At 66.8% G+C, this 111,797-nt stretch carries 102 protein-coding genes and 1 tRNA gene (2 of these 103 running past the window's edge); 46 read left to right on the top strand and 57 right to left on the bottom strand.

The window, feature by feature from the left end; genetic code table 11:
• A protein-coding gene (gene clpB / locus ACFPOB_RS12255; RefSeq protein ID WP_377798665.1) for an ATP-dependent chaperone ClpB crosses the window boundary here: on the top strand, positions 1–2,201 show its 3' portion. The gene continues 421 nt to the left of window position 1, outside the view; 2,201 of the gene's 2,622 nt are visible here — the last part of the coding sequence; its start codon lies beyond the left edge, outside the window; it ends in the stop codon at positions 2,199–2,201.
• Between the two features lie 178 nt (positions 2,202–2,379).
• Here clpB and ACFPOB_RS12250 read toward each other — a convergent pair whose 3' ends face one another.
• From ACFPOB_RS12250 to ACFPOB_RS12240, 3 genes are all read right to left on the bottom strand, one after another.
• Positions 2,380–3,588, bottom strand: coding sequence for a M20 family metallopeptidase (locus ACFPOB_RS12250; RefSeq protein ID WP_377798663.1), 1,209 nt, complete (start codon positions 3,586–3,588; stop codon positions 2,380–2,382).
• 102 nt (positions 3,589–3,690) lie between these two features.
• Entirely contained in the window at positions 3,691–4,881 is a 1,191-nt protein-coding gene (locus ACFPOB_RS12245) for a pyridoxal-phosphate-dependent aminotransferase family protein (RefSeq protein WP_377798662.1), read from the bottom strand.
• A gap of 97 nt (positions 4,882–4,978) precedes the next feature.
• Complete coding sequence (locus ACFPOB_RS12240) at positions 4,979–5,611, bottom strand: LysE family translocator (protein WP_377798661.1); 633 nt, start codon at positions 5,609–5,611, stop codon at positions 4,979–4,981.
• A gap of 183 nt (positions 5,612–5,794) precedes the next feature.
• Between ACFPOB_RS12240 and ACFPOB_RS12235 the strand changes: the two genes are divergently transcribed.
• Positions 5,795–6,361, top strand: coding sequence for a GNAT family acetyltransferase (locus ACFPOB_RS12235; protein ID WP_377798660.1), 567 nt, complete (start codon positions 5,795–5,797; stop codon positions 6,359–6,361).
• A gap of 109 nt (positions 6,362–6,470) precedes the next feature.
• Here the strand turns inward: ACFPOB_RS12235 and ACFPOB_RS12230 are convergent, their stop codons facing one another.
• The 3 genes from ACFPOB_RS12230 to ACFPOB_RS12220 all read right to left on the bottom strand — a co-directional run bounded on the left by ACFPOB_RS12230 (position 6,471) and on the right by ACFPOB_RS12220 (position 9,199).
• Complete coding sequence (locus ACFPOB_RS12230; protein ID WP_377798659.1) at positions 6,471–6,977, bottom strand: DinB family protein; 507 nt, start codon at positions 6,975–6,977, stop codon at positions 6,471–6,473.
• Between the two features lie 13 nt (positions 6,978–6,990).
• Positions 6,991–8,211, bottom strand: coding sequence for an NAD(P)/FAD-dependent oxidoreductase (locus ACFPOB_RS12225; protein ID WP_377798658.1), 1,221 nt, complete (start codon positions 8,209–8,211; stop codon positions 6,991–6,993).
• A gap of 73 nt (positions 8,212–8,284) precedes the next feature.
• Positions 8,285–9,199 carry a LysR family transcriptional regulator gene (locus ACFPOB_RS12220; protein WP_377798656.1) on the bottom strand — a complete coding sequence of 305 codons (915 nt, stop codon included), beginning with the start codon at positions 9,197–9,199 and terminating at the stop codon, positions 8,285–8,287.
• Positions 9,200–9,453: 254 nt separating this feature from the next.
• Here ACFPOB_RS12220 and amaB point away from each other — a divergent pair, with 254 nt between their 5' ends.
• From amaB to ACFPOB_RS12195, 5 genes are all read left to right on the top strand, one after another.
• Positions 9,454–10,974, top strand: coding sequence for an L-piperidine-6-carboxylate dehydrogenase (amaB, locus tag ACFPOB_RS12215; RefSeq protein WP_377798654.1), 1,521 nt, complete (start codon positions 9,454–9,456; stop codon positions 10,972–10,974).
• Between the two features lie 196 nt (positions 10,975–11,170).
• Positions 11,171–12,388: an acyl-CoA dehydrogenase gene (locus ACFPOB_RS12210; protein ID WP_377798652.1), complete on the top strand. Its 1,218-nt coding sequence runs from the start codon at positions 11,171–11,173 to the stop codon at positions 12,386–12,388.
• Between the two features lie 121 nt (positions 12,389–12,509).
• Positions 12,510–13,700 carry a CaiB/BaiF CoA transferase family protein gene (locus ACFPOB_RS12205; RefSeq protein WP_377798650.1) on the top strand — a complete coding sequence of 397 codons (1,191 nt, stop codon included), beginning with the start codon at positions 12,510–12,512 and terminating at the stop codon, positions 13,698–13,700.
• Complete coding sequence (locus tag ACFPOB_RS12200; RefSeq protein WP_377798648.1) at positions 13,693–15,363, top strand: thiamine pyrophosphate-binding protein; 1,671 nt, start codon at positions 13,693–13,695, stop codon at positions 15,361–15,363. The genes ACFPOB_RS12205 and ACFPOB_RS12200 overlap by 8 nt, the downstream gene beginning before the upstream one ends.
• Positions 15,364–15,469: 106 nt before the next feature.
• Complete coding sequence (locus tag ACFPOB_RS12195; protein WP_377798646.1) at positions 15,470–15,994, top strand: hypothetical protein; 525 nt, start codon at positions 15,470–15,472, stop codon at positions 15,992–15,994.
• Between the two features lie 55 nt (positions 15,995–16,049).
• Here ACFPOB_RS12195 and tal read toward each other — a convergent pair whose 3' ends face one another.
• The 4 genes from tal to ACFPOB_RS12175 all read right to left on the bottom strand — a co-directional run bounded on the left by tal (position 16,050) and on the right by ACFPOB_RS12175 (position 20,363).
• Positions 16,050–17,033, bottom strand: a complete 984-nt coding sequence (gene tal / locus ACFPOB_RS12190; protein ID WP_377798644.1) for a transaldolase — start codon at positions 17,031–17,033, stop codon at positions 16,050–16,052.
• A 129-nt stretch (positions 17,034–17,162) separates the two neighbouring features.
• Positions 17,163–17,999 (bottom strand): carbohydrate ABC transporter permease, encoded by an 837-nt coding sequence (locus ACFPOB_RS12185; protein WP_377798642.1) that lies wholly within the window; start codon positions 17,997–17,999, stop codon positions 17,163–17,165.
• Entirely contained in the window at positions 17,999–18,871 is an 873-nt protein-coding gene (locus ACFPOB_RS12180) for a carbohydrate ABC transporter permease (RefSeq protein ID WP_377798746.1), read from the bottom strand. Before ACFPOB_RS12180 ends, ACFPOB_RS12185 begins: the two co-directional genes overlap by 1 nt.
• Positions 18,872–18,992: 121 nt before the next feature.
• A complete protein-coding gene (locus ACFPOB_RS12175) occupies positions 18,993–20,363 on the bottom strand; it encodes an ABC transporter substrate-binding protein (protein WP_377798744.1) in 1,371 nt (456 codons plus the stop codon).
• 309 nt (positions 20,364–20,672) lie between these two features.
• Here ACFPOB_RS12175 and ACFPOB_RS12170 point away from each other — a divergent pair, with 309 nt between their 5' ends.
• From ACFPOB_RS12170 to ACFPOB_RS12160, 3 genes are all read left to right on the top strand, one after another.
• Entirely contained in the window at positions 20,673–21,659 is a 987-nt protein-coding gene (locus ACFPOB_RS12170; RefSeq protein WP_377798640.1) for an ABC transporter substrate-binding protein, read from the top strand.
• Between the two features lie 22 nt (positions 21,660–21,681).
• Entirely contained in the window at positions 21,682–23,427 is a 1,746-nt protein-coding gene (locus ACFPOB_RS12165; protein ID WP_377798639.1) for an ABC transporter permease, read from the top strand.
• Positions 23,428–23,610: 183 nt separating this feature from the next.
• Positions 23,611–24,915: a diguanylate cyclase gene (locus ACFPOB_RS12160; protein WP_377798637.1), complete on the top strand. Its 1,305-nt coding sequence runs from the start codon at positions 23,611–23,613 to the stop codon at positions 24,913–24,915.
• 13 nt (positions 24,916–24,928) lie between these two features.
• Here the strand turns inward: ACFPOB_RS12160 and ACFPOB_RS12155 are convergent, their stop codons facing one another.
• Positions 24,929–25,864: a LysR family transcriptional regulator gene (locus ACFPOB_RS12155; protein ID WP_377798636.1), complete on the bottom strand. Its 936-nt coding sequence runs from the start codon at positions 25,862–25,864 to the stop codon at positions 24,929–24,931.
• A 121-nt stretch (positions 25,865–25,985) separates the two neighbouring features.
• Here ACFPOB_RS12155 and ACFPOB_RS12150 point away from each other — a divergent pair, with 121 nt between their 5' ends.
• The 4 genes from ACFPOB_RS12150 (at position 25,986) to nudC (ending at position 30,693) form a co-directional block, all read left to right on the top strand.
• On the top strand, positions 25,986–27,482 hold the full coding sequence (locus ACFPOB_RS12150; protein ID WP_377798633.1) for a CoA-acylating methylmalonate-semialdehyde dehydrogenase: 1,497 nt from the start codon (positions 25,986–25,988) through the stop codon (positions 27,480–27,482).
• A 20-nt stretch (positions 27,483–27,502) separates the two neighbouring features.
• Complete coding sequence (locus tag ACFPOB_RS12145; RefSeq protein ID WP_377798743.1) at positions 27,503–28,654, top strand: isobutyryl-CoA dehydrogenase; 1,152 nt, start codon at positions 27,503–27,505, stop codon at positions 28,652–28,654.
• A 58-nt stretch (positions 28,655–28,712) separates the two neighbouring features.
• The gene (mmsB, locus tag ACFPOB_RS12140; protein WP_377798631.1) at positions 28,713–29,654 is read left to right on the top strand and encodes a 3-hydroxyisobutyrate dehydrogenase; all 942 of its coding nucleotides are present in this window, start codon (positions 28,713–28,715) and stop codon (positions 29,652–29,654) included.
• An 82-nt stretch (positions 29,655–29,736) separates the two neighbouring features.
• Complete coding sequence (gene nudC, locus ACFPOB_RS12135) at positions 29,737–30,693, top strand: NAD(+) diphosphatase (protein WP_377798629.1); 957 nt, start codon at positions 29,737–29,739, stop codon at positions 30,691–30,693.
• A 153-nt stretch (positions 30,694–30,846) separates the two neighbouring features.
• Here the strand turns inward: nudC and ACFPOB_RS12130 are convergent, their stop codons facing one another.
• Both ACFPOB_RS12130 and ACFPOB_RS12125 read right to left on the bottom strand, forming a co-directional pair.
• Entirely contained in the window at positions 30,847–31,701 is an 855-nt protein-coding gene (locus tag ACFPOB_RS12130) for a prephenate dehydratase (RefSeq protein ID WP_377798626.1), read from the bottom strand.
• A 9-nt stretch (positions 31,702–31,710) separates the two neighbouring features.
• Positions 31,711–32,454 (bottom strand): 3-deoxy-manno-octulosonate cytidylyltransferase, encoded by a 744-nt coding sequence (locus tag ACFPOB_RS12125; protein WP_377798624.1) that lies wholly within the window; start codon positions 32,452–32,454, stop codon positions 31,711–31,713.
• Positions 32,455–32,626: 172 nt separating this feature from the next.
• Here ACFPOB_RS12125 and ACFPOB_RS12120 point away from each other — a divergent pair, with 172 nt between their 5' ends.
• From ACFPOB_RS12120 to ACFPOB_RS12095, 6 genes are all read left to right on the top strand, one after another.
• Entirely contained in the window at positions 32,627–33,172 is a 546-nt protein-coding gene (locus ACFPOB_RS12120; RefSeq protein ID WP_377798622.1) for a c-type cytochrome, read from the top strand.
• A 289-nt stretch (positions 33,173–33,461) separates the two neighbouring features.
• The gene (locus ACFPOB_RS12115; protein WP_377798620.1) at positions 33,462–35,330 is read left to right on the top strand and encodes an extracellular solute-binding protein; all 1,869 of its coding nucleotides are present in this window, start codon (positions 33,462–33,464) and stop codon (positions 35,328–35,330) included.
• 6 nt (positions 35,331–35,336) lie between these two features.
• A complete protein-coding gene (locus tag ACFPOB_RS12110; protein ID WP_377798618.1) occupies positions 35,337–36,428 on the top strand; it encodes a microcin C ABC transporter permease YejB in 1,092 nt (363 codons plus the stop codon).
• A 73-nt stretch (positions 36,429–36,501) separates the two neighbouring features.
• Positions 36,502–37,608 (top strand): ABC transporter permease, encoded by a 1,107-nt coding sequence (locus tag ACFPOB_RS12105; protein WP_377798742.1) that lies wholly within the window; start codon positions 36,502–36,504, stop codon positions 37,606–37,608.
• Entirely contained in the window at positions 37,605–39,233 is a 1,629-nt protein-coding gene (locus ACFPOB_RS12100) for an ABC transporter ATP-binding protein (protein WP_377798616.1), read from the top strand. Before ACFPOB_RS12105 ends, ACFPOB_RS12100 begins: the two co-directional genes overlap by 4 nt.
• Entirely contained in the window at positions 39,233–40,450 is a 1,218-nt protein-coding gene (locus ACFPOB_RS12095) for a phosphopentomutase (protein WP_377798614.1), read from the top strand. Before ACFPOB_RS12100 ends, ACFPOB_RS12095 begins: the two co-directional genes overlap by 1 nt.
• A 63-nt stretch (positions 40,451–40,513) precedes the next feature.
• Here the strand turns inward: ACFPOB_RS12095 and ACFPOB_RS12090 are convergent, their stop codons facing one another.
• Both ACFPOB_RS12090 and ACFPOB_RS12085 read right to left on the bottom strand, forming a co-directional pair.
• The gene (locus ACFPOB_RS12090; protein ID WP_377798612.1) at positions 40,514–41,971 is read right to left on the bottom strand and encodes a methyl-accepting chemotaxis protein; all 1,458 of its coding nucleotides are present in this window, start codon (positions 41,969–41,971) and stop codon (positions 40,514–40,516) included.
• On the bottom strand, positions 41,968–42,264 hold the full coding sequence (locus tag ACFPOB_RS12085; protein ID WP_377798610.1) for a hypothetical protein: 297 nt from the start codon (positions 42,262–42,264) through the stop codon (positions 41,968–41,970). The genes ACFPOB_RS12090 and ACFPOB_RS12085 overlap by 4 nt, the downstream gene beginning before the upstream one ends.
• Before the next feature lie 255 nt (positions 42,265–42,519).
• Here ACFPOB_RS12085 and ACFPOB_RS12080 point away from each other — a divergent pair, with 255 nt between their 5' ends.
• Together ACFPOB_RS12080 and ACFPOB_RS12075 are read left to right on the top strand one after the other, a co-directional pair.
• Entirely contained in the window at positions 42,520–42,948 is a 429-nt protein-coding gene (locus tag ACFPOB_RS12080; RefSeq protein ID WP_377798609.1) for a TadE/TadG family type IV pilus assembly protein, read from the top strand.
• 33 nt (positions 42,949–42,981) lie between these two features.
• Positions 42,982–44,661, top strand: coding sequence for a pilus assembly protein TadG-related protein (locus ACFPOB_RS12075; RefSeq protein WP_377798607.1), 1,680 nt, complete (start codon positions 42,982–42,984; stop codon positions 44,659–44,661).
• A gap of 6 nt (positions 44,662–44,667) precedes the next feature.
• Here ACFPOB_RS12075 and ACFPOB_RS12070 read toward each other — a convergent pair whose 3' ends face one another.
• The 5 genes from ACFPOB_RS12070 to murA form a co-directional block, all read right to left on the bottom strand.
• Positions 44,668–45,072: an arsenate reductase/protein-tyrosine-phosphatase family protein gene (locus tag ACFPOB_RS12070; RefSeq protein WP_377798605.1), complete on the bottom strand. Its 405-nt coding sequence runs from the start codon at positions 45,070–45,072 to the stop codon at positions 44,668–44,670.
• Between the two features lie 46 nt (positions 45,073–45,118).
• Positions 45,119–45,592: a UPF0262 family protein gene (locus ACFPOB_RS12065; RefSeq protein ID WP_377798603.1), complete on the bottom strand. Its 474-nt coding sequence runs from the start codon at positions 45,590–45,592 to the stop codon at positions 45,119–45,121.
• 158 nt (positions 45,593–45,750) lie between these two features.
• Positions 45,751–47,043, bottom strand: coding sequence for a histidinol dehydrogenase (hisD, locus tag ACFPOB_RS12060; protein ID WP_377798601.1), 1,293 nt, complete (start codon positions 47,041–47,043; stop codon positions 45,751–45,753).
• A gap of 26 nt (positions 47,044–47,069) precedes the next feature.
• A complete protein-coding gene (locus tag ACFPOB_RS12055) occupies positions 47,070–47,510 on the bottom strand; it encodes a DUF2948 family protein (RefSeq protein ID WP_091833966.1) in 441 nt (146 codons plus the stop codon).
• 31 nt (positions 47,511–47,541) lie between these two features.
• Positions 47,542–48,831 carry a UDP-N-acetylglucosamine 1-carboxyvinyltransferase gene (murA, locus tag ACFPOB_RS12050; RefSeq protein WP_377798599.1) on the bottom strand — a complete coding sequence of 430 codons (1,290 nt, stop codon included), beginning with the start codon at positions 48,829–48,831 and terminating at the stop codon, positions 47,542–47,544.
• 723 nt (positions 48,832–49,554) lie between these two features.
• Between murA and ACFPOB_RS12045 the strand changes: the two genes are divergently transcribed.
• From ACFPOB_RS12045 to ACFPOB_RS12030, 4 genes are all read left to right on the top strand, one after another.
• On the top strand, positions 49,555–50,517 hold the full coding sequence (locus ACFPOB_RS12045; RefSeq protein ID WP_377798597.1) for an enoyl-CoA hydratase-related protein: 963 nt from the start codon (positions 49,555–49,557) through the stop codon (positions 50,515–50,517).
• A gap of 178 nt (positions 50,518–50,695) precedes the next feature.
• Positions 50,696–53,047: a putative bifunctional diguanylate cyclase/phosphodiesterase gene (locus tag ACFPOB_RS12040; RefSeq protein ID WP_377798595.1), complete on the top strand. Its 2,352-nt coding sequence runs from the start codon at positions 50,696–50,698 to the stop codon at positions 53,045–53,047.
• A gap of 116 nt (positions 53,048–53,163) precedes the next feature.
• Positions 53,164–54,609 carry a dihydrolipoyl dehydrogenase family protein gene (locus ACFPOB_RS12035; RefSeq protein WP_377798593.1) on the top strand — a complete coding sequence of 482 codons (1,446 nt, stop codon included), beginning with the start codon at positions 53,164–53,166 and terminating at the stop codon, positions 54,607–54,609.
• Between the two features lie 11 nt (positions 54,610–54,620).
• A complete protein-coding gene (locus ACFPOB_RS12030; protein WP_377798591.1) occupies positions 54,621–56,075 on the top strand; it encodes a sensor histidine kinase in 1,455 nt (484 codons plus the stop codon).
• A gap of 147 nt (positions 56,076–56,222) precedes the next feature.
• On the opposite strand, the gene ACFPOB_RS12025 is transcribed toward ACFPOB_RS12030, so the two are convergent.
• A complete protein-coding gene (locus ACFPOB_RS12025) occupies positions 56,223–56,849 on the bottom strand; it encodes a S24 family peptidase (RefSeq protein ID WP_377798589.1) in 627 nt (208 codons plus the stop codon).
• A 239-nt stretch (positions 56,850–57,088) separates the two neighbouring features.
• On the opposite strand from ACFPOB_RS12025, the gene ACFPOB_RS12020 reads away from it, so the two are divergent.
• A complete protein-coding gene (locus ACFPOB_RS12020; protein ID WP_377798587.1) occupies positions 57,089–57,445 on the top strand; it encodes a DUF952 domain-containing protein in 357 nt (118 codons plus the stop codon).
• Positions 57,442–58,530 carry a quinone-dependent dihydroorotate dehydrogenase gene (locus tag ACFPOB_RS12015; protein ID WP_377798585.1) on the top strand — a complete coding sequence of 363 codons (1,089 nt, stop codon included), beginning with the start codon at positions 57,442–57,444 and terminating at the stop codon, positions 58,528–58,530. Before ACFPOB_RS12020 ends, ACFPOB_RS12015 begins: the two co-directional genes overlap by 4 nt.
• Before the next feature lie 56 nt (positions 58,531–58,586).
• On the opposite strand, the gene ACFPOB_RS12010 is transcribed toward ACFPOB_RS12015, so the two are convergent.
• The 5 genes from ACFPOB_RS12010 to ACFPOB_RS11990 form a co-directional block, all read right to left on the bottom strand.
• Positions 58,587–59,183: a GNAT family N-acetyltransferase gene (locus tag ACFPOB_RS12010; RefSeq protein WP_377798584.1), complete on the bottom strand. Its 597-nt coding sequence runs from the start codon at positions 59,181–59,183 to the stop codon at positions 58,587–58,589.
• A 145-nt stretch (positions 59,184–59,328) separates the two neighbouring features.
• Entirely contained in the window at positions 59,329–59,601 is a 273-nt protein-coding gene (locus tag ACFPOB_RS12005) for a DUF6460 domain-containing protein (RefSeq protein ID WP_100961135.1), read from the bottom strand.
• An 82-nt stretch (positions 59,602–59,683) separates the two neighbouring features.
• The gene (locus ACFPOB_RS12000) at positions 59,684–60,349 is read right to left on the bottom strand and encodes a response regulator (protein ID WP_377798583.1); all 666 of its coding nucleotides are present in this window, start codon (positions 60,347–60,349) and stop codon (positions 59,684–59,686) included.
• A gap of 115 nt (positions 60,350–60,464) precedes the next feature.
• Positions 60,465–62,279: a cisplatin damage response ATP-dependent DNA ligase gene (locus ACFPOB_RS11995; protein WP_377798581.1), complete on the bottom strand. Its 1,815-nt coding sequence runs from the start codon at positions 62,277–62,279 to the stop codon at positions 60,465–60,467.
• Entirely contained in the window at positions 62,276–63,331 is a 1,056-nt protein-coding gene (locus tag ACFPOB_RS11990; protein ID WP_377798580.1) for a ligase-associated DNA damage response exonuclease, read from the bottom strand. The genes ACFPOB_RS11995 and ACFPOB_RS11990 overlap by 4 nt, the downstream gene beginning before the upstream one ends.
• A gap of 60 nt (positions 63,332–63,391) precedes the next feature.
• Between ACFPOB_RS11990 and ACFPOB_RS11985 the strand changes: the two genes are divergently transcribed.
• Entirely contained in the window at positions 63,392–64,330 is a 939-nt protein-coding gene (locus ACFPOB_RS11985; protein WP_377798578.1) for a methyltransferase, read from the top strand.
• A 21-nt stretch (positions 64,331–64,351) separates the two neighbouring features.
• Here ACFPOB_RS11985 and ACFPOB_RS11980 read toward each other — a convergent pair whose 3' ends face one another.
• On the bottom strand, positions 64,352–65,281 hold the full coding sequence (locus ACFPOB_RS11980; protein WP_377798576.1) for a LysR family transcriptional regulator: 930 nt from the start codon (positions 65,279–65,281) through the stop codon (positions 64,352–64,354).
• 105 nt (positions 65,282–65,386) lie between these two features.
• Here ACFPOB_RS11980 and ACFPOB_RS11975 point away from each other — a divergent pair, with 105 nt between their 5' ends.
• The 5 genes from ACFPOB_RS11975 to lhpI all read left to right on the top strand — a co-directional run bounded on the left by ACFPOB_RS11975 (position 65,387) and on the right by lhpI (position 71,452).
• Positions 65,387–66,076 carry a L,D-transpeptidase gene (locus tag ACFPOB_RS11975; RefSeq protein ID WP_377798574.1) on the top strand — a complete coding sequence of 230 codons (690 nt, stop codon included), beginning with the start codon at positions 65,387–65,389 and terminating at the stop codon, positions 66,074–66,076.
• Between the two features lie 55 nt (positions 66,077–66,131).
• Positions 66,132–68,618, top strand: coding sequence for a ligase-associated DNA damage response DEXH box helicase (locus ACFPOB_RS11970; protein ID WP_377798572.1), 2,487 nt, complete (start codon positions 66,132–66,134; stop codon positions 68,616–68,618).
• A 44-nt stretch (positions 68,619–68,662) separates the two neighbouring features.
• Positions 68,663–69,325: a ligase-associated DNA damage response endonuclease PdeM gene (pdeM, locus tag ACFPOB_RS11965; RefSeq protein WP_377798740.1), complete on the top strand. Its 663-nt coding sequence runs from the start codon at positions 68,663–68,665 to the stop codon at positions 69,323–69,325.
• A gap of 194 nt (positions 69,326–69,519) precedes the next feature.
• Positions 69,520–69,594 (top strand) — tRNA-Thr (locus tag ACFPOB_RS11960).
• A gap of 106 nt (positions 69,595–69,700) precedes the next feature.
• The gene (lhpI, locus tag ACFPOB_RS11955) at positions 69,701–71,452 is read left to right on the top strand and encodes a cis-3-hydroxy-L-proline dehydratase (RefSeq protein ID WP_377798570.1); all 1,752 of its coding nucleotides are present in this window, start codon (positions 69,701–69,703) and stop codon (positions 71,450–71,452) included.
• Between the two features lies 1 nt (position 71,453).
• On the opposite strand, the gene ACFPOB_RS11950 is transcribed toward lhpI, so the two are convergent.
• From ACFPOB_RS11950 to ACFPOB_RS11930, 5 genes are read right to left on the bottom strand one after another with little or no spacing between them, the layout of a single operon-like run.
• Positions 71,454–72,635, bottom strand: a complete 1,182-nt coding sequence (locus tag ACFPOB_RS11950) for an enolase C-terminal domain-like protein (protein ID WP_377798568.1) — start codon at positions 72,633–72,635, stop codon at positions 71,454–71,456.
• A gap of 9 nt (positions 72,636–72,644) precedes the next feature.
• On the bottom strand, positions 72,645–73,919 hold the full coding sequence (locus ACFPOB_RS11945; RefSeq protein WP_377798567.1) for a TRAP transporter large permease: 1,275 nt from the start codon (positions 73,917–73,919) through the stop codon (positions 72,645–72,647).
• A gap of 5 nt (positions 73,920–73,924) precedes the next feature.
• A complete protein-coding gene (locus ACFPOB_RS11940; RefSeq protein WP_377798565.1) occupies positions 73,925–74,437 on the bottom strand; it encodes a TRAP transporter small permease in 513 nt (170 codons plus the stop codon).
• A 9-nt stretch (positions 74,438–74,446) separates the two neighbouring features.
• A complete protein-coding gene (locus ACFPOB_RS11935; protein WP_377798563.1) occupies positions 74,447–75,445 on the bottom strand; it encodes a TRAP transporter substrate-binding protein in 999 nt (332 codons plus the stop codon).
• Between the two features lie 54 nt (positions 75,446–75,499).
• Positions 75,500–76,159 carry a GntR family transcriptional regulator gene (locus ACFPOB_RS11930; RefSeq protein WP_377798561.1) on the bottom strand — a complete coding sequence of 220 codons (660 nt, stop codon included), beginning with the start codon at positions 76,157–76,159 and terminating at the stop codon, positions 75,500–75,502.
• Between the two features lie 467 nt (positions 76,160–76,626).
• On the opposite strand from ACFPOB_RS11930, the gene minC reads away from it, so the two are divergent.
• From minC to minE, 3 genes are read left to right on the top strand one after another with little or no spacing between them, the layout of a single operon-like run.
• Positions 76,627–77,376, top strand: coding sequence for a septum site-determining protein MinC (gene minC / locus ACFPOB_RS11925; RefSeq protein WP_377798559.1), 750 nt, complete (start codon positions 76,627–76,629; stop codon positions 77,374–77,376).
• A 39-nt stretch (positions 77,377–77,415) separates the two neighbouring features.
• A complete protein-coding gene (gene minD, locus ACFPOB_RS11920) occupies positions 77,416–78,231 on the top strand; it encodes a septum site-determining protein MinD (protein WP_377798557.1) in 816 nt (271 codons plus the stop codon).
• Complete coding sequence (minE, locus tag ACFPOB_RS11915) at positions 78,228–78,491, top strand: cell division topological specificity factor MinE (RefSeq protein WP_377798555.1); 264 nt, start codon at positions 78,228–78,230, stop codon at positions 78,489–78,491. Before minD ends, minE begins: the two co-directional genes overlap by 4 nt.
• Positions 78,492–78,531: 40 nt before the next feature.
• On the opposite strand, the gene ACFPOB_RS11910 is transcribed toward minE, so the two are convergent.
• From ACFPOB_RS11910 to ACFPOB_RS11895, 4 genes are all read right to left on the bottom strand, one after another.
• Positions 78,532–78,945, bottom strand: coding sequence for a (R)-mandelonitrile lyase (locus ACFPOB_RS11910; protein WP_377798553.1), 414 nt, complete (start codon positions 78,943–78,945; stop codon positions 78,532–78,534).
• Positions 78,946–79,106: 161 nt separating this feature from the next.
• Positions 79,107–82,469 (bottom strand): error-prone DNA polymerase, encoded by a 3,363-nt coding sequence (locus tag ACFPOB_RS11905; protein ID WP_377798551.1) that lies wholly within the window; start codon positions 82,467–82,469, stop codon positions 79,107–79,109.
• Positions 82,466–84,001: a Y-family DNA polymerase gene (locus ACFPOB_RS11900; RefSeq protein ID WP_377798549.1), complete on the bottom strand. Its 1,536-nt coding sequence runs from the start codon at positions 83,999–84,001 to the stop codon at positions 82,466–82,468. The genes ACFPOB_RS11905 and ACFPOB_RS11900 overlap by 4 nt, the downstream gene beginning before the upstream one ends.
• Positions 83,919–84,749: an ImuA family protein gene (locus ACFPOB_RS11895; RefSeq protein WP_377798547.1), complete on the bottom strand. Its 831-nt coding sequence runs from the start codon at positions 84,747–84,749 to the stop codon at positions 83,919–83,921. Before ACFPOB_RS11895 ends, ACFPOB_RS11900 begins: the two co-directional genes overlap by 83 nt.
• Positions 84,750–85,088: 339 nt before the next feature.
• Here ACFPOB_RS11895 and ACFPOB_RS11890 point away from each other — a divergent pair, with 339 nt between their 5' ends.
• Together ACFPOB_RS11890 and ACFPOB_RS11885 are read left to right on the top strand one after the other, a co-directional pair.
• On the top strand, positions 85,089–86,090 hold the full coding sequence (locus ACFPOB_RS11890; RefSeq protein WP_377798546.1) for a DUF808 domain-containing protein: 1,002 nt from the start codon (positions 85,089–85,091) through the stop codon (positions 86,088–86,090).
• 78 nt (positions 86,091–86,168) lie between these two features.
• Positions 86,169–87,107: an AEC family transporter gene (locus tag ACFPOB_RS11885; protein ID WP_377798545.1), complete on the top strand. Its 939-nt coding sequence runs from the start codon at positions 86,169–86,171 to the stop codon at positions 87,105–87,107.
• 195 nt (positions 87,108–87,302) lie between these two features.
• On the opposite strand, the gene ACFPOB_RS11880 is transcribed toward ACFPOB_RS11885, so the two are convergent.
• The 6 genes from ACFPOB_RS11880 to epmA all read right to left on the bottom strand — a co-directional run bounded on the left by ACFPOB_RS11880 (position 87,303) and on the right by epmA (position 91,711).
• Positions 87,303–87,611: a DUF1330 domain-containing protein gene (locus ACFPOB_RS11880; RefSeq protein WP_377798543.1), complete on the bottom strand. Its 309-nt coding sequence runs from the start codon at positions 87,609–87,611 to the stop codon at positions 87,303–87,305.
• Between the two features lie 2 nt (positions 87,612–87,613).
• Positions 87,614–87,901 carry a DUF1330 domain-containing protein gene (locus tag ACFPOB_RS11875; protein WP_092155005.1) on the bottom strand — a complete coding sequence of 96 codons (288 nt, stop codon included), beginning with the start codon at positions 87,899–87,901 and terminating at the stop codon, positions 87,614–87,616.
• Between the two features lie 140 nt (positions 87,902–88,041).
• Positions 88,042–88,749 carry an orotidine-5'-phosphate decarboxylase gene (pyrF, locus tag ACFPOB_RS11870; RefSeq protein WP_377798540.1) on the bottom strand — a complete coding sequence of 236 codons (708 nt, stop codon included), beginning with the start codon at positions 88,747–88,749 and terminating at the stop codon, positions 88,042–88,044.
• Between the two features lie 119 nt (positions 88,750–88,868).
• Entirely contained in the window at positions 88,869–89,546 is a 678-nt protein-coding gene (locus tag ACFPOB_RS11865; protein ID WP_377798538.1) for a DsbA family oxidoreductase, read from the bottom strand.
• 39 nt (positions 89,547–89,585) lie between these two features.
• The gene (locus ACFPOB_RS11860) at positions 89,586–90,650 is read right to left on the bottom strand and encodes a lysine-2,3-aminomutase-like protein (protein ID WP_377798536.1); all 1,065 of its coding nucleotides are present in this window, start codon (positions 90,648–90,650) and stop codon (positions 89,586–89,588) included.
• The gene (gene epmA, locus ACFPOB_RS11855; protein WP_377798534.1) at positions 90,647–91,711 is read right to left on the bottom strand and encodes an EF-P lysine aminoacylase EpmA; all 1,065 of its coding nucleotides are present in this window, start codon (positions 91,709–91,711) and stop codon (positions 90,647–90,649) included. Before epmA ends, ACFPOB_RS11860 begins: the two co-directional genes overlap by 4 nt.
• Before the next feature lie 132 nt (positions 91,712–91,843).
• On the opposite strand from epmA, the gene efp reads away from it, so the two are divergent.
• Both efp and ACFPOB_RS11845 read left to right on the top strand, forming a co-directional pair.
• Entirely contained in the window at positions 91,844–92,413 is a 570-nt protein-coding gene (gene efp / locus ACFPOB_RS11850; protein WP_377798532.1) for an elongation factor P, read from the top strand.
• Positions 92,414–92,506: 93 nt separating this feature from the next.
• Complete coding sequence (locus tag ACFPOB_RS11845; RefSeq protein ID WP_377798530.1) at positions 92,507–93,025, top strand: DUF1993 domain-containing protein; 519 nt, start codon at positions 92,507–92,509, stop codon at positions 93,023–93,025.
• A 125-nt stretch (positions 93,026–93,150) separates the two neighbouring features.
• Here the strand turns inward: ACFPOB_RS11845 and ACFPOB_RS11840 are convergent, their stop codons facing one another.
• From ACFPOB_RS11840 to ACFPOB_RS11790, 11 genes are all read right to left on the bottom strand, one after another.
• Positions 93,151–94,605: a phospholipase D-like domain-containing protein gene (locus tag ACFPOB_RS11840; protein ID WP_377798528.1), complete on the bottom strand. Its 1,455-nt coding sequence runs from the start codon at positions 94,603–94,605 to the stop codon at positions 93,151–93,153.
• Positions 94,606–94,957: 352 nt separating this feature from the next.
• On the bottom strand, positions 94,958–95,614 hold the full coding sequence (locus ACFPOB_RS11835) for an MBL fold metallo-hydrolase (protein WP_377798526.1): 657 nt from the start codon (positions 95,612–95,614) through the stop codon (positions 94,958–94,960).
• Positions 95,615–95,646: 32 nt separating this feature from the next.
• Positions 95,647–95,979: a hypothetical protein gene (locus ACFPOB_RS11830; protein WP_377798524.1), complete on the bottom strand. Its 333-nt coding sequence runs from the start codon at positions 95,977–95,979 to the stop codon at positions 95,647–95,649.
• Positions 95,976–97,592 carry a fumarate hydratase gene (locus ACFPOB_RS11825; RefSeq protein ID WP_377798522.1) on the bottom strand — a complete coding sequence of 539 codons (1,617 nt, stop codon included), beginning with the start codon at positions 97,590–97,592 and terminating at the stop codon, positions 95,976–95,978. Before ACFPOB_RS11825 ends, ACFPOB_RS11830 begins: the two co-directional genes overlap by 4 nt.
• A 135-nt stretch (positions 97,593–97,727) precedes the next feature.
• The gene (gene ptsN, locus ACFPOB_RS11820) at positions 97,728–98,189 is read right to left on the bottom strand and encodes a PTS IIA-like nitrogen regulatory protein PtsN (RefSeq protein WP_091833628.1); all 462 of its coding nucleotides are present in this window, start codon (positions 98,187–98,189) and stop codon (positions 97,728–97,730) included.
• An 84-nt stretch (positions 98,190–98,273) separates the two neighbouring features.
• Entirely contained in the window at positions 98,274–98,861 is a 588-nt protein-coding gene (gene hpf, locus ACFPOB_RS11815; RefSeq protein ID WP_377005780.1) for a ribosome hibernation-promoting factor, HPF/YfiA family, read from the bottom strand.
• A gap of 188 nt (positions 98,862–99,049) precedes the next feature.
• On the bottom strand, positions 99,050–100,582 hold the full coding sequence (gene rpoN, locus ACFPOB_RS11810; protein ID WP_377798521.1) for an RNA polymerase factor sigma-54: 1,533 nt from the start codon (positions 100,580–100,582) through the stop codon (positions 99,050–99,052).
• A gap of 162 nt (positions 100,583–100,744) precedes the next feature.
• Entirely contained in the window at positions 100,745–101,650 is a 906-nt protein-coding gene (gene lptB / locus ACFPOB_RS11805; protein WP_377798519.1) for an LPS export ABC transporter ATP-binding protein, read from the bottom strand.
• Positions 101,651–101,755: 105 nt separating this feature from the next.
• On the bottom strand, positions 101,756–102,412 hold the full coding sequence (locus tag ACFPOB_RS11800) for an LptA/OstA family protein (protein WP_377798517.1): 657 nt from the start codon (positions 102,410–102,412) through the stop codon (positions 101,756–101,758).
• A 41-nt stretch (positions 102,413–102,453) separates the two neighbouring features.
• A complete protein-coding gene (gene lptC, locus ACFPOB_RS11795) occupies positions 102,454–103,134 on the bottom strand; it encodes an LPS export ABC transporter periplasmic protein LptC (RefSeq protein WP_377798516.1) in 681 nt (226 codons plus the stop codon).
• A 172-nt stretch (positions 103,135–103,306) separates the two neighbouring features.
• Positions 103,307–103,921: a ribonuclease D gene (locus tag ACFPOB_RS11790; protein WP_377798514.1), complete on the bottom strand. Its 615-nt coding sequence runs from the start codon at positions 103,919–103,921 to the stop codon at positions 103,307–103,309.
• 235 nt (positions 103,922–104,156) lie between these two features.
• On the opposite strand from ACFPOB_RS11790, the gene ACFPOB_RS11785 reads away from it, so the two are divergent.
• The 3 genes from ACFPOB_RS11785 to ACFPOB_RS11775 all read left to right on the top strand — a co-directional run bounded on the left by ACFPOB_RS11785 (position 104,157) and on the right by ACFPOB_RS11775 (position 106,437).
• Positions 104,157–104,585, top strand: coding sequence for a DUF805 domain-containing protein (locus tag ACFPOB_RS11785; RefSeq protein WP_377798512.1), 429 nt, complete (start codon positions 104,157–104,159; stop codon positions 104,583–104,585).
• Positions 104,582–105,784 carry a succinyl-diaminopimelate desuccinylase gene (dapE, locus tag ACFPOB_RS11780; protein ID WP_377798510.1) on the top strand — a complete coding sequence of 401 codons (1,203 nt, stop codon included), beginning with the start codon at positions 104,582–104,584 and terminating at the stop codon, positions 105,782–105,784. The genes ACFPOB_RS11785 and dapE overlap by 4 nt, the downstream gene beginning before the upstream one ends.
• 65 nt (positions 105,785–105,849) lie before the next feature.
• Entirely contained in the window at positions 105,850–106,437 is a 588-nt protein-coding gene (locus ACFPOB_RS11775) for a hypothetical protein (protein ID WP_377798508.1), read from the top strand.
• Between the two features lie 7 nt (positions 106,438–106,444).
• Here the strand turns inward: ACFPOB_RS11775 and truA are convergent, their stop codons facing one another.
• The 3 genes from truA to def all read right to left on the bottom strand — a co-directional run bounded on the left by truA (position 106,445) and on the right by def (position 108,822).
• Positions 106,445–107,182: a tRNA pseudouridine(38-40) synthase TruA gene (truA, locus tag ACFPOB_RS11770; protein WP_377798506.1), complete on the bottom strand. Its 738-nt coding sequence runs from the start codon at positions 107,180–107,182 to the stop codon at positions 106,445–106,447.
• A 157-nt stretch (positions 107,183–107,339) separates the two neighbouring features.
• Positions 107,340–108,269 (bottom strand): methionyl-tRNA formyltransferase, encoded by a 930-nt coding sequence (gene fmt, locus ACFPOB_RS11765; protein ID WP_377798504.1) that lies wholly within the window; start codon positions 108,267–108,269, stop codon positions 107,340–107,342.
• A 19-nt stretch (positions 108,270–108,288) separates the two neighbouring features.
• Complete coding sequence (gene def / locus ACFPOB_RS11760) at positions 108,289–108,822, bottom strand: peptide deformylase (protein ID WP_377798502.1); 534 nt, start codon at positions 108,820–108,822, stop codon at positions 108,289–108,291.
• A gap of 115 nt (positions 108,823–108,937) precedes the next feature.
• Here def and ACFPOB_RS11755 point away from each other — a divergent pair, with 115 nt between their 5' ends.
• Both ACFPOB_RS11755 and ACFPOB_RS11750 read left to right on the top strand, forming a co-directional pair.
• Positions 108,938–110,122 (top strand): DNA recombination protein RmuC, encoded by a 1,185-nt coding sequence (locus ACFPOB_RS11755; RefSeq protein ID WP_377798500.1) that lies wholly within the window; start codon positions 108,938–108,940, stop codon positions 110,120–110,122.
• A 94-nt stretch (positions 110,123–110,216) separates the two neighbouring features.
• Positions 110,217–111,458: an MFS transporter gene (locus ACFPOB_RS11750; protein WP_377798498.1), complete on the top strand. Its 1,242-nt coding sequence runs from the start codon at positions 110,217–110,219 to the stop codon at positions 111,456–111,458.
• Here the strand turns inward: ACFPOB_RS11750 and ACFPOB_RS11745 are convergent, their stop codons facing one another.
• A protein-coding gene (locus ACFPOB_RS11745) for an OsmC family protein (RefSeq protein WP_137884437.1) crosses the window boundary here: on the bottom strand, positions 111,459–111,797 show its 3' portion. The gene runs 171 nt beyond the window's last position; the window shows 339 of its 510 coding nt (coding positions 172–510); its start codon lies off the right edge, out of view; its stop codon occupies positions 111,459–111,461.

Here is a 111,797-nt window from a genome sequence, read left to right as displayed (position 1 = left end):
CGATCGAGGCAATCCGCAAGGGCCGCACCGCCGATTCCGCCTCGGCCGAGCAGGGCTATGACGCGCTGAAGAAGTATGCTCGCGACCTCACCGCCGCGGCGCGCGAGGGCAAGCTCGATCCCGTCATCGGCCGCGACGAGGAAATCCGCCGCACCATCCAGGTGCTGAGCCGCCGCACCAAGAACAATCCGGTGCTGATCGGCGAGCCCGGCGTCGGCAAGACCGCGATCGCCGAGGGCCTGGCGCTGCGCATCGTCAATGGCGACGTCCCTGAGAGCCTGAAGGACAAGGAACTGCTCGCTCTCGACATGGGCGCGCTGATCGCCGGCGCGAAATATCGCGGCGAGTTCGAGGAGCGGCTGAAGGCCGTGCTTTCCGAGGTCTCGGCCGCGGCGGGCGGGGTCATTCTGTTCATCGACGAGATGCACACTTTGGTCGGCGCCGGCAAGACCGACGGCGCGATGGATGCGTCCAACCTGCTGAAGCCTGCTCTCTCCCGCGGCGAGCTGCACTGCGTCGGTGCGACCACGCTCGACGAGTACCGCAAATATGTCGAGAAGGATGCGGCGCTGGCGCGGCGCTTCCAGCCCGTCTTCGTCGACGAGCCGACGGTCGAGGACACGATCTCGATCCTGCGCGGCCTGAAGGAGAAGTACGAGCAGCATCACCGCGTGCGCATCACCGACTCGGCGCTGGTCTCGGCCGCGACCCTGTCGAACCGCTACATCACCGACCGTTTCCTGCCCGACAAGGCGATCGACCTCGTCGACGAGGCCTCGGCACGCCTGCGCATGCAGGTCGATTCCAAGCCCGAGGAGCTCGACTCGATCGACCGCGAGATCGTCCGGCTGAAGATCGAGCAGGAGGCGCTGAAGAAAGAGAACGATGCCGGCTCGAAGGAGCGGCTGCGGCGTCTCGAAGGCGAGCTCAGCGATCTTGAAACCCGCTCGGCCGCGATCACCGCGACCTGGAAGGCCGAGAAAGACAAGCTCGGCCAGGCGGCGGAGATCAAGACCAAGCTCGACAACGCCCGCAACGAGCTCGCCCAGGCGCAGCGGAAGGGCGAGTACCAGCGCGCCGGCGAGCTCGCCTATGGCGAGATCCCGCAGCTCGAGAAGCAGCTTTCCGAGATCGAGGCTAAGGGCGACACCTCCGGCATGGTCGAGGAAGCCGTGACGCCGGACCATGTCGCGCAGGTGGTCAGCCGCTGGACCGGCGTGCCGGTCGACAGGATGCTGGAAGGTGAGAAGGAGAAGCTCCTGCACATGGAGCAGAGCCTCAGCCAGCGTGTCGTCGGCCAGGCGGAGGCGGTCGAGGCCGTCTCCAAGGCGGTCAGGCGCGCGCGCGCCGGCCTTCAGGACCCGAACCGGCCGATCGGCTCGTTCATGTTCCTCGGGCCCACCGGCGTCGGCAAGACTGAGCTGACCAAGGCTCTGGCGGCGTTCCTGTTCGACGACGAGACGGCGATGGTCCGGCTCGACATGTCCGAATATATGGAGAAGCACTCGGTCAGCCGGCTGATCGGCGCGCCTCCCGGCTATGTCGGCTATGAGGAAGGCGGCGCGCTGACCGAAGCGGTCCGGCGCCGGCCCTATCAGGTCGTGCTGTTCGACGAGGTCGAGAAGGCGCATCCGGACGTGTTCAACGTCCTGCTGCAGGTGCTCGACGACGGGCGCCTGACCGACGGCCAGGGCCGCACGGTCGATTTCCGTAATGTGCTGATCATCATGACCTCCAACCTCGGCTCGGAGTTCCTGGTGAACCAGCCGGAAGGGCAGGACAGCGACGCGGTGCGCGACGAGGTGATGGGCGTTGTCCGCCATGCCTTCCGGCCGGAGTTCCTGAACCGGATCGACGACATCATCCTGTTCCACCGCCTGCGGCGGTCGGACATGGGCGCGATCGTCGACATCCAGATGGCCCGGCTCGCCAAGCTACTGGTCGACCGCAAGATCACGCTCGACCTCTCGGAGGAGGCGCGCGACTGGCTGGCCGAGAAGGGTTACGACCCCGCCTATGGCGCGCGCCCCCTGAAGCGCGTGATCCAGAAATCGGTGCAGGACCCGCTGGCGGAGCTCTTGCTCTCGGGCGCGATCCGCGACGGCGAGACCGTGCCGGTCACGGTCGGCCCCGCCGGGCTGATGCTCGGCGAGTTCACCGCCGCGAGCGAGAGCCGGCCGGCCGGTGTGGCGCTAAACTGATCCGCCTCTCGATCACAAAAAGCGAAGGGCGCCGCTCACGCGGCGCCCTTTTTCTTTCTGGGGCGTCATTCTCGGCCGAAGCGAAGCGCAGAGCCGAGAATCTCATGACGAGAAAGCGACGGACTAGCGCGCTCTCCGGCCCGAGATGCTCGGGTCAAGCCCGAGCATGACGTGTATGTCACTCCATCCGCGCCGCAGTCCGCATCACCGCCAGCGCCAGGGTCTGCGCGGCAGGGACGATGCTCTCGATCTCCAGGAACTCGTCCGGCGTATGGGCCATGCCGCCGACCGGGCCGACGCTGCAGAGCGTCGGGCAACCCTGCGCTGCGGTGAAGCCGGAATCGGCGCAGCCGCCGGTGTATTCGGCGGTCACCGCGATACCCAAGCCTGCCGCGGCCTCGCGATAGGTGTCGTAGAGCAAAAGCGAATCAGGCGTCTGCTCCAGCGGGTGGAATTCACCCTTGATGATCAGCGTGGCCGAAGAGCCCTCGACCACCGGCGTCTCGACGATCTCGCGGATCGCCTCGACCAGTTCCGCACGCTGAGCCGCCGTCTTGTAGCGCAAGTCGATCTCGCACCCGGCGGAGGGCGCCACTGTATTGACGGTCTGGCCGCCGCCGATCAGCCCGACATTGACGGTGATGCCGGCATCGAGGTCGGTCAGCCCCTGCAGGCGCGGGATCTTGTGGCCGAGATCGACGATGGCCGAGACGCCCTTCTCGTAATTCGCGCCGGAATGAGCCGCCTTGCCGGTAAACTCGGCGCGCATGAAGACGCCGCCCTTGCGGCCGGAGGTGATCGACTGCTTGTGATCGCGGTTGTACTCCGTTCCCGTGGGCAGCCGGCTCGGCTCGGCGTTGAAAACGCAGCGCGACTCGCGGGCGGCAGCCTCGATCACCGGCCGCGAGGACGGCGAGGCGATCTCCTCATCGCTGGTGGTCAGCATCATCAAAGGCGCCTTGAGGCCGCCATTTGCGGCGAAGGCGGCGGCGACGAAGGCCTCGATCACGAGCCCGGCCTTCATGTCGGCGACGCCCGGCCCATAGGCGCGGCCGTCGCGAATGGTGAAGGGCCGGCGGGTCGGCTCGCCCTCGGGGAAGACAGTGTCGCGATGACCGAGCAGCAGGACCGGACGCTGGTCGTTCGCGGTCGGGTTGGGCAAGTGCGCCTTGACCGCATCGCCATAGCGGGCATCCGGCACGATCTCGACGGAAAGCCCGTTCGCCTCGTGGAACCGTGCCAGCACCTGGCCGGCCCGGTCGACGCCGGCCTTGTCGTAGGAGCCGGAATCAGTGTCGACCATCTCGCGCAGCAGATCGATCATCGCCTGCTTGCGATCGCTCAGCCAGGCGAGGATGCGGGCTTCTTCCTGCGTCGTGTCGGTCATGGTCGGCTTTCCGTGTCTGGTCGGGCCGGGAGCTTAGCCAAGCTGCTCCGGCGACGATAGGCGAAGCATATGGGCCGGTGGACATTGTTCTTGCGGCTGGGGCTAAGCTGCCATCTCGCGCGCATTGGCGCCGAGATAGGTGACCGCAGCCGCGACGCCGCCCGCACCATGTGGGATGCTCTTCGCCTGTAGGGCCATCTCGACCGCGCTCAGGCTGCCGAGCACCATCGGCGCGTTGACATGGCCCATATGGGCGATGCGGAAGGCCTTGCCAGTGAGATCGCCGATGGCCAGGCCGAGCGTCACGCCACAGACCTGCTGGGCGTAGTCGGTGATGGCAGTGGGATCGCCGTCGACCAGGATGGTGGTGACCGACGACGCGCGCTGCGACGGCTCGACGACGTTGAAGCTCAGCGTCTGGCCTTCCGCCCATTTCGCCATCGCCGCCTGCGTCGCGGCTGCCAGCAGGGCATGGCGCCGCCAGACCGCTTCGAGCCCTTCGGCGAAGATCATGTCGATCGCGGCGCGCAGCCCGAACATCAGATGCTCGGGCGGCGTGCCGCAATGCTTCATATAGAGCAGCGGGTCCATGCGCGCGGTCCAGTCCCAATAGGGCGTGCGCATGTTCGCTTCCCGGTGCGCCTGGAGCGCCTTGGCGTTGGCGGCGACGAAGGCGAGGCCGGGCGGGGTCATCAGCCCCTTCTGCGAGGCCGACATCGCGACGTCGACGCCGAAGGCATCCATCTCGAACGGCATGCAGCCGAGCGCGGCCACACCGTCGACCATGTAAAGCGCCGAATGGCCGGCAGCGTCGATGGCGCGGCGGATCGCCTGGACATCATTAACCACGCCGGAAGCGGTGTCGATCTGGACGGTCAGCACCGCCTTGATCTCGTGACCGGTGTCACGGCGCAGGCGCGCTTCAACCGCAGCCGGGTCGACCGCGGCGCGCCAGGAGCCGGCGAGCACCTCGACATCGGCGCCCATGAACCTGGCCATCTCGCCCCAGCCGATGGCAAAGCGGCCGCTGGCCAGTACCAGGATCTTGTCGCCGCGCGAGAGGACATTGGTCAGCGCCGCCTCCCAGCCGCCATGGCCATTGGCGGCGTAGAGAAACGTTTCGCCCGCCGTGCGGAAGATAGCCTTGAGATCGGCCAGCAGGGACTCGGTCAGGTCGACGATCGTCTTCGAGGCAAGCTCCTCGGCCGGGCGCATCATCGCCTGCAGCACGCGATCGGGCACATTGGTCGGGCCCGGCATGGCGAGCAGGGCCCGGCCATTGGCGACACTCATGGAAAACTCCTGCCTCATGTGCTGCGACGGACGCGCCGGGCCGCGAACGACCCGGCGGTACGATGCACAAACCTTGCTAGCGGTTCAGAAATCGTTGTCAGCGGCGCGCTTCAGTGGCCATGCGCACGGCAAAACCAGCCAGCATCGTCGCCATCAGCCAGCGCTGCACCAGCGCCCATAACGGGCGCGTGCGCAGGAAGATTGCGATGCCGCCGGCAGCGAAGGTGATCAGCGCGTTGACGCTGACCGAGACGCTGATCTGGATGAAGCCGAGGATGATCGACTGCGCCAGCACGCTGCCCGCGGCAGGGTCGATGAACTGCGGCAGCAGCGCCAGGTAGAACATCGCGATCTTCGGGTTCAGCAGACTGGTGAGGAAGCCCATCATGAAGAGCTTGCGCGGCCCGTCATGCTTGAGCTCGCGCACATGGAAGGGCGAGCTGCCGCCGGGCCGGACCGCCTGCCAGGCGAGCCAGAGCAGATAGGCCGCGCCGGCGAGGCGCAGCGCGTCATAGGCGAACGGCACCGCGAAGAGCAGCGCGGTGATGCCGAAGGCGGCGCAGACAACATAGAAGACGAAGCCGAGCGCGATGCCGCCGAGCGAGATCAGCCCGGAAGCCGGCCCCTGCGCGATCGAGCGCGAGATCAGGTAGATCATGTTCGGCCCGGGCGTCAGCACCATGCCGAGCGCGAGCAGGATGAAGGTGACGAGATTGGTCGTATCGATCATGGGATTCCCCAGCCTGGAGCTGGCGAACCATGACATTGCCGGCGAAAGCTGCAAGACACAGCTCATGCAGCAACCGCATCGCGGCCATCCCTGAGCTGGCGCTTCTGACAGGAGATGGCGGGAACGAGTCGCAGCCTGCCGGGTTTAATGGCGCACGATCTCGGGGGGAGATGCTTCATGACCTTGTTCAGCCGCCTGCTTTATTTGGCCATCGCCGGCGCCTTGTTGCTGGCCTCGATCCTGCTGATGGCTGTCGCGATCTCGAGGACCTTCACCGGCTTCTGGACCGGTGAAGGCGCACTCGACACCATGCTCGACGGGATCGGGCTGGTGATCATCGCGGTCGCCGTCGCCGATGTCGGAAAGTTCCTGTTCGAGGAGGAGGTCGTTGCCGACCGGGAACTGCGGCGGCCGGCGGAGGCGCGGGGGTCGCTGACCAAGTTCATGACGATCATCATCGTCGCGCTCAGCCTGGAATCGCTGGTGCTGATCACGAAGGCCGCGCGCGACAAGCCGGCCGACATCCTGTTTCCCTCCCTGCTGATGCTGGTCGCCGTGGCGGCACTGGTCGGGCTCGGCCTGTTCCAGAGGTTGAGCCAGCATGCGACGGCGGCGATCCCGAATGATGTCGGGGATGAAAACGAAGAGCCAGAGGTTCGACGGCGATCAAGGCCCAGCAAGGTCGCTTCGCAAAAACCAGTGACCCGCGGGGAACCCTCTCCTGGAAGGAGAGGGCAGGGTGAGGTGTAGGCTGTTCGACCAGCTCCGCGAGGCCTGACCGCGCGGTTGAGTTCAGGCAAACGTTTCCGCTCCGACACCTCACCCCGCCCCTCTCCTTCCAGGAGAGTGTTTCCCCGCGCTATCCCCGCATCTCCACCAGCATCAGGTCGGTATCATCGGGCTTCGCCCCCGCCGCCGTCAGCATGGCGTGGGCCTGGCCGCGATGATGGGTCTGGTGATTGAAGAAGTGCATGACCAGGATCGGTGCCTGCATGGTCATTTCGCTCCCGGTCACCCCCGAGAACCAGGTCACGTTCCCTGAGAGCCACTCCGGCGAAAGGTCCTCCGCCCAACCCAGGATCGTCTTGTCGAAGTCGCGGCGTGCCGCCTTGAGTTCCCGCCAATCTGCGATCATCGTTGAAGATTGGCGGTTGGGCACAGCCGGCTTCGGCGTCCCTGCGAAGCGCGACAGCCAGGTCTGGTCGGCCCAGAGCAGATGACAGAAGGTGCCGTGGATCGAGCGGAAGAAGGCGCCGCGGTCATGCCGGCGCGCCTCGTCGGTGAGCGTGTCGGCCGCCTCGTACAGGCTGCGGTTCTGCCAGCGATTATAGCGCGCCATGGTCGTGACATAGGCCGTGTCGATCATGGGCGTGCTCCCCTCAGATGATGTTCGCCTCGCGCAGAGGTCTGCCGGCGACGATCCGCTCATGGCCGAGATCCGCAAGGTCGAGCGTCAAATACCGGCCGTTGACGATGTGCTCGGCGAGGCCGCGGCCGACCGCCGGGGATTGCTGCAGGCCATGGCCCGAGAAGCCGTTGGCGAGATAAAGATTGGGCACGCCGACGGCAGGGCCGAGGATCGCGTTGCCGTCGAGGCCGTTCATGTCATAGGGACCGGCCCAGGCGCGGCCTGGCTTGATCGCCTCGAAAGCGGGCACGCGATGAGCGAGCGGCGCCCAGACATATTCCTCGAAGAAGGACCAGTCGACATCCTCGACATCGGCATCGGTCTCGACCCATTCGCGGTCGAGCTCGGCCGGCGGCGAGGAACCGCAGATGAACATCTGGCCGTCATTGCCGCGCTTGCCCTCGGGGCGGACATAAGCGCCGGAGGTGTCGATCAGCAGCGGGCAATTATCGACCTCGCCCTTGCAGGTGAAGCTGTAGACATAGCGCTTCATCGACTTCACGGGGATGGCGACGCCGGCGGTCGCGGCGAGCCTGGCGCCATGGGTACCTGACGCGTTGACCGCGGCGGCGCAGGCGATGCGGCTGCCATCGGCCAGCTCGACGCCGGTGACGCGGCCGCCTTCGACGACGTAACCAGCGACCTCGCCCTGGCGGTATTCGACGCCGAGCGCGCGCGCCTTCTTGCGGAAGGCCTGCAGCAGGGCCCAGCCGTCGAACCAACCCTCGCCGCTGACGCCATAGGTGCCGCAGAGGAGATCCGAGGTATTCAGCCAGCCGAATTTGCTGCGCAGCATCTCTGCAGCATAAAGCGCAATATCGGCGCCTTCCTGCTGCTGAAGCTTTTGATTCTGCTCAAGAACCTTACGTCCTTCGCCGCCGGCGACATAGAGATAGCCGCCCTCGTGCAGATCGATCGAGGGCGCCTCGCCATCGACCGAGAGATGCTGGCCGATATTGCGCAAAAACGCGATGCCGAAGAGCGAGACGCGGATGTTCACCGCGCTGGAGAATTGCTGGCGGATCGAGGCCGCCGACAGCGCCGAGGCCGAGAGCCGGTAGGTCGGGTCCTTCTCGACGACGATGACCTTGCCCTTGAAGCCGGGATCGCTGGCGAGATGATAGGCGACGGAGGAGCCGATCGCGGCGCCCCCGACGATGACGATGTCGGCCGAGGCTGGAGCGGAAGACATGAGTGACCTGCGCAAAGCGGTGGTTCGTGATCTCAGCGCATGAATGACGAGTTGGCCAGCGCTTGTCGAGAGCCTAGTTCATGCCCTGACATTCGCCGACGAGCCAGTCGCGGAAGGCGACCACCGCCGGCAGGCTCGCCTTGGCCTCGGGATAGACGAGGTAATAGCCCTCCGGCCCGCGCACCGGCCGATCCACTGGAATTACCAGCGCGCCCGAGCGCAGTTCCTCCTCGACCAGGATGCGCGGCACGATGGCGACGCCGAGCCCCGCCACCGCCGCCTGAGCCACCATGGCGAACTGCTCGAAGCGCGGCCCCATCAGCGCCCGCTCCGGCGGCAGGCCCTGCTGCTCCAGCCAGTTGGCCCAGGCCCGGGGTCGGGTCGATTGCTGCAGCAAAGGCTGGCGCAGCAGATCGGCCGCCTCGCGGATGCCGGCCCGCGCCACCAGCGCCGGCGCCGCAACAGGCACCACTTCCTCGCCCATCAGGCGGTGCAGCCGCGCCCCTGGCCAGACCGGATGGCCGAAATGGATGGCGGCGTCGGCCTCGTCATGGGCGAAGTCGAACGGCACCAGTTTCGTCGAGAAATTGATGGTGACGCCGGGATGAGCTTCGGTGAAGCGCGGCAGGCGCGGGATCAGCCAGCGCGTGCCGAAGGTCGGCAGGATGGCGAGGTGGAGCAGGCCGGCGCCGCCGCGGAAGGCCATGGCGGACAGCGTCGCGGCGGCCAGGCGTGAAAGCCCGTCGCGCACCTCGGCGGCGTAGGCGCCGCCGGCAGGCGTCAGGCTAACGCGCTTCTTCACCCGCTCGAACAGCTTCAGGCCGAGATTCTGCTCCAGCAGCGCGATCTGGCGACTGACGGCGCCCTGCGTCAGGTTGAGCTCCTCGGCGGCACGGGTGAAGCTGCCATGGCGCGCCGCCGCCTCGAAGGCGGCGAGCGCCGAGAGAGAGGGCACCGAGAGACGGCCGGGAACGATCTCCGAGGTCATGATCTCAACTCATCAAGTCGTGAGAACATATCGATTGCGGAGAGCGGCTGGAAGAGGGCATTGTGCGGTCGAATGCCGGGCTGCAGCTCGCAGCCCAATACGAGCCCTCATCCTGAGGAGCCGCGTAGCGGCGTCTCGACGGATGCTCCAGACTGCATCACTGCAGTCGACTGGAGCATCCTTCGAGACGCGCTTCCTTTGGAAGCGCTCCTCGCAATGAGGGCTGTGGTTCGCTGGCGATCAGGATCAACACCATGACGACCTCCCTTCCGAACGACGCCCTCGCCTTGCTGAAGCGCCTCGGCGTGCCTGAGAGCGCCTATGCCGGCGCCGGCCTCAGCGCCCGCTCGCCGATCACCGGCGAGACTGTCGCGACGCTGCGCGAGACGAGCGCCGCCGAGGCCGAGGCCGCGATCGGCCGGGCCCAGTCCGCTTACCTCGCCTGGCGCAAGGTGCCGGCGCCGCGGCGCGGCGAGTTCGTCCGCCTGCTCGGCGAGGAGCTGCGCACGCACAAGGCCGATCTCGGCCTGCTGGTGACGCTGGAAGCCGGCAAGGTCACCTCCGAGGGCCTCGGCGAGGTCCAGGAGATGATCGACATCTGCGACTTCGCCGTCGGCCTGTCGCGTCAGCTTTACGGCCTGACCATCGCGACCGAGCGCCCGAACCATCGCATGATGGAGACCTGGCACCCGATCGGCGTGGTCGGCGTGATCTCGGCCTTCAACTTCCCGGTCGCGGTCTGGTCGTGGAATGCGGCGCTCGCCTTCGTCTGCGGCGACAGCGTCGTCTGGAAGCCGTCGGAGAAGACCCCACTGACCGCGCTCGCCGTGCAGGCGATCATCCTGAAGACGATGAAGCGCTTCGGCCCCGAGGCTCCCGTGGGTCTCTCGGAAATCCTGATCGGCGGCCGCGAGATCGGCGACATCCTGGTCCAGGACCATCGCGTTCCCGTCGTCTCCGCCACCGGCTCGACCCGGATGGGCAAGGAGGTCGGCCAAAAGCTCGCCGCCCGTTTCGCCCGCGCCATCCTCGAGCTCGGAGGCAACAATGCCGCGATCGTCGCGCCTTCGGCCGATCTCGATCTCGCTCTGCGCGGCATCGCCTTCGCGGCGATGGGCACTGCCGGCCAGCGCTGCACCACGCTGCGTCGCCTGATCGTGCATGAGAGCGTCTACGACCAGCTCGTGCCGAAGCTCGCCAAGGTCTACGCTAGCGTGAAGATCGGCGATCCCCGCGAAGCCGGCGTTCTGGTCGGCCCGCTGGTGGACGAGGCCGCCTATCAGGGCATGCAGAAGGCGCTGTCCGAGGCCAAGGCCGAGGGCGGCAAGGTCCATGGCGGCGGACGAGTCGATGTCGGCTCCGGCGGCTTCTATGTCCGCCCCGCCCTGGTCGAGATGCCCAGCCAGTGCGGCCCAGTCGAGCGCGAGACCTTCGCCCCGATCCTCTATGTGATGAAGTACAAGTCGATCGACGAAGCGATCTCGCTGCAGAACGCGGTCGGCGCCGGCCTGTCCTCCTCGATCTTCACGCTCAACATGCGCGAAGCCGAGCTGTTCGTCTCCGACGAGGGTTCGGATTGCGGCATCGCCAACGTCAATATCGGCCCGTCCGGCGCAGAGATCGGCGGCGCCTTCGGTGGCGAGAAGGAAACCGGCGGCGGCCGCGAAGCCGGCTCGGATGCCTGGAAGGCCTATATGCGCCGTGCCACGAATACGCTGAACTACGGCACCACGCTGCCGCTGGCGCAGGGCGTCAGTTTCGACGTGGATGCGTGAGACTTTGAACTAAGGAACCACATCGTCTTTCCGGGGCGCTGCGCAGCAGCGAGCCCGGAACCCATGAACACAGGCCGAACAGAACAGAGCGCGTCGTCGCGCATCATGGTTCGATTTCGGTGTTCATGGATTCCGGGCTCCTCGCTACGCTCGGCCCCGGAATGACGGGGAGCGAAAGACAAGGGGAGTTGAGATCATGGCCGAAGCAGCGCGCAAGACCGCCCATAGCCACAAGCTGGCAGAGTTCAACTGGGAAGACCCCTTCCTGATCGACGAGCAGCTCTCCGAGGATGAGCGGCTGATCCGCGACACGGCCCGCCAGTACGCGCAGGAGAAGCTGCAGCCGCGCGTCGCCGAGGCCTATCTCGAGGAGAAGACCGAGCGCGGCATCTTCAACGAGATGGGCGAGCTCGGCCTGCTCGGCGTGACGGTCCCGGAAGAGTATGGCTGCGCCGGCGCCAACTACGTTTCCTACGGTCTGGTCGCTCGCGAGGTCGAGCGCGTCGACTCCGGCTATCGCTCGATGATGTCGGTCCAGTCCTCGCTGGTGATGTATCCGATCTACGCCTATGGCGACGAGAACCAGCGCAAGAAGTACCTGCCCAAGCTCGGCTCGGGCGAATGGGTCGGCTGCTTCGGTCTGACCGAGCCCGACGCCGGCTCCGATCCCGCGGGCATGAAGACCCGCGCCGAGAAGGTCGCCGACGGCTACAAGCTGACGGGATCCAAGATGTGGATCTCGAACTCGCCGATCGCCGACGTCTTCGTCGTCTGGGCGAAGTCGGCCGCGCATGACAACCAGATCCGCGGCTTCATCCTCGAAAAGGGCATGAAGGGCCTCTCCGCCCCGAAGATCGGCGGCAAGCTCTCGCTGCGCGCCTCGATCACCGGCGAAGTGGTGATGGATGGCGTGATCGTGCCGGAAGAGAACCTGCTGCCGAACGTCTCCGGCCTCAAGGGTCCGTTCGGCTGCCTCAACCGCGCCCGCTACGGCATCTCCTGGGGCGCGATGGGCGCCGCCGAAGACTGCTTCCACCGCGCCCGCCAATACGGGCTCGACCGCAAGCAGTTCAACAAGCCGCTGGCCCAGACGCAGCTCTACCAGAAGAAGCTCGCCGACATGGTGACCGAGATCACGCTCGGCCTGCAGGGCTCGCTCCGGGTGGGCCGCCTGCTCGACGAGGGCAAGATGGCGCCGGAGATGATCTCGCTGGTGAAGCGCAACAATTGCGGCAAGGCGCTCGACATCGCCCGCCAGGCCCGCGACATGCATGGCGGCAACGGCATCTCGATCGAGTACCATGTCATGCGCCATGCGGCGAACCTCGAGACGGTCAACACCTATGAGGGCACGCACGACGTCCACGCGCTGATCCTCGGCCGGGCCGTCACCGGGCTGCAGGCGTTCTTCTGATCCTCCCTCTCGGGTCGTCCCGGGCGAGCGCAGCTCGACCCGGGACCCATGCCTGAACCGTTCCGGCATGGGTCCCGGCTCTCCGCTTCGCTGCGGCCGGGACGACGGCGTGGACTTCGTTATGACTTCAGCCCCTCCCCTCACCGGCCTGCGCGTTCTCGAACTGGCGCGCATCCTTGCCGGCCCCTGGATCGGCCAGCTCCTTGCCGATCTCGGCGCCGACGTCGTCAAGGTCGAGGCGCCGGAAGGCGACGACACTCGCAAATGGGGGCCGCCCTTCGTCGAGGGCACGGGCGACGAGCATCTCTCCGCCGCCTATTTCCACTCGGCCAATCGCGGCAAGCGCTCGATCACGGCCGATTTCCGCACGGAGGAAGGCCAGGCGCTGGTGCATCGCCTCGCCGCCCATGCCGATGTGGTGATCGAAAACTTCAAGGTCGGCGGGCTCGTCAAATACGGGCTCGACGCAGCCTCGATGCGCAAGGCCTATCCGCGATTGATCTACTGCTCCGTCACCGGCTTCGGCCAGGACGGCCCCTATGCGCCGCGCGCCGGCTACGACTTCCTGGTCCAGGGCATGGGCGGGCCGATGTCGGTCACCGGCGAACCGCAGGGCGCACCGATGAAGGCGGGCTATGCCGTGGCCGACATCTATACCGGCCTCTATGCCACGACCGGCATCCTCGCCGCCTTGCGCCGGCGCGATACGACCGGCGAAGGCGCCGTGCTCGACATGGCGCTGCTCGATGCGCAGGTCGCCGTGCTCGGCAACCAGGCGATGAACTATCTCACCTCCGGCAAGGCGCCGCAGCGCCTCGGCAACGCCCATCCCAACATCGTGCCTTACGACGTCTTTCCGGTGGCGGATGGGCACATCATCATCGCGACCGGCAATGACGGGCAGTGGCGCAAGCTCTGCGAGGTCGTCGGCGATGCCGGCTTTGCCAGCGAGCCCGACTACATCGACAACCGCTCGCGCGTCGCCAACCGCGTGGCGCTGACCGCGCGCCTCAACGCGCTGACCAGCCGCTTTGCCAAGCTCGACCTCCTGGCGAAGCTGGAAGCGGTCGGCGTGCCGGCCGGCCCGATCAACACGATCGAGGAGGTCTTCGCCGACCCGCAGGTGAAGGCGCGCGGCGTGCGCGTCGACCTCAAGAACCCGGCGGCCAAGGCAGGCTCGACCCCCACCGTCGCCTCGCCGATCGTGCTCGACGGCATCAGGCAGGTGGCGAGCCGGCCGAGCCCGCGCCTCGGGGAGCACGAAGACGAGATCCTGAACGACCCGGCCTGGGGAGGGCCGTACAATGGCTGAGCGCACTGGCGGGCAGATCCTCGTCGACCAACTCCTGATCCACGGCGCGACCGACGCCTTCTGCGTGCCGGGCGAGAGCTATCTTGCCGTGCTGGACGCACTGCACGACGCCGAGATGAAGGTCACCATCTGCCGGGCCGAGGGCGGCGCGGCGATGATGGCGGAAGCGGCCGGCAAGCTCACCGGCAAGCCCGGCATCTGCTTCGTGACGCGCGGCCCCGGCGCGACCAACGCCTCGCCCGGCATCCATATTGCCGACCAGGATTCGACGCCGATGATCCTGTTCGTCGGCCAGATCGAGCGCGGCATGCGCGAGCGCGAGGCCTTCCAGGAGCTCGACTACCGCGCCGTCTTCGGCACGATGACGAAATGGGCGACCGAGATCGATGATGCCGCCCGCATCCCCGAGATCATCAGCCGCGCCTTCCATGTCGCGACCGCCGGCCGGCCCGGCCCGGTGGTGATCGCGCTGCCCGAGGACGTGCTGACCGACCTCGCCGACGTGCCGGACGCAGCGCCCTATCAGGTCACCGAGACGCATCCCTCGCTGCTGCAGACGATCGACCTGCAGAAGCGGCTCTGGGCGGCGAAGGCGCCGATCGCCATCCTCGGCGGCTCGCGCTGGGACCCTCAGGCGATCGCGCGCTTCCAGCGCTTCGCCGAGCGCTTCGACCTGCCTGTCGCCGTCTCGTTCCGCCGGCAGATGGTCTTCCCGGCCGATCATCCCAACTTCGCCGGCGATCTCGGCATCGGCCCCAATCCGAAGCTCCTGAAGCGCATCCAGGACAGCGACCTCGTGCTTCTCGTCGGCGGGCGGCTCTCGGAGATGCCGAGCCAGTCCTACACGCTGTTCGGCATTCCCAATCCCGGCCGGCCGCTGGTGCATGTCCATCCCGATCCGGACGAGCTCGGCCGCGTCTACCGGCCGGAGCTGGCGATCAACGCCTCGCCGACCGCCTTCTGCGCCGCGCTCGAGACGGTGCACCCGCCGCAGGTGATCCCGTGGGCCGGCGCGGCCGCCGAGGCCCATGACGCCTATCTCGCCTGGAGCGAGCAGCCGGCGCCGGTGCCGGGCAAGTTCCATCCCGGCGAGATGGTGACCTGGCTGCGCCGCAACCTCCCGGCCGACGCGATCCTATGCAACGGCGCTGGCAATTACGCGACCTGGGTCCATCGCTTCCATCGCTTCACCAGGTTCGCGACGCAGCTCGCGCCGACCTCGGGCTCGATGGGCTATGGCGTGCCGGCGGCGATCGGCGCCAAGCGGCTCTTTCCGGAACGCACCGTCATCGCCTTCGCCGGCGATGGCTGCTTCCTGATGAACGGCCAGGATTTCGCGACGGCGGTGCAATACGATTTGTCGGTGATCGTCATCGTCGTCGACAACGGCATGTATGGCACCATCCGCATGCACCAGGAGAAGCATTATCCCGGCCGCGTCTCGGCGACGACGCTGAAGAACCCCGACTTCGCCGCCTATGCCAAGGCTTTTGGCGGCCATGGCGAGCGGGTCGAGACCACCGAGGAGTTCGCGCCGGCCTTCGAGCGGGCGCTGAGCAGCGGCAAGCCGGCGATCATCCACTGCCTGCTCGATCCCGAGGCAATCACGCCGGCGAAATCGCTCTCGACCATCCGCGCCGAGGCGTTTGCAGCGCAAGGCTGAGCGCGCCGGCGATCGCCGAGGGCGGCAGTACGAAATCGTCTCTGAACGCGCCATCGAACTTTCTGGTCCTCAGCTCGTTTGAGTGCTGCGAACAGGGAGACGAACAATGGCAAGGCGCGGAATCATCACGGTGGCGATGGTCGGGACGTTCGGCGTCGCCGCGATCATGCCGGCGCAGGCCGCAGGCTTTCTCGATGATCTCGCCCGGGCATTTTTTGGCGGCGGGCGGCCGACGCCTCCCGTCTACGTCGACTCGCCCCTCGAGATGACCGTGCAGCCCAAGCGGCGGGCGCCTCGTGTCGCGGCGCCTTCCAGGCCGATCGAGCCAGCGGTCAAGCTCGATCCGGCCAGTGACCCGTACTGGTATCTCAGCGACCCGACCCTGCGCAAAGGCGATATCGTCGTGACGCGCTCGGGCGTTGTAGTGTTCGACGGGCGCGAAGCTTCCCGGCATTCGCCATCTGCCTTTACCGCGCTCGGCGAAGCCAAGCGACTGCCGAAGTCGCAGCAGCAGACGCTGCAGGCCGCAGCGGCCGGCGGACGCGCCTATTTTGGCGCCGCTGTGGTTCCGGCGACAGTCGCGACCACGCCGCCTGCCGCGACCGGCACGACCGTGTCACAGCTTCAATAGCCTCTGCCCCGGCGCCCGGCGTCGCACGCTACTGCCGCGATCGGAGCCGCCGGGTTCAAGCCGCCTTGGCCTCGTCGAGTTTGGCGCTCACCAGCTTGCGCAGGCTGCGCAGATCCTTGACGAAGCCGCGAATACCCTCGGCAAGCTTCTCGGTCGCCATCGCATCCTCGTTCATGGCGAAGCGGAAGGCCTTCTCATCGAGCGTGATCTTCTTTGCGCCCTCTTGGGACACGACTTGCGGCGATGCGGCCGGTGAGAGCCTGCGCGGGAGATCGCCAGTGGCCGCGGCCAGTTCATCGAGCAGGCCGGGGCCGATCGTCAGCCGGTCGCACCCGGCCAGCGCCTCGATCTCGCCGATGTTGCGGAAGGAGGCGCCCATGACCACGGTCTTGATCCCGAAGGCCTTGTAATAGGCATAGATGCTCTTCACCGAGACGACGCCGGGATCGGTTTCCGCGGTGTAGGGGCCGCCGCCGGCCTTGACGTGCCAGTCGAGGATGCGGCCGACGAAAGGCGAGATCAGGAAGGCCTTGGCATCGGCCGCCGCGACCGCCTGCGGCAAAGCAAAGAGCAGGGTCAGGTTGCAGTCGATGCCCTCGGCCTGCAAGACGCGCGCAGCCTGGATGCCCTCCCAGGTCGAGGCGATCTTGATCAGGATGCGCTCACGCCCGACGCCGCGCTCCTCGTAGGCCGCGATGATGGCGCGCGCCTTGGCGAGCGTCGCCTCGGTGTCGAAGGAGAGATCGGCATCGACCTCGGTCGAGACCCGACCGGGGACGATCTTGGTCAATTCGGTGCCGAAGGTGACGGCCAGCCGGTCGCAGACCGCCTCGACCGCGCCCGCACCGTCCTGGCGCTTGCCCCAGGCGATCGCCTCCTCGACGAGACCGGCATAGGCCGGCGTCTCAACCGCCTTGAGCAGCAGCGTCGGATTGGTGGTGCAATCGACCGGCTTGAGGCGGCGTACGGCCTCGATGTCGCCGGTGTCGGCGACCACGGTGGTCATGGCGCGGAGCTGGTCGAGCTTGGAGGCGGTCATCGCGTCATCCGTAAGGGTTGCTGTCGGTCATGCCATCAATATGACGCCTGCCGACCGTCATTGCGAGCGAAAGCGAAGCAACCCGGCCCTGCACCAGCCCCGGCCGGGTCGCTTCGTCGATGCTTTCGCTCAGCTCTTCACCGCGCCCGAGGTCAGGCCGGTGACCATGTTCTTGCGGAAGCCGTAATAGATCACCGCCGGCGGGATGGCGTAGATCAGGCCGGCCGTCATCAGGAGGTTCCAGGGCGCGTCGTCGGCTGAGAGGAAGAGCCCGAGGCCGACGGCGAGCGGCACTGCCCTTTCGCTGGAGAGCAGCAGGAAGGCATAGAGATACTCGTTCCAGGCGAGCAGCAGCGCATAGATGCCGATCACCACCATGGAAGGCTTCATCAGCGGCAGATAGACCAGCCGGAAGAGCTGCAGCGAGTTGGCGCCGTCCATGATCGCGGCCTCGTCGAGCTCCTTGGGCAATTTGTCCGAGGCCTGCTTCAGCACCCAGATCGCATAGGGCGAGGCCAGCGCCACCATGGCCAGGATCAGCGCGATGCGGGTGTTGAGCAAGCCGAAGGTGCCCATCGCCTTGTACATGGGGATGGCGAGGAACGCGGCCGGGATCAGATAGGTCGCCAGGGCGAAATTCATGATCGAGCGGCCGCCCGGCGCCTTCAGCCGCGAGATCGCGAAGGCGGCGCAGGTCGCGATGAACAAGGTGAGCAGCCCGGTCGCGATCGCGATCAGGAAGCTGTTGAACAGCTGCAGCCAGAAATTGTTGAGATAATAATGCTGCTGGTTGAAGACGATCTGGAAGTTCTGCAGCGTCGGCTTCTCCGGCCAGAGCTTGCCGGCCAGCATCGATTCCTGCGTTGAGATCGACAGCACGAAGAGATGGTAGATCGGCAGCAGCGTCCAGATCAGGACGGGAATGGCGATCAGGATCAGCTTGCCTTCGTCGAGGACCTTTTTCATCACTCGGCTCCCTTCGAGAGGCGCTTCACCATGAACCAGACCATGGGCAGGATCAGCGGCATCGCGCAGATGATCGAAGCGATGCCGAGGTCGAGATTGTTGTTGCGCATATAGCGGATGCCGAGCGTCGCCAGGACGTGGTTGAGATCGCCCGGGCCGCCGCCGGTGAGCAGATAGACGCTGTTGAAGTCGCCGAGCGTCCAGATCATCGAAAGCAGCGTCGAGGTGACGTAGAGCGTCGCCAGCGAGGGCCAGGTGATGAAGCGGAACTGCTGCCATCTGTTGGCGCCGTCGACGCTGGCGGCCTCATAGAGATCCTGCGCAATGGCGAGCCGACCGGTGACGAGGATCAGGGTCCAGAACGGCAGCGACTTCCAGATATGGACGAGGATAGAGGACGCGAAGGCGAGCGTCGGATCGGTCAGCCAGCCCGGTCCCTCGACGATGCCGAACCACTGGAAGAGCTGCTGGTTGATCATGCCGTTCTCGGGGTTGAGCATGACCCGGAAGGACAGGATGGTCGGGATCGACGGCACCGCCCAGGGCAGGATGAACAGCACCAGCATGAAGCGCACCCAGGCGCGCTGCTGGACGAAGAAGCCCGACAGGAACAGCGCGATCAGGAATTTCAGGTTCACCGCGATGAACAGGAAGACAATGGTGTTGACCACCGTGCGGAAGAAGATCGGGTCGGCGAAAAGCGCCTTGTAGGACTGCCAGTTGAGGCCGAGCCAGAGGCCATAGGCGACGGGATAGACCACCATGACCGCGAAGACGAGAAGATAGGGCGCGAGCATGAGCACGCCCCAGAGCACGCGGTCGCGGGCCTGTCCCGAGGTTACCTGGCTTGAAACGGTTGCGGGGGGCGCCATCGCGGCCGTGGTCATCGTGTCGTTCTCCCTCAGATAGGCCCCGTCGCCGGAGACGGGCCGGCATCCCGCGGCGAGGTCGCGCCGCGGGATGCCGTATTTGTCGGCTAAGGCTGTGCCAGCGTCAGCCGGCGATCTGCTTGATGCGGGCGATCATCTCGTCGACCGCCTGCTCCGGCGAGACCTTGTCGACCAGCACGCGGTTCACCGCCTTGGCCCAGACGTTCTCGGCGTTCACCGTGGTGAACTTGTAATTGTAGACGAACTGGAACGGCACGGTGCCGTCCGTATACTGCTTGTGGACGATTTTGCGGTGCGGATCGGCGCCGGTCCAGAACTCGGCCTTTGCGGCCTCGACCGTGGTCGGGAACCAGCGGCCGACCGAGCCCTCGACGAAGGGACGCAGGTTCTCGTCCTTCATCATGAAGGCCATGAACTCCTTGCCGCGCTTCTTGTTCTTGCCGTCGGCGAAGACGACGGCGGTCTTGACCGCCGCGAGGTTGGTCATCGGCGAGCCGTCCGGCTTGTTCGGGAACTCGGCCGTACGGATGTTGTCGTAATAGTTCTTCTTGGCCTGGTCGCGCTGTTCCTGCGTCAGCGCCTGGTTGTTCATATCGTCGAGATGCTTGGCCGCGATCGAGATCGTCGCGTTGTGGGTCAGGATCGTCGTGCGGTTGTGGAAGGCGACGTTGTTGTCGGGGTCGAGCCAGTTCACCGAGGAGGGCGGCGTGCAGCCGCGCTGGGAGATATTGGCGTAGTCCTTCACCGCCTTGACCATCGCCGCCTTGTTGGCCGGCTGGTCGAGCACGATCTTGCCGTCCTCGTCGACGATCTTGGCGTTGTGGGCGTTGGCGAAGGTCAGGAAGCTGTAGAAGGTGTCGGAGGCGGCGACGCCGAGCGGATGACCGACGGCGTAGATGCGCTTGCCCTTGGCCCGCGCCGCGCCCTGGACCTTGTCGCACCAGAAGTCCCAATAGCCGTCCCAGCCCTTCGGGATGTCGCTTTCCTTGAAGCCGGCCTCTTCCAGCATGTCCTTCCAGTAGGTGATGTGCATCATCTGCTGCTGGACCGGGAAGGCGTAATAGGCCTTCTTCTTGGTCTTGTCGTTCATCAGGAAGGTCGTCGCCAGCGCCTGCGGCTGGAGCTGGGCCTTGATCGGCTCGAGCACGTCGGTGACGTCCTCGAGCTTGCCCTCGAAGGCCCACTGGCCTGTGGTGCGGAAGTCATAGGTGGTGCAGAAGCCAACATCGGGCGGCGTGCCCGCCTGGACGGCACCGACCGACTTGGTGACGCAGTCCTCGGTGGCATAGAGGGAGAGATCGACCTTGACGCCCGTCGCCTTCTGGAATTTGTCTACGACGGCGAGAAGCGCGTCGTCCTCGCCCTTGTAGAAGCCTTTGGTGAACCAGACGGTCACCGTCTCCTGGGCGAGCGCCGCTCCGGACCAGCCGGCGGCGATGGCGGCCAAGGCTGCGCCGGCAGCCAGAGAGCGCACAGATTTCATGGTAACCTCCCATTTCAAACGTTTAAATTGAGCTTTTTTGCCCGCTCCTCATAAACACTAGTCGATCAGCCATGCAACTCACAAGCGGCTGGGTTGCACGATTTTCATGCGACGCTCGGCGCCACGCTACCGCCATCCCCTTCGCCGGAACCTGCATGAATCGGCTTTGACGGCGCAGCCCGGTCGCGTCAAAGAGTACAATGTCACGGATGTGTCATCAGCGCAGCTTACGCCGCGCCGCACGATCCACATCCTGACGTTCGCGCGATCTCGCCGCGCGGCAGACCAGCGGAGTTTTCAATGCGCGCTCTCGCGACCACCGCCGTCCTTGCGCTCGGCCTGGCCCTGCCGGCTCTCAATGCCGCCGGCGCCGTCGAAGGCAAGCTGGTTCTCTACACCAGCCAGCCCAACACCGACGCCCAGCAGACGATCGACGCCTTCAAGGCGAAATACCCCAAGGTCGAGATCAGCTTCGTCCGCGACGGCACCCCGCGCGTGATGGCCAAGCTTCGGGCCGAGATCGAGGCCGGGGCGCCGCAGGCCGACGTGCTGCTGATCGCCGACGCGGTGACCATGGAAGGCCTCAAGAAGGAAGGCCGCCTGCTCGCCCATGACAAGGCCGATGTCTCGGCCTTCCCGGCCGGCGTCCACGACCCGGCGAAGATGTGGTTCGCGACCAAGCTGATCACCACCGGCATCGTCTACAACACCAAGGCCGCCCTGAAGCCGGAAAGCTGGCTCGATCTCGCCAAGCCGGAGGCGAAGGGCCAGCTCGCCATGCCGAGCCCGCTGAATTCGGGCGCGGCGATGATCCACACGATCACGCTGACCGGCAATCTGCCGGGCGGCTGGAGCTTCTATGAGGAGCTGAAGAAGAACGGCGCACTCGCCGCCGGCGCCAATGGCGACATCCTGCGCCAGGTCGCTACCGGCGAGAAGCTCTACGGCATGATCGTCGACTTCATGCCGATCCGCGAAAAGGCCAAGGGCGCCCCGGTCGAATTCGTCTTCCCGAAGGAAGGCGTCTCGGCGGTGAGCGAGCCGGTCGCGATCCTGAAGAGCAGCAAGAACCCGGAAGCCGCCAAGGCCTTCGTCGATTTCCTGATCTCGAAGGACGGCCAGGAGCTGGCGCTGAAGCAAGGCTATGTCTCGGCTCATCCGGACGTCGCCCTGCCGGCCGGCTATCCGGCGCGCGGCGCGATCAAGCTGATGCCGTTCGACGCCGCCAAGGCGCTCGCCGACGAGCCGGCCGCCCGCAAGCGCTTCAGCGCGATCTTCGAAGGCTGAGATCGGTCCAGGCGCCGACACGATGACGCTCGCAGCGCCAGCAGAACTCCGGCAGGCCGGCATTCGCCCGGCCCTGCCGGGGCTCGCCTTGCCATCCGGCCTTGGCCTGCCGGCGCTGGTACTGCTCTGCGCGACCCTGTTCGGTGCCCTGCCCTTCCTGCGCCTGCTCGCCGCCGCCTTCGCGCCGGGCTGGCAGTTCGCCCCCGGAGGCGCGCTGGCCGAGATCACCAGCCGCGCCGCGGTCAACGCAACCCTGCACACCTTCGAGACGGCGGGTCTGTCGGCGCTCGGCGCGCTACTGATCGGCGGCACGGCGGCGATCCTGCTCGCTGTCACCGACGTCCGCGGCAAGCGCCCGCTCGCCTTCGCGCTGGTCTTCTGCATGATGATCGCGCCGCAGGTGGCGGCGCTGGCCTTCCTGAGCCTCACCGCGCCGAATTCGGCCCTGCTCGGCATGATCGGGCTGGCGCCAGCGCCGGGCACGCCCAACCCGTTGCTCGGGCGCGGCGGCATCATCCTGGTGATGGCGCTGCATCATGCGCCACTGGTCGCGATCACGCTCTGGACCGGCCTGCGTAGCGTGCCGCATGCGCTGATCGAGGCGGCGCAGATGGAAGGGGCGGCTCCCGCCACCATCGTCGGGCGCATCCTGCTGCCGGTGCTGCGGCCGCAGATCATCGCCGCGGCCTTGCTCGCCTTCGTCGCCGGCATCGGCAATTTCGGCATCCCCGCCCTGCTCGGCCTTCCCGTAAACTACCTCACTTTGCCGACGCTGATCTATCGCCGGCTGTCGAGCTTCGGCCCGGCCGGTCTGCCGGACGCGGCAGCGCTCTCGCTCCTGGTCGCGCTCGTCGCCGGCCTCGGCATCGCCGCCGGGCTAATGGCGACGCGTCGCGGCGGCGGCAAGGTCGAGATCGAGCGGCCGCTGCAGCCTTTCTGGCAGCTCGGCGCCGCGCGTGCCTTCGTAGCAGCCGGTCTCTGGCTGCTGATCGCGCTCAAGCTCGGACTGCCGCTGCTGGCCCTGATCGGCGAGGCTCTGACGCCGGCGCTCGGTGTCGCGCTCACCTGGCAGAATCTGACCTTCGACAAGTTCGCCGAGGTGCTGTTGCGGCAGGACGTGACAGTGCGCGCCTTCCGCAACTCCTTCCTCTTCGCCGGCTCGGCTGCGGTGCTCCTCGCCCTGCTCTCGATCGCCTTCGCCTATGGGCTGGAGCGGCGCATGGGCAAGCTCCGGCGCGTGGTCGAGGTGGTGATCGAACTACCCTATGCGCTGCCCGGAGTGGTGCTTGCCATCGCCTGCATCCTGATGTTCCTGAAGCCGCTGCCGCTGCTCGGCGTCAGCATCTACGCCACGCCCTTCATCATCCTCTTCGCCTATATGGCGCGCTTCCTGCCGCTGGCGCTGAAGGCGCCGGTCGCGGCGATGGCGCAGATCGAGGCGCATCACGAGGAAGCAGCCAAGCTCGACGGCGTCACGCTCTGGCAGATGCTGCGCTTCATCGTCGCGCCGATCCTGGCGCCGGCCGCGGCCGTCAGCGGGCTGATGGTCTTCCTGGTCGCCTTCAACGAGCTCACCGTCTCGGCCCTGCTCTGGTCCTCCGGCACCGAGACGCTCGGCGTCGTGCTGTTCAGCCTGAAGGAGGCCGGGCTTGCCGGCGAAGCCGCGGCGGTGGCGATCAGCGCCTGCGCGGTGATCCTTGCGGTGATGCTCGGGCTCGATGCGCTCGGCCGCAAGCTGCCGGCCAATATTCTGCCCTGGCGGATCTGAGCGGCGACAGCGCTCGAACGCCGATAGGACCGCCTTATCGCGGCGACCCAGACCGACATAGTTAAGCCCAATTTAACGTTACGGCAGGATGGTCTGCCGCATGGAGTTCGCCCTTCCATCGCGAAGCAGAGCTTGCAACCCGCCGCATTCCTCGCCGGCGCCGATCAGGGACTTGTGAGTTCAATGGCCTATCGCGCAACCGGACGCCGCCAGAGCGAACCGATCGCCAAAGAGCTCAAGGTCCTCCTCGTCGAGGATTCGCGCACCTACGCGTTGGCATTGTCGCGCCGCCTCGAAGCCGAGCTGCGCCTGCCTATCGTCGTCTGCCAGTCGCTCAACGAACTGCATGAGGTGGTCACTGAGAACCGCGCCGCCTACACCATGGCGGTGGTCGACCTGAACCTGCCCGACGCCCCGCGGGGAGAAGCGATCGACTTCACCGTCCAGCGCGGCATCCCGACCATCGTCCATACTGCGAGCTACGATCTCGAGACGCGCAACCGGATCATGGAGCGCGACGTCATCGACTATGTCCCCAAGGACAGCGCCTTCACGCTCGAGACGGTGGTCGCCACCGCCAAGCGCGCGCTGGCCAACCGGCAGACCCGTATCCTGATCGTCGACGATACCGCAGCGACCCGCAAGCTGCTCGCCCATATGCTGAAGGTCCAGCAATACCAGGTGATCGAAGTCGGCTCGGGAGACGAAGCGCTGTCGGTGCTCGAAGACAATCCCGATATCCGGCTGGTCGTGAGCGACTATTACATGCCGGCGATGGACGGCTACGAGCTGACGCGGCGCCTGCGCCGGCAATTTGCCTCGAACCGTCTGCGGGTCATCGGCGTCTCCTCCTCCAACGACCGCATGGTCTCGGTCGGGTTCCTCAAGGCGGGCGCGAACGACTTCATCTCAATGCCCTTCATCCCGGAGGAGCTGCAATGCCGAATCGCCAGCAATGTCGAGACGCTGGAGCAGATCGAACTGCTGCATAACCTTGCTTCGCGCGATGCTTTGACCGGTCTGTTCAATCGCCGCCATTTCTTCGAGAGCGCCGGCAGGCTGATCGAGGAAGCCCAGGCGAAGAACCTGACGAGCGCCGTCGCCATCCTCGACATTGACGACTTCAAGCAGCTGAACGACAGCCATGGCCATGATTTCGGCGATCAGGCGTTGGCGAAGGTGGCGCGTTACCTCGCTCAGTCGGTCGAGGGCAGCGGCCATCTGCTGGCGCGGATCGGCGGCGAGGAATTCGCCATTCTTTTCCCGGGCCTGAGCGCCAAGGAGGCGATGCGCTTGAGCGACCACATCCGCCTCGACATCTCACATGAGATATTGCTGGTCGACGACCGGCAGATCACGCTGACGGTTTCGATCGGGGTCGCGGAGATTGGCGGACAGGGCAGCCTGGACCAATACCTCGTCGCGGCCGATCGCGCGCTCTATACAGCCAAGCACGAAGGCCGCAACTGCGTGCGCGTCGCGCCATAAGCACGAGCCCGTCTCAACCTGCCGCGGCGAGGCGCTGGCCGCCCACTGCCTGCTCGCCCATCAGCAAGGCGCGGTTGGCCTTCGACTCGCGAACGATGAAGTCGACAACCGCCCGCACACGGGCGACGTCCTTCAGATCGGCATGGACGAGCAGCCAGAACGAGCGGGTGATCGAGACGCTCTCGGGCAGCACGGGCACGAGACGCGGTTCGTCAACCGCCATGAAATGGTGGATCACACCTATGCCGGCACCGGCCGCGACCGCATTCATCTGCGCCAGCACGCTCGAGCTCTGGATCTGGGCGCGCAGGCCCTTGGCGACCTCGTCGAGATAATCGAGCTCGGGCGTGAAGATCAGGTCGTCGATATAGCCGACGACGCGATGGGCGAAGAGATCCTCGGCCGCAGTGATCTTCGGCATGGCGTCGAGATAGTCCTGCGAGGCGTAGAGGCCGAGCCGATAGTCGCAGAGCTTGCGGGCGACGACCTTGCCTTCCTTGGGCGGGGCGAGCGTGATCGCGACATCGGCCTCGCGCTTCGACAGCGAGAGCAAGCGCGGCATGGCGATGAGCTGGAGTTCCAGCCCGGGATAGGCTTTGGCAAAGCCGGCTAAGCGCGGCGCAATGAAACTCGCGCCAAAGCCGTCGGGCGCACCGATCCTCACAGTACCGGAGAGCGCCATGTCGGCGCCGCCGATCTCGCTCTGGATCGCCAGCGCTTCGGTCTCCATGCTCTCGGCCTTGGCCAACAGCTGCTCGCCATGGCCGGTCAGCGCATAGCCCTGCGGCCGGCGCTCGAACAGCTTGGCCTTGAGCGATTCCTCCAGCGAGGTGATGCGGCGCGAGACGGTGGCATGATCCGCCCCCAGCCTCCGCGCCGCGGCGGTGAGCCGCCCCGAACGGGCGACGGCAAGGAAGAATCGCAGGTCGTCCCAGTCGAACCGTTCCATGCCGCTCCTCCCATATCTGTGTTTTCGCACGGCGTTAGCCGATATCCGCCTATAGCCGTGCGCAAACGATAATGATAGGGGTAGCCTCAATCAGCGTCACACGACTTTAGGGGAGGATGCCATGCGTCAGATCGGTCACTTCATCGGCGGCAAGCACGTCGCCGGCACCTCGGGCCGCACTGCAGTTGTCTACCAGCCGATGGACGGCTCGGTGATCGGCCAGGTGGCGCTGGCCTCGCAGCAGGAGATGCGTGCCGCGGTCGAGAACGCGCTCGAAGCCCAGCCGAAATGGGCGGCGGTCAACCCGCAGCGCCGCGCCCGCGTCCTGATGAAGTTCCTCGACCTGATCGCGCAGAACAATGACGAGCTCGCAGAATTGCTCGCCCGCGAGCACGGCAAGACCATTCCCGACGCCAAGGGCGACATCCAGCGCGGCGTCGAGGTGATCGAGTTCTCGCTCGGCGTGCCCAACCTGATGAAGGGCGAGTTCACCGACGGCGCCGGCCCCGGCATCGATATCTATTCGCTACGCCAGCCGCTCGGCGTCGTCGCCGGCATCACCCCGTTCAACTTCCCGGCGATGATCCCGCTCTGGAAGCTCGGCCCCGCCATCGCCTGCGGCAACGCCTTCATCCTGAAGCCGTCCGAGCGCGATCCCGGCGTGCCGATGCGCCTGGCCGAGTTGTTCGTCGAAGCCGGCGGCCCTCCCGGCATTCTCAACGTCGTCAACGGCGACAAGGAGGCGGTCGACGCCATCCTCGACGACCATGACATCAAGGCCGTCGGCTTCGTCGGCTCGACCCCGATCGCCGAGTACATCTACGCTCGCGGCTGCGCCAATGGTAAGCGCGTGCAGTGCTTCGGCGGCGCCAAGAACCACATGATCATCATGCCCGACGCCGACATGGACCAGGCCGTCGACGCGCTGATCGGCGCCGGCTACGGCTCGGCCGGAGAGCGCTGCATGGCGATCTCGGTCGCCGTCCCGGTCGGCAAGGCCACCGCCGACGAGCTGGTGAAGCGGCTCATTCCCCGCGTCGAGAGCCTGAAGATCGGCCCCTCGACCGACACCTCGGCCGATTACGGCCCGGTCGTCACCAAGGCGGCGATGGAGAAGATCAAGTCCTATGTCGACATCGGCATCGAGGAAGGCGCCAAGCTCGTCGTCGACGGACGCGACTTCAAGATGCAGGGCTACGAGAACGGCTTCTATGTCGGCGGCTGTCTGTTCGACAACGTCACCAAGGACATGCGCATCTACAAGGAGGAGATCTTCGGACCCGTCCTCTCCGTGCTGCGCACCGAGAGCTATGACGAGGCGCTGAAGCTGACCAACGACCACGAATACGGCAACGGCACCGCGATCTATACCCGCGACGGCGACGCCGCCCGCGACTTCGCCTCGAAGGTCCAGGTCGGCATGGTCGGCATCAACGTGCCGATCCCGGTGCCGCTGGCCTACTACACCTTCGGCGGCTGGAAGCGCTCGTCCTTCGGCGATCTCAACCAGCATGGCCCGGATTCGATCCGCTTCTACACCAAGACCAAGACGGTGACGGCGCGCTGGCCGTCCGGCATCAAGGACGGCGCCAGCTTCGTCATCCCGACGATGAACTGAGCCGACGGCGAGGAGATCGGATCGTGTTCTCCCTCACCGAAGACCAGATCGCGATCCGCGACATGGCCCAGGGTTTCGCAGCCGAGACCCTGGCGCCGCACGCCGTTCGCTGGGACGAGGAGAAGCATTTCCCGATCGAGGAGATGCGCCAGGCGGCCGCGCTCGGCATGGGCGGGGTCTATATCCGCGACGATGTCGGCGGTTCCGGCCTGTCGCGCCTCGACGCGGCGGTGATCTTCGAGGCACTGTCGACCGGCTGCCCGACAGTCGCCGCCTATATCTCGATCCATAACATGTGCGCCTGGATGATCGACCGCTACGGGGCGGACGAGCAGCGGCAAAAGTACCTGCCGAAGCTCTGCAGCATGGAGCATCTGGCAAGCTACTGCCTGACCGAGCCGGGCGCCGGCTCGGACGCTGCGGCGCTGAAGACCAAGGCCGTGCTCGACGGCGACTACTATGTGCTCGACGGCCAGAAGCAGTTCATCTCCGGCGCCGGCGTCTCCGACGTCTATGTCGTGATGGTCCGCACCGGCGAGGCCGGCCCGTCCGGCATCTCGACCATCGTCGTCGAAAAAGGCACACCCGGCCTCTCCTTCGGCGCCAATGAGAAGAAGATGGGCTGGAACGCCCAGCCGACACGGGCGGTGATCTTCGAGAACTGCCGTGTGCCCGTCGCCAACCGGATCGGCCCGGAAGGCATCGGCTTCAAGATCGCCATGGCCGGGCTCGACGGCGGGCGGCTCAATATCGGCGCCTGTTCGATCGGCGGGGCGCAAGGCGCGCTCGACAAGGCGCTGGCCTATGCCCAGGAGCGCAAGGCTTTCGGCAGCCGCATCGCCGATTTCCAGGCGCTGCAGTTCAAGCTCGCCGACATGGCGACCGAGCTGGAGGCGGCCCGCACCTTCCTGTGGCGTGCTGCGGCGGCACTCGACGAGAAGACGCCGGATGCCAGCAAGCTCTGCGCCATGGCCAAGCGGGTCGCCACCGACACCGGCTTCGAGGTCGCCAACCAGGCGCTGCAGATCCATGGCGGCTACGGCTATCTCGCCGATTACGGCATCGAGAAGATCGTCCGCGACCTTAGGGTCCACCAGATCCTGGAGGGCACCAACGAGGTGATGCGGATGATCGTGGCGCGCTCGCTGGTTGGGCGCGCCAAGGGGAATTGAGACTCAGACGTCATTCTCGGGCGAAGCGAAGCGCAGACCCGAGAATCTCCTGAAAGAGATGCTCGGGTCTGCGCCCGAGCATGACGCGAAAGACAGCGGGAAGGATACGACCATGAGCACCATCGCTTTCATCGGGCTCGGCAATATGGGCGGGCCGATGGCCGGTAACCTGGTCAAGGCCGGGCACAAGGTCTCCGCTTTCGACCTGTCGCAGCCTTCGAAGGACGCAGCCGCCGCGCTCGGCGTCGGCATCGCCGCCTCGGCCAAGGACGCCGTCGCCGAGGCCGAGATCGTCGTCACCATGCTGCCCGCCGGCAAGCATGTCCTCGGCGTCTGGGCCGACATCCTCCCCGCGGTGAAGCCGGGCACCCTGCTGATCGATTCCTCGACCATCGACGTCGAGAGCGCCCGCAAGGCGCATGCGCTCGCCGCCGAGCGCGGCTGCCTTTCGCTCGACGCGCCGGTCTCGGGCGGCGTCGGCGGCGCCCAGGGCGCGACGCTGACCTTCATGGTCGGCGGCAGCACTGAGGCCTTCAAGCGCGGCGAGCCGGTCCTGTCCGCGATGGGCAAGAAGGTCGTGCATTGCGGCGACGCCGGCAACGGCCAGGCGGCGAAGATCTGCAACAACATGATCCTCGGCATCTCGATGATCGGCGTCTCCGAGGCCTTCGTGCTGGCCGAGAAGCTCGGCCTGTCGCATCAGGCGCTGTTCGACGTCGCCTCGACCTCGTCGGGCCAGTGCTGGTCGCTGACGACCTATTGCCCGGTGCCCGGCCCGGTGCCGACGTCCCCGGCCAACAACGACTACAAGCCCGGCTTCGCCTCGGCGCTGATGCTGAAGGATCTGAAGCTCGCCCAGGAGGCGGCGCAGGCCGCAGGCGCCTCGACGCCGCTCGGCGCGGCGGCCGCGCAGGTTTACGGGCTGCACAATGCCTGGGGCGAAGGCGGCACCGACTTCTCCGGCATCATCCATCTGCTGCGTGGGCGCGGGAACGGCTGAGCGGCCGGCGAACGTTCGCATACGTATAATTCTGCTTTCGACCCCGTTCCGGTCGGACCGAAAGCGGAGTAGGACGGGAGGCATGAACGACGCCTCCCGCCGCAAAGAACGCTCAGCCCAGACCGGCTTCGCCACCAGCCCGCTCGACCGCCGCGCCGATCTGCGCGACCGGCCGGACGAGGTCGCCGCCTTGCGAGAACGCAGCAACACGCGTTTCGCCGTCGTTGCCGGCGAGACGCCGATCCTGTTGCGAACCGGCGCCGAGACGCAGACCGTCTGGTTCGACGAGAGCGGCGCCGATGGCTTGGGCCCGGCGCAGGAAGAGGTCTTCCTCGGGCTCGACCCGGATGGCGCACCGCGCTTCGGCCGCCTGATCGACCGCGACCTGCTGGACGGCCTGCGCGAGCAGGCCGTACTCGTCGTCACGGACTTGCGCAGCGTCGCGCTGAAGCGGCTGGTGCCGAAGGATGAGCTTGGCCCACTCGGCGAGGCCAAGGCCCTGCTCGACTGGCATGCCCGCCATCGCTGCTGCGCCCAGTGCGGCGCGCCGACCAAGCTCGGCTCGGCCGGCTGGAAACGGCAATGCGAGGCTTGCGGCGCCCAGCATTTCCCGCGCACCGACCCAGTGGTGATCATGCTGGCGGTGCGCGGCGACAACTGCCTGCTGGCGCGCCAGGCGCGCTTCGCACCCGGCATGTATTCGTGCATCGCGGGCTTCGTCGAGCCGGGCGAGACCTCCGAGGACGCGGTCCGCCGCGAGACCTGGGAGGAAGCGGGGCTGCGCACCGGGACGGTGCGCTACATCGCCTCGCAGCCCTGGCCTTTTCCGGGGTCGCTGATGATCGGCTGCATCGCCGAGGCGCTGAACGACGACATCGTGCTGGATGGAGCCGAGCTGGAAGCCGGCCGCTGGTTCAGCCGCGCCGAGGCGCTGCAGATGCTGGAGGGCAAGCACCCCGACAATCTGTTCTGCCCGCCGCACATGGCGATCGCCAACACCATCCTGAAGGCGTGGGCGGTGGACGGCGAGGAGCCGTAGCGCTCGGAATCCTTCTCCCCTCGGGGGAGAAGGTGGCTCGGCGAAGCCGAGACGGATGAGGGAAGAATAGGCTCAACCTGCCTTCGTCTCACCCGGTCGTACCGCCCTCATCCGCCTGCCGGCACCTTCTCCCCCGAGGGGAGAAGGAGCGCCTTACTCCCCCGGCTCGGGGAAGCTGTCGCGGAATTCGTGCGCGGGATAGACGCCCAAAATCTTCAGCTCCTTGGAGAAGAAGGCGAGCTCGTCGAGCGCGCGACGCAGCGCCGGGTCATCGGGATGGCCCTCGACGTCGCTGTAGAACATCGTCGCCGAAAAATGGCCATCGACCATGTAGCTCTCGAGCTTGGTCATGTTGACGCCGTTGGTGGCGAAGCCGCCGAGCGCCTTGTAGAGCGCCGCCGGCAGGTTGCGGACCTGGAAGATCAGCGTGGTCACCGTCTTGCCCGAGCCCTGGCGGGCGAACTCCGGATATTTCGAGAGCACGACGAAGCGCGTGGTGTTGTGCTTCTCGTCCTCGATGTCCTCCATCAGGATCTTGAGGCCGTAGACCTCTGCGGCGATGTGCGGTGCGATCGCGGCCCGCGTCGGATCGCCAGCCTCGGCCACCTGCCGGGCGGAGCCGGCGGTGTCGGCCGCGACCTCGGCCTTGAGGCCGAGCTTGCGGATGATCTTGCGGCACTGGCCGAGCGCGTGGATGTGGCTCTGCACCGTCTGCAGCGTCGCCAGCGTCGCCCCCTCGACGGCCATCAGATGGAAGCGGATCGGCAGGAAATGCTCGCCGATGATGTGCAGGCCGGAGCGCGGCAGCAAATGATGGATGTCGGCAACGCGACCCGCGATCGAGTTGTCGATCGGGATCATGCCATAGCGGGCGGCACCGTCCGAGACCGCGGCGAGCGCGTCCTCAAAGGTCCGGCAGGGCAAAAGCTCGCAATCCGGGAAGACCTGGAGGGCGGCCTGCGAGGAAAAGGCTCCGGGCTCACCCTGATAGGAAACGACGACTGACATTTTGGATCTTCAGGCTCCGGCACTGGAAGTCAGGAACGCGCGGGCGCGGTCCAGATCGGGCGGCGTGTCGACACCGCGCGGGACGTGATCGATGATCATCGCGTCGATGCGCATGCCATCCTCCAGCGCCCGCAACTGCTCGAGCTTCTCGCGCAGTTCGAGCGGCGACTGCGGCAGCGAGACGAAACGGTCGAGCGCCCGGCGGCGATAGGCATAGAGGCCGACATGGTGATAGAGCGGGCCGTCGCCATAAGGCGCGGTCGCGCGGGTAAAATAGAGCGCCCGCATCCGGCGCGGGGAAATCTCGCTGCCGATCAGCTTGACCACGCTCGGCGCGGTCTTCTCTTCCTCGTCGGTGATCTCGCCGGCCAACGTCGCGATGTCGACAGCCGGATCGGTGAGCGGCTCGACCGCAGCCGCGATCGCGGTCGGCGCCAGAGTGGGGAAATCGCCCTGGACGTTGACGATGATGTCGTGCTCGCCCTTGGGATCGACGATGTCGGCGGCTTCCTTGATCCGGTCGGAACCCGTCTGGTGCGCCGGGCTGGTCATGACCGCCCGCCCGCCGGCTTGCTCGATCGCCGCGAGGATGCGCTCGTCATCGGTCGCGACCACGACATCGCCGACACGCGCCTCGATGGCGCGGCGCCAGACGCGGACAATCATCGGCTCGCCCAGGATGTCGGCCATCGGCTTGCCCGGCAGGCGGGTCGCCTGCATGCGGGCCGGGATCAGGATCAGCGGGTTGGGCATTGGCTCAAGGAAAGTCGCAGGGCGGCAAAAGGTCTCAAAGCGGTGCGTGCTTATACGAGTTGCAATGCAGCGCGCAAAGCGGTTAAGCAGCGCTGACGTGCCGTGTCCCGTAAGGGTCGGCCGCAGCGCTGTCTTGCTTCGCCGACGGGCGGGCCGGGGGTTGTGAGAGACGATGAATATCGAACTGAACAAGATCGCTGGCGCGGGTCTGTCGACCCTGCTCGTCGTGATGGCCCTGAACATGACCGCCGGCATCGTCTTCGCCCCGAAGAAGCCGACCGTGCCGGGCTACGACCTGCCGAGCCTCGAGCCGGCGGCAGCCGGTGGTGCCGGCGCTCCCGCAGCAGCGGCCGACGAGCCGATCGCGGTCCGCCTCGCCAAGGCCGATCCGGCCAAGGGCGAGAAGGCCGTCGGCGCCTGCAAGGCCTGCCACACCTTCGAGAAGGGCGGCGCCAACAAGGTCGGCCCGCATCTCTATGACGTCTACGACCGCAACAAGGGCTCGGTCGCCGGCTTCGGCTATTCCGCCGCGATGAAGGGCAAGGCCAGCGAAGCCTGGACCGCCGAGAACCTCGACGGCTTCCTGAAGAACCCGAAGGCCTATCTGCCCGGCACGACCATGGCCTTCGCCGGCCTGGGAAAAGCCGATCAGCGCGCCGACGTCGTCGCCTATCTGAACACGCTGGCCGACGCGCCCAAGCCCCTGCCGAAGCCCTGAGCCTGCGGCGGCTTTCGCAATAACGTGAGTGCACGAGCCGGGCCAAAAGCCCGGCTTTTGCTTGTTTGCGCCATGCAATTGCCGTCACGATGACAGGGAATGTGCGCGGCACTGGCTTTGGCGAGAGCCGGATGCTTCCATACGCAATCGCTTGGCGATTCCGTATGGAAGCTGAATCCGTCTCTCATCAAAGAGTTAGAGCAGGATCAATGCAAAAAACCGGCCTCCACTTTTTTGCATCCTGCTCTGGCGTAGCGACATAATCGGACGACGAATCAAGGGGTTTCGCATGGCGATCCGGATCACCCGCCGCAGGCTGCTCGAAGCTGGTGGCGCGCTCGCAGGCGCCGCCGCACTGCCGGGCTCGCTCACGACGGCGCTGGCGCAGGAGAATGAGGTCCATGGCCTCTCGACCTTCGGCGAGCTGGCGCTGCCGCCGGACTTCCCGCATTTCGCCTATGTGAATCCTAAGGCGCCGAAAGGCGGCTCGATCACCATCCAGATCAAGCGCGCCGGCGGCAATCAGAGCTTCGACACCTTCAATACGCTCAACACCTATGTGCTGCAGGGCGATGGCGCCGCCGGCATGGACGCCTGCTTCGACAGCCTGATGGCCGGCTCCGGCGACGAGCCGGGCTCGCTCTACGGCCTGCTCGCGAAGAGCGTCGCAGTTTCCCCGGACAAGCTGACCTATCGCTTCCGCCTGCGGCCGGAGGCGAAGTTCCATGACGGCTCGCGCGTCACCGCCGGCGATGCCGCCTTCTCGTTCAACCTGCTCAAGAGCAAGGGACACCCGACCTATCGGCTGATCCTCGGCGAGATGGAGTCGGCCGTCGCCGAGAGTGACGACATCCTCGTCGTGAAGCTCACGCCAAAGCGCAGCCGCGACCTGCATCTCGTCGTCGCCGGACTGCCGGTGTTCTCCGAGAAGTTCTGGTCGACCCGCAATTTCGAGGCTTCGACATTGGAGCCGCCGCTCGGTTCGGGCGCCTACAAGGTCGGCCGTTTCGAGCAGGGCCGCTTCATCGAGTTCGACCGGGTGCCGGATTACTGGGCCAAGGATTTGCCGGTGAATATCGGCCAGAACAATTTCGACCGCGTCCGCTGGGAGTATTTCCGCGACCGGCAGGTGGCGTTCGAGGCCTTCAAAAGCGGCGTGATCACCTTCCAGGAGGAGTTCACTTCGCGGATCTGGGCCACCGGCTACGACTTCCCCGCCATCCATGAAGGCAAGGTCAAGAAGGAAGCCCTGCCGAAAACCGAGCCGATCGGCTCACAGGGCTGGATCTACAATCTGCGCCGCGAGAAATTCGCCGATCCGCGCATTCGCGAGGCGCTCGGCCTCGCCTTCGACTTCGAATGGACGAACAAGAACATCATGTTCTCGTCCTTCTCGCGGGCGACCTCCTATTTCGAGAATTCGGATTCGAAGGCCGTGGGCAAGCCCTCGCCGGAAGAGCTCGCGCTGCTCGAGCCGTTCCGCGGCAAGGTGCCGGACGAGGTTTTCGGCGAGCCCTTCCTGCCGCCGGTCTCGGACGGCTCCGGCAGCGACCGCGCTCTGCTGCGCCGGGCCGACGAGATGCTGCGGGCCGCCGGCTGCAAGCGCGACGGCAATGTGCTGAAGCTGCCGAACGGGCAGCCCTTCGAGATCGAATTCCTCGATTCGACACCGTCGCTGCAGCCGCACACCCAGCCCTTCCAGGCCAATCTGAAGCGGCTCGGGATCAACGCGACCTCCCGCATTGTCGACGGCGCGCAGTATCAGCGCCGGCTCGACGAGTTCGATTTCGACATGATCAGCCGGGCGATGAGCGGCAGCGCCATCCCGAGCGACACGATGCGCGTGATCTACGGCTCGGAAGCGGCCAAGACGCGTGGTTCGCGCAATGTCGGGGGGATCGCCGACCCGGCGATCGACGCGATGATCGACAAGATCGGCCAGGCCAAGAGCTATGCCGAGGTGGTGGTGGCGGCAAAATGCCTCGACCGGCTGCTGCGGGCTGGGCGCTACTGGATCCCGATGTGGTGGAACGCCAGCGAATGGCTGGCCTATTGGGACATGTATGAGCGCCCGCAGACCAAGCCGAAATTCAGCTCCGGCGCGCCGGGTACATGGTGGTACGATCCGGAAAAGGCCAAGCGGATCGGGAAGGCATAAGCGGGAATGCTGAATTACATCGCCCGGCGTCTGGCGCTGATGGTGCCGACCCTGTTCGGCATCCTGCTGATCTCCTTCGTCATCGTGCAGTTCGCTCCGGGCGGGCCTGTCGAGCGGATCATCTCGCAGCTCAACAATCCCAATAGCGGCGCGGCCGAGCGGGTCGGCGGTGGCTCCGGTGGCGACGCCGGGGCGCAGGCGGTCGATTCAGGCTCGGCCTATCGCGGGGCGCAGGGGCTCGACCCCGCCTTCATCAAGGAGCTGGAGAAGCAGTTCGGCTTCGACAAGCCGGCGCATGAGCGCTTCCTCAAGATGCTGAAGGACTACGCCACCTTCGATTTCGGCCGAAGCTATTTCCGCGACGCGCCGGTGCTGCAGCTGATCAAGGAGAAGCTGCCGGTCTCGATCACGCTCGGCCTGTGGATGACCCTGCTCTCCTATGCGATCTCGATCCCGCTCGGCATCCGCAAGGCGGTCAAGGACGGCTCGCGCTTCGACACCTGGACCAGCGCCGTCGTCATCGTCGGCTACGCCATTCCAAGCTTCCTGTTCGCGATCCTGCTGATCGTGCTCTTCGCCGGCGGCTCGTTCTGGCAGATTTTCCCCTTGCGCGGCCTGACCTCGGAGAACTGGGCGCAGCTCAGCCTGCTCGGCAAGATCGGTGACTATCTCTGGCACATCGCCCTGCCGGTCCTGGCGATGGCGCTGGGGGCGTTCGCGACCTCGACGCTTTTGACCAAGAACTCCTTCCTCGACGAGATCAGGAAGCAATACGTCCTGACGGCGCGGATGAAGGGGCTGTCGGAGCGCGGCGTGCTCTATGGCCATGTCTTCCGGAACGCCATGCTGATCGTCATCGCCGGCTTCCCCGGCGCCTTCGTGCATGCGCTCTTCGCGGGATCGCTGCTGATCGAGACGATCTTCTCGCTCGACGGGCTCGGGCTCCTCTCCTTCGAGGCGATCGTCAACCGCGACTATCCCGTCGTCTTCGCCAATCTCTACATCTTTTCGCTGATCGGCCTCATCGTGCACCTGATCACCGATTTGACCTATGCCTGGGTCGACCCGCGCATCGACTTCGAATCGCGGGAGGCCTGAGGTGAGCGACACCCTACTCGACGCCCCGCCGCCAGTCCTGCGTACGACTGCGCCCGCTGCCGCGCCTCCGCAGATGAAGCAGGGCTGGCTCAAGCTCTCGCCGATCAACCGGCGTCGCCTCAACAGCTTCAAGGCCAACAAGCGCGGCTGGTGGTCGTTCTGGATCTTCCTGACGCTGTTCGTTCTCTCGCTTTTCGCCGAGTTCATCGCCAACGACCGGCCGCTGATCGTCAGCTACAAGGGCGAGACGCTGTTCCCGGTCGCTGTCAACTATCCCGAGGAGAAGTTCGGCGGCTTCCTCGCCACGACCGATTATCGCGACCCGACCATCGCCAAGGAAATCGCGGCGAATGGCTGGGCGATCTGGCCGCCGATCCGCTATTCCTACCGCACCCACAATCTCGACCTGCCGGTGCCGGCCCCTGCCCCGCCGACCTGGATGCTCAAGGACGAGCAGTGCCGGCCGATCGCGGAGCGAACCGGCGGCATGACCTGCCGCGAGCTCGAATGGAACTGGCTCGGCACCGACGACCAGGGCCGCGACGTGGTCGCGCGCCTAATCTACGGCTTCCGCATCTCCGTGCTGTTCGGGCTGATCCTGGCCTCGATCTCCTCGGTGATCGGCATCGCGGCGGGCGCGATCCAGGGCTATTTCGGCGGCTGGACCGACCTGATCTTCCAGCGCGTTATCGAGATCTGGACCTCGATCCCAGCACTCTACCTCTTGATCATCGTCGCCGCGATCATCACGCCCGGCTTCTTCGTGCTGCTCGGCATCCTCCTGCTGTTCTCCTGGGTGGCGCTGGTCGGCGTTGTCCGCGCTGAGTTCTTGCGGGCACGCAATTTCGAATATGTGAGAGCAGCTCGCGCGCTCGGCCTCTCCAACCGGGCGATCATGGTCAAGCACCTCTTGCCCAACGCCATGGTGGCGACACTGACCTTCCTGCCCTTCATCCTCAACGGCTCGATCACCACCCTGACCTCGCTCGACTTCCTCGGCTTCGGCCTGCCGCCGGGCTCGCCCTCGCTGGGTGAGCTCCTGGCGCAGGGCAAGGCGAACCTGCAGGCGCCCTGGCTCGGCCTGTCCGGCTTCGTCGTGATCGCGCTGATGCTGTCGCTGCTGATCTTCATCGGCGAGGCAGTGCGGGATGCCTTCGACCCGAGGAAGACCTTCGCGTGAGTGCCCCCCTCCTCTCCGTCCAGGACCTCTCCGTCGCCTTCCGCCAGGGCGGGCAGGAGACGCTCGCTGTCGACAAGATCTCGTTTTCGATCGCCAAGGGCGAGACTTTGGCGCTCGTCGGCGAATCCGGCTCGGGCAAGTCGGTCTCGGCGCTGTCGATCCTGAAGCTCTTGAACTATCCGGCGGCGCATCATCCGTCCGGCAAGGTGCTGTTCAACGGCCAGGACCTGATCGCCGCAGACGAGGACGCGATGCGCAAGGTCCGCGGCAACGACATCACCATGGTGTTCCAGGAGCCGATGACCTCGCTCAACCCGCTGCACACCATCGCGCGGCAGATCGGCGAGATCCTCGAACTGCACAAGGGCCTGCGCGGCGAGAAGGCTCGCGCCCGCACCCTTGAGCTGCTCACTCTGGTCGGCATCCGTGATGCGGCGAGCCGGCTCGACGCCTATCCGCACCAGCTCTCGGGTGGCCAGCGCCAGCGCGTGATGATCGCGATGGCGCTCGCCAACGAGCCCGACTTGCTGATTGCCGACGAGCCGACCACGGCGCTCGACGTCACCGTGCAGGCGCAGATCCTGACGCTGCTGAAGGAGCTGCAGGGCCGGCTCGGCATGGCGATCCTGTTCATCACCCACGACCTCGGCATCGTCCGGCGCATCGCCGACCGGGTCTGCGTGATGCTGAAGGGCAAGATCGTCGAGCAAGGACCCGTCGCCGAAATCTTCGGCAAGCCCCAGCACGCCTATACCCAGCGCCTGCTCGCGGCCGAGCCGAAGGGCCGGCCGGAGCCGGTGCCGGAGGGCGCCCCGATCCTGCTGGAGGCCGGGCCGGTCAAGGTCTGGTTCCCGATCAAGACCGGGCTGCTGCGCCGCACGACCAGCCATGTGAAGGCGGTCGACGGCATCTCCGTGAGGGTGCGCGAGGGCGAGACACTCGGCATCGTCGGCGAATCCGGGTCGGGAAAGACGACGCTCGGCCTCGCCATCCTCAGGCTGATCTCCTCGGAAGGGCCGATCGTCTTCCTCGGCGACCGCATTGATGGGCTGAAGAGCAAGGCGGTTCGGCCGAAGCGCCGCGATCTGCAGGTCGTCTTCCAGGACCCTTACGGCTCGCTCTCGCCGCGCATGTCGGTCGCCGACATTGTCGCGGAAGGACTCACCGTCCAGCAGAAGGGGCTGAGCTATCAGCGCCAGCGCGAGATCGTGGCGCAGGCGCTCGCCGATGTGGGCTTGGATCCTGCGACGATGGACCGCTACCCGCACGAATTCTCCGGCGGCCAGCGCCAGCGCATCGCGATCGCCCGCGCCATGGCGCTCGACCCGAAATTCGTCGTGCTCGACGAGCCGACCTCGGCGCTCGACATGTCCGTACAGGCGCAGATCGTCGAGCTGCTGCGCGGGCTGCAGGCCAGGCGCAAGCTCGGCTACCTCTTCATCAGCCACGACCTCAAGGTGGTCAGGGCGCTGTCGCACCGGGTGGTGGTGATGCAGAACGGCAAGGTGGTCGAGGAAGGGCCGGCGGAAGAGATCTTCCAGCGTCCGCGCGAGGCCTATACGCAGGCGCTGCTCGCCGCCGCCCTCAATCTCGAGCCTGCCAACAGCGCCGCGGTGCGCGACTGATGGCGCGCGCCATCCTGATCGTGCTCGATTCCGTCGGCTGCGGCGGCGCCGAGGATGCCGCCGCCTATGGCGACGAGGGCGCCGATACGCTCGGCCATATCGCTGAAGCTTGCGCCGAAGGGCGCGGCGACCGCGAGGGCCTACGCAGCGGGCCGCTTGATATCCCCAATCTCGCTCGCCTCGGACTCAGCCATGCCTGCGAGGCTTCGACCGGCAGGCCTCTCGCCGGCGTGGCGCGCCCGGACGCGCCACAGGGGCAATACGGCTACGGCGTCGAAATCAGCCAGGGCAAGGACACCCCCTCCGGTCATTGGGAGATCGCCGGCTGCCCGGTGCCGTTCAAATGGGGCTATTTCACCGCCCTGGAGAACGCCTTCCCGCCGGACCTCATCGCTGCGATCATCCGCGAGGGCGCCCTGCCCGGCATCCTCGGCAACAAGCACGCCTCGGGCACGGCGGTGATCGACGAGCTGGCAGAGGAGCATATCAGGACCGGCAAGCCGATCTGCTACACCTCGGTCGACTCGGTGCTGCAGATCGCCGCGCATGAGGAGCATTTCGGCCTGGAGCGGCTCTACAGCCTCTGCAAAAAGGCCCGCATACTGGTCGATCCACTCAGGATCGGCCGCGTCATCGCCCGGCCCTTCGTCGGCACCACAGAGACCAGCTTCACCCGCACCGGCAACCGCAAGGATTTCGCCATCCCGCCACCGGACGAGACCATTCTCGACCGGCTCGTGGCCAAGGGCCGGCCCGTGGTCACCGTGGGCAAGATCGGCGACATCTTCGGCCATCGGAACACCGGCGAAGAGATCAAGCCCTTCGGCAACGCCGCCATGTGGGCAGCGGCGCTGGAGGCGTTCGAGCGGCTGCCGGATGGCGGCTTCTGCTTCGTCAACCTCGTCGATTTCGACACCGAATACGGCCATCGCCGCGATATTCCGGGCTATGCGGCAGCGCTCGAAGCCTTTGATCGCGACTTGCCGAAGCTCGGAGCCCTGCTGAAGCCCGGGGACCTCGCCGTCATCACCGCCGACCACGGCAACGACCCGAGCTGGCCCGGCTCCGACCATACGCGCGAGCATGTGCCCGTCCTGGCCTTCGGGCCGGGCGTGGCGTCCGGAGCGATCGGGCGCCGCGAAAGCTTCGCCGACATCGCGGCGACGCTCGGAAACTGGCTGAAGATTGGCGCGATCGGTCCCGGACGGCCCTGGTAGTCAGGGCTTCGCTTCATCGCATTTTCTTCATGCGGACCGGTAACCACTTCGCTCGACAAGGCTTCAAGCCGCAGCGACCCGGTCGCAGAATTCGGCGACCTCGCGGCGGATGCGCTGGGCCTGCGTCGCCAGGTCGTTGGACGAGCTCTGCAGACTGCCGGCGGCGGCGTATGTGCGCTCCGTCACCGCTTCGAAGCTCTGCAGGGTCTGGGCACTGCGCCCGGCGCCATCGGAGGAGATCTGGACCTCTCTGGCGATCTCGGCCGTAGCGCGATCCTGTTCGCCGACGGCATAGGCAATCGCGAGCGAGACGGTCTCGACCTCGCCGATCGCCTCGACGATCTCGCGGATCGATTTGAGCGAGCGCTGCGAAGCGGTCTGGATCGCTTCGATCGAGCGCGCGACTTCCGCAGTCGCGGTCGCGGTCTGTGCCGAGAGCGTCTTCACCTCGCTGGCGACAACAGCGAAGCCCTTGCCCATCGCTCCGGCGCGCGCAGCCTCGATCGTCGCGTTCAGCGCCAGCATGCTGGTCTGCGCGGCGATGCCGCGGATGATCTCGACCACGGCGCCGACGCTTTCGCCGGTTTGCGCCAGCGCCTCGATCTCGGCGCTGGCGGCGCGGGCGAGTTTTGCGGCCGATTGCGAGCTGTCGGCCGATTGCGTGACGTTGCGGCCGATCTCGGCGATAGAAGAGGCGAGTTCCTGGCTGGCCGCCGCAGTCTGCTCGATGCTGCTTGTCACCTCGTTGGAACTGCGCGAAACCACCGCGAGCTGCTGGCGCGCCCGGTCGGAGGCTCCTGTGAGCCCGCGCGCATCGACCTGCATCGCCTCGGATGCCTTGTCGAGCACGGCCATAGCGCCTTCCATTTCGTCGCGAAAGCGCTCGACCATGGCGCGCAGGTGCTCGGCGCGTGCCTCGGCCTCGTCGGCGAGCACCCGTTCACGCTCGCCTGCCATGCGCTCACGCTCGGCAACCTCTTCGGCGCGGCGCAGATTGGCCTCGGTCTGTGCGAAGATGCGCGCGGTCATCACCGCGATCACCGCGAGGAAGGCGGTCTCGACCACCACGATCACGGCGTGCAGCAGGACCCTGAGCAGATTGCCGCCCTGATAGAAAACGGCGGCGGGCAGCACGAACTGGAGTACCAGATGGTGCACCGCCGTGAGCGCAGCGCCCAGTATGATCGGCCGCCAATCGCAGAAGCCGGCGAGCAGCGCCAGCACCGCGAAGTAGTACATGTGCATGTCGGGCTGCCATGGATGCCCGGTGAAGACGGCGACCAGGATCGAGACCTGTCCGATCAGCGCGATCGCGATCGCGCATTGCGCCATCAGCGTCGCACCGGCGCTGCGATAAGCGATCAGAGCCGCGAGCGCGAGCATCAGGGCGCCGAGTGCGGGCACGAGGCCGTCGCCGGCCTGGGCCAGCGACGCCAGCGCGAGCAGCGGGATGTGAAAAAAGGCCAGACCGATCAGGCAGCGCGCAACCAGGTCGCGAAGGCCAGGCAAAGTCAAAGTCATAGGCTGCTCGTTTCGGCCTCTGATGAGATGATGCAACCGGCGAGTCCGGCAAGGTGCAGCATGAGCAGCGCGCCGACCGGTCTCGCGGATGTCTCCGGCGCAAGCACGACGACAAAAGGAACCGCGCCTTGCCGCAGAATCCTGGCGCCGGTCGCCAGGCTGCGCGCCACCGCCTCATCCCCGGAAACCCAGGGCGGGAAGATGGCAGCCAATGGCACTGAAGAGCTGGTGACGGGCCCGGGAAGACTGGCTAAGGCTAGGAGGCCGGAGCCAAGCGCCAGCCCCGTGATCATGCCGATATCGCGCCACTGCCGCAGTCGTCGAGAACGGGGAACAGCCGGTATCGCGGCGTAACTCATATTCAGCCCGGCTCTCAGCATGGCTAACGTAACGTTGCCTTCAACAACGTTCCTGAGCTGCGGATATTAAATTTCTCTTAATCGCGTGTTCACTCCGTAGACTTGCAGCCATGAAAAAATACAACTTTTACGAATATTAAACCGAGCATCTATACGCCTATTGGTTGTATCCAAGAGGAGGGATGCGCCATGCGGTTTGTCGTTCCCGGCTTTAGACGCGATCAGTCGGCCAGCACGGCGGTCGAGTTCGCCTTCGTCGCGCCGATCCTGTTGCTGCTTCTGTTCGGCATCATCGGATACGGCCACGCTCTCGGCGTGTATCACGGCGTGCAGCAGCTGGCTGCGGAAGCGGCCCGTGCCTCCGTAGCCGGGCTCGATGACGCCGAGCGCGAGCGGCTCGCACGCGCTTTCGTCACGCGCAGCATCGGTTCCTACGCTTTTCTCCAACCGGACAAGCTGACCGTTCGCACGACTTCCCTGGGCGCGCCGTCGCCGAGCTTCGAGGTCGCGATCACCTACGACTATTCGGACAGCGCCTTCAACCGGCTGGCCTCGATCATTGCGCTGCCGCTGCCGGTCGTCGAGCGCCGCGCCGTCGTCCAGCGCGGCGGCTACTGACCCGATCCGATATCGGCCGACAAGGGGGCTATCATGATCCGTTCCTTCCGGAGGTTCCTCGCCGACCGTCGCGGCATCTCGACCATCGTCTTTGCAGGCTCTTCCCTGGTGCTCTTCGGCTTCGGCACGATGGCGATCGACGTCGGGAGCTTCTTCTACCAGAAGCGACGGCAGCAGACCGCGACCGATCTCGCGGCACTGGCCGCCGCGGCCGACCTTGAGCGCGCCACGAATGCAGCCCGATCGAGCGCCAGCCGCAACGGCTTCTCGAGCAACAGCATCGAGACGGTGCAGACCGGGACCTACACGCCCGATGCGCGGCTGGCACCCGATGCGCGCTTCCGGCAGGGCTCCGGATCGTCGGCCAACGCCGCGCGGGTCGAGATGCGGGCGACCACGCCGATGATCCTTGGCCGTGTCCTGGCTCCCAGCCTGGGCGGCGAGAGCGGCGAGGTCGCCATCGTGACCCGAGCGACCGCCGCGCAGGACGCGCAGGCTGCCTTCGCCATCGGCTCACGGCTGGCCCGCGTCGAGGGCGGCGCCCTCAACGGTCTGCTCGGCGGCCTGCTCGGCGCGAACCTGTCGCTCTCGGTAATGGATTACGAAGGGTTGGCGCGCGCGCGGATCGACCTGTTCGGCTTCGCACGACAGCTCGCAACGCGCGCGGCGATCTCGGCTCTGACCTTCGATGAGGTCATCCGCGCCAGCGTCCGCATCGGGGACGTGATCCTGGCAGCCCAGGACGCCGCACGCGACCAGGGCGCCGGCAGTGACGCGATCGCGGCACTGGGACGCCTGGCGGGGGCCGTGGCCGGCCCGGCGCAGCGCATCAATCTGCAAAGTCTCGTCTCGTTCGGCAATTATGGCAGCCGTCGGCTGAACGAGGAGGTACCGCTCAAGGCATCGCTGTCGGCGCTCGATCTCGTCTCGGCCGCTGCCCAGATCGCCAATGGCTCGCGTCAGCTCGATGTCAGCCTCGCCGTCAATGTGCCCGGCCTCGCTTCGGTGTCGCTCAAGCTGGGCATCGGCGAGCGGCCGGTCGGCACCAGCCTCGTCCGCGTCGACCGCGCCGGAGCGAGCGTCCACACCGCCCAGACCCGCCTGCTGCTGACGTTGACCCTCGTCGGCAGCGGCCAGGCCTCGCTGGTCAAGCTGCCGCTCTATCTGGAGCTCGCCTCCGCGACTGCGCGTCTGACCTCGGTCTCCTGCGGGGCCGGCGACATCACCAGCTCCCGGGTCACGCTCGGCGTAACGCCGGCGGTGGTGGATGCCTGGATCGGGCAGGTTTCACCTGCCGAGTTCAGCAATTTCAGCACCCGCCCGAATCCGCCGGCAGCGACGCTGCTCAACCTCGCTGGCCTCGCCAAGGTGACCGGCCGCGCGCATGTGACGGTCACCAACACCAGTGAAACGCCGGTCAGCTTCAGCTATGCCGAGATCCAGCGCGTCGACAAGAAGACGACCTCGACCCAGAACTTCGTCGCGAGCCTGCTGTCGCGACTGGTCGGCGATCTCGACCTGCGCGTCGAATTGCTCGGGCTCGGGCTTCCTCTGCCCGGACTCGAGGGCGCCGTATCGGGCGTCGTCGCCGGCGCGGCGGCACCGCTCGACCAGGTGCTGACGAGCCTGCTCAACACGCTCGGGATCGGGCTGGGACAGGCCGACAGCTGGGTCAGCGGCGTGCGCTGCGGCGGTGCCGTGCTGATCCAGTAGTGGCCCTCACGACCGTAGCCGCGTCTTGATGCGCTGCATCAGCCCGTCGCGCACGGAGCGGTAGGCATCGAGCACCTGCTCGCGCGAGCCCTGAACGATGGTGGGATCCGGCGTCGGCCAGTACTCGACGTCCGCAGCGACGGTGCGGGTCAGGTCGAGGGCCTTGTGGTGCGCCTCGGGGGAGAGCGAGACGATCAGATCAAAATTGAGGCCCTCCCATTCTTCCAGTTCCTCGACCGTCTTCGGCCTGTGCTTGCGCGCATCGATGCCGATCTCGTCGAGAACTTCCAGTGCGAAAGGATCGATATCGCCTTTTCGCGCCCCGGCAGACTGGACATAAACCGACTTGCCGAAGAAGTGTTTGGCCATGGCCTCGGCCATGGGCGAGCGCACCGCATTGTAGGCGCACATGAACAGTACGCTCTGAAGCTTGCGCGATACGGGCGGCTCCAAGCGCTCAGCCCTTCCAGTGCAGCGCGTAGATCAGAGTGAAGAGGCGGCGGGCGGTCTCGTTGTCGATCTCGACCTTGCTCGCCAACCGCTCGATCAGGAGAACCGCCGCCTCATCGTGCAGGCCGCGCCGCCCCATGTCGATCGCCTCGATCTGCGCCGGCGTGGCGGTGCGGATGGCGGCGTAGTAGCTGTCGCAGACCAGCTCATAGTCCTTGATGATGCGCTTGAGCGGCGTCAGCGAGAGATAGTGCGTGACGATGGGGGCACCGTCAGCACTCTTCACCTCGAGGGCGAGCCGCCGCTCGACCAAAGCAAGGTGGACGGCATAGGGTCCGCCGTCGAAATCCGGCAGGGCGAAGTGGTTGCGCTCGATCAGGTCGTAGATCGCGACGGCGCGCTCATGCTCCTGGTCGGCGCTGCCGCGCCCGAGCGAGGCCTCGTCGAGCGTGACGGCGACCAGATGATTGCGTTCCGACATGTCCCCTCCGCCAGAGCATGTTCCACAAAAGTGGGCACCACTTTTGCGATCGGAACATGCTCAACTTTTTGATTTTGCGCGAATTCTTTTCGATTGACCGATACCGGTCAATCGGAAAGCGCGCCAGCAGATGTCGGCGCAGAATCGCCGCCTCGACGTCAGCCGTTGAGTCGGATCGTCACGGAACGCGCATGCGCCTGCAAGCCCTCGGCTTCAGCGAGCTCCGTCGCGGCGCCGGCAAGCGCCCGCAACGATTCGGAATCGCATTTCAGCAGCGAGGTGCGCTTCATGAAATCGGGGACGCCGAGCCCGGAGGAGAAGCGGGCCGAGCGGGCCGTCGGCAGGACGTGGTTCGAGCCGCCGACATAGTCGCCGATCGCCTCGGGCGTGTGCCCGCCGAGGAAGATCGCGCCGGCATTGCGGATGCGCGCCGCCAGCCCCTCGGCATCGGCGGCGATGATCTCGAGATGCTCCGGCGCCAGCCGATCGACCAGCGGTATCGCGTGATTGAGCGCCTCGACCAGGATGACCGCACCGAACTCGCGCCAGCTTGCCCCGGCGATCTCGGCGCGCGGCAAGGTCTTGAGCTGGCCTTCGACCGCACGCTCGACCGCGTCCGCGAGCGCGGCGTCGTCGGTGATCAAGATCGACTGGGCGGCGGTGTCATGCTCGGCCTGGGCGAGCAGGTCGGCGGCAATCCAGTCGGGATTGGCACCGGCGTCGGCCAGAACCAGCACCTCGGAGGGGCCGGCGATCATGTCGATGCCGACCGTGCCGAAGACACGGCGCTTGGCGGCGGCGACATAGGCATTGCCGGGGCCGACGATCTTGGCGACCGGGGCGATGGTCGCCGTGCCGTGGGCGAGCGCAGCGACCGCCTGCGCTCCGCCGATCCTGTAGATCTCGTCGACGCCGGCAAGCTTCGCCGCCGCGAGCACCAGCGGATTGCCCTCGCCACGCGGCGTCGGCGCGACCATGACGAGGCGATCCACGCCGGCGACCTTGGCCGGCACCGCATTCATCAGCACCGAAGAGGGATAGCTCGCCGTGCCGCCCGGCACATAGAGCCCGACCGCCTCGACCGCGCTCCAGCGCCAGCCGCTCTCGACGCCCAGCGCATCGCGCGACCAGGAGTCGGCCGGCTTCTGGCGCAGGTGATAAGCTTCGATCCGGGAGCGGGCCGTCTCCAGTGCGGCAAGCTGCTCGCGCGAGCAGGCAGCGAAGGCCGCCTCGATCTCGCTCTGCGTGACGCGCAAGGTCTGCGGCGTCAGGAAAAGCTTGTCGAAGCGCTCGGTGTAGTCGATCAGCGCGGCATCGCCGCGAGCGCGGACATCGGCGATGATCGCCGCCGCGACCTGGTCGACATCCTCGGAAACCTCACGCTTCATCGCGAGCAGGGCAGAGAACTCCCGCTCGAAACCGGCATTGCGTGCGTCAAGCCTGATCGGCATGGTGCTGTCCTGACCGCAGGTGTGATTCAGCCGGCGTCCGGGTGGGCCGGCGTCGCGACGGCTTCCCAGATCGGACCGAGATCCTTCATCTGCGCTTCGATGCACTCGACATCGAGGCGGATGGCGGCGCCGTCGGCGAAATGCAGGGTCACCTCCCCGGCCGGGCCGTCGGTCTCGGCGAAGGTGACGGCGAGCAGACTAAGCACCACATCGCCGGCCGCGACCTTGCTGCTGCGCGCGGCCGTCACGCGTTCGAAATGGAGAGCGGCGAGCCGCCGGCGCTTCTGGCCTTGCGCCGCGCCTTCCCAGTCGAAACGGCGCAGCGCCAGGGCAAAACGCTTCTCGGCGGGCCGATAGGCGATGTCGCCGCGCTTCAGCACCGCGTCCTGCAGATGCGCCGAGATCACCGACAGATCCTCGGCGTCTAGGGCGATCAGCTTCAACGGCTCGGCGGCAGGATCGGACATGCGCCTTATCTGGCGGGGGCAGTGCCTTGCGTCAACCGCTGATGCGCTCGACCTGCGCGCCGCAACGGCCGAGCTTGGCCTCCAGCGCCTCGAAACCACGGTCGAGATGGTAAACCCGGTTGATCATCGTCTCGCCCTCGGCGACGAGGCCGCCGATGACCAGCGAGACCGAGGCGCGCAGATCGGTCGCCATCACCGGAGCGCCGGTGAGCTTCTCGACGCCGTCGACATAAGCCGCATCGCCGTCGAGCCGGATCTTGGCGCCGAGCCGGGCGAGCTCCTGCACATGCATGAAGCGGTTCTCGAAAATGGTCTCGCGGATGCGAGAGGTGCCCTTGGCCCTGGTCATCAGCGCCATCAGCTGGGCCTGGAGATCGGTCGGGAAACCCGGGAACGGATCGGTCGTGACGTCGACCGGTTCCAGCGCCGCGCCGTTGCGGTGAACGCGGACGCCCTCATTGGTCTCGGTGACCTCGACCCCGGCCTGGCTGATCACGTCGAGCGCCGCCTGCAGCAGGTCGGCGCGGGCGCCTTCCAGCAGCACGTCGCCGCCGGTCATCGCCACCGCCATGGCATAAGTGCCGGTCTCGATCCGGTCCGGCAGGACGGCATGATGCGCGCCGCCGAGACGTGAGACGCCGCGGATGGTGATGGTGGAGGTGCCAGCGCCTTCGATCTTGGCGCCCATCTTTTCCAGACAGGCGGCGAGATCGACCACCTCCGGCTCGCGAGCCGCGTTCTCGATCACCGTGGTACCGTCGGCGAGGACGGCGGCCATCAGCGCGGTATGGGTGCCGCCGACCGTAACCTTCGGGAAGACGATCTCGGCGCCCTTCAGCCCCTTCGGCGCGCGGGCCAGCGCATAGCCCCCCTCGATGGTGATGGTGGCGCCGAGGCGCTCCAGGGCCATCAGCAGGAGATCGACCGGACGGGTGCCGATGGCGCAGCCGCCGGGCAGCGACACCTTCGCCTCGCCCATGCGGGCCAGGATCGGCGCGATCACCCAGAAGCTCGCGCGCATGGTCGAGACCAGCTCGTAAGGCGCGCAGGTGTCGACGATCTGGCGGGCGGTCAGCGCCACCGTCTGCCCGGTCTCGGCGCTCTGGCCGATGCGCTTGCCGGCAACCGAGCGGTCTACGCCGTGATTGGAGAGGATGCGCGAGAGCGCGCTGACATCGGACAGGCGCGGCACGTTGGTGAGCGTCAGCGTCTCGTCGGTGAGGAGGCTCGCGATCATCAGCGGCAGTGCCGCGTTCTTTGCGCCTGAAATCGGGATCACGCCATTGAGGCGCTGGCCGCCGGTGATGCGGATACGGTCCATCGGGCTCGTCCTGCAGAACGGCCGGCAGAAAGGCCGGCCGGAAAGGGGGGATCAGGACCGGGGAGTGTCGGCCTGGGTGGGCGGTAACGTGTCCTCGGCCGTCGTTTCCGAGGCACGCCTGGCCCTTGCCTGCGCCTTGCGGCGCTTCAGATTCTCGCGGAGGGCGGCGGCGAGGCGCGCCCTTCTCTCATCTTCGGCTTCGGTCTGGCGGCTCAAAGCGTCAGCTCGTCGAAATGTCCGCAACCCTGAGGCGGCGGCGTTGGCTTATGGTTAGCCGCTCAACCCGGTCCGGACAAGGCCGGGGCGACGGCACGACATTCCTTGCACGATCGATTGCGGCACAACTGCGGCGCGGCCGGTCTCCGGATGGAACAGCCCTGCCCCAAGGCGGCCAGCAGCCGCGCCAGCCCACACGACCGACCTATCGCGCCGCTCCGGCCGACACCGGCTGCAAGGCTCTGTCGCGATTGGTAAAATTTTTATTATCTCGGCAACCCTGACCGACAAGTGATATGCTGGCACGCCCATTGCGTGCATCGACGGCAACGATAGCAGCGACAGCAGGACAACCGACGGCTGCGTTCCCAGACCATGAGCCGACTTTGGTACCAACGGACAAAGTTTAACGAAATTAACCATTTCCGGCAGTTTGCGTTTACAGATTGTTAACTTTCTCTACCCTCGGCGGCGTCGAGGGGTGCGAGACGAGGCGGAGACCAGACGATGTTTCAGAGCTATGCACCGACGGCGGGTGGCCAGACCGCTGCCGAGCTCGCCGATGGAGAGGTGATCGAGGCGATCCGCCATCACGCCGGCTTCCTGCCGGAGGTTCAGCTCGCCTATGAGGAGGAGCTGCGCCTGCTCTGGGTCACCATCAAGCCGGAGTTGAAGCCGGTGTTCACGCTGCAGCTGCTCGAGAGTCTCGGGAAGGTGCAGCAGGCGATCATCGACCTCTGGGGAGCGCCCGAGCAGTACCACGCCGCGCCGGTGCGCTTCCTCGCCTTCCGCGGCACGGGGCCGTTCTTCACCCTCGGCGGCGATCTCGACTTCTACCTCGATTGCCTCGCCAAGAACGATCGCCCGGCCCTGGCGGAGTATGCCCGCCTCTCGGTCGAGGACGCGTTGCGCAATGCCAGCGGCCTCAACGGCATGGCCGTCACCCTGTCGACGATCCACGCCAAGGCGATCGGCGGCGGCATCGACGCGCCGCGCTCATGCAACATCATGATCGCCGAAGAGCAGGCCTCGTTCGTCTACCCGGAAATCAAGTTCAACCATTTCCCGATCACTGCGGTCGGGCTGTTGTCGCGCCGCATGGGTCCGCGTGCCGCCGAGCACATGCTGCAATCCGGCGAGGAGATGAGCGCCGCCGAGTTCCTGGCCGCAGGCGGCCTGGAAGCGGTCGTTCCGACTGGCACCGGCGAGGACTGGATTCGCAAATACGCGTCCGACTCGCTGCCGATCCACGCAGCCCGCACCGCCCTGTTCTCGGCCTTCAACCGCCGCGCCGGCAATCTGCGCGAGGAGCTCGACTATCTCGGCCAGCTCTGGACCGACTGCATGCTGCGCCTGCACCCGAGCGCGATCTCGAAGCTGCAGCGCATCGCCCAGACCCAGGACCGCATGCTGGCGCGCGTGTACCAGCGCAGCCCCGAAGAGGCGTTCGCCAACGCCGGCGCGGCCTGAACGAACCGTCAAAGTGAGCCCGAGCGATCGGCATTCGCGCCGATCGTGCGACTCCGCTATGTAACTCTCATGAAACTTTTACCTTTCCCTCTTATAGCCGTTAGGTGATGCGGCACAGGATGGGCTCGTTCACCCGCCTCTCCCGAGACCGTCAAAAAGGCAGGAGTGGATGGCGGGAGTGCCGAACCGGTTGCATAGCGCCAGCGCCGACAAAGCGATCGCAGAGCAGCCGGCCGGACACGAAGGCCGGAGCGCGGTCGATCTCGCCGATTATCGCCTGCTCGTCTCCTCGCTGTTCTCCTCGCCTGGCTCGATCATCCCGGGCGGCATCGCCGGCATCCTGACGCCGTTCCTGTGCTGGCTCTCGACGGGAGCCAACCTCTTCATGTGGCTGACGGTCAGCGTCGCCCTGGTCGTCGTCATGCGGATCATCACTGTGGTCCGCTACCGCCGGCTCGACCATTCCGAGGATACGCTCGCCCAGACCTCGAGTTGGGATCGCGAGTATTTCTTCGGCGCCACCGTGTTCAGCGCCGTGCTCGGCTTCAGCTGCTATGCGGCGTTGGCCTGGACGGACGACCCTGCCGCTCACATCACCTCGGTGTCGTCGACGATCGCGCTCGCCTCCGGCTATGTCGCTCGCAATGCCGGACGGCCGAAATTCGTCGCCGTCCAGCTCCTGACCTTCTGCGTGCCGATGGCGATCGGCCTGATCCAGGCGCACAACCCGTATTACCAGTATATCGGCTATTTCGCCTTCCTCTATGTCGTCGCCAACATCGCGATCACCAACTCGCTGCATCGCAACCTGCTGGCGTTGAGCGACGCCACCAAGCAATCCAAGGCGCTGGCGACGGCGCTGCGCTCGCAGAACCTGACGCTCGACGCCGCGCTCAACACGATGATCCACGGGCTGGCGATGTTCGACCGCAAGCTCGACCTCGCGGTCTCGAACGCGCCGCACGCCGCGCTCTACGGCATTCCGGAGACGCTCGCTTTGCCCGGCACGCCGATCAGCGCGATCGCGCGTTTCCTGATCGAGCGGCAGGTGATGACGCCGGAGCAGGTCCGCGACATCAAGGCGGCCCTCGACGGCGTCCAGGCGACGCAGCAGGCGGCCATCTACGAATTGCAGTCGCGCAACGGCCGGATGCTCGTCGTCACCATCGCGCCCGCGGCCGAAGGCGGCGTGCTGATGCTGACCGAGGATGCGACCGAGAGGAAGGCGACCGAAGCGCGGATCGAGCAGATGGCGCGCTTCGACGAACTGACAGGGCTCGCGAACCGCTTCGAGTTCAACACGCAGCTCGCCGACGTCTTCCGGCGGCAGGAGCGCACCGGCGAGACATTCGCGCTGCTCTATATCGACCTCGACGGCTTCAAGCAGGTCAACGACAATCTCGGTCACGACATCGGCGACCGGGTGCTGATCCAGACGGCGGCACGCTTGAAGAGCGCGATCCGCCACAACGACCTGCTGGCGCGCTTCGGCGGCGACGAGTTCGTGCTGATCCTGCCGGCGGCCGACGTCGCGACGGTCCGGATGATCGCGCAGCGCATGATCGAGGCGATGGACCGCGCTTTCGAACTTGAGACCAAGACCGTCTATGTCACCGCCAGCATCGGCATCGCGCTCGCGCCGACCGACGGCGCGACGCCGGCCGATCTGCTGCGCCATGCCGACACGGCGCTCTACAAGGCAAAGGGCGCCGGCCGCAACACCGCGACCTTCTTCGACCCGGCCATGGCCGAGGAGATGCTCGAGCGCCACGAGATCGAGGTTGATCTGCGCCAGGCGACCAGCGAAGGCGCGCTGGAGCTTTACTACCAGCCGATCATCGACCTGCGCACGCAGGAGATCGTGACGCGCGAGGCGCTGATGCGCTGGCGCCACCCGACGCGCGGCATGGTGCCGCCTGGCGTCTTCATCCCGATCGCCGAGCAGTCGGGCCTGATCGCCGGGATGGGCGACTGGGCCATCCGCCAGGCCTGCCGCGACGCGGCGAAATGGCCAGGCGGAATCGGCGTTTCCGTCAACATCTCGCCGCTGCAGTTCCGCGAGCCGGGGCGGATCGTCGAGACCGTCAAGAACGCGCTGCTGCTCGCCCATCTCGCGCCGGGCCGCCTGACGCTCGAAGTGACGGAATCGCTGCTGATTGAGGACAATAAGACGACGCTCGAGGTCATCAACGAATTGCGCGCGATCGGGGTCAAGTTCGCGCTCGACGATTTCGGGACGGGCTATTCCTCGCTCGCCTATCTCTCGACCTACCCGTTCTCGCAAGTGAAGATCGACCAGAGCTTCAGCCGCGACGTCAACAGCGACGAAGCCTCCAAGGCGGTGATCGAGGCGGTCTGCCAGCTCGCCCGGCGCCTGTCGATGAACGTCGTGGTCGAGGGCATCGAGACCGAGGCGCAGCGAATGGCGGTGCAACTCCTCGGCGCCCAGCGGGCCCAGGGCTATCTGTTCGGCCGGCCACAACCTGTGTCGGAGTTCAGCAAGGGCGACGAGCCGCGCAAGATCGCCTAAGGGCGAGCTCCCTCTAGTCGGCCTCGGCTCCTTCCAGCCTACTATCGTCTCAGCGAACTTGATTCCGCCGCAACGGCAACGCATCTGCACGAGCGAGACAGCCACGGAGATGCGGCGTGAGCGAGACCGCCAGCCCTGCAGCCAGCAAGGAGCCGCTGACGCCGGACATCTGCGTCGTCGGCGATGGCCCGGATGGGCTCGCGGTCGCGACCGCCGCCGCGCTGTTCGGCGTCAGCACAGTGCTGATCAGGCAAGGCGGGGGCGCCTATCCGCTGAATGAAGGCGCGCGCGGCCAGGCTTTGCGTGCCGTCGCCGCTCAGGCGCGACTGATCGCCGGCGCCGCGGCCTTCGGCACCGTACCGGATACGAGCCAGATCGATTTCGGGCGCGTGCGAGTTCATCTCGACCAAGTTGCGGCTCGCTCGGCCGTGAACGACTCGGATGAGCGCTTGGCGGCCCTGGGTGTGCTCGTGCTCAAGGGCAAGGCGCGTTTCCAGAACCGGCGTCAGCTCGTCGTCGACGAGACGGTGATCAAGGCGCGACGCTTCGTCGTCGCGACCGGCTCGCTGCCGACGATGCCTGACATTCCGGGCCTCGCCGACCTGCCCTGCCTGACCGAGGACGGCATCTTCGAGCTGGCGAGACGGCCGGAGCGACTGATTGTGCTCGGAGGCACGGCAACGGCAGTCGAACTGGCGCAGGCGATGCGTGCACTCGGCTGCGAGGTCGCACTGATCGCGCGGGAGGGCCTGCTGCCCCACGAGGATCCGGAAGCGGTCGGCGTGCTCAGGCGCGCGCTGCTCGGCGACGGCATCGCACTGCATGAGAGCCGGCCGATTCTGCGTGCCGAGAGCCACCGCCAACGGCCGCGCCTCGTGCTCGACGGCGAGATCAGGATCGACGGCACGCATCTCCTGGTCGCAAGCGGCCGCAGGCCGAACATCGCAGGCCTCGAGCTCGATCTCGCCGGCATCCGCAGCGACGAGACCGGCATCGTCGTCGATGCCTCGCTGCGGACGGCCAATCGCAGCATCTACGCCCTCGGCGCATGCGCCGGCGGCGCGGCCGTCGGACCGGCATCCCGCCATGCCGCTCAGCATCAGGCCGGGCTGGTGCTGCGCAACGCCCTTTTCCGGCAGCCGGTCCGCTTCCGGCGCGAGCTGGTGCCGCGCACCGTCCATGCCAGTCCAGAACTGGCTTGCATCGGCCTGAACGAGGCGCAGGCGCGCGCGCAGGGCGAGATCCGGGTGCTGCGCTTTCCCTATGCCGAGAGCGCACGTGCCCAGGCCGAGCGACAAACGGAAGGGCTGATCAAGCTGATGACCGACCGCAAGGGCGGCATACTCGGCGTCGTCATCGCCGGGGCTCAGGCGGCCGAACTGATCGTGCCCTGGGGGCTCGCCATCCAGAAGCGGATGAACATCAAGGAGATGGCAGGGCTGATCGCGCCATCCCAGAGCCTGTCGGAATTGTCGCAGAAAGCGGCGCTCTCCTTCCAGGCGCCGCTCGCGGCAAAGCCGGGCATCCGCCGCCTCATCGGCTTCCTGCGCCGTTTCGGATAGACTGGCTGTTGATGTCAGTAAGACGGTTCGATCCCAACACCCTGTCGATCAGCGTTGCGCGCGGGCCAACGCAGCTCGGCCTGTCGGCCAAGCTGCTCCTGCTGACCATTCTGTTCGTGATGCTGGCCGAGGTGCTGATCTACCTGCCTTCGGTTGCGAACTTCCGGCGCAATTGGCTGAACGACCGGCTCGCGGCGGCGCAGATCGCCGTGCTTGTGCTCGAAAACGCTCCTGCCGAAGGATTGCCCGAGGGCAGCGAGGAGCGGCTGCTCGCCGGCGTCGGCGCCTCCGCCATCGCCGCCCGTGTCGGCGGTGCGCGCCGGCTGCTCAGCCTCGATTCGATGCCGCACGAGGTCGCCAGGACCGTCGACCTGCGCGATCAGAGTTGGATGCAGTCGATCGTCGAATCGGTGGCGACTTTGGTCAGCCCCTCGCATGAGATGCCGATCCGCGTCGTCGGGCAGGCGGTCGGCGCCGCCGACTTCGTCGAGATCGTCATCGACGAGCGGCCGCTGCACCGGGCCATGCTGAAATTCTCGGTCAACCTGACGCTGGTCACGCTGATCATCTCGATCCTGACGGCGGGGCTTGTCTATCTCTCGCTGAACTGGCTGATCGTGCAGCCGATCCGGCATCTCGCCGCCAATGTGATGGAATTCGAGCACGATCCGGAGAACCCGCGCCGGATCATCGAGCCGACGCAGCGCGCCGACGAGATCGGCGAGGCGCAGCGGGCACTGGCGCGCATGCAGGCGACGCTCGCCGATGATCTTCGGGCCAAGAAGCACCTCGCCGAGCTCGGGTTGGCCGTCAGCAAGATCAACCACGACCTTCGCAACATGCTGGCGGCCGCCCAGTTGATGTCGGACCGGCTGACCGAGACGCGCGATCCGAAGATCCGGCGTTTTGCGCCGCGGCTGATCGCGACGCTCGGGCGCGCGATCGATTTCTGCCAGGCGACGCTCGCCTATGGTCGGGCGACCGAGGCGACGCCGGCGCTGCGCGATGTGGCGCTGCGACAGCTCGTCGCCGAGCAGGCCGAGCTGCTCGGCCTCGGCGAGAACGGCACGATCGCCTTCGCCAACGACGTCCCGGCCGAGATGATCGCCCCTTGCGATCCCGACCAGATGGCGCGGGTGCTCTCCAATCTGATGCGTAATGCGATTCAGGCTCTCGACGGCCTCAGCGAGGCCGGCGCCCGGTCGCCGATGCTCAGGATCAGCGCCGGCCGGCGCCATGAGGAAATCGTCCTGCGTATCGCCGACAACGGGCCGGGCGTGCCGCCACGGGCGCGCGAAAACCTGTTCCAGGCCTTTCGCGGCTCGGTCAATCCCGGCGGCACCGGGCTCGGCCTTGCCATCGCCGCCGAACTGGTGCGGCTGCATGGCGGCGGGATCGCGCTCGAACCATCCGAGGTCGGAGCGGTGTTCACGGTGTCGCTGCCGGCGCGGCGCGCGGCAGCCTGACGTCTCACAGCCGTCATTCTGAGGAGCGGGACTTCAGCCCGCGTTTCGAAGGATGCTCCAGATGGTTCTGGAGACTCCACGACCATCCTTCGAGACGCCGCTTTCCGTCTCCTCAGGATGAGGGCTGTTGATGGTCGGGCCGATGCTCTACTGGCTCGCCCAGATCACCCGCGCCATGAAGGCGATCTCGGACAGCGCCAGCACCCGATCGGCATGCTCGGGATTGAGCGAGGCGAGCTCGACCGTCTTGGCGGTCTGGCGCCGGAGCTGCTTGGCCAGCACCTCGCCCTCGACGGTCTTGACCACGACCCGGTCGCCGCGGCGGATCGCTGCGCCGGGCGAGACGATGATGGTGTCGCCGTCGCGATAGAGCGGCAGCATCGAATCGCCGGCGATCTCGAGCGCATAGGCCTTCTCGTCCTGCAGGCCGGGAAAGGCGACCTCGTCCCAGCCGGAGCCGACCGGGAAGCCGCCATCGTCGAAGAAGCCGCCAGAGCCAGCCTGGGCGAAGCCGATCAGCGGAATCGTGTGCGCCGGCGGTGCGCCCCGGCGGACAACGTTCATGAACTCGTCGAAGGAGGCGCCCGTCGCAGAGAGGATCTTGGCGATCGATTCGGTCGAGGGCCAGCGTTCGCGCCCGTCAGTGCCGACGCGCTTGGAGCGGTTGAAGGTGGTGGCGTCGAGCCCGGCCTTGCGCGCCAGACCCGACGGCGTCAGGCCATAGCGCTGGGCGAGCGTGTCGATCGCGCTCCAGATCTGATCATGGGACAGCATCGCGGGGAGGCCTCGATCCTGGTGGTGCCGACAGGGCGCAAAGCGGGGATAGAAATAGGAAATATCCCCTATTAAATAAGAATTCAATCTGTTTCATCGCTGCATCTCGAGTCGCCCCGGCCGGAGCGCAGGGGAACCCAGGACGACAATGACTGCAGCCAAGCAGAAAATCGGGAGCCGGCCCGGTGCGGCACGCTTTCCCCTTTTGCCGGCGCCCGTCAGACGATATGTCCGGCGGCATGCCGCTCATCTACAAGATCTGTCCTGAAGCGCTCTGGCGCGAAGCCGAGGCCGCAGGCCTCTTCCAAGGAGCGCCGGTCGACCTCGCCGACGGCTTCATCCATTTCTCGACAGGTGGGCAGGTCCGCGAGACCGCTGCTCGGCATTTCGCCAGCCAGGATGGGCTGCTGCTGATCGCCGTCGACGATGCAACCCTCGGCGAAGCCCTGCGCTACGAGCCGTCGCGCGGCGGGGCGCTGTTTCCGCATCTCTACGCCACGCTCGATCCGAAGCAGGCGCGCTGGATCGCGCCGCTGCCGCTGGGCGAGAACGGCCATGTCTTTCCAGAGGATGTCTTGCCGGAGGATGTCGCGTGATCGGAGCGCTGTTCGGCCTGGCCCGGCCCCTCATCCACAAGCTCGACGCTGAGCAGGCCCACCGGCTGACGATCGCGGCGCTCGCCGCCGCGCCGCCGCTGCGGCCGGCCACCGATCCGCCGTCGCTGGCGGTCGAGGCCTTCGGCCTGCGCTTTGCCAATCCGGTCGGCCTCGCCGCCGGCTTCGACAAGAACGCCGAGGCGATCGACGGCGCGCTCGGCCTCGGCTTCGGCTTCGTCGAGATCGGCGGAGTGACGCCGCTGCCGCAGCCGGGCAATCCGCGCCCGCGCGTCTTCCGCTTGCCGGAGGACGAGGCGGTGATCAACCGCTACGGCCTCAACAGCGACGGGATGGAGGCGGTCGCGGCGCGGCTGGCCGCCCGCCGGAAGAAGGGCGGCATCGTCGGGGTCAACCTCGGCGCCAACAAGGACTCGGCCGACCGCAGTGCCGATTATGCGGTGCTGGCGGGACGGCTCGCGCCGCTGGCCGATTTCCTGACCGTCAATGTCTCCTCGCCGAACACGCCTGGTTTGCGCGACCTGCAGGCCGAGAGCGCGCTCGACGACCTGATCGCGCGCACCCTCGCCGCCCGCGACGAGGCCGCCGCCGGGGGCAAGCCGACGCCCGTGCTGATCAAGATCGCGCCCGACCTCTCCCTGCCCGAGCTCGACGGCATGGTCGCGGTCGCCCGCCGCCGCAAGGTCGACGGCATGATCGTCTCGAACACCACGATCGCGCGGCCCGAGACCCTGCGCAGCGGCAACAAGGCCGAGACCGGCGGGCTTTCGGGCAAACCACTCTTTTTGGCCTCGACACGCATCCTCGCCGAGACCTTCCTGCGGGTCGAGCGGCAGTTCCCGCTGATCGGCGTCGGCGGCATCCACTCCGCCGCGACCGCCTTCGCTAAAATCCTGGCCGGGGCGAGCCTGGTGCAGTTCTATTCGGCGATGGTGTTCAAGGGCCCAGGCCTGGTCGGCGAGGTCAAGCGCGGGCTCGACATGCAGGTGCGCAAGGCCGGGCTGCCGCGCCTCGACGCGCTGATCGGGCGTGATGCCGAGGCGATCGCGCGGGGAGAGATGGGCTGATCGCAGGTTCGGCCGCCTCCGCTATGAGGCGACCGCGCGAGATCGGCGCGCAAGACTCAGTGTCGATTAGACTGCGCCGGACGCAGCATCGGCGTCAGGACCGGCGACGAGCCGTGCTGGATGGTTCCGAGTATTTCGAAACCGTGCCGTTGATAGAGCGGGATATTCCTCGGGTTCGACGATTCCAGATAGGCCGCGACGCCGTCGCGGTCGCAGCGCTCGAGCGCATGGGTCATGAGCGCGTTTCCGATTCCCTGCCCCTGCCGTGCTGGATCGGCGCCGATCAGCGGCAGATACCAATGCGGCACCTCCGGATGATAGCGCGCCATCGAATCGAACACCGCTTCGACATCGGGCAGGATCGCCGGATCGGCGTTTGTCGTGATCAGGCGATCGAGCGCCTCGATATCCGGCTCCACGCCGGGCGGCAGCCACAGCGCAGCACCGCCGAGATCATCGCTGACATAGGCGCTGTCGCTGTCATAAGAAGCGGCGCCGAATGCGCGGATCAGATCGGGCATGACGGCGAGATAGGTCTGCGCCTCCCTCAATGACCAACGGGCCATCGGATCAGTCGCAAATGCAAGGCCGATGACCGCGGAAACGGCGCTTTCCTCGCTACGGGTTGCGGAACGGACAGCAATGGACGTCATGGGATGGTCCGTGGTTGCGATCAGCTCGCACGGATATGGGGTCGCTGGCACGCCGGCGCCATGACAGCGCGCGCCTGGCCGCTCAGCACCGAGCCGTCGGGAAACCGGCGAAAGGCCGAAAGCCGACTCCGTTCCTCGCCCACCCCTATCGCTTCGAGGCGAACAAGCGGCTGATCAGCCAGAGCGGCACGACGACCAGCGCGCCGGCAAGGGCCCAGCCGCCGACCTCGCGGACCGCGTCGAAGCCCATATCGGTGAGCGAGCGGACAAAGCGCAGCGCCGAATCGAAGAGGCCACGCGGCGACAGGCCGAGAAAGGCCATGGCCGCGCCGACCAGCAGCGAGATGAAGAACAGGCGCACGAGGACGCTGAGGACGGAGCCGCCCAGGAAGCGCTCGGTGCCACCGCCATTGGCCATGGAAATCCCCTTCGGATCGACATGCGAGACAAATCAGACCCCGCTTGAACCGGGCCTGAACGCCGCCGTCAACCGCTGCGTCTCAGCTCGTCGCCGAGGCGCCCTGCGCCGCCCAGCCGGCGCCGGCGATCTTGGCGGCGGCGATCACGGCCTGGGTGCGGCTGTCGACATTGAGCTTGGTCAGGATCGCCGAGACATGCGCCTTGACCGTCGCCTCGGAGACGCCGAGCTCATAAGCGATCTGCTTGTTGAGCAGCCCTTCCGACAGCATCATCAGGACACGGACCTGCTGCGGCGTCAGCGTCGCCAGGCGCCGGACCATGTCGGCGGTCTCGTGGTCGACGGGGGCGGAGAGATCGACACCGGGCGGGGTCCAGACGCCGCCATCGAGCACAGCCTGGATCGCCTCGCCCATCTGCGCGACCTCGGCGGTCTTGGGCAGGAAGCCGAGCGCGCCGAACTCGATGCAGCGGCGGATCACGGCGGGATCGTCATTGGCCGAGACGACGATCACCGGGATCTCGGGATAGGAGGCGCGCAAGAAGAGCAGACCGGAAAAACCCTGGACGCCGGGCATGCTGAGATCGAGCAGGATGAGATCGGTGTCGGCGGCCTCGGCCAGCGCCTGGCCAAGCGCCTCGAGCGAGCCGACCTCGCTGACCTCCGAGCCGGCGAGCGCGTGCGAAACCGCCTGGCGCAGCGCGCCGCGAAAGAGCGGATGATCGTCCGCGATCACGATCCGTGTCATCATGCCCTCCGCGCGCCGAAGCCCGGCAAGATGCCGCGCGATTCCCCCTTGAACGTTCAAGCGCCCCCCATCTTACCCTGTCAATGCTCCAATCGCAGGGAGACACAGCGGATCGCTAATTGGCAGGGAGCAGCGCCTCCAGCGTCTCGATCCGGTCGGCCTCGCCCGGCGGCTTGTCCCAGCGGATGCGGTTGATCCGGGGAAAGCGCATGGCGATGCCGGATTTGTGCCGCGTCGAGCGCTGCAAACCCTCGAACGCCACTTCGAAGACAAGGCCGCTCGTGAGCGTATGCGTGACCTCGCGCACCGGGCCGAAGCGGTTCAGCGTGTTCTTGCGGATATAGCGATCGATCTCGATCAGCTCCTCGTCGGTGAAGCCGAAATAGGCCTTGCCGACCGGCACCAGCTCGTCGGCACCAGCCTCGCCGACGCGCCAGACGCCGAAGGTGTAGTCCGAATAGAAGGAGGAGCGCTTGCCGTGGCCGCGCTGGGCATACATCAGCACGCAATCGACCAGCCGGGCATCGCGCTTCCATTTGTACCAATAACCCTTGGGGCGGCCCGGCAGGTAATGCGAGTCGAGCCGCTTCAGCATGCAGCCCTCGACCGCCTCGGCATCTGCGCCCGCCCCGGCGGAAGCCGGATCGGCGCGGGCCTCGGTCAATTCCTCCCAGCTTGCGAAGGAAATGCGCGGCGAGAGGTCGAAGCGGGCACTGTCGAGCCTGCCGAGGAAGGTCGCCAGCCTGGCGCGTCGCTCGGTGTAGGGATGCGCCCGCAGATCGTCGTCAGCATCGGCCAGGAGGTCGTAGGCGCGGATATGGGCGGGAAATTCGGCGAGCATCTTCGGCGTCACTTGCTTGCGGTTGAGCCGCTGCTGCAACGTGTTGAAGCTCTGGACGACGCCATCGCGCATCACCAGCAATTCGCCGTCGATCGCGCCGTCCTCGGTCAGCGCCTCGGTGAGATCCGGAAAGGCGCCGCCGATCTCCTCGCCGGTGCGGGAATAGAGGCGCACGACGCGGCTGCCATCGGGGCGCGTGCCGGCGACGGCCTGGACGCGGATGCCGTCCCATTTCCATTCGGCGGCGAATTCGTCGGCGTTCAGCTTGCCGAAATCGCCGTCCTCGATCGCGTGCGAGAGCATGACCGGGCGAAACGGCGCCGGATCGGTCGCCTCCGGCCGTGCGCCCGCGCCCTCCAGCCAGGCGAAGAGCGCGGTGTAGGGCGGCTCCAGCCCATGCCAGACCTGCTCGACCTCGTCGGCTGGTATGCCGCCGAGGCTCGCAGCGGCTGTCTTGGCGAGGCGGGCGGAGACGCCGATACGGAGCGATCCGGTGATCAATTTGAGCAGGGCCCAGCGGCCGGTCTCGTCGAGCGCGTCGAGCCAGGAGGCAATCAGGCGCGGCAGCTCGGTCTTGCCGGAGTTGCGCAGGCCGGCGACGACGTCGGGAAGGGTGAGCGGGGCGCGGTTGTGGCCGGGCGGGGCGGTCGAACCAGCCTGGCTCTTATCTCCCCCCTTGTGGGGGAGAGATAGAGAGGGGGGTATGCCGCGCTCGACAGCAGACCAGCCAGTCTCCTCTTGTCGAGCGCCCTCGATGCCCCCCTCCCAACCCTCCCCCACACGGGGGGAGGGCTTTGTGGCGCGCCCTTCGTCGGGCGGAGCCGGCCACATCAGCGCGACCGTCTCGGAGAGATCGCCGACATAGTCGTAGGAGAGCGCGAACAGCACCGGGTCGACGCGCTCGGCGATCAAGGCGCGGATCAGGCCGGGCTTGGCGTTCTGGAAGACCAGCCCGCCGGTCATCGCCGCCAGCGCATAGCCGCGATCGGGATCGGGCGTGGTGCGCAGGTAATCGGCGATCAGCGCGAGCTTGCCGTTGCGCCTCGGCTCATAGGCGAGGCGGTCGAGCAGCCAGGCGAAGCGGTTCATGCTGACGCCTCCGCCGGCTTGGCCTCGGGTTCGGCCTCGCCCTCGTCGCCATAGCCGACGAGATGGAGCGGCATGCCCTTGAGGCCGACCGTGCCGCACCAATGCGCCAGAGCCTCGGCCTCGCCATGAGTGATCCAGATCTCGTTCGCCTGGACCTCGCGGATCGTCGCCTGCAGGTCGTCCCAATCGGCATGGTCGGAAATGATCAGCGGCAGCTCGACGCCCTTCTGGCGGGCTCGTGCCCTGACCCGCATCCAGCCCGAGGCGAAGGCGGTGACCGGATCGGGGAAGCGGCGCGACCAGAGGTCCTGGATCGCGCTCGGCGGGCAGATGACGATCTCGCCGGCAAATGCCTTGCGTCCCTCGGCCTTGCGCCCGCTCGGCTCGACCTTGCGGATTTCGCCGAGCGGGATGCCCTGCGCCTGGTAGAACTCGGTGATCTTCTCGACGGCGCCGTGGATGTAGAGCGGCCGCTCGTAGCCGGCCTCGCGGATCAGCGCCATCAGGCGCTGCGCCTTCCCCAGCGAATAGGCGCCGACGATGTGCGTGCGATCGGGGAAGAGCCGGACGGAATCGAGCAGCTTGGCCGCCTCGGCATGGGCTGGCGGGTGGCGAAACACCGGCAGGCCGAAGGTCGCCTCGGTGATGAAGACGTCGCAGGGCACGGGTTCGAAGGGCGCACAGGTCGGATCGCGCTCGCGCTTGTAGTCGCCGGAGACGACGATGCGCAGGCCCTTGTGCTCGACCACGATCTGGGCCGAGCCGAGGACATGGCCGGCCGGGACGAAGCGGAAATCGACCGCGCCGATGCGGATGGTCTCCCGGGCGGAGGCGGCCTGCTGCGAGCCGGTGAACGCCTCGCCATAGCGCAGTGCCATGATCGCCAGCGTATCACGCGTCGCCAGCACCGCGCCATGGCCGGCGCGGGCATGATCGGAATGGCCATGGGTGATCAGCGCCCGCGCCACCGGGCGGACCGGGTCGATGTAGATGTCGGCCGGCGGGCAATAGAGCCCGGCCGGAGTCGGCGTCAGCAGGTCCGAAGGCTTCATCGTCTGGCCAGTGTCATTTGCCTCGGTTAAACTCGCAACATGATCGAAAAGGGCAGCAGCGTGTACTCCGCCAGTTCCGGGGATGAGCGCCTCGACCGTCGCTATGCCTGGGCCGAGGCGGCCCTGAAGGATGGCGACCCGCAGGCGGCGATCGACATCCTCGATCAAACGCTCGCCGAGAACTACGGTTTCACCGCCGCCTGGCATCTCTATGGGCTGGCCCAGGAAGCACTCGGGCACAATGAGGAGGCCGCGACCGCCTGGCGGCAGTATCTGGACCTCGACCCGAACGACCATATGGGCGCCAAGCTCGACCTCGCCCGCATCGGCGCGCTTGCGGCCGAGCAGGCGACCTCCGAGAACTTCTCCGGCGCGCTGTTCGACGGCTATGCCGAGCGCTTCGACAGCCATCTCGTCGGCACCTTGCAATATCAGGCGCCGGCGCTGCTGAGGGAGGCGCTGGCTCGCCATTGTGAGCAGACCGGCCGGCCCTTCCGGTTCGGGACGGTCCTCGATCTCGGCTGCGGCACGGGGCTGATGGGCGAAGCGATCCGCGCCGAGACGGAGTTTCTTGCCGGCTGCGACCTCTCTCCCCGGATGATCGCCAAGGCGCGCGACAAGCTCCGCGGCAATGGCAGCCCGCTCTACGACAAGCTCGCAACCGCCGGCCTGACCGCCTTCCTGGCGAGCCGGCCCGACGCCTCGGCCGATCTCGTCATCGCCGCCGACGTCTTCGTCTATCTCGGCGACCTCGCGCCAAGCTTCCACCAGAGCGCGCGCGTGCTCAAGGCGGGCGGGCTTTTCGCCTTCACCGTGCAGAGCCATGACGGCGAAGGCATCGCCGTCGGCCAGGACCGGCGTTTCGCCCATGCCGAAGGCTGGATCAGGGAGGCGCTCGTCAAGGCGCGGCTGAAGCCGGTACTCGTCGAGCAGCAGAGCACAAGGATCGATCGCGGCCAGCCTGTGCCGGGGCTGCTGATCATCGCCGAGCGTCGCTGACACGCGGAGGCCGGCGGGCGCTCAAGCAACCCCTGAACGCATGTCCCCGGCATCGACCCCCTCCACAGCGCGCAAGGCCGGAATTGCGAAATCGGTGAAGGCGCGCACGACGGGGCGCATGAAACGCACCGAGGGAAAGGTCCAGAAGGCCTCCGTCGGCTTGACCTCATAATCCGGCAGTATCCTGACGAGCCGGCCTGTTGCGAGCTCATCCGAGACGAGAAGCTGCTGCACCGGCCCGGCGGCGCGTCCAGACAGCAGGGTCGCGACGATCGTCTCGGCGGCGTTCGTGCGCATGATCGGCCGCACCGGCACGTCGACGCTCTCGGTTCCCCGGCGCAGTGGCAGCAAATCACGCGGCGACAGCAGCGTCGGCGTAGTCACGACATCGACTTCGGACAGCCGCGCCGGCGTCTCGACCGGCCCCGAGCGCTCGATGAAAACCGGTGCCGCGACAAGGATGCGGCGCACCAGCCCCAGGCGCCTGACGATCAACTCCTGTCCCTCCGGGCGGCCATATCTGAGCGCGAGGTCGAAGCCCTCATGGACCAGGTCGACCGCGCGGTTCTCCAGCACGAGATCAATCGTCACGTCGGGATAGCGCTCCTGGAAGGCCAGCGCGATCGGGTGGAGGTGCCTCACGCCGATGCAGGACGGTGCGTGTACCCGCAGTGGCCCTTCGATCGCACCCATCTCATGGCGAACGCCCTCAAGCGCCGCATCGATGGTAGCGAGCGCGCTCCGGCTGGCCTCGTAGAGCGCCTTGCCCTGCACGGTCGGCCGGACCATGCGGGAAGAGCGTTCCAGAAGCCGGGCACCGACATGCCGCTCGAGATTGCGCAGATGCTTGGTGACGGCCGGCTGCGACACGGAGAGATCGCGCGCGGCGGCGGTGACCGATCCGCGCTCGACGGTGCGCACGAAAGCCTTCAAGGCGGCGGCAATATCCATGCATATCCATTGGTTATGATATCTATCACTTCATAACGGATCGACGCCGTTCCAGCAAATTGCTCTATCGCCTCACCAACTCCATCATGCGAGCCGATAGACCGAATGCCCCTCGACAGACGCAGCCTGCTGCTCGGCAGCCCGTTCCTTTTGTCCGGCTGCGTGACGAGCCCCGCGACCCAACGTCCCAGCCAGGCAGCGATCAGTCGCCCTGACATGGTCGAGGCCGACTACGCTTCGATCTATGCAGCTGTCGACGGTGAGCCCTTTCCAGTGCCCGCCATCGACCTTCAGGAGATCGAGCCCGAATTCCTGCGGCGGGCGGTCGGCTATCGCACGGCCGAGCGGCCGGGAACCGTGGTCGTCGATCCCGGCGAACGCTACGCCTACCTCGTCGGCGAAGGCGGACGCGCGATCCGCTACGGCATCGGCGTCGGCAAGGAGGAAGGCTTCAATTTCCGCGGCGCCGCGACGATCGCGCGCAAGGCGCAATGGCCGCGCTGGACGCCGACGCCCGACATGATCCGCCGCGAGCCGCAGCGCTATGGCCGCTATGCCGGGGGCCTCGCCGGTGGCGCCGGCAACCCGCTTGGTCCGCGCGCACTCTACCTTTATCGCGACGGGCGCGACACACTCTACCGGCTACACGGCACCGTCGAGCCCTGGACCATCGGGACGATGGTTTCGTCCGGCTGCATTCGGCTGCTGAACCAGGACATCATGGATCTCTACCGACGCGTACCTGTCGGCAGCAGGGTCGTCGTGCTCGGATCGGGCGGCGGCACGGCCGTCTGAAAGGCAAGGGACCACCGTTCCCTTTTCGTTCGGCAGAGCCTATCTCTGTCGCTTGATGGATGCGCCCTCGCCCCTTCCCCTTGCCTTCTCCGCCTGGTTCGCCAGCCGCGGCTGGAGCGTGCGGGCACATCAGCTCGCCTTGCTGGAGGAAGCCCGCGCCGGACGCTCGACCTTGCTGGTCGCACCGACCGGCGCCGGCAAGACGCTCGCCGGCTTCCTGCCCTCGCTGGTCGAGATGACCCAGCGCGGCGGCGAGCGCGACGGGCTGCACACGCTCTATGTCTCGCCGCTGAAGGCGCTCGCGGTCGATATCGCCCGCAATCTGGAGACGCCGATCCGCGAGATGGGGCTCAACGTCAAAGTCGAGACCCGTACGGGCGACACTTCACCGGCCAAGCGCGCCCGTCAGATCGAGCGGCCGCCCGACATCCTCCTGACCACGCCCGAACAGCTCGCGCTCCTGGTCTCGCATCGGGATGCGAGGCCGTTTTTCGCGGGGCTTCGCCGCGTCGTGCTTGACGAACTGCACGCCCTCGTCACCTCCAAGCGTGGCGACCTGCTCTCGCTCGATCTCGCCCGCCTGCGCGCGCTGGCGCCTGCGATGAGCGCCGTCGGCCTCTCCGCGACGGTGCGCGAGCCGGCCGACCTGCAGGCCTATCTCGGCGGCGCCGGCACGCCGTCCGGCCTCGTCACCGTCAAGGGCGGCGCGCAAGCGCAGATCGGCATCATGCATACGAGCCGGCGGCTGCCGCTGGCGGGCCATGTCACCGCCCATGCGGTCGGTGACATCTATGCCGCGATCCAAACTCACAAATTGACACTCGTCTTCGTCAACACCCGCATGCAGGCCGAGTTCATGTTCCAGGCGCTGTGGAGCGTGAACGAGGAGACGCTGCCGATCGCTTTGCATCACGGCTCGCTCGATGTCGGCCAGCGCCGCAAGGTCGAGGCGGCGATGGCGGCGGGCAAGCTCAAGGCCGTGGTCTGCACCGCGACGCTCGATCTCGGTATCGACTGGGGCGATGTCGACCTCGTCATCAATGTCGGCGCGCCCAAGGGCGCCAGTCGCCTGATGCAGCGCATCGGCCGCTCCAACCACCGCATGGACGAGCCCTCGCAGGCGCTGCTGGTCCCGTCGAACCGCTTCGAATTGCTGGAATGCCGCGCCGCGCTCGATGCGGTGGCGGAGGCGGCGCAGGACACCCCGCCGCCGCGGTTAGGGGCGCTCGACGTGCTCGCCCAGCATGTGCTGGGGGTCGCCTGCTCCGACGGTTTCGAGCCCAATGCGCTCTATGAGGAGGTCCTGACCGCTTCGCCCTATGCCGGTCTCGACCGCGCCGATTTCGACGCCGTGGTCGATTTCGTCGCGACCGGCGGCTATGCGCTGAAGAGCTATGAGCGCTTCGCCAAGCTGCGGCGGAGCAAGGACGGGCTCTATCGCGCCAGCAATGCTCGCGTGATCCAGCAATACCGCATGAATGTCGGCACCATCGTCGAGTCGACCATGCTCAAGGTGCGGCTCGGCCGCTCCAGGCCGGCCCGTCCCGGCGGCCAGAAGATGCTCAGCCGCGGCGGGCGCGTGCTCGGCGAGCTGGAGGAGTATTTCGCCGAGACGATGACGCCGGGAGACACCTTCGTCTTCGCCGGCGAGGTGCTGCGCTTCGAGGGCATCGTCGAGAACGAGGTGGTCTGCTCGCGCACCAGCGCCGGCACCGATCCCAAGATCCCCTCCTATGCCGGCGGGAAGTTCCCGCTCTCGACCTTCCTCGCCGCCCGCGTGCGCGCCATCCTGGCGACGCCGGAGGAATGGGCTAAGCTGCCGGACGAGGTTTCGTCCTGGCTGCATGCACAGCGCCTGAAATCGCGCCTGCCCAAGCCCGGCGAACTCCTGGTCGAGACCTTTCCGCGCGCCGGCCGCTTCTTCCTGGTCGCCTATCCGTTCGAGGGCCGCCTTGCCCACCAGACGCTCGGCATGCTGCTGACGCGCCGGCTGGAACGAGCGCGTTTGAAACCGCTCGGCTTCGTCTGCAACGACTATGGCATCGCGGTCTGGACGCTCGGAGACATGGGGGCGGCGATCGCGCGCGGGGCGCTTTCGCTCGACAATCTCTTCGCGCAGGACATGCTCGGCGACGACCTGGAGGAGTGGCTGGCCGAATCGGCGCTGATGAAGCGCACCTTCCGCTCCTGCGCCGTGATCGGCGGCCTGATCGAGCGCCGTTTCCCCGGCCAGGAGAAGAGCGGGCGGCAGGTGACGATCTCGACCGACCTCGTCTACGACGTGCTGCGCCGGCACCAGCCCGACCATGTGCTGCTCCGCGCCGCACGTGCCGATGCCGCGACGGGGTTGCTCGACATCGGCCGCTTGGGTCAGATGCTGACACGGATCAGCGGGCGAATCGTGCATCAGCCGCTCGATCACGTCTCGCCGCTCTCGGTCTCGGTCATGCTCGAGATCGGGCGCGAGGCGGTCAGTGGCGAAGCGGCCGACGAGATCCTGGCCGAGGCGGAAGCGCAGATGCTTGAAGAGGCGATGGCGTGAATCTGGCGGCGAAGGAAACGGGAGAGGTGGCGGCCGAGGCGTTCATGCTCGGCCGGCTGGCGCTTGTGCCGGATCTCTCCGGCGCGCTCTATCTGCCGGACGAGCGCACGCTCGTCGTCGCCGACCTGCATCTGGAGAAGGGTTCGGCCTATGCGGCGCGCGGCATCCTGCTGCCGCCCTATGATTCTGCCGCGACGCTGCGGCTGCTCGGCGCCGCGATCCTGCGCTACCAGCCGGCGCGCGTGATCGCACTCGGCGATTCCTTCCACGATCGCGGTGCCGAGGCGCGGATTGACGAGAGCTGCCTTGCCACCTTGCGCGCCTACCAGGCCGGCCGCGACTGGCTCTGGATCAGCGGCAACCACGACCCTGCGATCTCGGCCGCGATGGGCGGTACCGCGCTCGACGAGCTCGACCTTCGCGGCGTCAGGCTGCGGCACGAGCCGAGCCCGGCTGGCGCCTTGCCCGAGATCGCCGGGCATCTGCACCCCGCCGCCAAGGTCCGCATGCGCGGCCGGGCGCTGCGCCGGCGCTGCTTCGCGCTCTCGCCGAGCCGCTGCGTCATGCCGGCGATGGGCGCCTATGCCGGTGGCCTCAACGTCCGCGACGCCGCCTTCCGGCCGCTGTTCGGCCTGGGTTTCTCCGCCCATCTCCTCGGCGACGGCAGGCTGTTCCGCATCGACCAGCGCCTGCTACTGCCGGATTGACGGCGGCAGACCGCAGACAGATCGAGCACTCCATTGGTCATGGAGAGGTCGAGCGCCCATCATTTTCATGTGCAGGGATATGTGCGTAACAGGTTGCGTCGGCGCGGGGCTTGTGGCATCAGGACGCCGCTTCGGAACGGCGCGGCGCCTTCCCGGTCCTCAAGTGACCTGAAACGCCAGCATATCCCGGTCCTGCTGCGGTAGCTCAGTGGTAGAGCACTCCATTGGTAATGGAGAGGTCGAGAGTTCAATCCTCTCTCGCAGCACCAGCCCATTCCGTCGTGATCACCGAAGCTCTTGACGATGTGAGGCTTGCGCCCGTTCTGATGTTACGAGGCCCGTAGCAGATCAGATCGCGCCGCGTTGACCAGCGACATGAATACAGCCGCACGACAGGACGACGGGATCGCGATCCTTCCCGGCAGCGCAGCCGGGCCGATCATCGTGATGACGGAGCCGTTGAGCTTCTGGGGCGGTGTCGATCCCGCGACGAGCACGGTCATCGATATCCACCACCCCTCGCATGGCGCCGCGCTCGCCGGCGCGATTGTGATGATGCCGACCAGCCGGGGCTCCTGTTCGGGCTCAGGCGTGCTGCTGGAACTCGCGCTCTCAAACAAAAACCCCGCGGCCTTGGTCTTCGCCGGCCCGGAGGACACGCTGACGCTTGGCGCGATCGTCGCTGCGGAGATGTTCGGACGCCGTATCCCGGTCATTCGCCTCTCACGGGAAGCTTTTGCCGCTTTGTCCTCCGCAAAGGAGGCAACGGTCACGCCGGAGGCCATACGGGCAGAGGACGGACATTTGTCGATCCAGCTCTCTGCCGCAGCCCGCGATGATATGAGGTTGTCAGCCGCCGATCGCCGCATGCTCGACGGGAACGAGGGGATCGCTGCCCAGCAGGCCATGCGCATCCTCTGTGCCATGGCCCGGCAGCAAGGCGCGAGCGAGCTCGTCGACGTGACGCGCGCCCATGTCGACGGCTGCATCTATGCCGGCCCGGCCAACCTTGTCTTCGCCGAAAAAATGGAGGCGCTGGGAGCACGCGTCCGCATCCCGACGACGATGAACGCGATCTCGGTCGATCACGCGAACTGGCGCCGCCAGGGCGTCGCGCCGGAATTCGGCGAGCCTGCGGCGCGCCTCGCCGATGCCTATGTGCGCATGGGCTGCCGGGCGAGTTTCACCTGTGCGCCCTATGCGCTGCCGGACCCGCCGGAGTTCGGCGAGATGATCGGTTGGTCTGAATCGAATGCGGTGATCTTCGCCAATTCGGTGCTCGGAGCCCGGACCGCGAAGCACCCCGACTTCCTGGATTTCTGCATCGCCGTCACCGGCCGCGCGCCGCGCGCCGGAGCCTTTTTCGACGAGGGCCGGCGTGCCCGTCGTGCGGTCCGGATCGAGCTGTCGGAAGGAGCCGATTCCTCGGCCTGGCCCCTGATCGGCTATCTTGCGGGCCTGGCCTCGCCTGACCGAATTCCGCTGATCAAGGGCCTCGAAAAGGCGCAGCCGACGCAAGACGAGCTCAAGGCGCTCTGCGCCGCCTTCGGTACGACGTCCGCCGCCGCCATGCTGCACATCGCGGGCGTTACCCCGGAAGCCGGCAGCCTCGGCGGCAGCCCCGAGGACGTGATCGTCATCACGCGCGAGGACCTCGCAGCCGGCTGGCGGAAGCTTAACGCCGGACCATCGGAGGTCGATCTCGTCGCTATCGGCAGCCCGCATGCCTCGCTCGACGAATGCCGGGCCGTCGCCGAACAGCTCGGCGGCCGCCCGCTTGCCACGGGTGTCTCCGTCATCATCACCACCGCGCGGAACGCCGCAGAAGCGGCGCAAGCCGACGGAACGGCGCAGCAGCTCCGGCGGAGCGGCGTCGAGATCGTGTCGGATCTGTGCTGGTGCTCGATCACCCGCCCGGTATTCCCGGAGACGGCCAAGATCATCCTGACCGACTCCGGCAAATACGCCCATTACGGCCCCGGGCTCTCCGGCTGCACCGTGCGGCTGGGCACGTTCGGCGATTGCATCGAGGCCGCGCTGACAGGCTCCGCGCCGCCCCGGCTGCCCGGCTGGCTGGCCGGAGCAGCCTCGACGCCACCACCCGAATGCACAGCCGCTCTGCGGTGACCTACAGCTTGAACACCTCCCGCGCCGTCTCATGGGCGCGGATATAGTCCCAGTCATAGGTCACGCCGAGGCCGGGGCCGGTCGGAACCGGGAAGCAGCCATCCTTGTCGACACCGTCGAGCTGGTCGCTGTAGCCGCAGGCATAGACCGGCGGCACCGCATTCGGGCAATCGGGCCCGACCAGAGCGAGCTCGTAGAAATTGGTGTTGCGGGTCGCGGCCATGCAGTGGCGATGGGCCGGGCCGCAGGCATGGATCTCGACATCGACGCCGAAGGCCTCGGCGAGATGGGCGACCTTCATCGCGCCGGTGATGCCGAGATCATATTCCGGATCGGAGCGCAGCGCGTCGGTGCCGCCATTGATCAGGAAATCGGCCTTGGGCTCGAAGCCGCGCAGATACTCGGTCTGCAGGATCGGCGTCCTCAGCATCTCGCGCAGCTTCTTGTGGGCGAAGGCCGAGACGCCGCAATCGCGCATCGGATCCTCGTACCAGAAGTAGTTGCCCTCGTCGCAGGCGCGCCCGACATAGAGCGCGTCGGCGAAGGTCCTGAGCTCGTTGGCCGGGTCGAGCATCAGGGTCATGCGGTCGCCGACGGCCTTGGCGACATGCAGGACGTTGGCGGCCTCCTCGCGCGCATCGCCATCATGCCAGCCATGGACCTTGAAGGCGCGGTAGCCGAGATCGTAGCAGGCCTCGGCGAAGTCGACGAAGGCCTCCTTGCTGTCGAGCCCGCCATTGCGGTCGCCGTGATAGGTCGAGGCATAGGTCTTGAGCTTCGTCCGATAGCCGCCAAGGAGCTGCGAGACAGAGGCGCCGAAGCGCTTGCCGGCGAGGTCCCAGAGCGCGATGTCGATCGGCCCGATGCCCATGCCGTCATGCTGGCGCAGCTCCCGCTTCATGTCGTTCCAGATCTCCTCGCGGTGATCGGGATCGCGGCCGAGGATGTTGGGCGCCAGCGAGAGCGTCTGCGCCATGGTGGCGCGGGTGCCGCCCCAATGCATGACATATTGCCCCTCGGCTCCGTCCTCGCTGCGGATGACGACGGCGAACTTGGTCAATTCCAGCTCGGAATTGGGCTTGTAGCCGATATTGTAGACGGCGCGCGCGTTCTCGGCCGACGGCCCGAGGTTCTTGGCCTTGAACGAGAACTCGACGATCTCGACTTCGCTGATCCTGGTCATGGGTTTTCCTCAGAAGCCGGCGACACGCGGCAACCAGAGGCTGAGCGCGGGCACGTAGGTGATGATGGCGAGCGCCACGACAAGCGCGATCAGGAAGGGCCAGAGCTCGCGGAAGAGCGGCCCTAGCCTGACTTTCGTGATCGCCATGGCGACGAAGCAGAGCACCCCGACCGGCGGCGTCACTTGGCCGATGACGAGGTTGACCAGGAGCACGATGCCGAAATGCACGAGGTCGATCTGCAACGAGGTCAGCAGCGGCAAGAGGATCGGCACCAGGATGATCATGATGGCGATCGTCTCCATGAACATGCCGGCGATCAGCAAAGCGATGTTCAGGATCAGCAGCACAACCAGCGGGTCGGTCGAGATCGACTTCATGAAGTCGGTGACGAGCTGGGGCGCCTGGTCGACGGCGAGGATCCAGCTGAAGGGCGAGGCCGCCGCGACGATGGCGAGGATGACCGCTGTCTCGCGCGCCGTGCCGACCAGGATCGCCGGCAGGTCGGCGAGCCTGATCGTGCGGTAGACCAGCATGCCGACGACCAGCGAATAGGCGGCGGCGACGCCGGCGATCTCGGTCGCGGTGAAGAGCCCGGCGCGGAAGCCGACGATAATCAGCACCGGCATCAGCAGCGCCAGCGAAGCGTATTTGAACTCCGTCCAGAGATTGCCGAGCGAGAAGGCGCCAGCCGCGCGGAAGTCGCGCTTTAAGGCCAGTATGGCGATGGTCGCCATGATGCAGCCGGCCATGACGAGGCCGGGGATGATGCCGGCGACGAACAGGCTGCCCAGCGAGATATTGGCCTGCCAGGCGTAGACCACCATCAGGATCGAGGGCGGGATGATCGGCCCGAGCGTGCCCGCGACGGCCGAAAGCGCCGCGCCGAAGGCCCGCGGATAGCCCATCTTCTCGAGTTGCGGCACGAAGACCCGCGCCGCCGCGGCGGTGTCCGCCACCGAGGAGCCGGAGATGCCGGAGAGGAAGACCTCGCCGACGACCAGCGTATGCGCCGGGCCGCCGCGGATATGGCCGACCAGCGCCTTGGTGAAGCTGAACAGGCGCTCGGAGATGCCGGACGCATTCATCAATGAGCCGGCGAGTGTGAACAGCGGGATCGCCAGCAACGGGAAGGACTGCACGCCGGCGACGATGCGCTGTGCGGCGACCGTGAGCGGGATACCCTCCATGAAGATCACCAGCAGGGCCGAGCCGGCCATGGCGATCCAGATCGGCGTGCCGACGACGATGAGCAGCGCGAAGGCGCCCAGAAGCAAGGTCACCATGGCCGCTACTCGCGCGTCGTGATGTCGGACCAGAGCGCCCCGACGGGCCCCTCATCCAGCAGGTTGCGCAAGAGATGCAGCAGCGAGAGCGCACTGCCCACGAAGAGCGGCGCGATCATCCAGCCGGCGGAGATGCCGAGCATCGGCGTCAGGTTCGGCATCTCGCGCTGGAGATAGCGCCAGGAAAAATAGGTCAGCGTGCCCAGCACCGCCGCCGTCGCCAGGAAGGCGAGCAGGCCGAAGGCACGGGCGAGCCAGCGCGGCGCGAACATCACGATGACGTCGATGATAATGTGGGTGCGGGCATGAAAGGCGCTGGCGATGCCGAGGAAGACCATCCAGGCGAAGAGCAGCAGGATGAGCTCCTCCGACCAGGTCAGCGGATCGCCCAGCACATAGCGGAAGACGACCGCCGCACAGACCAGCGTCGCGATGGCGGCATGGAGGACCGCGAGGGCAGCGTCCTCCACGCGGCTCGACCAGTCGTCGAGCCGCCGGATCAAAGTGAGGCCGGTCATCGGGCCGGATTAGCGCTTGCGCTGCGTTTCGATCGCCGCGAGCACGCGGTCGAGATGCGCCTTGCCCCAGCGCCGTTCCATCGCGGTGGCGACGACCTTGGACTTGGCGGCGAAGGCATCGCGATCGACATCCTCGACGATCTTGGAGCGGCCGGATTTGCGGATGTCCTCCAGCATCGAGGCTTCGCGCTTCTGCTGGAGATAGGTGTTCATCGCCGAGGCGCGGGCGGCCTCCGCGAACAGCACCTCGCGATGCTCGGGCTTGAGCCTGGCGAGGCTGTCCTTGTTGATGACGATCATGTTGTTCTGGAGCATATGCTTGGTCATCGCGACGAAGCCCTGCACTTCGTAGAACTTGCGCGAGAAGATCGTCGGAATCGGGTTCTCCTGGCCGTCGACCGTCTTCTGCTGGAGCGCGGTGTAGACCTCGCCGAAGGGCACCGGCGTCGGCGCCGCGCCGTAGGCCTTGATCATCTCGACCCAGACGGGGCTCTCCGGCACGCGGATCTTGAGGCCCTGCAGGTCCTCCGGCTTCTTCACGGCGCGGTCGAGCGTCGTCATGTTGCGCCAGCCCCAGTACCAGATGCGGGTCACCGGCACGATGTTGTGCTTGTCGCGCAACTCGTCGAACACGGGATCGAAGGCGTCGGAGCGGATGATCGCTTCGGCCTCGCTCCAATCCTTCCAGAGGAAGGGCGCGCTCGGGATCTCCAGTGCCGGCACCAGCGAGGAGGCAGCGGCCATCGAAGGCGCGGAGAGGTCGAGCGCGCCCTCCTTGACCTGCTTGAAGAGATCGACCTCCTTGCCGAGCTGCTCGGCCGGGAAGACCCGGATGGTGACGGCGCCGCCGGTACCCTTGTTCACCCGCTCGGCGAACTCGTGGAAGAGTTCGCCGGCGATCTCGGCGGTGGTGTTGGCGTGGCCGAAGCGCAGGGTCTGCGCCTGCGCCACGCTGGCGATGAAGCTGCAGGCGATCAAGGCCGCGGCGGCGATACGTCTCAAGATCATGCTTGTCCTCCCTGATGGTGAACCGGGCCGTTTTCGGCCTCGGGGCTGTTGCGGCTATTTGATCAGCCGCTCGTAGGAACCTTCGAGATGCAGGCGCATCGCCTGGCTTGCGGCATCCGGATCGCCCGCTTCGAGCGCATCGACGATGCGGAAATGCTCCTGATGGGTCAGGCCGACATCCTGCTCGCGCGTCAGGTAGAGCCGTGAGATGTGCAGATGGAAGCGCAGGTCGTCATAGCTCTTGAGCGCGACCTGGTTGCCGGCGGCCTGCAGGATGATGCGGTGGAAGCGGTCGTCAGCCTCGGTGAAACCACGATGGCTGCGATATTCGCGCGACGGCTCACCCGCCATCATGGCCGCGACCTCGTCGCGCAGCGCCTGGATGACATCCGGGCCGGGCCGGCGCCGCGCGGCCTCGGCCGCCGCCCAGGGCTCGATCACGCCGCGGAAGCTGTAGACGTCCTCGTAATAGCGCTGGTCCGGTAGCGGCGCGGTGGCGAAGCCGATGAAGGGCTCGGCCCTAACCAGCCCCTCGGCGACGAGCCGGGCCAGCGCCTCGCGGATCGGCGTCGAGGAGACCTGAAGCTCGCGCGCCAGGGCATCGACATTGAGCTTCTCCCCCGGCGCATAGGCCTGATCGAGGATGCGCTCCTTGATCGCCTCGTAGACCTGGTCGCCGAGCACGACCCGCTCGATCCTGCGCGCTCCGCTCAATGCCCTGCATCCTATATCTTGGATCGTGCATGATCCTGGAGCGATGGCTCATTGGAGTCAATCGGTTCTGCGGCGGACAGCGACGCTTCGGATCGAGCGCTCGCCCGAACAGCTGAGCTGATCGAATCGCACGATTCGGTTCGGCGCACGGCCTTCGGAATTCATCATCCGGCATAGCCGAGCGCCGGACAAAACCTAGCATTCACAAAGGCCATCCGCCCTTTTAGGGAAGGCGAGCCGCAGTGGCGCGCGCATTTGCGCTCAGGCGCCCGCAGGCGCCCGCAGCTGCAGACCCCGCCGCTCACAACTTCTCACTCCAGCGCGGCCAATATTGTATCGCATTGATAAGAAACGACTTTTCAGTCACTCTCGGCACCTGGTCGAGCGTTTTCCCGGCAAGCAGCCTTGGGATTTACCGCTCGTTAACCATTCGATTCCTACATCTGGGGAACCGAAAATTTACCAAGATGACCGCCGTGTTAACCCAACCCCGGCCGATCCGCCTCAAGGGGCGTTCCTATCTCGCGTTGACGCTGACGCCCGAGCTGCCCTTCGAGGACTGGCTGGTGCGGCTCGACGATCTCGCCGGCCGCTCGGCCGGCTTCTTCCTGCGGCGGCCGGTCGTGCTGGACGTCGAAGGGCTGGAGATCGACCGCGCCCAGCTGCGCGACCTCGTCGGCAAGCTCGGCACGCGCAATGTCCGGATCATGGGCATCGAGGGCGCACGTCCCTCGATGCTCGGGGCCGACCTGCCACCGGCCATGTCGGGCGGCAAGGCGACCGGCGACATCGAGGAGCCGACTGCCGCGCCGACCAAGGAAGCGCCCGCACCTGCTCCTGTCGAGAGCGCGGCAGAGATACCGGCCGCACCGCTGCCCACCACCGGCGTCCCGGCCTCGCTCGTCGTCACCCAGCCGGTGCGCTCCGGGCAGTCCGTCTTCACCGAGGGCGACATCACCATTCTCGGCTCGGTCGCCTCCGGTGCCGAGGTCATCGCCGGCGGCTCGATCCATATCTACGGCACGCTGCGCGGCCGGGCGATGGCCGGCACGCTCGGCAACGCCGCGGCGCGCATCTTCTGCCGCAAGCTGGAAGCCGAAATGGTCGCCATCGACGGCTTCTACAAGACGGCCGAGGAACTTGAACCCGGCCTGCGCGGCAAGCCCGCCCAATTCTGGCTCGACGGCGAGACCTTCACCGCCGGATCAATGGCTTAAATCGACAGACGGCGCGTCCCCAGGAACTAGGAGAGGTCAATGGGCAAGGTCATCGTGGTCACATCGGGCAAAGGCGGCGTCGGCAAGACGACCTCCTCGGCCGCCCTCGGCGCAGCCCTGGCGCAGAACGGCGACAAGGTCGTGGTCGTCGACTTCGACGTCGGCCTGCGCAATCTCGACCTCGTCATGGGCGCCGAGCGCCGCGTGGTCTACGACCTCGTCAACGTGATCCAGGGCGAGGCCAAGCTGACGCAGGCGCTGATCCGCGACAAACGGCTGGAATCGCTTTATTTGCTGCCGGCCTCCCAAACGCGCGACAAGGACAACCTCACGGCCGAGGGCGTCGAGAAGGTGATCGGCGCACTCAAGAGCCATTTCGACTGGGTGATCTGCGACAGCCCGGCCGGCATCGAGCGCGGCGCCACCCTCGCCATGCGCCATGCCGATGTCGCGATCGTCGTGACCAATCCGGAAGTTTCCTCGGTGCGCGATTCCGACCGCATCATCGGCCTGCTCGATTCCAAGACGGCGAAGGCCGAGGCCGGCGAGCGCATCGAGAAGCACCTGTTGCTCACCCGCTACGACCCCGCCCGGGCCGAGCGCGGCGACATGCTGAAAGTCGACGACGTCCTCGAGATCCTGTCGATCCCGCTGCTCGGCATCATCCCCGAGAGCATGGACGTGCTGCGCGCCTCCAATATCGGCTCGCCCGTCACCCTGGCGGATGAGCGCAGCGCCCCGGCGCTCGCCTATTTCGACGCTGTGCGGCGCCTGCGCGGCGAGAGCCTTCCCGTCACCATCCCCGGCGAGAAGCGCGGCTTCTTCGGCAAGTTCTTCGGAAGGAAAGCGGCATGAACCTGCGTCGTCTCTTCTTCCGGCCGCAGTCGGCCCCGGCCGCGCGCGAGCGCCTGCAGGTCCTGCTCGCGCATGAGCGCCTGTCGTCCGAAGGCTCCGACCTCGTCACCAAATTGCGCGACGAGATCCTGCAGGTGATCGCCAGGCACGTTCAAGTCGACAACGAGAAGGTCAACGTCCGCATGGAGCGCGGCGCCCAGGTCTCGACATTGGCCGTCGACATCGAGATCCCGTTCGAGGCAGACAAGAAGGCGGCCTGAGGGCCGCCTTTACCTTTCATATCAAAGGCCCTTGCCGGCCTCACATCAGCGCCGGGCCACGGCCGTCATATTCGGCGTCGGTGACCTTCTCCAGCCAGTCCACGACCTTGCCGTCCTGGGCCTCCTGCACGGCGATATGGGTCATCGCCGTCTCCGGCCCGGCGCCGTGCCAGTGTTTCTCGCCCGGCGGGAACCAGACGACGTCGCCCGGCCTGACCTCCTCGACTGGCCCGCCCCAGCGCTGCACCCGGCCGAATCCGGCCGTGACGACCAGCGTCTGGCCGAGCGGATGAGTGTGCCAGGCCGTGCGCGCGCCGGGCTCGAAGGTGACGCTGGCGCCCTGCACGCGCTCGGGTGCATGCGGATTGAACAGCGGATCGATGCGGACGGTACCGCTGAACCAGTCGCCCGGACCTTTCGTCGACGGGCGGGTTCCGGCGCGGATGATGTCCATGGGCTGTCTCCTTGGGCCTGCAGTGCGATGCCCGGATTCTATGATGCTTTTCGTGCACCGTCATTGCGAGCGCAGCGAAGCAATCCAGTATCGTAGTGCTCTACGCCTTCCTGGATTGCTTCGTCGCTTGCGCTCCTCGCAATGACGACAACGCCTTCACCTCAATGGAAGTCACGCGATTTCGGCAGGATCCGGACATTACGGGGATGACGGGCCCGCGGAGCCTGCGGGTGCTTGAATTCGTCGGCACGCGTCAGCATGATCTCGGCGCGGTGCGTGTCGGAGAGGCCAAGCAGCTCGGCCGAGCGGTCGACGACGCGCTTGGCCATCAGATGGACGACGCCCTCCGGGCTCTTCTGCACCCTGCCCTCGACCAGCAGCAGCCGGGCCGCCATGACCTCGCGGCGGAAGCGCTCGAAATCGCGGGCCCAGAGCACGACATTGGTGATGCCGGTCTCGTCCTCCAGCGTGATGAAGATGGCATTGCCTTTGCCCGGGCGCTGGCGCACCAGCACGACGCCGGCGACGCTGGCCCAAGCGCCATCCCGCATTCCTGACATCTGCTCGCAGCTGGCGACGCGCTCGCGGGCGAAGCGGGCGCGCAGCAGGCCCATGGGGTGCCCCTTCAAAGAGAGCCGCGCCGTCTGGTAGTCGGCGACGATGTGCTCGGCGAGCGGCATCAGCGGCAGCGCCATGGTGCGTTCCGCCCCGAGCTCGCGCGCCTGCGCCGCCTCGAACAGCGGCAGGGCCTCGTCGTCCGGCAGGCGGCGCACTGCCCAGAGCGCCTCGCGCCGGTCGAGCCCGAGCGAGCGGAAGGCATCGGCATCGGCGAGCAGACGCATGGCGCGCGCCGGCAGGCGGGCACGGCGAGCGAGTTCCTCGACCTCGCGATAGGGCTCGGTCCGGGCTTCGACGAGACGCTCCGCCCAATCCTCCCTGAAGCCGTCGAGCTGGCGCAGGCCGAGGCGCAGGGCCCAGGGGCTTTTCCAGCCCGGCCCTCCTGGCTCCAGCAGATTGTCCCAGGCGCTGGAATTCACATCGATCGGGCGCGGCTCGACGCCGCCATTCTCCTGCGCTTCCCGGACGATCTGGGCCGGTGCGTAGAAGCCCATGGGCTGCGAGTTCAGCAGCGCCGCGGCGAATATCGCCGGGTGATGGCATTTCAGCCAGGAGGAGACATAGACCAGCTTGGCGAAGGAGGCGGCGTGGCTTTCGGGGAAGCCATAGCTGCCGAAACCCTTGATCTGCTCGAAGCAACGCTGGGCGAAATCGCGCTCATAGCCGCGCTCGACCATGCGCTCGACCATCATCGCCTCGAAATGGCCGATGGTGCCGACATTGCGGAAGGTCGCCATCGCCTTGCGCAAGCCGTTGGCCTCGGGGTCGGTGAACTTCGCCGCGGTCATGGCGAGCTGCATCGCCTGCTCCTGGAAGAGCGGCACGCCAAGGGTACGTTTCAGGACATTGCGGAGTTCGTTCGGATCATGCGGCGACGCCGGTGAAGGATAGTCGACCTGCTCGATGCCCGCCCGCCGCTTCAGATAGGGATGCACCATGTTTCCCTGGATCGGGCCGGGCCGGACGATCGCGACCTGGATGACGAGATCGTAGAGCTTTCGCGGCTTCAGGCGCGGCAGCATGTTCATCTGCGCCCGGCTCTCGACCTGGAAGACGCCGAGCGACTTGCCCTCGCAGAGCATGTCGTATGTGGCCTCATCGCCGTCCTTGATATCGGCCAACGCGTAGCTTTGTCCCTCCCTGTGCGCGATCAACTCAAAAGCCTTGCGGATGCAGGTCAGCATGCCCAAGGCGAGCACGTCGACCTTCATCAAACCAAGCGCGTCGATGTCGTCACGGTCCCATTCGATGAAGGTGCGGTCGTCCATCGCGGCATTGCCGATCGGGACTGTCTCGTCGAGGCGGCCGCGCATCAGTACAAAGCCGCCGACATGCTGCGAGAGATGGCGCGGGAAGCCGAGCAGGCGCACCGCAAAGCGCACGGCCCGAGCGATCACCGGATTGTCGGGGTCAAGCCCGGCCTGGCGGATCTGGGTGCGGGTTATGTCGGAACCCCAGCTGCCCCATTGCGTCGAGGCGAGGCGGGCGGTGACGTCCTCGGTCAGCCCCAGCGCCTTGCCGGCCTCGCGCATGGCGCTGCGCGGCCGATAATGGATCACCGTCGCGGCGATGCCGGCGCGCTTGCGGCCATAGGTCTTGTAGATCCACTGGATCACCTCCTCGCGGCGCTCATGTTCGAAATCGACGTCGATATCGGGCGGCTCGCTTCTTTGCTCGGAGATGAAGCGGGCAAAGAGCAACTGGTATTCGTTCGGATCAACGGAGGTGATGCCGAGCGCGTAGCAGACAGCGGAGTTGGCGGCCGAACCCCGGCCCTGACAGAGAATGCCCCGGCTTTCGGCGAATTCGACGATCTGGCGGATGGTCAGGAAATAACGGGCATAATCGAGCTTGCCGATCAGGACGAGCTCGTCATCGACCTGGCTTTGCACCTTCTCCGGAATGCCGGCTGGATAGCGCATCGGCAGGCGCCGACGCACCAGTTCCTCCAGCCAACCCTGCGGCGTCCAGCCGGGCGGGACCGGCTCGTCCGGATACTCGTATTTCAGCTCCTCGAGATCGAAGTCGATGCGGCCGAAGAGATGCTGCGTCTCTGCGATCGCCTCCGGCGCCTCGCGGAAGAGCCTCATCATCTCCTGCGGCGGCTTGAGATGGCGCTCGGCATTGGCCTCGAGCAGGCGGCCGGCCCTGTCGATCGTCGTGCCCTCACGGATGCAGGTCAGCAAATCCTGCAGGTCGCGCTGCTCGGGTGCGTCGTAGAGCACGTCATTGGTCGCGATCAGCGGGGTGCGGGTCGGCGCCGCGATGCTGCGGAGACGGGCGAGGCGGCGGCGGTCGTCGCCGCGGCGCGACATGGTCGCAGCGAGCCAGACCGCGCCGGGCGCGGCGGCATCGAGCCGGGCAAGGATGTCGGAGAGACCGTCCAGCCGGCGCTCCGGCATGACAATCAGCAGCAGGTCGCGGGCATCGTGCAGCAGGTCGTCGAGAGAAAGGATGCACTCACCCTTCGTTTTCGTCTTCAGATTGCCTGTCGTCAGCAGGCGGCAGAGCCGGCCCCAGCCCGCACGGTTGGCGGGATAGACGACGATGTCGGGCGTGCCGTCGGCGAAGACAAGGCGGCTGCCGGTGGCAAGCTTGAAGGCCTTCGCCATCGCCTGGAGCTGCGACAAGGTGAAAGGCAGATCGTCGAAGGCCGGGTTCTCGACCCAGATATATTCGCCCGGGCTGCCGCCCTCGCGGATCTTCTCGGGGGCGAGCGCGCCATCCTCGCGCAGGTCGCGCAGCGCGGCCCAGGCCCGCACCACGCCGGCGACGGTGTTGCGGTCGGCGATGCCGAGACCGGCCTGGCCGAGCAGCAGCGCGGTCATCACCAGGTTCGGCCCGGGCGAGGCGCCGCGCAGGAAGGAGAAGTTCGTCGCGGCGACGGGTTCGGCATAGGCGGTCATGCGAACAGCCCGTGCAGATACCAGCGCGGCGCCGTCGTCTCGCGGCCATAGAGGCCGGCGCGGAAGAGCCAGAAGCGGCGCCCCTGCGCATCCTCCACCCGATAATAATCGCGCGTATGTTCTCCCGGTCCGTCGCGCCACCAGTCCGGCGCGATCCGCTCCGGCCCCTCGGCGCGGGCGATCTCGTGCAGCACGCGGCGCCAGCGGAAACGCAAAGGCGGGCCATCGGGCACCTCGGCCAGGGTCTCGACCGGCTGCGGTGGCTCGAAGAGCTGGAGCGGACGAGCCGGCGGCTCCTCTGGCTGGGCGACGGGCCAGGGCAGCGCCTCGTTCGACTTAGCTGCGGCTGGGACAAGCGCAGCCTCCTGCTCGGGCTGATGGCTGTCCCGCGCGACGAAGCGCAAGACGCGTTCGCGGCCGAAGCGAGTAACAAGACGATCGACGAGATCGGCGACCGCCTCCTCCTCGACGGCGCGCCCGTCGAGGCTCGCCTGCGGCGTGCCGAGGGGCTCGCAGACCGGCACAGCGAGCCTGATCGCGTCATAGCCGAAGCCCGGATCGAGCGGATCGGCCAGGCTGTCGATCCGCTCGCGATAGAGCCGCAGGATCGCGGCAACGTCGCGCGAGGGCCGGCCGGTCTCCAGCTGAAGCCGGCGCACGGCGCCATCGCTGCGGAAGAAACTGACCTCGAAGGCACGCCCGCCCTCGCCGCGCGCCTCGAGCAGGCGCCCGGCCTCGCCGAGCAGGCGGGCGACGATCTCCTCAAGCCCGTCGGTATCCTGCAAAGGATCGGGGAAATGCCGCTCGACCACGCAATCGGGCGGCGGACGCAGGGGCGTGATCCGGGCATCCTCATGGCCGAGAACACGGCGCAGCTTCGTGACAAGCGCCTCGCCGAAGCGAGCGGCGAGCGTGTGCGAGGGGCGGCCGGCGAGATCGCCCAGCGTCTTCAGCCCGGCGCGCGACAAGGCGATCACCGTCTCGGACGAAGCCTCCAATGCGGAGACCGCTAGCGGCAGCGTGCGCTGCTCATCCTCGCCCGGCAGCGAGATGGCGCAGCGACCGAAGCGGGAGAGGGCGCGCGCCGCCTGCGGCGTGCCGGCGATGCTGGCTAAGACAGTGAGACCGAGCCAATCCATGCTGCGGCCGACGCGCTGGCGCAGCGCCGCCTCGCCGCCGAAGAGATGGGCGCAGCCGGTGATGTCGAGCACGAGCCCATGCGGCGGATCGAGCGCGACGAGCGGGGTGAAGCGGTCGCAGAGCGCGGCGAGCCATTCGATCAGGCGCTGGTCGGCGGCAGGATCGGTCTCGACAACGGTCAGCTCGGGGATACGGGCCCGGGCATCGGCCAGGGTCAGGCCGCGGGTCAGGCCGAGCTTGAAGGCGCGCTGGTCGCAATCGGCGAGACGCAGCGCACCGCGATCCTTCTCGACCAGGACGAGTGGGCGCTCATCCGGCCCGGCGGAGCCCCGCCGGCGAAGGCGTTCGCTCGCCAGATAGGGAAACCAGAGGGCGAGATAGCGGCGCGGCATCCCCCGCTCCATTTTTGCTGCCTCCCTCGCTCCCGATCCTGTCCCGGAAACATCGCTCGTCACGGTTCCACTCCACACGCCACTCACGCTCACCAAGGCCGCCGCGATGGCGCAGCAGCCGTAATCCGAAGGCGGGGTCGCCCGGCGCCTGCGCCTCCCGCGCCTGCGACGGCAGGGCGCGCACCTGCCAGCGCGTGCTGGCGGCGCTGGGCTGCGGCTCTGTGGCCACCCGCAACAGCAGGGTCAGGACGCCGGAGGTCTCCGCCGCCAAGGCGAGGCGGCGGCTGGCGGTGAGGTCGAACTGGCGCGGTGCGCCCCAAGGCTCGATCAGGGTCGCCCCGAGCGCGGCGCAGCGGGCCGCCTCTGCGCCGGCCCGCAGCGCCCCCTCGCCGTCGCGGACCCGCACCAGCACGATCTGCGCGGGATCGAGCCCGAGCTCGGCCAGGCCCGGCGGATGCAGCCGCCCGGCCTCGGCGTCGAGGAAATCCTGCCGGACCCAGAGCACGGGCCGCGAGCCGGCAGCGCGCAGGGCCAGGGCTGCGGCAAAGCCCGTAGCAGCCGGGAGATCGGCCCCGGCCGAGGCATAGACCTCATGCAGGGCGGCGCGCGCGATCCCGCCGCCCAGCGGCTCGTCCAGAGAAGACGATCCGAACGAGACCCGCTCCACCGGCGCAAGCTCGCGCGCCAGCCCGGCCAGAGCGAGGCTCTGCCGCAGGGCGGCGAGGGAACGGGTGGAGGCTTCGGTCATCAGGATAAATGTTCACTTTTTGTTCCTAGCATAAAGCGACTCCAAACGGCTCCAGAGTCAAGCCCGCATCCGCTTCCGCTTGCCTGCGGGCGCCTCGCTGCTGTCATATCGCGGCAATGCACATCCGCTTGTAAGAACCAGCTTGAAAAGTCTCAGCCCTCATCCTGAGGAGCAGCCAAAGGCTGCGTCTTGAAGGATGCTCCAGTTATTTCCGGAGCCTCCTGACACATCCTTCGAGACGCAAGCTACGCTTGCTCCTCAGGATGAGGGCTTGAGAATTTTCAGCTAGCCTGCCGAGCCTCCGATCCCATCACGAACCGGTTCGACCTGGAGACCGCCATGAGTTCGGGACTGTTCGCCCTTCTCGACGATGTCGCCGCCCTGGCCAAGGTCGCCGCGGCCACGCTCGACGACGCCGCCGCACAGGCGACCAAGGCCGGCGCCAAGGCGGCCGGCATCGTCATCGACGACGCGGCAGTGACGCCGCGCTACGCCGTCGGCTTCGCGGCGGAACGCGAATTGCCGATCATCTGGAAGATCGCGCTCGGCTCGCTCAAGAACAAGTTGCTCTTCCTCTTGCCGGCAGCGCTGGTGCTGACGCTCGTCGCGCCCTGGGCGATCACGCCGCTGCTGATGATCGGCGGCGCCTATCTCTGCTTCGAGGGCTTTGAGAAGGTCTACGAGCTCGTGGTGCCGCATGCGCATCACGACGAAATTGCCGGCGAGGGCGGCACCGACATCCTCGACGCCAAGCAGCTCGAGGAGCAGAAGATCGCCGGCGCGATCAAGACCGACTTCATCCTCTCGGCCGAGATCATGGCGATCACGCTCTCCACCATCACCGCCTCCTCCTTCTGGATGCAGGCGCTGGTGCTGGCAGTGGTCGGCCTCGGCATGACGGTCCTGGTCTATGGCGTCGTCGCCCTGATCGTGAAGGCCGACGATGCCGGCGTCGCCCTGTCGCGCAGCGGGATCCTGCCGATCCGGCTGCTGGGGCGCGGCCTCGTCGCCGGCATGCCGCCCTTCCTCAAAGTGCTAAGTGCGGTCGGCACTGCGGCGATGCTCTGGGTCGGCGGCGGCATCATCATCCACGGCCTCGCCGGCTACGGGCTCGCCGGGATCGAGCATGTCATCCATGATGTCGCGGTCGTGGTCGGGAAGGCCTGGCCGGCGCTAACCGGCGTGCTCGAATGGCTGACGACAGCGGCTGCCTCGGCCGTGTTCGGGCTCATCGTCGGCGGGCTTTGCCTCGTCGGCATGCACTTCATCGTCGAACCGGTGCTGAAGGCCTGGCGTAGTGGCGTGAAGCCGGCAGCCCTGCCGGAAAAGCAGGGCCACTAGGCAGCAACGGGACCACACGGCGGCCCGAAATCTGCTAGCGCTGGCAACCGGTCCGGCTCGCGGGCCGCGGTGCCCCTCATGCTGCAATTCCTCGCCACCAGCACGCCCTTCTTCGCGGTGATCGCGCTCGGCGCCTTCACCGCCTGGCGCGGAATGTTCAGCGCCGATGCGGTCAGGGTGTTCAACACCTTTGCCTTCATGGTGGCGACGCCGGCGATGGTGTTGCGGGTGATGTCGCGCCAGCCGATCGCTGAACTCTGGAACGGCATCTTCTTCGCGGCGCTCGCCCTGATCGGGGTCGCGGTGCTCGGACTCGCGATCCTGCTGCAGCGACGCCTGCTCGGTCTGCCCTTCCCCAATGCCGTGTCGCGGGCGCAGACCCTGGTCGGCGGCAATTTCGCCTTTCTCGGCCTCCCGCTGATGCTCGCCTTCCTCGGCGACAGCGCCGCGGCGCCGATCGCGATCGGCCTGATCTGCGACACCGCCCTGATCGTGCCGCTCTCGATCGGATTGATCGAGGCTGGGCGTGGCCAGGGCTCACCACTGGCGATCGCGGTCAAGCTCGTGCGCGGCACGATCGTCAACCCGTTCATGCTCTCGATCATGGCCGGCATCGGCCTGTCGCTGAGCGGGGTCGCGCTGCCTGAGCCGCTCGACCGCTTTCTGCTCTTCCTCGGCGCCTCGGCCGCGCCGGTCGGCGTCTTCGCGCTGGGGATCGCCGCCTTCCAGTGGAGCCGGCAGGGCAGGCTGCCTTTGCGCGGCGTGCTGCCGCTGGTCGCCGGCAAGCTCATCCTGCACCCCCTACTGACCTGGGTCGTGCTGGCGCTGGTCCTGAAGCTCGATCCGTTCTGGGTCCAGGCCGGCGTGCTCTATGCGGCGCTGCCGATCGCGGCCAATGTCTTCGTCATTGCCGAACGCTTCGACACCGGCAGCCGCCCGATCGCGGCGGCGATCGTGATCTCGACCGCCGCTGCGGCGCTCACCTTCCCGCTAGCGATCTGGCTAATCTCGCCCTGAGCCGCTACCGAGCCGGCTCCGGACGCGTTCGAGAGCTGAAGATCAATCCTCAACGCGTGTCATCCTGGACAAGCGGCGAAGCCGCGCCGATCCGGGATCCATTCCGGAGCCTTTCCGATAGAGGTTCCGGAATGGGTCCCGGGTCTCCCTCCGGTCGCCCGGGACGACTAGAGGGTTTGAATGCGCGGACCGGACTCAATCGCCCGGCTGCGCGCCCTCATAGCCTTCGATGATGACGAGATCGACCGGGCCTACCTTGGCGAGATGCTGCACCGCCGCCTGGTATTCCGGCGAGTCGTAACAGGCGCGCGCCGTCTCGATGTCCTTGAACTCGATAACGACATTGTGCTTGCGGCCCTCGCCGCGGGCGAGCTTGTACTCGCCGCCGCGGACAAGGAACTTCGCGCCGTATTTGGCGAAGGCGATGGCGTTGAGCGAGCGGTAGGTGGCATATTCCGACTCGCTCTGCACGTCGAGCCGGGCGATCCAGTAGCCTTTCGCCATGCTCAGGCCCCCTCGACCGCGATCAGGTCGATCTCGCCGGCGCCTTCGCGCAATTTACGCGCCTCGGCATATTCGGCCGAGAACAGATAGGCCTTGGCCGTGGCGTAGTCGGGGAATTCGAGGACGACATTGCGGGCCACGCCCACGCCCTCGCCGACCGTCATCTGGCCGCCGCGCACCAGAGGCGTGCCGCCATATTGCTTGATCGCCTCGGAGGCTTTCGCGGCGTAGACCGCCCATTGCGTCGCATTGGTCACCTTGGCGCGACCGATCACATATCCCTTGGGCATTTGCCGTGTCCGTATCCGATGGAAAGGAGGCGGGAGACTATCGCATCGGACCGAAAAGTGGACCCCACTTTTCGGAAGACTCCGATGCGATAACACTATGATAGATCATCGTGACCGCGTCCCTTCGGACGCGCGATGATCTAAGCGGCGCTTGCGATCTCGTCCATGACCGCCGCCGCCGCTGCACGCGGGTCTGCCGCGCGGATGATGGGACGCCCGACGACGAGGTGGTCGGCGCCGGCGCGGATCGCCTCGGCCGGCGTCAGCGTGCGCTTCTGGTCGCCGACGGCGCTGCCGGCCGGGCGGATGCCGGGAGTGACGATCGCCATGTCCGGACCGATCACGTCGCGGACGATCTCGGTCTCGGCGGCAGAGCAGACGATGCCGTCGACGCCGGCGCTGCGGGCCTGCTGGGCGCGCATGCGGACGAGATCGCGCACGGCGAGGCCGTAGCCGGCATCCTTGAGGTCGCCATCGTCGTAGGAGGTCAAAGCGGTGACGGCGAGCAGCCTCAGCGCGGCGTCACCGCGGCCCTCAACCGCGCCGCGCATGGTCTGCGGGTAGGCGTGCACGGTGAGGAAGGTGACGCCGAGCTTGGTCAGCGATTCCACGCCCTCGGTGACGGTGTTACCGATGTCGTGCAGCTTGAGATCGAGAAAGACCTTCTTGCCCTCGGTCACGAGCTGGCGGGCCAGATCGAGCCCGCCGGCAAAGGCGAGCCGATAGCCGATCTTGTAGAAGCTCGCGCCGTCGCCCAGCGTCGAGACGATGCGATAGGCGTCCCAGACGGTCGGCACGTCGAGCGCAACGATCATGCGGTCCCGGAGATCGTTGATCTTCTGCGTCATCGCTCTGCCCTCCACCTGCTCCTTGGTGAAAGACACAATTCGAGCTGCGGCGCAAGGATTATCTCATTTTTGAGACAGATCCCTTTTTCGATCCCACAGCGGATGCACAGCGGCACGCCTCACTCATCCTCGTCGCCCTGTTGCCGACCCGCCAGTACCTGCGCGAACACCTGGGTCCAGACTTCCGGCGGCTGGGCGCCGGAGACGGCGAGCTTGCCGTCGACGATGAAGAAGGGCACGCCGGTGACGCCGACCTTCTGGGCATGGGCTTCCAGCCCGATGATGGTCTCGCGCAATTCGTCATTGGCGAGCTCGTCGCGCGCCGCCTGCTCGTCGAAGCCCTGCTCGCCGGCGATCGCGACCAGCGTCTCAAGGTCGCCTATATCGCGCCCATCCTGCCAATAGGCCTTGAACAGCGCCGCGGTCATCTCGCCGCCACGCTGCACGGTCGCTGCGGCGGCGACGAGCATATGCGCCATGCGGGTGTTGACGCTCTTCGTCACCTTAGCCCAGTTGAAGGTGACGCCGCTCTCCAACGCAGCCTCGGACAGGCGCAGTTCGATCTCGCGGCGCTTGCCCGGCCCGAACTTGGCGTCGAGATAGGCGGTGCGGTCCATGCCGTCGGCCGGCATCTCCGGATTGAGCTCATAGGGCAGCCAGGTGATGGCGACGCGCTCGGTCAGATTATGGTTGGCGAGCGCGGTCTCGAGCCGGGTCTTGCCGATGAAGCACCAGGGGCAGGCGATGTCGGAAACGATCGCGAGCGGCAGCTTGTCGGGCGCGGAGGGGGTCAGCATGGTCTTTGATCCTTCGCGGAGCGCCGCGGCGGGGCAGTGTCAGACCGGCGGATAGGCGTGGAGATCGCCATGGCGATCCTCCGCGAAGCCTTGCGCGCCGGGCGTCTCGCAGCCCGAAAGGAAGGCGGGTCCGACCGGGATCTTGCCGGCCCCGCCGGGGATGTCGAGGATATAGGTCGGCTGGCAAAGGCCGGAAAGATTGCCGCGCAGGCTTTTGACGAGCGCCTGCCCTTCCGCCAGCGAGAGCCGGAAATGCGAGGTCCCCGGCGCGAGATCCGGATGGTGCAGGTAATACGGCTTCACCCGGTTCTCGACGAAGGCCCGCATCAGCGCCGACAGCGTCTCGATATCGGCATTGACGCCCTTGAGCAGCACGCTCTGGCTGATCAGGACATGGCCGGCGTCGGCGAGACGCGCCAGAGCCGCCTGCGAATCCACCGTGAACTCGCGCGGATGATTGGCGTGGACGGCGATATAGCTCGCCTTGCCGGGAATGCGCAGCGCGCGGGCATAATCCTCGGTGATGCGCTCGGGCTGGACCATCGGCACGCGCGTATGCCAACGCGCCACCTTGATATGGCGGATCGCGGCAAGACGCTTCGCGACCTCGCGCACGCGGCGGGCGGAGAGGATCAGCGGGTCGCCGCCGGTCATGATCACCTCCCAGATCTCCGGACGGGAGGTGAGATAGGCGAGCGCGGCCTCGAGCTTGTCACCGGTCAAGGCATCGCCGCCGGGGCCGACCATCTCGCGGCGGAAGCAGAAGCGGCAATAGACCGGGCAGGCATGGACCAGCTTGAGCAAAGCCCGGTCGGGATAGCGATGGACGACACCTTCGACCGGCGAATGCGCCTCGTCGCCGATCGGATCGGCGAGTTCCTCGGGCAAAGTCGTCAGCTCGGCCGGAGTTGGAACGAACTGGCGGGCGATCGGATCGGCTTCGTCGACCGGATCGATCAATGCCGCGATCGCCGGCGTTACCGAGACGGCATAGCGCTTGGCTACTTCGCCCAGCGCCTCCCGACTTTCGGGCGCGACGAGGCCGCGCTCGACGAGGGCGTCGACCGTATTCAGCGGCTGGCCGGGTGGCTGATGGATCGTCATCGCCCTCCCCTGCCCGGTTCCGCGACCGGCGTCCAGAGCACATCCTCGATCCGGCGTGCGCCGGTGGCGAGCATGACGAGCCGGTCGAAGCCGAGCGCGATGCCCGACGCCTGCGGCATCGCCACGAGCGCGGCGAGAAAGTCCTCGTCGACCGGATAGCGCTCGCCGTAGATGCGCTGCTTCTCGTCCATGTCGGCCTCGAAGCGCCGGCGCTGCTCGGCCGGATCGGTCAACTCGCCGAAGGCATTCGCCAACTCGACGCCGCAGGCATAGAGCTCGAAACGCTCGGCGACGCGCGGATCGCCGGGCTTCGGCCGCGCCAGCGCCGCCTCCGAGATCGGGTATTCGCACAGGATGGTGGCACGGCCGCGGCCGAGCTCAGGCTCGACCTTCTCGGACAGGACGCGGCTGAAGATGTCGGACCAGCTGTCGTCCCCGGCGAGACGGATGCCGACGGCCTGCGCCTGCGCGGCCAGCGCCTGGCGATCGGTCGCGCCATCGGCGGCGATGGTCATCATCAGGTCGATGCCGGCATGGCGGGCGAAAGCCTCGTGCAAGGTCACGCGCTCGGGCTCGGCGAAGGGATCGACCTCATTGCCGCGCCAGCGAAGGACGGTCGTCCCGGCAGCACGTGCGGCCTCCGCCAGCAGCGCCGCGCAGTCCTGCATCAGCGCCTCGTAATCCTCGCCGGCGCGATACCACTCCAACATGGTGAACTCGGGATGATGCAGCGCCGTGCGCTCGCGATTGCGGAAGACGCGGGCGAAATCAAAGAGGCGCGGCTCGCCGGCCGCCAGCAGCTTCTTGGCCGCGAATTCCGGCGAAGTATGCAGGTAATAAGGGTGGCCGGCGCCGGCATCGTCGACCAGGGTGGTGGCAAAGCCGTGCAGATGCGTCTCGTTGCCGGGCGATATTTGCAGGATCGCCGCCTCGACTTCGATGAAGTCGCGCGCCTCGAACCAGCGCCGCAGCGCCGCCTTGATCCGGTTACGGGCAAGAAGCATGGGGCGCCGGTCGGCGTGGATGTCCGGCCGCCAGAAAGGCGGGTGGGTCTGGCTCATCATATCTCTCTATAGCGAAAGCCACGCAAACCGGCCTGCGCGCTTCCGTTTGCGCCCCGAATGCGGTAGTGGCGCGGCACAGGATTTCGCATAGCGCGCGGACAGCGCCCGCGCCAGCCAAGGAAACATCACGTGGTCAAGGTCATCGCCTCTTCCGTCCGCAAGGGCAACGTCCTCGAAGTCGACGGGCATCTCTGCTCGGTGCTTTCGGCCGAGAGCTTCTTCCCGGGCAAGGGCACGCCGACGACGCAGATCGACATGCGCCGCATCGCCGACGGCGTGAAGGTCACGCAGCGCTACAAGACGACCGAGCAGGTCGAGCGCGCCTATGTCGAGGATCGCGACTTCACCTATCTCTATCAGGACGGCGGGCAGTACGTCTTCATGAACCCCGAGACCTACGACCAGCTCCCGGTCGATGGCGACGTGGTCGGCGACATGGCGCCCTATCTCCAGGAAGGCATGAAGGTCACCCTCTCGGTGTTCGAGGACCGGGCCGTCGCGATCGAGCTGCCCCAGCGCGTCACCCTCGAAGTCGCCGAGACCGAGCCGGTGACCAAGGGCCAGACGGCCTCCTCCTCCTACAAGCCGGCGATCCTCTCCAACGGCGTGCGCAGCGCAGTGCCGCCGCATATCGGCGTCGGCACCCGCATCGTGGTGATGACCGCCGACGGCTCCTATGTCGAGCGCGCCAAGGACTGATCGCGGCGCCCGCTGACATCGGCAGCAAAAGCCTTAATATCGACGAACGCAGCGGGCCCTTTCCGGGCCCGTTTTCGTTGATGAGGTCCCGCGATGCCGCTTTCCGCCTATGACGCCGTCTTCCCCGGTTTCATCCAGACCCTGAAGGCGCTCGACGCCATCCTCGACAAGGCGGGAGCCGAGGCGTCAGAGCGCAAAATCCAGGCGGAAGTGCTGTTGGCGAGCCGCCTCGCGCCGGACATGCTGTCCTTCACCCGGCAGATCCAGCTGATGTCGGACTTCGCCAAGAACGCCGCGGCCCGGGTCAGCGGAGCCGAGAACCCGCGCTTTCCCGACGAGGAGAAGAGCTTCGAGGAGCTGAAGGCGCGCATCGCGAAAACCCTCGACTTCATCGCCTCGGTCGACAAGGCGGCGCTCGATGCCGGGCTCGACAAGGACGTGACCTTCCCGCGCGGCCCCTCGGCGACCGTGACGATGAAGGGCGCCGACTACCTGACCCGCTTCGCCGTGCCGAACTTCTATTTCCACGCCACGACGGCCTACGACATCCTGCGCGAGAACGGCTTCCAGATCGGCAAGCAGGACTTTTTGAAGGGCGTGTTCGACGCCTGAGGCTTGGCGCCGTCAACATCCGGGAGCCATGCCTGAACCTCTATCGGAAAGGTTCCAGAATGGGTCCCGGGTCTCCCTTCGGTCGCCCGGGACGACACGCGTTCTGACGAAGGCGACGCCAGCCCTCACAAATAGGGCGAGCAGAGCCAGAGCATCCGGTCGAGTAGGCGCAAGGGGAAGGGCCGTGCCCGCAGCTCCTTCAGCGTGACCGGGCGCGACCTTGCGATCGCGGCGTCGATGCGCTCCTCGATGCCGCGGGCGAAGCTTTCGTCGAGCACTTCGAGATCGATCTCGAAATTCAGCCTGAGCGAGCGCGCATCGAGGTTGGACGAGCCGACATAGGCCCAGCTCCCATCGATCGCGAGCAGCTTGGAATGGTCGAAGGAACCGGTGGCGCGCCAGATCCGGCAGCCATCCTTCAGCACCTGGTCGAACTGCGCCCCCATGGCGCGGTCGACCAGGACGAGGTTGTTGACGTCGGGCACGACGATGTCGACGGCGACGCCGCGGCGCGCCGCCGTGACCAGCGCGCTGATCAGTTCGCGATCCGGCAAGAAATAGGGCGACATGATCCGGATCGAGGTTCGCGCCACCGAGAAGGCGCCGATCAGCAGCTTGTGATTGGTCTCCAGGCTGGCATCGGGCCCAGACGCCACGGCACGCATCAGCACGGTCGGGCCTTGAGTCGCAACCTGAGGCGTGACCGCCCAGGCATCTCCGGCGAGCTCCTCACCCGAAGCGAAGCGCCAATCCTCGGCCGCGACGGCGAACAGATCCTCGACGACCGGGCCCTCGACGCGGAAATGGGTGTCGTGCGCGGCGGCAGTGCCGGCGAATTCGGTGGTGAAGCCCCGGCGGATATTCATGCCGCCGGCGAAGGCGACCCGCCCATCGGCAATCAGCAGCTTGCGGTGCGTGCGCAGGTTCGCATAGGGCAACCTCAGGCCGATGATGATGTTGCCGTTGAAGACGTCGACCGGCACGCCGCCCTTCTGCAGGTAGCCGACGATGCTCGGCACCGAATAGCGCGCGCCGACGGCATCGATCAGCACGCGCACCGCCACGCCGCGCCCGTGAGCCGCGATCAGCACGTCGGCGATGCGCAGGCCGAGCGGATCGCGGTCGAAAATGTAGGTTTCGAGAATGACCGAGCGCTCGGCCGCCGCAATCGCCGCGATCATCGCGGCATAGGCCTCGTCGCCGGTCCTGAGCACCGCGATGGCATTGCCGGTCTTGAGATGGCGGCGCGTCGCCTTGTCGCCGAGGGTCTTCAGCGCGGCGAACCGACGCCCGACATCGCCGGCGACCTCGGCATCCGAGACCTCGAATGCCTGAGCCAGTGGATAAGCGAGCGTCTGCCGGCGCTGCGAGACGATCGAGGCGCGGCGGATGCGGTTGATGCCGCCGACCGCATAGACCAGCGGCCCGATGATCGGCGAAAGCACGATCACGCCGACCCAGCCGATCGCGGCGCGGACCTCGTCCTTGGTCATCGCGGCATGGCTGGCGGCGACCACGGTCAGCGCCAGTGAGGCAAAACCGAGGATATGCGGCCAATAGGCGGACAGAATCTCCCACATATCGGCGACTATCGCATGGGAAACGAAACCGGCAATGCGATCAGCCGCTTATCGAGGCATTCCGACTTTCACGTCCTCTCCTCTTGCAAGGGCAGGACAGCATTCCCATATACGAGCCACGCGGATGTCGAGGGCGTTCCACTGTCCTCCGTCCCGTTGAAGACGGCCATGAGCCCGAAGGTAGCGACGCCGGATGTACGCGCGCCCTTCCGGACATGGCCGTTGGCGTTTCTGGAACACGTCATACTCGGGCTCGCCCCGCGCATCTCAGGCCGGAGGAGGCTCCAGCGCCTCCTCCGGCCTGAGATGCTCGGGTCCGCGCTTCGCTCCGCCCGAGAATGACGGCCTCCTGTCATCCCTGCAGGAACGGATTGGCCTTCCGCTCGTCGCCCAGCGTGCTGGCCGGACCGTGGCCGGGCAGGAACTGGACGTCGTCGCCGAGCGGCAGCAGCTTGCCCTTGATCGCTCCGATCAGCTCTTTGTGGTTGCCATAGGGGAAGTCGGTGCGGCCAACCGAGCCGGCGAAGACGGTGTCGCCGGCGAGCAGGAACCGCAGATCCTTCTGGAACAGCGTGACATGGCCGGGCGTATGGCCCGGCACATGCTGGACCGAGAATTCGATATCGCCGACCGAGACGATGTCGCCTTCAGTGAGCCAGCGCGTCGGCGTCACCGCCTGCACGCCGCGCATCTCGAACATCAGCCCCTGCTGCGGCAGGGCGTCGAGCAGGAACTTGTCAGCCTCGTGCGGGCCTATGATCGGCAGGTTCAAGACGCCGGCGAGCTCGGTCGCACCGCCGGCATGATCGATATGGCCATGGGTCAGCCAGATCGCGACCGGCGTGACGCCGAGCTCCTTCAGCGCGCCGCGGATGCGCTCGACGTCGCCGCCGGGATCGACGACCGCGGCTTCCTTGGTGCGCGTGCACCAGACGATCGAGCAATTCTGCTGGAAGGGCGTCACCGGCACGACGGCGATGCCGAGCGGGCTTTCAGTCTGGTCGGTCATCCGATCGCCTTTCGCAGGAGGGCCCGAGCTGTCTAGCGCTGCCCGCAGCGATTGGCGAGCAGCATGCGGTAGTCGGCCAGCGACTGGTCCATCTGGGCGACGTTCTCCTCACGCTGCCGGCCGGTCTGGCAGGTGGCGAAAACGGAGCGCGCCTTCTGCATGAAGGTCACGTGGTCGCGCCAGGCGGCGCATTGCGTCGCCTGGTCGGCCGTGGCGACCTGCTGCATCTTGTACTGCCGCTGGCGCATCGCCGCCTCGTTCTGGAACAGGTCGCGCGTGCACGTCGCCGGAACGGGGCGCGGCTGTGCCGATGCGAAAGTCGGAACCAGTGTCAGCAGGACGGCGGCAGCGGCACGAAGGATCATCCGAGGTTCAGCTCCTTGAAGAAGTCGTTGCCCTTGTCGTCGATGACGATGAAGGCGGGGAAATCCTCGACCTCGATGCGCCAGACCGCCTCCATGCCGAGCTCGGGATATTCGAGCACCTCGACCTTGCGGATACAGTCCTGGGCGAGGCGCGCCGCCGGGCCGCCGATCGAGCCGAGATAGAAGCCGCCATGAGCCTTGCAGGCCTCGCGCACCTGGGCCGAGCGGTTGCCCTTGGCGAGCATCACCATCGAGCCGCCGAAGGACTGGAACTGGTCGACGAACGAATCCATCCGGCCGGCCGTGGTCGGGCCGAAGGAGCCGGAGGCGAAACCCTCCGGCGTCTTGGCCGGGCCGGCGTAGTAGACCGGGTGGTTCTTCAAATAGTCCGGCATGCCCTGGCCGTTCTCCAGCCGCTCGCGGATCTTGGCATGGGCCGAGTCGCGCGCGACGATGATCGTTCCGGTCAGCGAGAGCCGGGTCTTTACCGGGTATTGCGTCAATGTGGCGAGAATCTCAGCCATCGGCCGGTTGAGATCGACCTTGACGACGTCGCCGCCGAGCTTGGCCTCGTCGATCTCCGGCAGGTACTTCGACGGATCGGTCTCCAGCGCCTCCAGGAAGATGCCATCCCTGGTGATCTTGCCCTTGGCCTGGCGGTCGGCCGAGCAGGAGACGCCGAGCCCGATCGGCAGCGAGGCGCCATGGCGCGGCAGGCGGATGACGCGTACGTCATGGCAGAAATACTTGCCGCCGAACTGCGCGCCGACGCCGAGCGCCTGCGTCAGCTTGTGGACCTCCTCCTCCATATCGATGTCGCGGAAGGCATGGCCGGAGGGCGAACCTTTCGTCGGCAGCGCGTCGAGATATTTGGTCGAGGCGAGCTTGACGGTCTTGAGGTTCTGCTCGGCCGAGGTGCCGCCGATGACGATGGCGAGGTGATAGGGCGGACAGGCGGCGGTGCCGAGCGTCAGGATCTTCTCCTTCAGGAACGCCATCATCCGCTCCTTGGTCAGGAGCGAGGGCGTCGCCTGAAAGAGGAAGGTCTTGTTGGCCGAGCCGCCGCCCTTGGCGACGAAGAGGAATTTGTAGGCGTCCTCACCCTCGGCATAGATGTCGATCTGCGCCGGCAGGTTGGTCGCGGTGTTCTTCTCCTCGAACATGGAGAGCGGAGCGACCTGCGAATAGCGCAGATTGCGCTTGAGATAGGCGTCGTAGACGCCCTCGCCGAGCGCCGCCTCGTCGTCGCCGTCCGTCCAGACCTTGCGACCCTTCTTGCCCATGATGATCGCGGTGCCCGTGTCCTGGCACATCGGCAGCACGCCGCCGGCGGCGATATTGGCGTTCTTGAGCAGGTCATAGGCGACGAAGCGGTCGTTCCCGGTCGCCTCGGGATCGTCGAGAATCTTGGCGAGCTGGGCGAGATGGCCCGGGCGCAGCAGATGGTTGATGTCGATGAAGGCCTGCTCGGACAGCCGCTTGATCGCCTCGCGCGAGACGCTCAGGACCTCGCGACCGCCGACCGTCTCGACGGTGACGCCTTCGTTACCGAGCGAGCGGTAGGGCGTCTTGTCCTCGCCGAGGGGGAAAAGATCGACATGGGTATAGGCCATCGGCGGCGCTCCGCGGTTCGGCGGCGCCGCGCACGGCGCCTCACAGCTTCGGCCGCGTCATAGCCGCTCGGGGCAAGGCCTCCAAGCCTAGACTGTCATCATTCAAAGGAAGCAGCTGCCTCGTGCGGCCTGCCGTCAGGCCGCCTTGGCGGCGGTCTCCGCCAGGATGGCGTAAATGGCGGCCGGGTCATGCGCGTGGCGCACCTGCTCCAGCACCGCCTGGTTGCGCAGCACGCGGGCGACGCGGGCCAGGGCCTTGAGATGATCGGCTCCCGCCCCCTCCGGCGCGATCAGCACGAAGATGATGTCAACCGGCTGGCCGTCCAGCGCCTCGAAATCGATCGCCTTCTCGGCGCGGGCGAACAGGCCGACAAGACGGTCGATGCCGGCCATGCGCCCATGCGGGATCGCGATGCCGTCGCCGATGCCGGTCGAGCCCAGACGCTCGCGCTGGAGCAAGGCTTCGAACAGTTCGCGCTCGGGCAGACCGGTGAGCAAGGCAGCGTGCTGCGCCAGCTCCTGCAGGGCCTGCTTCTTGCTGTTGGCGCGCAGCGGCGAGATCACCGCATCGGGCCGGAGAAGATCGGTCAGCGTCATAGGCCAATCCATGCATGTCCCGTGCCGGAAAGTGGGCGCCACCGGCATCCCGGTCGGCACCCGAATTCCATCAGCGGCGGGACTTCAAGAAAGAGAAGCCGGCGGATCGATCCAGCCGATATTGCCGTCGCGGCGGCGGTATACGACGTTCATGCGGCCATTGCCAGCATGGCGGAAGATAACCACAGGCGCGCCGGTCAGATCGAGCTCGGCGACCGCGTCGCTTACCGTCATCTGGTGCAGGGACTTGGTGGATTCGGCCACGATCACCGGGTTCTCACCAGCGTAATCGGCCTCGTGTTCCTCGATATCCTCATCGGGAGCGGCGATCACATAGCTGGGGATTTCCAAGGCCGGCTCACGACCATTGGCGGCAGCGGCGCGATCCTTCAGCCGCCGCTTGTAGCGGCGCAGCCGCTTCTCGATACGCTCGGCCATCTTGTCGAGGCTGGCATAAGGATCATGCGCAGTGGCCGATGCTTCGAGGGTGATACCGGAAGACAGATGCAGGACACCGTCGGTCTTGAAGGCGGTCCCATCCTTGCCGACGGTGACGTGGCCCTGATAGCCGCCCTCATAATACTTGCCCAACGCTGCGGCGACCCTGGCCTCGGCCTGACCACGGAGGGCCTCGCCGACATCGAGATTCTTGCCGGAGATTCGCAAGCTCATGGAGTGCTTCCCCTTCTTGTCGCCATGGTCAGTAGCCGACCATCCTCAGGAGGTAAGGACGGCCTCATGGGGTTGTCAATGCGCGGTCTCGCTCAGTTGCACGGTCGGCAGGGCAAGCCTGCGAGCATCTCATGGAACAGAAGACGATTTGCGCTGCACCGCACGCCAGGCGTGGAAGAGTTCGCCTCTCAGCGTCCCGCCAGCGCCATCGCCGCCTTCTCGCGGCGGCGCTCCATCGAGGAGGGAATGCGCAGCGATTCCCGATACTTCGCCACGGTACGGCGTGCGATATCGATGCCGCTCTCCTTCAGCCTGGAGACGATGGCGTCGTCCGAAAGCACGTCCCGCGGCGGCTCCTCGTCGATCATCTGCTTGATGCGATGCCGTACGGCCTCGGCCGAATGCGCCTCGCCATAACCGGTCGCCGCGATCGCGGCGGAAAAGAAGTATTTCATCTCAAAGACCCCGCGTGAGCAGGCGAGATACTTGTTCGAGGTGACGCGCGAAACCGTCGATTCGTGCATGCTGATCGCATCGGCAACGGTCTTGAGGTTGAGCGGGCGCAAATGCTCGACACCATGGGCGAAGAAGCCGTCCTGCTGGCGTACGATCTCGCTGGCGACCTTGAGGATGGTGCGGGCGCGCTGCTCGAGCGAGCGCGTCAGCCAGTTCGCCGTCTGCAGGCATTCGGCGATGAAGGCCTTCTCGGTGTCGCTGCGCGCCGCCCTGGAGACGCGGGCATGATAGGTCTGGTTGACCAGCACACGCGGCAAGGTGTCAGGGTTGAGGTCGACCAGCCAGGAGCCGTCCGGCGCGGTGCGGATGAAGACGTCAGGCACCACCGTCTCGGTTGCCGAGCCACCAAAGGCGCGCCCGGGCTTGGGGTCGAGCCGCCGGATTTCGGCGACCATATCGGCGATATCCTCGTCGTCGACGCCGCAGATGCGCTTGAGCGCGGCGAAGTCACGCCTGGCAAGGAGCGGCAGATTGGCGACGAGGGCCTGCATGGCCGGGTCAAAACGGTTGCGGTCGCGCAGCTGGATCGCCAGGCACTCGCTGACATCGCGGGCAGCGACGCCGCTGGGATCGAATCCCTGGACGATGGCGAGGACCTGCTCAACGCGCTTGAGATCGACGCCGAGACGCTCCGCGATATCGGCCAGCGACTCGGTCAGATAACCGGAATCGTCGACGCCGTCGATGATGTGGCTACCGATCAGGCGGTCGGCCGGCGCGGTCACGGCGAGGTCAAGCTGGGCGCCGAGATGCTCGTGCAGTGAGAGCTCGCTGGTCAGGCCGTTCTCGAAGCTGTCGGGTCCCTCCTCGAAGGAGCCGCCGGAGCCGCCATAGGCGCCGCCGATGATCGGCAGACTGTCCGTTCCTTGCGTCTCCAGCCGGGCCGCCTTGGGCTGTTCGTTCTGGAAGACGTTGTCGAGCCCGGTACCGAGTCTGCCCTCGATGCCTTCCTGGGTGTTCAAGCTCTCGGCACGAGCGTAGGTTTCCGCATCGGCCGCATGCGCGCTTTCGCCGGCGCCATTGGCGATGGCCGGCTCCGCAGCCTCGTCGCCGCGCTCGAGCAATGGGTTGCGCTCCAGCTCGCCTTCGACAAAGCTCTGAAGTTCCAGGTGGGAGAGCTGGAGCAGCTTGATCGCCTGCAGCAATTGCGGCGTCATCACCAGGGACTGGCCCTGGCGCAGCTCCATGCGTGGCATCATCGCCATCGCGATCCCGACTCCTTCGCCTGCGGCAACTCGGCACGGTTCTTGCCTGTGGAACAGACTAGCTGCCGACTGCGACCGCGTCAAAGCCTTGGGCGGGCTTTTGCGCCGGGAAGTTAATGCACTGCAATATCGCCGGGCGAGGTCGCCGAAACGCCAGCCGCATCAAAGGCGGAAATCCTCGCCCAGATAGACGCGGCGGACATCGGCATTGGCGATAATCTCGGCCGGCGAGCCTTCGGTCAGCACGCGGCCAGAATGGATGATGTAGGCGCGATCGACCAGACCAAGCGTCTCGCGGACATTATGGTCGGTGATCAGCACGCCGATGCCGCGATCGGTCAATTGCCGGACCAGTTCCTGGATGTCGCCGACCGCGATCGGGTCAATGCCGGCGAAGGGCTCGTCGAGCAGAATGAAGGAGGGCCGCCCGGCGAGCGCCCGGGCGATCTCGCAACGACGACGCTCGCCGCCCGAAAGCGCGATCGACGGAGCCTTGCGCAGTCGGGTGATCTTGAACTCGTCGAGCAGCTTGTCGAGCTCGCGCTCGCGCTTCTTGCGGTTTGGCTCGACGACTTCCAGCACGGCCCGGATATTGTCCTCGACCGAGAGGCCGCGGAAGATCGAGGCTTCCTGCGGCAGATAGCCGATGCCGAGCCGGGCGCGCTGGTACATTGGCAGATTGGTGATGTCGTTGCCTTCGAGCGAGATCACGCCCATGTCGGCGCTGACCAGGCCGGTGATCATGTAGAAGATCGTGGTCTTGCCGGCGCCGTTCGGGCCGAGCAGGCCGACCGCCTCGCCGTTGCGGACGTAAAGCGAGGCCTCGCTCACGACGTTGCGGGCGCCATAGGTCTTGCGCAGGCCGCTGACGGCGAGGATGCCGGCCCCGCCGACCGCGCTCGCGATGCGGCCGGGCTGCACGTCGTCCTCCGCCGCCGGCCCGTCCTTGGCCCGACCGAAGAGCCTGGCGAACAGGCTGGGACGCGCCGCCGGCGCCTTGGCCGGCCGCGCCGGTTGGGGCTGCGCCTGCTGGGCAGCCTCGGGGGGAGGAGAGATGGATATGGTCACAGGAGAAAGCGCGAGCTGCTGGCGTTCGACATCGGTCCGCTCTGGTATGCGAGGCATGCCGGGCTGGCAACGCCTTCTTGCAGCCGCCCCTGCCGCACGGGAAGATCAGTTGGTCGGCGTGGCAGCCGGCCTGCCGCCTGCCTTGTTGTCCTTCTTGTCTTTGCCTTCATCGCCCGAGTTGGGCACGAAGTAGCCTTGGACGCGTCCCTTCGAGGTCACGTTGGCGACGCCGGTCTGGGTATCGTAGACGAGCTGGTCGCCGCGCGTGATGTTCGGGCCGTCGTTCAGCGCGACATTGCCGGTCATGATGACCTTGTTGTTGGCACGGTCGAAGACCGCGTTGTCCGAGGTCGCAGCCTGGGTCTTCGAGACCACGGTCACCGGGCCGGAGCATTCGATCCGCTTGATCGCGCCGTCATTGCCTTGGCCCTGGCTCTGCGCAGCAGGCTGCGCCGGCCTCGGCGCGCCGCCCTGGCTACGGCCCTCATAGAACACCGTCATCACCGAGCAGCGCACGGTCGTCTCGCCCTGCACGGCGACGACATTGCCGGAGAAGACCGCCTTATTGTCCTTGTCGAGCACGTCGAGCTTGTTGGCGTCGATCTTGATCGGCTCCTTGCTGTCGCCGCCCATGCCGCCGAAGGGCGAGCCAGGCGCGCCACCGCGGGCCTTTGCCGGCTTGGCCGCAGGCTGCTGAGCCAACGCCGCGGTCGAAAGGGCCGGCGCCATCAGAACCGTAAGAGCGAGAACGAAGAGTTTCATCGGTGACCTGTGGTTGACCTGCATGGTTCGATACGATGATCTCACGGCTTAGCTCCCGGACGAAGAGCGTCGAGGTTAGGCGTGCTGCCCTCGCGCTCGGGCCCAGCCAGGCTGCGCGTCGGCGCGTTCTCGATCACGACGTGGACACGCCCCTCGAAAGTGACGAGCGCGCCATTGTCCTTCACGTCGAGGGTGTCCGCGTCAACCGTGGTCGTGCCGAGATTGACCTTCACCGGCTCGCGCGACGTGACCGTTCCGGCCTTGAAGTCGACGTCGGCGGTTCGCATGCTGACATCATAACCCGACTCGGTCCGAATCTTCACATCGTCGACCAGCTTCAGCTTCTCCTTGCCCTGGTCGAACAAGCCGCTACGGGCGTTGATGTTGATCCAGCCCTCGGACTTCATCTGCACCCGGGCCACCATCTTCACGAGCTCGATCTGCGTCGGGTTGCGCACGTCCTGCAGGGCCGACTCGGCCGTCACCTCGTAGGGGCTGTTGTCCTTGCGATAGCCTGCGAGCTTCGGCGCTTCCATCACGACCTTGCCACCGGACAGGCTGATCCCGCCAAGTGAGAAATCGCCGGCTTGGCGGAAGGGATTGAGGAAGGGAACGACGATCAGGCCGACAACCGCGACCGAGGCCCCGATCGGAATCAGCAGCCGCAGCAGGCGCACGAGCGCGGAATGCCGGCGCGCCGCCTGGAAGGCCTTCTGCCGCATATCTGCCCGAACTGCCGACGGGCTGCGCGTCTCAGGAGATGTGATCGCCAAGGTCATGCCCGCCCATTGCCAGCCGCCGGCGGCTTTTTCATGTCGAACCGGCAAGCCGACGGGCGACCGCGACCGGTCCGGCGAACGCCAGACAGATGCCCCTAGCCCAAATACATCAACTTTACGTATGCGCGAAGATGTCGACTTCGGGCCAGCCGGCCAGATCGAGCTCGGCGCGGGTCGGCAGGAAGTCGAAGCAGGCCTTGGCGAGGTGCATGCGCCCCTCGCGCTCCAGCAGCACGTCGAGCCTGGCCTTCAGCGCGTGCAGATGCAGCACGTCCGAGGCGGCATAGCCGAGCTGGGCCTCGGTCAACGTATCGGCGCCCCAGTCCGAGGATTGCTGCTGCTTCGACAACTCGACCCCGAGCAGCTCGCGGACGAGATCCTTCAGGCCGTGCCGGTCGGTATAGGTGCGCACCAGCTTGGAGGCGATCTTGGTACAGTAGACCGGCGCAGTGACGACACCGAAGGCGTTTTCCAGCGCGGCGATGTCGAAACGGGCGAAGTGGAAGAGCTTCAACACGCTCGCGTCAGTGAGGATGCGGCAAAGATTGGCGGGTGCCGGAGCGCCCTTGGGGATCTGCACGACATCGGCGGTGCCGTCTCCGCGCGAGAGCTGCACCACGCAGAGCCGGTCGCGCTGCGGATTGAGGCCAAGCGTCTCGGTGTCGATCGCCAGGATCGGCCCCGGCTCGAAGCCATCAGGAAGATCGCCGCGGTGCAGACGAATGGTCATGCCCAAAACCTCGCTCGGCGGCGCGATGGCGCCGCTCAATCAACTCGCCATCCGCCAGCCAGGCCGAATGGCCTCCTCGAAAATCCGGAGAACGTTTCGCAGCTAGCGGCGCACACCGGCGCATTCAAGCTTTTTCTCTGCCAGAACAACCGGTTCGCGCGCATTAACCTTTTATTCACCATAAGCTTCATTCGGGCCCTCCGTCGTGCAAGGATGCAGAATCGGAGCTTGACCCATGTCCGCAATCCGCCTGTTCACCGATCTCGACGGCCGAATCGGCCTACGCCAGTTCTGGCTGGGCAGCATCGCGCTTGCGCTTTGCCTGCTGGCGGTCCAGTGGGGGACGTCGCAGGTCATGGACAGATACAGCGCAGCGAAAGTCGTCGCCTTCGCCAATGCCTTCGCCCTGTTCCCCTGGGCTGCGCTGGCGGCCAAGCGCGCCACCGACCGGGGCGGCTCGTCGCTGTTCGGCATCCTCCTGGTTTGCGCCATCGTGTTGCCGCGCGAGCTGGAGCCTCTGCTCGGCTATGCCTGGGCACCCTCGCTGACCGCGATCTCGACGATGGCCTGGCTGGTCGCGCTGGTCGACCTCGGACTGATGCCGGGTGTCGATCGCGACGCTCCGCTTGCGGAGCGCAAGGGCGCTGCTAAACCGGCTCGATGAGCCAGAACACACCCGCCTCCCTCGACTTCGACCCCGCCGATCCGGTCACCCTCACCCAGGCCTTGATACGCTGTCCCTCGGTGACCCCGGCGGAAGGCGGCGCGCTCGCGCTGCTCGGCGTCGTGCTGAGCGCGGAAGGCTTCAGCGTCGAGCGGCCGGTGTTCTCGGAGCCCGGCATGCCCGATATTGAGAATCTCTATGCCCGCATCGGCAACGAGGGTCCGGTCTTCGTCATCGCCGGCCACACCGACGTCGTCCCGCCCGGCGACCTTGCCGCCTGGACCCATGATCCCTTCGCGGCCGAGATCGAAGGCGGCACGCTCTATGGCCGCGGCGCCTGCGACATGAAGGGCGGGCTCGCCGCCATGGTCTCGGCTGCGATCCGCTATCGCCGCGCGAACCCGGATGCGCCGGGCTCGATCGCCTTCCTCGTCACCGGCGACGAGGAAGGGCCAGCGGTCAACGGTACGGTCAAGCTGCTGGATTGGGCCGATCGGCGCGGCGAGCGCTTCGACCACTGCCTGCTCGGCGAGCCGACCAATCCGGCGGCGATGAGCGACATGATCAAGATCGGCCGGCGCGGCTCGCTGACCGGCAAGCTCACCGTCCAGGGCATCCAAGGCCATGTCGGCTACCCACATCTCGCCCAGAATCCGATCCGCGGCATGGTCCGGCTGCTGGCCGGGCTCGAGGCGACCCCGCTCGACGCCGGCACCGAGCATTTCGACCCGAGCAATCTCGAGGTGACGACGCTGGATGTCGGCAATCCCGCGACGAACGTGATCCCGGCGCAGGCCAAAGCCGTGTTCAACATCCGCTTCAACGACCTGTGGACGCCGCAAACGCTGGCCGCCGAGATCGAGCGGCGCCTGCGCGAGGCCGCAGGCAATGCCGTGCGCTACGAGATCAGCTTCGAGCCGACCAATGCGGTGGCTTTCCTGACCCAGCCAGGGCCGTTCGTCGCGATGGTCGCGGACGCAGTAGAAGCCGAAACCGGCGAGCGCCCGGCGCTGTCGACCACCGGCGGCACCTCGGACGCCCGCTTCATCAAGAACTATTGCCCGGTGGTCGAATACGGCGTCGTCGGCCAGACCATGCACCAGATCGACGAGAGGGTCGCGACCGCCGATCTCGTGACGCTGGAACGGATCACGCATCGTTTACTGACGGATTATTTTGCCGCAGCGCAGCACGCTTGACGGAGCCAGCTCGGGCGCGCACATTAGACGAAAGTCGAATGCCGTAACGTCCGGAAAGATGAGCCATGAGGCTGGCTGCCGACGATGTGACGCGATCGCTCGCCGCCTCCTGGCGCCTGCTGTGGGCCGACGCGAAAGCCCCGCCTGATCTCGACCTCAGCCGTGACGGCTTCTGGCGCTCCTATCTGGCGCTGATCCTCACCATCCCATCGATGATCCCGATGCTGGCGGCGGAGCGGACGCTGGCGGGCCTGCCGAACAGCAGTGGGCTGTTCGATGCGCCCGGACTACTGGCAGCCGTCGTCGCGGCCGAGATCCTGGCGGTGCTCGCAGTACCGGCGCTGTTGATCGGGATCGCCCCGAACCTCGCCCAGAATCCGCGCTTCACCGGCTTCATCATCGCCTGGAACTGGGCCGGCATCGTTTCGGCGGCGCTGATGGCGGTGCCGGCGACGGTCTTCGCGCTGGGCTGGTCGAACCCGGGCATCGCGACCTTTCAAACCCTCGCCTTCGCGACGATCGTGCTCAGGCTACGCTATTGCGTGGCGCGCGCCGGCTTCGGGACTGAGAGCGGCGTCGCCGGAGCGATCGCCTGCGCCAGCCTGCTGGCGGACTATGCGGTGATCAGGACATTCGGCCTGGCCGGGTTTTAGGCCAGGCTCAGTAGTCGACACCCGCGAGATAGAGCCCGCTAGGCGGCGCCAGCGCCGCGCATTGCGAACGATCCCGCGCCGCGAGCACCTTGCCGACCTTGTTCTCCGGCCAGCGGCCGATGCCGACCATCTTCAGGCAGCCGACCATGGAGCGGACCTGATGATGCAGGAAGGAGCGGGCATGGACATAAGCCACGATCTCGGCTCCCTCGCGCCGGCAGTCGAACCGGTCGAGCGTCCGCAGGGGGCTGTTCGCCTGGCATTCGGCGGCACGGAAGGTAGTAAAGTCGTGATGGCCGATCAGCGCCTTGGCAGCCCGGTCCATTGCCTCGTGGTCGAGCTTGACCGGGACATGCCAGACCCGGTTCGCGTCGAGCGCGGGCTGTGCCCGCCGATCCAGTATCCGGTAGATGTAGTAGCGCCGCGTCGCCGAGATGCGGGCGTCGAAGGTATCAGGCACCGCCTCGGCGCTCAGCACCGCTACCGGCAGGCGCTTCAGCCTCGCATTGCTGGCGTCGCGCACGACGTCTGTGCGCCAGTCCTTGTCGAGATCGACATGAGCGACCTGATGGGTGGCGTGGACGCCGGCATCGGTGCGCCCGGCACAATGCAGGCGCACGGCATGGCCACAGAAGGCCTCGACAGCCTCCTCGACGCTCTGCTGCACCGAAGGCCCGTTGAGCTGGCGCTGCCAGCCCGAGAAGGGTGTGCCGTCATATTCGATGACGAGCTTGTAGCGCGGCATCAGGACGCACTCCCGGCCCGCGTTCTCTCACGCATTGTTGTCCGGGGCGACCGGAGGGAGGCCCGGGACCCATACCTGAACAGTTCCGGAATGGACCCCGGATCTCCGCTGCGCTCCGTCCGGGATGACCACGCGAAATGGAAAAGAGATAACACGACTAGAGCTTCGATCCGGCGGACAAGCGCGCTCCGCGCAGGAACTCCTGGGCGCTCATCGGCCCCTTGCCCGCGCGCTGGACCTGAAGCAGCTTAACCGCCCCGACCGCGCAGGCGACCGTGCCCTCGTCGTCGAGCAGCGTGCCCGGCTCGGCCGCGCCGCCGGCGCGGGCGGTGCGCAAGAGCTTCAGCCGCTCCGGTCCCTTGCCGAGATCGACCTCGACGAAGGCGCCCGGGAAAGGCGAGAGCCCACGCACAACATCATGGACCTGCTGTGCCGGCCGGTTCCAGCTTAGCCTGGCCTCGTCATTGCCGATCTTGCTGGCATAGGTGACGCCCTCCTCCGCCTGCGGCGTGAAGCGAAGGCCGCCGCGGCTGAGCGCAGCGAGCGCCCGGACCATCAGATCGGCGCCAAGGCCGGCGAGCCGGTCGTGCATGTCGCCGGCCGTAGCGTTGCCGTCGATCGCGAGCGTCTCCACCATGGCGACGGGGCCAGTGTCGAGCCCCTCCTCCATCTTCATCACGCACACGCCGGTCTCGGCATCGCCGGCCATGATGGCGCGCTGGATCGGCGCGGCGCCGCGCCAGCGCGGCAAGAGCGAAGCATGCAGGTTGAGGCAGCCGAGTTCCGGCACCTCCAGGATCGCCTTGGGCAGGATCAGGCCATAGGCGACGACGACGGCGACATCGGCCTGGTGCGAGGCCATGATCTCGGCCGCCTCGGCGTTCTTCAGCGTCTTCGGCGAGAACACCGGGATGCCGAAGCGTTCGGCCGTGACCTGGACCGGCGAGGGCCGCAGCTCCATGCCGCGACCGGCCGGCGCCGGGGCGCGCGTATAGACGGAAACGACCTCGTGGCCCTGGCCGATGATCTCGGTCAGGGTAGGCACGGCGAAATCTGGCGTGCCCATGAAGATGACGCGCAAGCTCATACCATAACGCTCCAGCCGCTCAGGCCGCGCTGTCCCGTTTCGCCTGCTTGGCGAAGCGCTTGTTGACCCGGTCGCGCTTCAGCCGCGACAGGTAATCGATGAAGAGCACGCCGTTGAGATGGTCGATCTCGTGCTGCAGGCAGGTGGCGAGCAGGCCGTCGGCCTCGATCTCCCGCTCCTTGCCGTCGAGATCGCGATAGCTGACCTTGACCCGGGCCGGCCGCTCGACCTCCTCGTAATATTCGGGGATCGAGAGGCAGCCTTCCTCATAGGAGCTGAGCTCCTCCGAGCGCCAGGTCACCTCGGGATTGATCAGGACCATCGGCTCGCGCTGCTGCTCCTCGCCTTCCTCGGCCTTCTTCGAGACATCGAGCGTGACGAGGCGAACCGGCTCGCCGATCTGGATGGCGGCGAGGCCGATTCCCGGCGCGTCGTACATCGTCTCCAGCATGTCGTCCGCCAGCTTGCGGATCTCCGGCGTGATGTCGCCGATCGGCGCGGAAACCTTGCGGAGCATCGAATCGGGCAGGATGACGAGGGGGCGGATAGCCATAGGGCGCTCTGGGACGTTTTCAGGAGTTGCCGCGACATAAAGCACTTGTGTGGAAGCGGTCAAACTGTTCCGCTTATGTTCTGGAATTGCCAGCCGAATCATGTAGGCTCGCGGGATGAACCAGATCGCCTTCGTCCTGCTGGAGCGGCCCGTGAGCTGGGCCGAGGCCGCCTTCGGCTTCGCCGGACTGACGCTCGTCCTCCTTGTGCTGGCGCTGCTCTCGTCCTGGCGCGGCTCGCGCCGGCGCGAGCTGGAAGCGGCGTTGGCGGCCGAGCGTGCCCGCGAGATGGACGACAAGGTCGCCGAGATGAACCGGCAGCAGGCCGAGCTCATGGGCCGCATGCAGACCATGGCCGAGATCCTCTCGACCCGGCAGGGCGATCTCGCGCGCATCATGGCCGAGCGGATGGATGGCTTGCGCCAGCAGGTCGGCGCCGGGCTGGAGCAGAATGTCCGTCAGACCAATGAGAGCCTCGGCAAGCTGCAGGAGCGCCTCGCCGTCATCGACAACGCCCAGAAGAACCTGACCGAGCTCACCGGCGAGGTGGTGACGCTGAAGGACGTGCTCGCCAACAAGCAGGCGCGCGGCGCCTATGGCCAGGGCCGGATGGAGGCGATCATCCGCGACGGACTGCCGGCCGCGTTCTTTTCGTTCCAGCCAACGCTATCGAGCGGCAAGCGGCCGGATTGCCTCGTCACCCTGCCGGGCGACGGGCGCGGCCTCGTCATCGACGCCAAGTTCCCGCTGGAGAGCTTCACCATGCTGCGCGAGGCGCGCGGCGACGAGGCGAGGAAGCAGGCCTCTGCCCGGGTGCGTGCCGATGTCGGCCAGCACGTCAAGGACATCGCCGAGCGCTATTTCCTGCCGGGCGAAACGCAGGACATGGCCCTGCTCTTCGTGCCGTCGGAGGCGATCTATGCCGACCTCCACGAGCATTTCGACGATGTCATCCAGAAGGCGCACCGGGCGCGGGTGATGATCGTCTCGCCCTCGCTTCTCGCGCTGGCGATCCAGCTGATGCAGTCGCTAGTGCGCGATGCCCGCATGCGCGAGGAAGCCCGCGTCATCCAGTCCGAGGTCGGCAAGCTGCTCGACGATGTCCGCCGGCTCGGCGACCGCGTCGACAAGCTCGACAACCATTTCCGCCAGGCGCAGGACGACGTCGCCCAGATCAAGACCTCGGCCGGCAAGGTCACCGGCCGGGCCGAGAAGATCGGCGCACTGGAATTCGACGACGCCCGCCCGAACGAGCCGCAACTGCCCTTCGCGAAAGCGGTGAAACTGAAGGCGGCAGAGTGATGCGGCGCCGGTCGCTTCACCCGGCCCGCCATGTCCAGATCACATTCCGGCGTTGAGTTAGGGGCTTCCCCAGACTGCGCCGGAGGCTGCCGAATTGCTCGTTCAGATCGGAACGCTCATCGCCGCGACGAGCCTCGTGCAGCTCGCCAACGGCTTCTTCAACACGTTCCTGTCGCTGCGACTGACGAGCGAAGGCTTCGGCGCGACGCTGACCGGCATCGTGCTCAGTGCCTATTTCGTCGGCTTCACCATCGGCGCCGTCTGGTGCGGACCCATGATCCAGCGCGTCGGCCATATCCGGGCCTATGCCGCCTTTGCCGGCATGGTCGTGGTCGGGACGGCGGCGATGCCGCTTTTCGTCTCGCCACTCGGCTGGTCCCTATGCCGGATGGCGATCGGCATCGGCTGCGTCGGCCTGTTCATCACCACCGAGAGCTGGCTCAACGCCAAGGCCCCGGCGGACCAGCGCGGCCGCATCTTCTCGATCTACATGGTCGGCACTTTCCTGGCGCTCGCCGCCGGACAATTGCTGATCGGCAAGCTGCCGATCGAGACCGCCGTGCCGTTCAACATCATCGTCGCATTGTTCGCGCTGGCGCTGGTGATGGTCAGCACGACCCGTGCCGAAGCGCCGACGCTGCCGGCGGAGGCCTCGCTGCCCTATGGCGAGCTGACGCGGCAGGCGCCGATCTCGGTGATCGGCTGCGTCATCGCCGGCATGATCAGCAGCGCCTTCTATGCGCTATTCCCGGCCTGGATGGCGCGCAATGCCATCCCACAGGAGACGATCGCGCTGTTCATGCTGGTCGCGGTGCTCGGCGGCTTCGCCTTCCAGGTGCCGGTCGGCCGTTTGTCCGATCGCGGCGACCGGCGGATCGTGCTGGCGGGGCTCGCGATCGGGTTTTCGGTCGCGGCCGTCGCGCTCGACCTCGTGCCGCGCCATCTCGGCACGGTGCTCCCGGTCGCCGCCCTGCTCGGGGGCTTCATGTCGACGCTCTATCCGGTCTGCGTCGCCCATGCGCTCGACCGCATGCCGCAGGACCGCGTCGTCGCCGTCAGCGGCCGGCTGATCCTGGTCAGCGGCATCGGCTCGGCGCTCGGCCCGCTGCTTGGCGCCCAGGTGATGGCGCGGCTCGACATCAACGGGCTGCTCTATTTCATGGCCGCGATCAGCGCGCTGCTCGCAGCCCTGGCGGCGCTGCGCATCCGCCAGCGCGCCGCGCCCGAACAAATGTCCGAGCGCCCCTTTGCGATCATCGACCCGATGACGGCGCCGATCTCGCAGGAACCGGAGGCGACGGAGGCGGATGGATCGCCGCGCCCGCTGCCGGCCTGATCAGGCCCGTGCGAGATTGGCCGACAGCTCCGGCTTCACGTTCAGCGTCTGGAAGACGACGCAGTAGCGCTCGGTCAGCTTGAGCAGCGTGTCGAGCTTCTCCTGCGGCGCGTCGGTCTCGACGTCGAAGGAGAGGCGGATCGCCTTGAAGCCGACGGCGGCGTCCTTGGCGACGCCGAGCGTGCCGCGGAAGTCGAGATCGCCCTCGGCGCGGACCGTGCCCTTCTTCAATTCGATCTCGAGCGCGGTCGCGACCGCCTTCAAGGTGACGCCAGCGCAGGCGACGAGCGCCTCCAGCAGCATGTCGCCGGAGCAGAGCTCGGCGCCGGAGCCGCCGGT

The organism is Allobosea eneae, assembly GCF_042657265.1.
GTDB classification, from domain to species: Bacteria; Pseudomonadota; Alphaproteobacteria; order Rhizobiales; family Beijerinckiaceae; genus Allobosea; species Allobosea eneae.
The sequence above is the reverse complement of the archived record's forward strand: the minus strand, read 5'-3'. Positions and strand labels throughout refer to the sequence as shown.

Bases quoted from the DNA above. Each gene is read 5' to 3' on its own strand.
- ACFPOB_RS12250 (WP_377798663.1), bottom strand. From the start codon at position 3,588: ATGACCGACACGACGCAGGAAGAAGCCCGCATCCTCGCCTGGCTGAGC.
- ACFPOB_RS12245 (WP_377798662.1), bottom strand. From the start codon at position 4,881: ATGAGTGTCGCCAATGGCCGGGCCCTGCTCGCCATGCCGGGCCCGACC.
- ACFPOB_RS12240 (WP_377798661.1), bottom strand. From the start codon at position 5,611: ATGATCGATACGACCAATCTCGTCACCTTCATCCTGCTCGCGCTCGGC.
- ACFPOB_RS12230 (WP_377798659.1), bottom strand. From the start codon at position 6,977: ATGATCGACACGGCCTATGTCACGACCATGGCGCGCTATAATCGCTGG.
- ACFPOB_RS12225 (WP_377798658.1), bottom strand. From the start codon at position 8,211: ATGTCTTCCGCTCCAGCCTCGGCCGACATCGTCATCGTCGGGGGCGCC.
- ACFPOB_RS12220 (WP_377798656.1), bottom strand. From the start codon at position 9,199: ATGACCTCGGAGATCGTTCCCGGCCGTCTCTCGGTGCCCTCTCTCTCG.
- amaB (WP_377798654.1), top strand. From the start codon at position 9,454: ATGACGACCTCCCTTCCGAACGACGCCCTCGCCTTGCTGAAGCGCCTC.
- ACFPOB_RS12210 (WP_377798652.1), top strand. From the start codon at position 11,171: ATGGCCGAAGCAGCGCGCAAGACCGCCCATAGCCACAAGCTGGCAGAG.
- ACFPOB_RS12205 (WP_377798650.1), top strand. From the start codon at position 12,510: ATGACTTCAGCCCCTCCCCTCACCGGCCTGCGCGTTCTCGAACTGGCG.
- ACFPOB_RS12200 (WP_377798648.1), top strand. From the start codon at position 13,693: ATGGCTGAGCGCACTGGCGGGCAGATCCTCGTCGACCAACTCCTGATC.
- ACFPOB_RS12195 (WP_377798646.1), top strand. From the start codon at position 15,470: ATGGCAAGGCGCGGAATCATCACGGTGGCGATGGTCGGGACGTTCGGC.
- tal (WP_377798644.1), bottom strand. From the start codon at position 17,033: ATGACCGCCTCCAAGCTCGACCAGCTCCGCGCCATGACCACCGTGGTC.
- ACFPOB_RS12185 (WP_377798642.1), bottom strand. From the start codon at position 17,999: ATGAAAAAGGTCCTCGACGAAGGCAAGCTGATCCTGATCGCCATTCCC.
- ACFPOB_RS12180 (WP_377798746.1), bottom strand. From the start codon at position 18,871: ATGGCGCCCCCCGCAACCGTTTCAAGCCAGGTAACCTCGGGACAGGCC.
- ACFPOB_RS12170 (WP_377798640.1), top strand. From the start codon at position 20,673: ATGCGCGCTCTCGCGACCACCGCCGTCCTTGCGCTCGGCCTGGCCCTG.
- ACFPOB_RS12165 (WP_377798639.1), top strand. From the start codon at position 21,682: ATGACGCTCGCAGCGCCAGCAGAACTCCGGCAGGCCGGCATTCGCCCG.
- ACFPOB_RS12160 (WP_377798637.1), top strand. From the start codon at position 23,611: ATGGCCTATCGCGCAACCGGACGCCGCCAGAGCGAACCGATCGCCAAA.
- ACFPOB_RS12155 (WP_377798636.1), bottom strand. From the start codon at position 25,864: ATGGAACGGTTCGACTGGGACGACCTGCGATTCTTCCTTGCCGTCGCC.
- ACFPOB_RS12150 (WP_377798633.1), top strand. From the start codon at position 25,986: ATGCGTCAGATCGGTCACTTCATCGGCGGCAAGCACGTCGCCGGCACC.
- mmsB (WP_377798631.1), top strand. From the start codon at position 28,713: ATGCTCGGGTCTGCGCCCGAGCATGACGCGAAAGACAGCGGGAAGGAT.
- nudC (WP_377798629.1), top strand. From the start codon at position 29,737: ATGAACGACGCCTCCCGCCGCAAAGAACGCTCAGCCCAGACCGGCTTC.
- ACFPOB_RS12130 (WP_377798626.1), bottom strand. From the start codon at position 31,701: ATGTCAGTCGTCGTTTCCTATCAGGGTGAGCCCGGAGCCTTTTCCTCG.
- ACFPOB_RS12125 (WP_377798624.1), bottom strand. From the start codon at position 32,454: ATGCCCAACCCGCTGATCCTGATCCCGGCCCGCATGCAGGCGACCCGC.
- ACFPOB_RS12120 (WP_377798622.1), top strand. From the start codon at position 32,627: ATGAATATCGAACTGAACAAGATCGCTGGCGCGGGTCTGTCGACCCTG.
- ACFPOB_RS12115 (WP_377798620.1), top strand. From the start codon at position 33,462: ATGGCGATCCGGATCACCCGCCGCAGGCTGCTCGAAGCTGGTGGCGCG.
- ACFPOB_RS12110 (WP_377798618.1), top strand. From the start codon at position 35,337: ATGCTGAATTACATCGCCCGGCGTCTGGCGCTGATGGTGCCGACCCTG.
- ACFPOB_RS12105 (WP_377798742.1), top strand. From the start codon at position 36,502: ATGAAGCAGGGCTGGCTCAAGCTCTCGCCGATCAACCGGCGTCGCCTC.
- ACFPOB_RS12095 (WP_377798614.1), top strand. From the start codon at position 39,233: ATGGCGCGCGCCATCCTGATCGTGCTCGATTCCGTCGGCTGCGGCGGC.
- ACFPOB_RS12090 (WP_377798612.1), bottom strand. From the start codon at position 41,971: ATGACTTTGACTTTGCCTGGCCTTCGCGACCTGGTTGCGCGCTGCCTG.
- ACFPOB_RS12085 (WP_377798610.1), bottom strand. From the start codon at position 42,264: ATGATCACGGGGCTGGCGCTTGGCTCCGGCCTCCTAGCCTTAGCCAGT.
- ACFPOB_RS12080 (WP_377798609.1), top strand. From the start codon at position 42,520: ATGCGGTTTGTCGTTCCCGGCTTTAGACGCGATCAGTCGGCCAGCACG.
- ACFPOB_RS12075 (WP_377798607.1), top strand. From the start codon at position 42,982: ATGATCCGTTCCTTCCGGAGGTTCCTCGCCGACCGTCGCGGCATCTCG.
- ACFPOB_RS12070 (WP_377798605.1), bottom strand. From the start codon at position 45,072: ATGTGCGCCTACAATGCGGTGCGCTCGCCCATGGCCGAGGCCATGGCC.
- ACFPOB_RS12065 (WP_377798603.1), bottom strand. From the start codon at position 45,592: ATGTCGGAACGCAATCATCTGGTCGCCGTCACGCTCGACGAGGCCTCG.
- hisD (WP_377798601.1), bottom strand. From the start codon at position 47,043: ATGCCGATCAGGCTTGACGCACGCAATGCCGGTTTCGAGCGGGAGTTC.
- ACFPOB_RS12055 (WP_091833966.1), bottom strand. From the start codon at position 47,510: ATGTCCGATCCTGCCGCCGAGCCGTTGAAGCTGATCGCCCTAGACGCC.
- murA (WP_377798599.1), bottom strand. From the start codon at position 48,831: ATGGACCGTATCCGCATCACCGGCGGCCAGCGCCTCAATGGCGTGATC.
- ACFPOB_RS12045 (WP_377798597.1), top strand. From the start codon at position 49,555: ATGTTTCAGAGCTATGCACCGACGGCGGGTGGCCAGACCGCTGCCGAG.
- ACFPOB_RS12030 (WP_377798591.1), top strand. From the start codon at position 54,621: ATGTCAGTAAGACGGTTCGATCCCAACACCCTGTCGATCAGCGTTGCG.
- ACFPOB_RS12025 (WP_377798589.1), bottom strand. From the start codon at position 56,849: ATGCTGTCCCATGATCAGATCTGGAGCGCGATCGACACGCTCGCCCAG.
- ACFPOB_RS12020 (WP_377798587.1), top strand. From the start codon at position 57,089: ATGCCGCTCATCTACAAGATCTGTCCTGAAGCGCTCTGGCGCGAAGCC.
- ACFPOB_RS12010 (WP_377798584.1), bottom strand. From the start codon at position 59,183: ATGACGTCCATTGCTGTCCGTTCCGCAACCCGTAGCGAGGAAAGCGCC.
- ACFPOB_RS12005 (WP_100961135.1), bottom strand. From the start codon at position 59,601: ATGGCCAATGGCGGTGGCACCGAGCGCTTCCTGGGCGGCTCCGTCCTC.
- ACFPOB_RS12000 (WP_377798583.1), bottom strand. From the start codon at position 60,349: ATGACACGGATCGTGATCGCGGACGATCATCCGCTCTTTCGCGGCGCG.
- ACFPOB_RS11995 (WP_377798581.1), bottom strand. From the start codon at position 62,279: ATGAACCGCTTCGCCTGGCTGCTCGACCGCCTCGCCTATGAGCCGAGG.
- ACFPOB_RS11990 (WP_377798580.1), bottom strand. From the start codon at position 63,331: ATGAAGCCTTCGGACCTGCTGACGCCGACTCCGGCCGGGCTCTATTGC.
- ACFPOB_RS11980 (WP_377798576.1), bottom strand. From the start codon at position 65,281: ATGGATATTGCCGCCGCCTTGAAGGCTTTCGTGCGCACCGTCGAGCGC.
- ACFPOB_RS11975 (WP_377798574.1), top strand. From the start codon at position 65,387: ATGCCCCTCGACAGACGCAGCCTGCTGCTCGGCAGCCCGTTCCTTTTG.
- ACFPOB_RS11970 (WP_377798572.1), top strand. From the start codon at position 66,132: ATGGATGCGCCCTCGCCCCTTCCCCTTGCCTTCTCCGCCTGGTTCGCC.
- pdeM (WP_377798740.1), top strand. From the start codon at position 68,663: ATGCTCGGCCGGCTGGCGCTTGTGCCGGATCTCTCCGGCGCGCTCTAT.
- lhpI (WP_377798570.1), top strand. From the start codon at position 69,701: ATGAATACAGCCGCACGACAGGACGACGGGATCGCGATCCTTCCCGGC.
- ACFPOB_RS11950 (WP_377798568.1), bottom strand. From the start codon at position 72,635: ATGACCAGGATCAGCGAAGTCGAGATCGTCGAGTTCTCGTTCAAGGCC.
- ACFPOB_RS11945 (WP_377798567.1), bottom strand. From the start codon at position 73,919: ATGGTGACCTTGCTTCTGGGCGCCTTCGCGCTGCTCATCGTCGTCGGC.
- ACFPOB_RS11940 (WP_377798565.1), bottom strand. From the start codon at position 74,437: ATGACCGGCCTCACTTTGATCCGGCGGCTCGACGACTGGTCGAGCCGC.
- ACFPOB_RS11935 (WP_377798563.1), bottom strand. From the start codon at position 75,445: ATGATCTTGAGACGTATCGCCGCCGCGGCCTTGATCGCCTGCAGCTTC.
- minC (WP_377798559.1), top strand. From the start codon at position 76,627: ATGACCGCCGTGTTAACCCAACCCCGGCCGATCCGCCTCAAGGGGCGT.
- minD (WP_377798557.1), top strand. From the start codon at position 77,416: ATGGGCAAGGTCATCGTGGTCACATCGGGCAAAGGCGGCGTCGGCAAG.
- minE (WP_377798555.1), top strand. From the start codon at position 78,228: ATGAACCTGCGTCGTCTCTTCTTCCGGCCGCAGTCGGCCCCGGCCGCG.
- ACFPOB_RS11910 (WP_377798553.1), bottom strand. From the start codon at position 78,945: ATGGACATCATCCGCGCCGGAACCCGCCCGTCGACGAAAGGTCCGGGC.
- ACFPOB_RS11905 (WP_377798551.1), bottom strand. From the start codon at position 82,469: ATGACCGCCTATGCCGAACCCGTCGCCGCGACGAACTTCTCCTTCCTG.
- ACFPOB_RS11900 (WP_377798549.1), bottom strand. From the start codon at position 84,001: ATGCCGCGCCGCTATCTCGCCCTCTGGTTTCCCTATCTGGCGAGCGAA.
- ACFPOB_RS11895 (WP_377798547.1), bottom strand. From the start codon at position 84,749: ATGACCGAAGCCTCCACCCGTTCCCTCGCCGCCCTGCGGCAGAGCCTC.
- ACFPOB_RS11890 (WP_377798546.1), top strand. From the start codon at position 85,089: ATGAGTTCGGGACTGTTCGCCCTTCTCGACGATGTCGCCGCCCTGGCC.
- ACFPOB_RS11885 (WP_377798545.1), top strand. From the start codon at position 86,169: ATGCTGCAATTCCTCGCCACCAGCACGCCCTTCTTCGCGGTGATCGCG.
- ACFPOB_RS11880 (WP_377798543.1), bottom strand. From the start codon at position 87,611: ATGGCGAAAGGCTACTGGATCGCCCGGCTCGACGTGCAGAGCGAGTCG.
- ACFPOB_RS11875 (WP_092155005.1), bottom strand. From the start codon at position 87,901: ATGCCCAAGGGATATGTGATCGGTCGCGCCAAGGTGACCAATGCGACG.
- pyrF (WP_377798540.1), bottom strand. From the start codon at position 88,749: ATGACGCAGAAGATCAACGATCTCCGGGACCGCATGATCGTTGCGCTC.
- ACFPOB_RS11865 (WP_377798538.1), bottom strand. From the start codon at position 89,546: ATGCTGACCCCCTCCGCGCCCGACAAGCTGCCGCTCGCGATCGTTTCC.
- ACFPOB_RS11860 (WP_377798536.1), bottom strand. From the start codon at position 90,650: ATGACGATCCATCAGCCACCCGGCCAGCCGCTGAATACGGTCGACGCC.
- epmA (WP_377798534.1), bottom strand. From the start codon at position 91,711: ATGAGCCAGACCCACCCGCCTTTCTGGCGGCCGGACATCCACGCCGAC.
- ACFPOB_RS11845 (WP_377798530.1), top strand. From the start codon at position 92,507: ATGCCGCTTTCCGCCTATGACGCCGTCTTCCCCGGTTTCATCCAGACC.
- ACFPOB_RS11840 (WP_377798528.1), bottom strand. From the start codon at position 94,605: ATGTGGGAGATTCTGTCCGCCTATTGGCCGCATATCCTCGGTTTTGCC.
- ACFPOB_RS11835 (WP_377798526.1), bottom strand. From the start codon at position 95,614: ATGACCGACCAGACTGAAAGCCCGCTCGGCATCGCCGTCGTGCCGGTG.
- ACFPOB_RS11830 (WP_377798524.1), bottom strand. From the start codon at position 95,979: ATGATCCTTCGTGCCGCTGCCGCCGTCCTGCTGACACTGGTTCCGACT.
- ACFPOB_RS11825 (WP_377798522.1), bottom strand. From the start codon at position 97,592: ATGGCCTATACCCATGTCGATCTTTTCCCCCTCGGCGAGGACAAGACG.
- ptsN (WP_091833628.1), bottom strand. From the start codon at position 98,189: ATGACGCTGACCGATCTTCTCCGGCCCGATGCGGTGATCTCGCCGCTG.
- hpf (WP_377005780.1), bottom strand. From the start codon at position 98,861: ATGAGCTTGCGAATCTCCGGCAAGAATCTCGATGTCGGCGAGGCCCTC.
- rpoN (WP_377798521.1), bottom strand. From the start codon at position 100,582: ATGGCGATGATGCCACGCATGGAGCTGCGCCAGGGCCAGTCCCTGGTG.
- ACFPOB_RS11800 (WP_377798517.1), bottom strand. From the start codon at position 102,412: ATGAAACTCTTCGTTCTCGCTCTTACGGTTCTGATGGCGCCGGCCCTT.
- lptC (WP_377798516.1), bottom strand. From the start codon at position 103,134: ATGCGGCAGAAGGCCTTCCAGGCGGCGCGCCGGCATTCCGCGCTCGTG.
- ACFPOB_RS11790 (WP_377798514.1), bottom strand. From the start codon at position 103,921: ATGACCATTCGTCTGCACCGCGGCGATCTTCCTGATGGCTTCGAGCCG.
- ACFPOB_RS11785 (WP_377798512.1), top strand. From the start codon at position 104,157: ATGTCCGCAATCCGCCTGTTCACCGATCTCGACGGCCGAATCGGCCTA.
- dapE (WP_377798510.1), top strand. From the start codon at position 104,582: ATGAGCCAGAACACACCCGCCTCCCTCGACTTCGACCCCGCCGATCCG.
- ACFPOB_RS11775 (WP_377798508.1), top strand. From the start codon at position 105,850: ATGAGGCTGGCTGCCGACGATGTGACGCGATCGCTCGCCGCCTCCTGG.
- truA (WP_377798506.1), bottom strand. From the start codon at position 107,182: ATGCCGCGCTACAAGCTCGTCATCGAATATGACGGCACACCCTTCTCG.
- fmt (WP_377798504.1), bottom strand. From the start codon at position 108,269: ATGAGCTTGCGCGTCATCTTCATGGGCACGCCAGATTTCGCCGTGCCT.
- def (WP_377798502.1), bottom strand. From the start codon at position 108,822: ATGGCTATCCGCCCCCTCGTCATCCTGCCCGATTCGATGCTCCGCAAG.
- ACFPOB_RS11755 (WP_377798500.1), top strand. From the start codon at position 108,938: ATGAACCAGATCGCCTTCGTCCTGCTGGAGCGGCCCGTGAGCTGGGCC.